A 111,025-nucleotide genomic window follows, 5' to 3' on the forward strand; every position below is an offset into this window, starting at 1 on the left:
GCCAATGTGCCGAATTGCTCAGCAACAACCAGTGGCGCATGGTTTGGTAACATGATACCGCCTGAACCCAAGCGGATCTTTTGCGTATTTGCAGCAATAAAACCCAATAAAACCGCCGTAGCAGAACTGGCAATTCCATCCATATTGTGATGTTCTGCCAGCCAAAAGCGTTCATAACCTAGCTTTTCGGCATGCTGTGCGAGCTCCAAAGCATGGCGTAGTGAAAATTCAATACTCTTATCATCTCTAACAGGGGCTAATTCCAAAATAGAGAACTTTATATCTTGTAGTGTTTTCATCATTACATCTCAAAACTATATATCGAAATACTACGATATAAGTTTGAGTTTGTATATCGAATTTGTTCGATATATTGTTTCAATCCCATAAAAAAAGCACCCGAAGGTGCTATAAAGGGTAAAACGAATATTTGACCGAATGGATTAACGGTTTTTGTACCAACCGCGATGGCGACCATTGTCATGACGGTAGTTGTGACGTGAATTGTAATAACGACGGTCATCATAAGAACGGCGGTTGTCATAACGGCGATCATAGCGACGGTCATCATCACGATCCTGACCTACTTTTTGACCTAAAGCGGCACCACCAGCAGCACCTAATGCTGCGCCGATATAGCCACCATTGGTTCCGCCCATGTTACGACCAACAGTATAACCACCGACACCACCTAAACCACCACCAATCGCAGCTTCAGTACGGTCACGACGATTACTTGATGCAGCTGCACCGCCAGCGCCACCAATTGCAGAACCAATCATGGCACCTGTATTACCGCCCAGTTGTTTACCTATAGCTGTACCAACTACGCTGCCTAGAGCCGAGGTTGCTGCAACACGAGTGGTATTGTCTGCATGTGCAACAGTGACCATTGATGAGGCTGCCAAGATAACGCCACATAACCACATATTTGATTTCATGATGAAACTCCTTATCCATTCTTTTGGACAGTATTCTTTTTGCTTGTGACAAATGTAACAAGACTTTTTAGTGAAATTATGGAGTGCAATATCTGGATTGAGAGAGTTTCACGAGGGTTTTGTTTGAGTTCTATTACAAGTGAAGACATTGTGAATAAATTATAAAAATAAAGAATGAATGCGCAATGAACAACGGGCTTTACGCTAATCGGGTACAATAGAAAAAGTTTCGTTTAGGATTTATATATGCTGCTGGAAAAAATTTTGCAATCTCAAGGCTTTGGTTCACGTAAATATTGCCAGCAGTTAATTAAAAATGGTTCTGTCCTGATTGAAAATCAGATTTGTGATAATCCCAAACAGAATATCAATACCGATCAGCTCGTATTTCAGGTCTTTGGTGAAGAATATCAATATCGCGAGCATGTCTATATTGTTTTAAACAAACCGCAAGGCTATGAATGTTCACATCAGGCTACGCATCATAAAAGTGTTTTTAGCTTATTTCCTGAAATTTTACTTCATCGTGGTATTCAATGCGTGGGGCGGCTGGATCAGGACACTACAGGTTTATTGCTCCTCACCGATAATGGGCAATTTTTACAAGCATTGACCCATCCGCGTAAACATGTGCCTAAGGTTTATCATGTCACCACAGCGGATCCGATCACACCTGAGCAAATTCAAGGCTTGCAGCAGGGTGTTGAACTTAGAAATGAAAAGGGGATTTATGCTGCAACAGATATTCAATTATTCTCGGAACATCAGTTGAGCATGACCATTCATCAAGGCGTTTATCATCAAGTTAAGCGGATGTTGGCTGCTGTAGGGAATAAAGTGGAAGCTTTACATCGGCATCAAGTTGGTTTGCTTGAACTTCCAGACTTACCTGAAGGTGAATGGATGTATTTAAGCGATGAACAAAAACAGTTGAGCCAAAATATCGCTGCAGAAGCTTAATTACTTCAGGAAGCAATGATAGGTTTTAAACTCACTGTCCTGAATAAATCCCATTTGTTCATAGAGGCGATGGGATTGATAATTATTTTTTTGTGTTTCCAAACTAATCCGTTGAGCATTTTCATGACGGGCAAAAAGTATGGCGGTATCAATCAACTGTTTAGCGGAACCCTGTTTACGATAACTTGGGGTGACATAGACATCATCTAATAGGTAATAGGTTTCACAGGCAACTGAAGAAAAGGCAAGGTAGAGTAGAACAAAACCTGTGAATACATCATCTTTTACGTGGATGAAAATAACACTGTCTTTATTGTCAAAACGATGTTTAAGAAATTGATAGGATTGTTCAAGATTTGATGATGCACCGTAGAATTGACGGTATTCGTCAAACAAGACAGCAAGTTGATGAAGATCTTCCTTTGTTGCTCGCTTAACAATCATTCCAGCCCATCCTTACACTTATAATTTTATTTGGACTGTCAGAATAGCGAAAAAAATTCAGCTTAAAAAATAAAAACTTGTTTATAAATGCAACATTGTTAAGTTTTGTCACTTTCACCTAACAGCGCATTCAGTTCTTCAAATAGATCTTCGTGATCGTCCTCAATTTCAACTGCTGAAGGATTCTCGGCAGATGCTGCGGCTTTCGATTTACGTAACTTAAGCAGTTGTTCCATATTGATGTTCTGGTTTTCAATTGCAAAAGGAATCGACTTGGTCAGTACGACTTGTTTAAAGAAAAGGCGAACGGCTTGAGCAGGGGAGATACCCAACTGCTTAAAAACGGCAAAGGCCTGTTTCTTTTCCTGAGAATCGAGGCGAACCTGATAAACTTCTGTTTTACGCATTAAGAATGTAACCACATATTTTTAGTTATCGTCATGTATTTTAAACCATTGCAATGTAATTTCAATATTTTTGAGGTGAAAAAATAGAATTTTTGTCATTACGATGTAACTACAGTGTCAGTTCAAAGTTGGATTTAAAGGCCATTTCCTGTTTTAGAATAGGATCTATGAAATGAATGTCCTTCGCCAATAGCTGTAATGGATGGTTGAAATCATCGTCTGCTTTATGTGCGACAACTGGATAAAAAGGGTCATTTAAAATTGGAATGCCGAGATAATTTAAATGCACACGTAACTGGTGTTGCTTCCCCGTTTTGGGTTTGAGCTGGTATTTTGCGTACTGTTGGTTGTGTTCCAACAACTCAATGAGTGTTTCCGTATTCTCAGCTTTTTCAGGATTAATTTGCATAGTGTAAAAAGGATTTCCCTTTTCTAGATGCAATTGCAAGATTTGCGGAAAGTTGAGTTCTGGTCGATAGGCAGCAATAGCGTGGTAAGTCTTTTCGACTTTACGTTCGGCAAAAAGTTGCTGATAAATGCCGCGAGTCGCAGGTGTCTTGCAGAATAAAACCACACCCGCTGTTTCCCGATCCAGTCGATGAATCGGCGTGAGGTCGGCATATCCTGTTTGTTTCTTTAATCTCACCAAAAGCGTTTCCTGAACATATTGTCCAGTTGGTGTCATAGTGAGAAAGTGGGGTTTATCGACCACCAGCAAATCTTCATTTTCAAACAAAATCTCATGTTGAAAAGGCACATGAATTTCATGCGCGAGAAAGCGATAATAAAAAATGTGAGTATTGGGCGTGTAACTACTTTCTATATTGAGTATTGCACCATCTGCTGCATAGATTAGCCCATCGACAAAGCGTTGTTGCCATTCTTCTTGTTGTATGTGAGGGAAATGCTGGCAGAGATAGTCAAAAATGGTGTTTGCAGAAGCATCATGAGGTAAAAAGACTTTACTGGCACTCACGCCGTCGATCAGTGGCGGAGTAAATTCAATAATAGAGGTCATGCAAAGATACGACTCAGTATAAACGATGTAAAAAAAGCCAGTTTAAAAGGAGTTTATTAGGCTTTGAAGCAGGGCAATGTTATCATAGCCAGCATCCCAATTTTGTTCTATTTGCCATGTCATATTCAGTGAAATTCAACTTAAATCATGAACAAGACACTCAACAGTTTGCACGCATCCTATCTCAGCACGTGCATTCAGGCATTATTTACTTGATTGGTGATTTAGGTGCTGGCAAGACGACCTTTACCCGTTATTTTTTACAAAACCTCGGTCATCAAGGTTCGGTAAAAAGCCCGACGTATACGCTGGTTGAACCGTATACCATTCAGGGTAAAGAAATTTTCCATTTCGATCTTTATCGCTTAGATGATCCTTATGAATTGGAATTGATGGGTATTCGTGATTATCTGGAAACACCTGATGCCTTATTCCTGTTTGAATGGCCGTCTAAAGGTGGCGATGAGATTCCAAAGCCAGATATCGTGATTGATATTCAAAAATCAGAGGATGAATTGACCCGATCTGTCACCTTAACCACAGAATCAGAACCTTTAATTCAAATTTTGCAGGAACAACTGAATGGCGCATGATGCAACTCGTCGTATTCATACCCTCGATGCTGCTTTAGCCAACCAGATCGCAGCGGGTGAGGTCATTGAACGTCCTTCATCAGTGGTCAAAGAATTATTAGAAAACTCGATTGACGCGGGCGCAACTGAACTGATTATTCGGGTGGCGCAGGGTGGTTCGACCCTGATTGAAATCATTGATAATGGTAACGGGATTCATCCAGAAGATTTACCCTTAGCGGTGATGCGTCATGCCACCAGCAAAATTCAAACCGCAGATGATTTACATGCCATTGTGAGTCTGGGCTTTCGTGGCGAAGCCTTAGCATCTATTGCAGCCGTATCACGTTTAACTTTAACCAGCAGTCAGGATGAACAGGGTGTTGGCTATCAGGTTGAAGTGAATGGGACGGCTTTTGATCATCAGCAGATTCAGGCCGTGGCTGCTCAGAAAGGCACGCATATTCGTGTACAGGATTTATTTTTTAATGTTCCCGCACGCCGTAAATTCTTAAAAAAACCAACTACAGAATTTAATCATATTGAAGAAATTGTTCGTCGTCTGGCTTTAACCCATTTCGATATCCGTTTTGTTCTGGAACATAACGATAATATTCGTTTAAACCTGCCGATCGCGGATAGTGGCGAATTACGTTATCAGCGTGTGCAACAATTATTGGGTCAGCAATTTATCCAAAATGCCTACTGGATTGATTCGGATAGTATCAATATGCGTTTGTCTGGCTGGTTGGGGCATCCATCCGATGCGCGTGCTCAAGCAGATTTGCAATATGTTTATGTGAATGGTCGTATTGTTAAAGATAAGACCATTTCGCATGCCTTGCGTATGGCCTATGACGGTATTTTGCACGGGCATCAACATTCTTCTTATTTGTTATTTTTAGAAGTTGATCCTGAAAATATTGATGTCAATGTGCATCCAACCAAGCATGAAATTCGTTTCTTGAATCAACGTGAAGTGCATGAGTTTGTGCGTCATTATGCTAAAGCAACCTTGTCGCAATTCCAGACGGCCACTGCTGATCTGGCACAGGCCATGAAAACAGCTGAGGCAGATGATCATTCTAATTATCAACCTCAACCCAAATATCAGGAACAATTTAATCTGCATCGTGCAGCAATAGAAGCAGAACCTCAATCTAATCAGCCCGCTGAAGTGTCGACGGACTTGTTAACTGATTTTAATCAGAGTCGCCCACAGGCGGTACAGTATAATTCAGCCCAAACTCAGCAACCGAAATATAACGGTTCGGCACAATTGAATAATGCCTTGAAAACTTATTTGGCACCTTTGCGTGATGAGTCTGAAACCGCGACTGAAGAAGACAATGCTCCATCCCGAGTAGATGAGTTTCCGTTGGGTATCGCGATTGCTCAGCTACATGGTATCTACATTCTGGCTCAGAATACGGAAGGCCTGATTATTGTGGACATGCATGCTGCTCATGAGCGGATTCTGTTACAACAAATGAAATCGGCATGGGATAAGCCTGAGTTCTGGACCTCACAGCAATTGCTGATTCCGAAAGTGGTGTCTATCACCCGTATGCAGGCGACGCGAATTGAGGATCTACAGCCACAATTGCAACGGTTAGGTTTGGAAATTGATCAGTATGGCGATGAGCAGGTAATTGTACGTGGCGTGCCTGCTATTTTGCACAAGGCTGATTTTGGTAATCTGATTCCAGAGCTATTAAATGATTTGGATCCAAATGATGAGGCAAGAGGTTTATTACAAAAACGTGATGAGCTTTTAGCAGGAATGGCATGTCATGGTGCGGTACGTGCTCATCGTCAATTAAGCCTTTCAGAAATGAATGCCTTACTACGCCAAATGGAACAGACCGAATTCGCCAGTCAGTGTAATCATGGTCGCCCAACCTGGCGCGCTTTTCCATTGCATCAACTAGATAAATTATTTGCTCGAGGAGAGTAGTTTTACATGTCAAATCAATTGCCCGTCATCAATTTAATGGGGCCTACCGCAAGTGGTAAAACTGCATTGGCATGTGAACTTTACGAGCGTGGTAATTGTGAACTGATTTCTGTGGACTCGGCTTTAGTTTATAAAGATATGGATATTGGAACCGCCAAGCCGACCAAACAAGAGCAGGAACAGTATCCGCACCATTTAATTGATATTATTACGCCATTAGAAGTGTATTCAGCGGCGCAATTTGTAGAAGATGTCTGCCCACTCATTGATGATATGCATGTACGCGGTAAAACTCCGATTTTGGTGGGGGGAACCATGCTGTACTTTAAGTCTCTGTTAGAAGGACTGGCTGATAATTTACCTAATGCAGATCAAAGTATTCGGGATGCCATCAATTTAGAAGCAGAACAAGAAGGTTGGCAGGCGGTTTATGACGAATTGGTCGCAGTGGATCCAATTGCTGGGCAGAAATTCAAAGTGTCAGACAAACAGCGAATTATTCGGGCATTGGAAGTTTATCGGATTACGGGTGAGCCAATAACAAAATTACAAGCTGAACAACCTAAAAATCAACCATATCGTTACACATTTCATAACTACGCCTTAATACCAGATCGGTTAGAATTACATCAACGTATTGAGCAAAGATTGCGCAATATGTGGGATATGGGTTTTTTGAATGAAGTAGAGGAACTGATTGAAAAATACGATTTAAATGATGATTTGCCATCTATGCGGTCTGTCGGTTATCGTCAAGCTTTAGAATTTTTATTAAAAAGTGACTTGAGTCTCGAAAATAAAGTAGAAATGGAGAACAAAGCGCTATTTGCTACAAGGCAATTAGCAAAACGTCAATACACTTGGTTACGTTCTTTGCAAGAAATACACGATTTTAAAACTTACGTGACGATAAAGCAGGCGAAAGAAGACTTGCGAAACTTCTTTGGATAAAGCAAAATTCGCAAGCTGTCTTTTTAATAATTTTTAGTTGAAAAATAAAGATAGTTTTTTTGCGCTGATTTAAAAATTTTTTGGAGTTAAAAATGTCTAAAGGTCAAACTTTACAAGATCCGTTCTTAAATTCTCTCCGTAAAGAACGTATTCCAGTTTCTATTTTCCTTGTAAACGGTATCAAATTGCAGGGACACATTGAGTCATTTGACCAATATGTCGTTTTATTGAAGAATACAGTAAGCCAAATGGTTTACAAACACGCGATTTCTACAGTTGTTCCTGCGCGTAACCCACGTCCAGCTGGTGCTCAAGGCGCTGCAGGTGGCTTCCCAGCTCAAGGCGCTACTGGCGGCTTCGGTGGTCAAGGTTCTACTGGTGGCTTCGGTGGTCAAGGTGGCTTCGGTGGTCAAGGTGGCTTCGGCGGTCAAGGCGGCTTCGGTGGCGGTCAAAGCGGCTTCGGTGGTCAAGGTGGCTTCGGCGGTCAAGGCGGCTTCGGTGGTCAAGGCGGCTTCGGTGGTCAAGGCGGCTTCGGTGGCGGTCATCAAGGTGGCTTCGATGGCGAAACTAAATTTGAAGATGGTCAAGAAGACGAAAATAATCGTTAATTGATCGATGATCTTTAAGAAAATGCCAGTCTTTTAATCGACTGGCATTTTTTTGTGTTTTAAAAAGCTAGAATAAATATTATGGAAATGATTGTTGCTGCGGCATGTTGTAGTGTTCTCGTCTCGATTGTATTGAAGTATCTGAAAGCAAAGGGATTTGATGTTTTTCAAATGATTGCATGGAATTATTTGAGTGCAAGCATTTTATGTTTTTACTGGTTTAAGACCGATATTACCCACATTTCTTTCAATCACACGCCTTGGTGGTTGATTTTAATTCTTGCCATTTTATTGCCGAGTATTTTTCTGTGTCTAGCAAAATCATTACAGTTCGCCGGGATTCTTAAAACTGAAATTGCACAGCGCCTAGCAGTGATTTTGTCCTTGCTGGCGGCTTATTTTATTTTTGGGGAACAGTTCAGCCAGATCAAATTACTGGGTGTGGGGTTAGGAATCATCGCAATTTTAGCGATTATTATTGGACAGGCAACCGAGAAAGCCAGTAAAGGATTAAACTTAAAGTCCGCCTTATTTTTATTCAGTGTCTGGGCGGGTTATGCTGCAATTGATGTTCTGCTTAAATATAGCAGTAGTTTGGGATTACAATCCGCTGTTACGCTCAATCTCGCTTTTATAGGTGCTTTTATACTTTCAATTGCTTATATCGCGATTACACAACCGAATTGGCAACCTAAAAATATTTTTACGGGTTTAGTACTCGGCGTACTGAATTTCGCCAATATCGCTTTATATGTAAAAGCACATATGATGTTTAAGGAAACGCCTGCCATCGTTTTTGCTGGTATGAATATTCTTGTGGTGGTACTCGGTGTGTTGAGCGGTGTGATTTTCTTTAAAGAGCGTTTACAGGCTTATACGTGGATTGGTTTGGTCAGTGGTATTGTTGCGGTACTTTGTCTGGCAAAAGCCATGATGTAAAAAGGGAGTAACCAATACTCCCTTTTTTGAATGCTTATAAACGAGTGAAAATCACGTCGTCAGGTAGGCGTGATTTAGGCAGTTTGGCATTAAAATCATTTTTACTGCGATATCCTAAGGCCACGATGACAGAGGCTTTTAGACCTTTTTCAGTTAATCCAAATTCCTGATTGATGATGTTACGGTCAAAGCCTTCCATCGGTGTTGCGTCAATTCCTTCCAGACCAGCAGCAAAAAGTAATTGTCCTAATGCCAGATAGGTCTGATTTTCCATCCATGCTGAAAGATTTTTGAGTTCATTACGATAAAACTCGACATAGCCTTCGCGTGTGGCGCGTTGTCCCTGTTTTGCAGTTTCATCTTTAAAACGACCACTGAGATCATCTTGTTGTAATAACTGTTCTAAATACTCAGCCGAGATATCAGTACGCGTACAAAAGATTAAAGTATGCGAAGAGTGAAGCACTTTAGCTGCGTTATATACATAGTTGCCAGTCAAGCCTGATGCAATACGTTGTTTGGATTCATCTGTTTCGGCAATCAAAAAATGCCATGGCTGGATATTCACAGAAGAAGGACTGAAACGTAAAATTTCTAAAAGCTTTTCAAATTGTTCTTTTGGAATTTTTTTCTCTGCATCATAAGCTTTGGTTGCATAACGTGTTTTTGCTGTAGCTAAGGTATCCATCCGTCATTCACTCAATTAAAAATTTAATTTATTTTACTTGATCTAACTGCCGCTGAAAGTAGCTAAATGTGATTTCTATATAGATTTAAGTCGTATGTGCTTGAGCTAAGTAAAACGGCTAAAGCGCTGATGCAGTGCAAGGAATTAATCGACAGAAGGTTGAGTGAAGAATAAGCTAAATAATTTAAGCTTTGGAAAAAGGATGGGGATACTGAAGGGATATTAAGGGAATTCAGCTAATTTATTCAATAGCTCCACTGTTTAAAATCTAATTGATAATTTTCTTGCTCATTCAGCTCTAATACCCATGCAGAATCTTCGCGCCAGTCGCCTAATACAATACGCTGCTTATTTTGCAGCTGATGGATTTCAGGTCGATGAGTATGACCATGAATTAAATAATCAACGTGTTCAATCACGGAGTCTACTGCTTGAGCATTCACATCCATGATGTCATAGCTTTTCAGTTGTTTGGTTGCACTACTTTTTTTACGGAAACCATTGGCAAGTTTTTGTCTAAAACTGAGCGGCGTTCGTTTTATTAACCCCAATAGCACAGGATTACGAATCACTTTGCGGAAACGTTGGTAAGCCACATCATCGGTACATAAGGCATCGCCATGTTCCAGTCGAAATTTCTTTTGACCAATTTCAATAGCAAAAACATCGGGTAGTAGAGTACCGTTGAATTGATCTAAAAACTTTTGACCTAAGGCAAAATCACGATTACCCACTTGGAAATAAATCTGATTCCCTGCGGCAGAAAAGGATTGTAGGGCCGTGATAATTTCATCTAGCCAAGGTGCTGTATAATCATCACCAATCCAGGCATTAAACCAGTCACCTAAAATATAGAGCTGGGTATTTTTATTCTTGTATTCATCTAATAAAGCCAAAAACCCTCGAACGAGTCGAGGGTGATCAGGTGACAAGTGTAAATCTGAAATAAACAGATAAGTCACAAAGAATCCTGCTGGATAAAATTATTCAGAAATAATTTTAGCAGATTCAATCACAACATTCTCTAAAGGAACGTCTGCGTGGTAACCACGGTTACCTGTACGAACGCCTTTAATTGCATTTACAACGTCAAGACCTTCAACAACTTTACCAAATACTGCATAACCCCAGCCTTGAGCTGTTTTACCAGTATGGTTTAAGAAAGAGTTGTTTTTAACGTTAATGAAGAATTGAGCAGAAGCAGAGTGCGGAGCTTGAGTACGCGCCATTGCAATTGTGCCTTCATCGTTGCTTAAGCCATTGTCAGCTTCGTTTTCGATTGAGTCACGAGTTGCTTTCTCTTTGAAGTTTTCGTCCATGCCACCGCCCTGGATCATAAAACCATCAATCACACGGTGGAAAATTACGCCGTCATAGAAACCGTCACGTACATATTCTAAGAAATTTGCAACCGTTTTTGGTGCTTTTTCAGCGTTAAGCTCAAGAACAATACGACCTTTGTTGGTGTTTAATTCGACTTGAGGAAAACTCATTACATTAATCTCCTAAACATGGGCAAATTGACCATGGGTTTTTGGTTGAGAGAAGCATAAGCAAACTGTAAACTACAAGGCAAGTAAAAAACGTTAAAATCTTTCAGAAAAAGTAAAGATTGCGTTTTTATTTCCTATTTTTTAACTGTAAGAAGTGATTTACACCCTATGAAGCCAAATGATGTTGTTTCAGAACTGCCAAAGACCCCGACGCCGAATACTCAAGCCTCTGTCGATGCTGCGCAGCAAGAACAACAGGCAGGCTTAGATTTTGTTCGTCAAGTTATTACCGATGATTTAAAAGAAGGTCGTACCCAAAAAGTTGTCACACGTTTCCCACCAGAGCCAAATGGTTACTTGCATATTGGTCATGTTAAAGCGATTTGTTTGAACTTTGGTATTGCCGAAGAATTCGATGGTTTATGTAATTTACGTTTTGACGATACCAACCCGGATGCTGAAGAACAAGAATATGTTGATGGTATTGCCAACGACGTAAAATGGTTAGGCTTTAACTGGAATGGCGAGCCGCGTTATGCATCAGGTTATTTTGATCAACTTTATGCATGGGCAGTTCAGTTGATTGAACAAGGTGATGCGTATGTTGATTTGCAAACCCCAGAAGAAATTAAGCTGAATCGTGGTAATTTCGTTGAACCTGGTAAAAACTCTCCATACCGTGATGCAACGGTTGCCGAGAACCTAGCGCGCTTTGAACAAATGCGTAATGGTGAAATTCAGGAAGGCGGTGCTGTTCTACGTGCCAAAATTGATATGGCTAGTCCAAATGTCCATATGCGTGATCCGATTCTTTATCGTGTATTGCATTCAGAGCATCACCAAACTGGTGATAAATGGAAAATGTACCCAATGTATGACTATGCTCATCCATTGTCAGACGCAATCGAAGGCATTACCCATTCACTCTGTACTTTAGAATTCCAAGACCACCGTCCATTCTATGACTGGATTGTAGAGAAAGTTCACTCGCAAGCAGTACCGCGTCAGTACGAGTCTTCACGTTTAAATGTCGACTATACGATTACCTCTAAACGTAAATTGCGTAAATTGGTTGAAGGCAACTATGTACAGGGGTGGGATGATCCACGTATGCCAACCGTAGTCGGTATGCGTCGACGTGGTTTTACACCTGAAGGTTTACGCGATTTCTGTAAGCGTGTTGGCGTTTCAAAGACCGATGGTATTGTCGATGTGGCTATGCTTGAGTTCTGTATTCGTCAGTCTTTGGAAAATGCAGCGGCACGTGGCATGGCGGTATTAAATCCACTTAAAGTCACGCTTACCAACTTACCTGAAGAGTTAGATTTGACCCACGCACGTCATCCAAACGTTGATATGGGCGAGCGTATTATTCCTTTAACGCGTGAGCTTTATATTGATCGTAAAGATTTCGAAGAAGTGCCACCTAAAGGCTTTAAACGTCTGATTCCTGATGGTGAAGTGCGTTTACGCCATGCCTATGTCATCAAATGCGATGAAGTGATTAAAGATGCCAATGGTGAAGTGATTGAGCTTAAATGTTCAATTGATCCTGAAACTTTAGGTAAGAACCCTGAAGGGCGTAAAGTGAAAGGGGTGGTACATTGGGTATCGGCGAGCAAGGGCGTACCTGCGGAAGTTCGTATCTATGATCGTTTATTTAATGAAGCTGCGCCTGATGCAGATGATGATTTCCTTGCACATCTGAATCCAGAATCATTAAAAATCGTTCAAGCGGTGATTGAGCCTGCTTTGGCACAAGCAAAACCTGAAGATCGTTTCCAGTTTGAACGTGAAGGTTATTTTGTTGCGGATCAGCATGATCATCAAGCGGAAAAACCTGTGTTTAACCGTATCCTTGATCTGAAAGACAGCTTTAAAGCAGATAAGAAGTAAGACGAAAAGGGCCTAATATAAATTAGGCCCTTTTTCTTTAAATAAAAATACAATTAGAAAAATCATAGACTATGATTCTCTTATGATGGAATTTTCATATTTTCCAGTTAAAGAGGATTGATTTGATAGAAATAGATTAAGAGAACCATCAGTACAAGAGCAGACAGAACTAAATACGTATTCAGCGTATGAAAACTTTTGATAAATTTTAAAATAACCATTTTTCTCAATCACAAAAATATTATTAATCACTTTGCAATGTGCTGCACATTCTTTGAACAGTAGAATGAATTAGATTTTCTTTCAATATTTCAGTGATTGGATGACAGTATTTGTCCTAAAGCGTATTCCTTTTCTACCTAAAGTGTATTTCTTTATGCGTTCTCATTCATGTTGTCTTATTTTTAGGCGTAGAAAGAAGTGCTTTAAATCATTAAAGCACTGGAAATGAGGATTTCTTTTAAGTCTTTGAAAATTATTCTTGCTCTAAATGCGCAAGGAAATGCTGGATGACTTTTGCAGTCTGATCTTCCAGTTGCGTTGCATAAGCTAAATTATCTGCTCTTAACTGCGGAATCGACAGCCCTGCATGACGTATTTCACAGGTATGACCAATTAACCATTTCTCAAAGCTTTGTTCAGTGATTTCAAGATGGAACTGTAAGGCAAGAATATTGTTTCCTATAGAAAAGGCCTGATTTGGGTAAATGGCTGAACTAGCAAGTAAAGTGGCATTGCTTGGCAGATCAAAAGTATCGCCGTGCCAGTGTAAAACCTCTACATTTTCGAGGGCTGCTAATGGATTATTTTCAACTGCTTTAATCTCTAACTGACTCCAGCCAATTTCCTTTTGGTGTCCTGCATAGACTTTTGCACCTAATGCATGCGCAATCAATTGCGCACCTAAGCAAATGCCGATGGTTGGTTTATTGGCTTTGAGGCGTTGTTTAAGTCCAGCAATTTCATCTACGAGAAATGGATAATCCTCAGTTTCATATACGCCAATAGGCCCACCTAATATCACTGTGAGTCCTTCATAATTCAGGGCGGGACTCAGATCATCGACACCAGCTTCAAAATAACGTACGCGAAAACCGAGCTGATAAAAGACATCTTCTAAAGACCCTAGATCTTCAAAAGCAAGATGCTGAATAACATTGACTGTTTTCATAAAAGTGGACTTTGTCATTATCGCGTATCCATGATTGATATAGGAAAATACTGCATCTTAAAGCATTTATACAGTCAATGTCTTAATCCTGACCTAAGTTGAATAAAGAAGAGCACGTTATTGTTTAAAAATCATTTTAAAATAGTAGCTTACGGTTTTGAGACTCTTCTAATATAGGGATGACATGCTCGTCTTTGAGGTCGACACCAGAACGACCCAATTGCTTGGAATTATGCATTAACGCCATTAAGCGTTGGGTTGCGATAGGAATACTTAAACCTGCAGGACGAATATTTGAAATACAGTTACGTTGTGAGTCCAGACAATCACTATGGGCTTCCCATGTGTAATAAAGTCCCATACTGTCAGGAGAACTCAGTCCAGGACGTTCTCCGATCAGCATAATGAGCATGCGTGCTTTAAAAATTTCAGCAATTTTATCTCCCAAGGCAACCCGACTACCTGTAGCGATTGCAATAGGTGCTACAGACCATTGTTGCTCTGCAAAGGGCTGAATAAGTGCCTGAATAAAGGGGAGAGCATTTTCTTCAATGGCGCGGGCCGATAGACCATCGCCAATCACGATACAGACATCATAGTGCTGTTGATCTGTTTTAATTTTCTGAAGTTGTTCAACAGAGTGGCTACAGAGTAGACGACCTAAATCAGGCCGCTTTAAATAAAGCTCTTTATGCTCAGCCTGACTTTTTACATGGATTGGATTTAACCCAAGTTGTTGTAGCTGCTCAGCCAGCAATTCGACATTTAAAGACTGAAAAACTGCATCTTTTGCTTGAGCATGGCTCAATTGAAAATCGAGCAATGCACGAGTCGGAATACTGCATCCTGCACGTCCAATCGCAATGCGGGCATCAGTAAACTGTTTTAGCGTTTCCCACTGATCTTGATGAGACTGAGCAGGATATTGAATATCTTTAGAAAGTTTCATTTGGCCTTCCTTAGTGCATAAACAGTTTGGAAAATTGGGCGGGCACTTGCTCTGCCCAATGAATATGATGCTGCTGTTGTCGCAGGATCCCTTGTTGTTCTAACCAGTGTGAAAATTCAGGTGCAGGTTTTAGTCCAAGTAGTTGACGCAGATAAAGCGCATCATGAAAAGAGGTGGTTTGATAATTCAACATCACATCATCTGAACCTGGAATTCCCATAATAAAATTAATGCCTGCTGTTCCAAATAAGGTTAACAGCACATCCATATCATTTTGATCAGCATCGGCATGATTGGTATAGCAAATATCACAACCCATCGGAACGCCGAGTAGTTTTCCACAGAAATGATCTTCTAAGCCTGCACGAATAATCTGTTTGCCATCGTAAAGATATTCGGGACCAATAAAGCCGACGACCGTATTCACCAGTAAAGGATTATATTTACGTGCAACGGCGTAAGCACGTGTCTCGATAGTCTGTTGATCAACACCATGATGTGCATTGCTAGACAGAGCACTGCCTTGACCCGTTTCAAAGTACATCACGTTATTTCCAATGCTGCCTCGATTTAAAGCCAACGTGGCTTCATAGCCTTCTTGCAACATGGCTAGAGAAATACCAAAGCCCTCATTGGCTTTCTGTGTACCGGCAATGGATTGAAACATCAGGTCAATCGGGACATTTCTTTCTGCCAGTTGGATACCTGAACTGATGTGAGTCAGGACGCAAGACTGGGTAGGAATTTGATATTCCTGAATAACATGATCGATGAGTTTGAGCAGTTCAGATAAGTTATGCAGGTTGTCTGTTGCTGGATTAATACCGATGACAGCATCACCATTGCCATACATTAATCCATCCAGAATACTGGCAGAAATACCGAGTACATCATCTGTTGGATGATTGGGTTGCAGGCGGGTGGATAAATGACCTTTTAAACCAATGGTATTGCGAAACTGGGTAATCACTTCACATTTACTGGCAACATAAATCAAATCCTGATTGCGCATGATTTTACTGACAGCAGCGACCATTTCAGGCGTTAAACCAGCAGCAAGCTGTTGCAGTTTTTCTGTCGTTGCATCTTCACTTAAGAGCCAGTTCCTGAAATCACCTACAGTAAAATGTGCAACAGGTGCAAAGAGATCTGACTGGTGTTCATCCATAATCAGTCGGGTAATCTCATCCGTTTCATAGTCCACGACTGTTTCATTTAAAAAATTCTTGAGTGGTACTTCCGCAAGTGTCATTTGTGCAGCGACGCGTTCAGTGGCATCTTGTGCTGCAACACCCGCCAACTGATCACCAGAGCGTAAAGGGGTGGCTTTAGCCATTAAGGTTTTCAAGTCGGCAAAATTGTATTGTTGTTGAGCCACGATTTGACGATAGCGCATTAGATTCTCCTTAATCTGATGATTTATTTCTGTTCATCGGCTTTAAGATGAGCAAATTCTTCCTCTGGGGTGCCTTGTATCAAATGATGGCGACTGTAAAATATGAAATAGCCAATAAAGAGCGCATAGATTGATGCGGCTATGCACCAGACTTTAGGGTTGACTAGAAAGCCAGCAATCACAGCGATTGCAGCAAGTATCAAAGCAATGCTTGAAGTGAAAATGCCACCAGGCGTTTTATAAGGACGATGCATAAGTGGGCGGGATAGACGTAATTTGATATGTGAAAGCATCATCAATACATAGGAAATGGTGGCTCCAAATACAGCAATTAAAATCAGTAAATCACCTTCCTTAGTTAAAGACAGTAAGAAACCGATAATGCCTGGAATAATAATGGCCAAATAAGGGGCTTTATTCTGATTGGTGAGTGAGAGTGAAGTTGGCAAATAACCAGCACGGGATAAGGCAAAGATCTGTCTTGAATAGGCATAGATAATCGAGAAGAAGCTGGCGACCAGTCCTGCAAGTCCCACAAAGTTTACAAAGTTGGCGAGCCACGTACCTTGACCGTAAACTTTTACTAAGGCATCGACCAGTGGTGCGCCAGAATGTTGCAATGAACTTGCACCAGCAGCTCCTGCACCCAAGAATAAAATCAGCATGGCAAAGGCTGTTAAAATCAACATGGAACCGATCAATCCGCGAGGTAGTGACTTGGCTGGATCTTTGGCCTCTTCGGCAGCAAGAGGGACACCCTCAACAGCCAGAAAAAACCAGATTGCGTAGGGAACAGCAGCCCAAATTCCGAGATACCCGTGCGGTAGAAAAGCACTGGCGCCCCGTTGTTGACCCGCGGGAATATCAAACAGGTTCTGTAGACTAAAATGCGGGAACATGGCAACAATAAAAACAGCCAGTGCAATGGCTGCAACCAGTGTAATACCAAAGATAATTTTAAGTGCTTCTCCAGCACCCTTAAGATGAATACCCATAAAAATGAGATAGCATCCCAAATAGACCTGCCAGCCACCGATACCAAATAGTGACTCACAATAAGCACCAATAAAGGTGGCGATTGCAGCAGGAGCAATTGCATATTCGATCAAAATTGCCGTACCTGTTAAATAGCCACCCAAAGGGCCAAATGCCGTACGGGCAAAACTATAGCCGCCACCAGCTGTTGGCAACATCGTCGCCATTTCCGACATGGAAAGGCATAAACATAAATACATAAAGGCGACAATCGTGGTCGCGACAAACATACCGCCCCAGCCACCTTGAGCGATACCGAAATTCCAGCCCGCAAAATCGCCAGAAATTACATAGGCCACACCCAGCCCGATCAGCAGTAACCAGCCAACTGCACCTTGCTTGAGCTGTCTTTGGGCAAAATAATCCTCAGAAGAGGTTGAGGATGCTGACAATGCAGAAATGGGTTCTTGATTGTTCATACAAAGCTCCATGTATTCGTTTAATCAGCAAGATGCAAAAGCAATGCCGATTTGCACACCCTGTGCCAAAATTTATAATTAACCTTTTATTAATCAAATGTTTAGTTAAATAAAAAGTTATTTGTCCGCAAGTAATTTTGGGGTGGACTGACCATATTTCAGACTTTTATTGCTACTTAAGAACAGCCCTGTATTAGCATCGCGTCCTTGCAGAAGATATTTATTGTTATTTTGACCATAAGATTGCACGGCTAAACGGGAAAATTGCCCAATATCTGTTTCAGTATTTCTTAACCGATTAATAATGAGTACTTTTTGTGTATCCTCAAAATCTTGCATCATGTTTTGGTCACCTTCGCTGTCTCCAGCAATGAATAGAGGGCCGTAGCCATAGTGGTGAACTAAAGACTGCTGAATTGTGAGCGTTTTACCTTTTCCCTGAGTCTGGAAATAGCCATGACGAAATTCTGGTCTAATTTTTCCATAACCATCTCGTTCTAATTGCATGGCATAAATATGATCTTCTGGAATATTGAAACCGACCAGAGGATTGGAAGCGATTTCTTTTACCACATCAATAAATGAGGCTGAACAGACATAAACCTGAATACCATTTTGTTGTAACACATGAAATAGATTTTGCATTTCTTTATAAGGCCTTAGCCCATTTTCCCATGTTACTGATACAACGCCAGCCTGTCCTGCGAGTTGTTTAGGGGACGTCCAAGTGACTGGGCCAATAGGCTGCTTCTGCTGCCAAAGAAATGTTTCCAGAGCCATCTGCCTAACTTCGGTTTCCTTAAATCCAGTAAAGAGGTAGGTTACCCAAGGATAGGCAACATCATGATCAAAGGTGTCGCTAATGGCAGCATAGAGGTAGCGCATTTTTGTGATAAAGTTCTGGTAATGGCGGGATTGCTTTACTTTTTCTAAAGGTAATTGACCTCCAAGCCCTTGATAATTTAGGTAAAGCCAGCGATAGCTTTGGATAATGTCGGCTGAAATTTTTTCGATATTTACTGGTTGATCTTGTTGATTGTTATATTCTGGAACGAAATTACTTGTCTTAATATCCTTGCCAATAATCTGTTGTAGCTGTTCTGGCGTTACTTTGAATCGCAAATTTTCAAGCTGATAAATAAGCGTGGCTTCCTCTATATCTAGAAAGATTGCAGTATTGTCAAAGTCTGAGACGATATAGGGAGGATGTTGGGCATCATAATGTGGACTTTGTTTACCATAGCGTTGGATCAGCTGATTAATTTGCTCCCGATTAAAAACATCCCAGTTTTGCTCCGCAAGCAGTGGCAGAGCCAGACTTGTGCGTGTTGGAGTCGTTTCAGCAGGCAAGCTGCAGCCAGTAAAACTGATCAGTGCTGTACAAAGGAGCACCTGTATCAGCGGTTTAAAACTTAGCATTGTGCTCTTTTTCATGTTAAACCCATCTTCCATTGATTAGGTATTGGTCTTTTTTTAAATGCTCTGTTTTTTAAAAAGCCAGTTTTTGCGATTTAGCTAATTTGTCAAGGCAAGACAGTATGCAGTCAACCTGTAAGCCAGTTGAAAAGTGATGTGTTTTGCGATCCTCAACAGACTTGGGAGAACCAGCATGAACGTACTAACAGCGACCTCATGCTGATTGCATTGACTACCAGAAAGCCTAGAAAAAGCCCATTGCTTTGGTTGAATAACTCACCAAAAGGTTTTTCGTTTGTTGATAATGATCAAGCATCATTCTGTGATTTTCTCGACCTACACCTGACTTTTTATAGCCGCCAAAAGCAGCATGGGCAGGATAAATGTGGTAGCAGTTTGTCCAGACGCGACCAGCTTCAATTGCACGGCCAGCACGATAGGCTGTATGGGTGGAGCGTGACCAGACACCAGCGCCTAAACCATACATGGTGTCATTGGCGATCTGAATGGCTTCATCGAAATCCTTAAATGTCGTTACAGAGAGGACCGGGCCAAAGATTTCTTCCTGAAAGACCTGCATATTGTTATGGCCTTTAAAAATCGTTGGTTCGATGTAATAACCATTACCAACTTCTTTACGGTCATGACCACCTAGCAGTACTTCGGCACCTTCTTGTCGACCTGTATCAATACAACGTAAGATTTTTTGCTGCTGTTCCAATGACGCTTGAGCGCCCACCATTGTTTCTGTATCAAGTGGATGTCCAAGTTTAATGCGTTTCACCCGTTCGATGGCTTTTTCCATAAATCGATCAGCAATACTTTCCTGTATCAGCGCACGGGACGGGCAGGTACACACTTCGCCCTGATTTAGGGCAAACATGGCAAAACCTTCAAGGGTTTTATCCAGAAAATCGTCATCCTGATCCATCACATCAGCAAAGAACAGATTTGGTGATTTCCCACCGAGTTCCAAGGTGACTGGAATGATATTCTCAGTCGCATAACGCATGATCAGTTGCCCCACCTGTGTAGAACCTGTAAAAGCAATTTTGGCAATACGTGGATTGGTTGCCAGTGGCTGGCCCACCTCGGCGCCGTAGCCATTCACAATATTCAATACGCCAGCTGGTAATAGATCCTGAATGAGTTCTGCAACCAGTAATATGCCAACAGGCGTTTGCTCGGCAGGTTTGATCACTACACAGTTACCAGCCGCTAAAGCAGGAGCCAACTTCCATGCGGCCATGAGAATAGGGAAATTCCAGGGAATGATTTGCCCAACAACGCCTAGTGGCTCATGGAAATGGTAGGCAATGGTATCTTCGTCAATTTCAGAAATTCCACCTTCTTGAGCACGGATACAGCCAGCAAAATAACGGAAATGATCAATGGCTAAGGGGATATCTGCTGCAAGTGTTTCACGGACTGGTTTGCCATTGTCCCACGTTTCAGCAACAGCCAGCATTTCCAGATTGGCTTCCATGCGGTCTGCAATTTTCAGTAACAGATTTGAGCGGGTGGTTGGAGATGATTTATTCCATTCTTTTTTTGCTTTATGAGCAGCATCAAGTGCTAGTTCAATATCTTCTGCACTTGAGCGTGGAATGCGAGTAAAGCTTTTGCCATCGACAGGGGAAATATTGTCAAAGTACACTCCTTTGACTGGTGCCACCCATTGCCCACCAATAAAGTTTTCATATTGGGCTTTAAAGTGTATTTTGGAATCAGGTTGGTTAGGATCGATATAGCGCATAAACATATTCCTTTATGTGTGTAATTTTGAATAAAGTACCAAGTACGTTATTGAACAGAGCTTAAATAACCCTAGGTTGGGAAAAGGTTGGAATCGCCTGTGAATGAACAAGGAAATTACAAATGTTCACAAAAAAAGAGCTAATCCAGCAACGGATGCTGGTCGAGCAATGTCGTACACAAAGTGTTTTAAATCCGCAACATGCAGAGAAACTTGGACAAAGCATTGCAAGCTCTTGGGAGCGTTCAACCCAAGCCAATATTCCGAAAGAGCGCGATGCTGCACCTTTACAAGACCAAAGTGCTGAAAGTAAAAGTTCATTAATGCAGGCATTGGAATATTGCAAAGAAGATCTGAAGCATATTGCAGAACAATCGTCGATGGTGCTGGCAGTTGGTGATGCGGGAAGTACCATTATCTGGACGGCATCCAGTGCGCAAATGCGCAATGCTGCTGAACGAGTGCATTTTGTTGCAGGTGGGCAGTGGCAGGAAGAACTGGTTGGAACCAATGCACTGGCATTGTCTTTGAAAACACGTCAATCCAGTTGTGTGTTTTCTAATGAGCATTACATGGCTTCCGTACATGACTGGGTTTGTTATGCAGCCCCAGTGATTGATCCTCATTCCAAGCAGATTTTAGGTGTAGTGGATTTATCAACGACTTGGAAAAATCATAATAGTCTAGGTCTGCTGGCTGTTGAACGTTGTGCCTCAATTATTCAAATGGCTATACAGGAGTTACAACAGCAATCGCTTTATTTACGTACTTTTTCTGCTCCTCAAGCCACATTGAATGGTAAAAATCTGATGCTGACCCCGAGGCAGATTGAAATTATGACGATTTTAGCGTTATGTCCCCAAGGCATGAGCCTCGATCACCTGCATCAAGCCCTATATGGCGAGCGCAAAGTCAGTATTGGAACTTTAAAGGCTGAGATGTCCCATCTGAGAGAGCGATTAGGGAATGCCTTAGGTTCACGACCTTATCAGTTGAAAATTCCAGTTGAAGCGGATTTTCTGCAACTGGAGCAGGCACTGGATGCGGGATATTTAAATACCGCTTTACAATGTTATACAGGCATTTTTCTAGCGAAAACCGAGAGTCCATTTTTGTGTACATGGCGTGACTGCATCGAATCGCGGTTGAGTCATGCTATTTTTCAGGCGCAGGAAAGTGATATTTTATTAAAGCATCTGGCATATAGCCCTGAAGCAATTGATGCTGTGGAGAGGTTGATGGAATTATTACCTATAGATCATCCCGCCAAGCAGATGCTCAAACGCTATCAAGACGGTTGAGCATTGAAAGGTCATGGTGATTATTTAAGTTTTTCTGCCAGCCAGTCAAAAAGTCCTTGATAAACTTTTTCCCGTACGGGTGGGGCTGAAAGCACAAGGTCATGTAAACCATTGTGAATTGCTAGCGTTTGTACATCACCTTTCATTTTTTTAGCATTATGAGTCATATCTTTTACATCCAAAATGACATCACTTTGCTGTGCATCAATACCCCATTTTCTTGGATTGTTGGATTGATGTGAGTGCATGATCAAGGTGGGAACACTTAAGGTCACACCTTGATGAATTTCTTTTTGTGCTTCATGAATTGCCGTCACAAAACTTAAATTCACAAATGGCATGGTTTTTGGTTTCCAGTCTAAATTGAAATCCCATTCCCCATAGAAATCCTTATGTAAGCTTGGGGTATACCATTGATTGAGACCACTTGGGAACTTCGCTTTTGGTAGTCGTTTACCAACTTCACTGAGCAAGGGAATGCCGAGTTTTTTCTCGATGGTACTTTTGTAGAAATCATAAAAAGGACTATTGGCCCAAACTGCTTTAATTAAACGGTGATCTGGATAATGTGCAGCATACAGTGTTGCAATCAAACCGCCCGTCGAATGTCCAGCCAGTACAACCTGTTGATGATTTTCTTGTCCAATAATTTCTAGCGCTTTGCTGATTTCGGCATCGTATTCGCGTAAATCAAGCACGTAGTATAATTTCTGATGGGACAGTCTGGAACGCCCATATTTTCTTAGGTCGAGCGCATAAAAGTCATAACCATGCTGGTTAAATTGTTCTGCCATTTCTTTTTGGAAGAAATAATCTGCAAAACCATGAATGTATAAAACTGCTTTTTTTGTGGTTTGAGCGGCCTTCTTTCGTACCAAAGTGGCTACAACTTTTCCATCATAATCGTCAGCGAAATTTAAGGTTAGTTGCTGATAATCTTCACCTAGTATATCTGGCTGATAAGTATAAAGATTTGAAGTAGTCATTTTTATAGATCAAGTCTGAATTCATTAATAAATACCTTAAATGAAAACATCTGGATGTCAATGTAAATATACGATCGCACCAGTTGAATCACTGATCGTCATTTGATGTTAGAGAGCAGATTGGTACTGGATTGCATTTTTATTTTTGCCAAAAAATCGTTAAGCTATGTGCTGTTGTTTTTGACTGAAGAAATTATGAAACAAGAGACTGCACTGAAGTTACTTAAAGCTGGGGAAAATGTTTTTTTGACGGGTTCAGCTGGTGCAGGAAAAACCTATACGCTTAATCAGTACATTCATTATTTAAAAGCACGCAAAGTTCCCGTTGCAATTACGGCATCGACCGGTATTGCGGCGACGCATATGAATGGGATGACAATTCATACTTGGGCAGGTATCGGCATTAAAGACAGCTTGAGTGATGATGACCTCAAGCGTATGAAAGAGCGTAAATATTTAAAAGAGCATTTGGAAAATGCCCAAGTCCTGATTATTGATGAGATTTCCATGTTGCATGCCAAGCAACTAAATCTGGTGAATCAGGTTTTAAAATACTTTAAAGAAAGTGATGAAGCTTTTGGTGGCATTCAGGTCATCGTGGCAGGGGATTTTTTCCAGTTACCGCCTGTGGGCAGAAAAGATGAAAATAATCGTGATAAATTTTGTTTTATGTCAGATGCTTGGGTGGAAGCCAAATTCCGCGTTTGCTATTTGACTGAACAACATCGTCAGGATGATGAGATTCTCAACCAGATCCTAAATGCGATTCGGGCGCAAAGTATTCAGGACAATCATATCTCGGCATTACACCAGTCACGTCAGCATGATATTGGTGAAACATTTACCCGTTTGTACACACATAATATGGATGTAGATAATATTAATTATCAGCATCTCAATGAAATTGACAATGAAAGCCATCAATTTAATGCAGTGTTAGATGGTAATGAAAAGTTAATTGAAACCCTGAAATCTTCAGTCCGTGCGCCAGAAGAGTTGACCCTGAAAAAACATGCCAAAGTGATGTTTGTAAAAAATAATTTTGATATGGGTTATATCAATGGCAGCTTGGGCGAAGTTATTGGCTTTGAAGAAGATGATAAGCAAGGCATTTTACCTAAAGTAAAACTGACCGATGGCACCACTTTTCTGGTTGAGCCAGAAACATGGTCAATCGAAAATGAAGCAGGTAAGGTGATTGCCAGTTATCAGCAGATTCCTTTACGTTTGGCTTGGGCCATTACTATTCATAAAAGCCAGGGCATGACGCTGGAAGCAGCAGAAATCAATTTAAGCCATACCTTTGAGAAAGGTCAGGGCTATGTTGCTTTATCCCGATTAAAGTCACTGACGGGACTGAAATTACTGGGCTTTAATGAGCAGGCCTTAGAACTGGATAGCTTGGCTATTAAAGCAGATCGCCGTTTTCAGGAGTTATCAACCGAAGCGGAAACCAACTTTGAAAATATCGATCTCACTACCCAGCACAATGCCTTTATTCGTCATTGCGGTGGTACGCTTAACGCGACTGAAATTGCCCGCAATGAGAAGAAAATTGCCAAAGGCAGCAAACAGAATTACGCTGCTGCGACTTTAGATGAAACTCGTGCTTTATTCGAAGACGGTTATGAAATTGAAGATATTGCGCATGAGCGAGGTTTAACACCAGCTACGATTATCAACCATCTGGCACGACTGCATAAGGAACAGGGACTGGATATTTCGGTGGCTAATCCTGGTGAGGAAGTGGTTGAAGAAGTGCGCAAGATTTATAAGCGTTTGCATAAACGTAAGAATCCAGAACATTTTACCGATGATGGTTCAATCAAATTACGTCCCATCGTGGAAGCCACCAGTCCGCGTATGGCCTACGATCAAGTCCGTTTAGCGTTGTTATTTATTGAATAGGAAAAATAAAAAATGCCTCATCTCGTTGCCAATTATTCAGCTAATCTCACTGAACTTGATCAGCAAACATTACTCAGCAGCGTCAATTCGGCATTGATTGAAACAGATCTGTTTAGTCCGAATGATGTGAAGTCTCGTATTTTTAAAGATGACGCTTTTCTGATTGGTATGGGCGAATCTCAAGATGCTTATATTCATCTAAAGCTATATTTGCTGAGCGGTAGAACCGAGGTGCAAAAGCAGAATTTAGGCAAGGTCTTATTGGCAATACTTGAACAAAAAGCCTATCTGCCAGTAGAAAATCAATTGCCGCTACAACTTTGTGTCGAAGTGATTGATATGCCAAGTGAGTATTATTTTAAGGCAAGCGTTTAATTTTATCTGAATCAACTTCACTTGATGAGAGAGATGAAGTTGATTCGATTTTGAATAAAAAGTATTCCTTATTTGGTGATAATGAGCTCGCCGTGAGCTATGTTTTTATTTTTGTAGATGATTTTTCCTACAAGAAGAAAAGCCTGTGGGCGCGTAACATTAAAAATATAGACAAGTATGTATGCTGTTTATAAAATGCGCCAAATTTTATTAAATAATCTATAAAAAGATGCTGAATAATATCTTTCAAGCTTTAGAGAGTTTAGGGCTGAGCGCGCAAAAACGTGCGATCCATGCTCAGTTCTCCAACTCATCTTTAAATGATCAAGTATTCTTACAATATGTAGAAGGCACTCATCAGCTTAATCAGGGCATTGACCTTCAACTGGTCTGTCTTTCGACCAGTGCTGTCATTCCATTAAAAAGCTTTATTGGCAGTCAGGTTGCGATTGATATTGTAACCGACAGAGCTGAACTGAACCGTATCTCAGGCATCGTGACCCAAGCCGATGTTGGTGCAAGCGATGGTTCGCTCACCCTTTATAAACTTCGTGTCCAAGATCCAACTGCACTATGGAAGCATCGACGCAATAGCCGTGTTTTTATGGCAAAATCAGTCGTTGAAGTGATCCAGACCATTTTTAAGGAATGGCAGTCAAAAAGTCCATTATTTGCAGCGAGTTTGACATTGGATATCAGTGGACTCTGCAAAGACTATGATGTCCGTCCTTTTATCATGCAGAGCAATGAAAGCGATGATGACTTTGTTACCCGTTTGATGCGGAGTGAAGGGATCAACTGGCTGATTGATGAAGCCAAGTTAAAAGTTGCTAGCTCAAGTGAGCAGATTGAAGCACAGAAACTCAGATTAATTGATGACAACACTCAATATAACGCTTTAGATCGCCGTAATATTCGTTTTCATCGCAGTAGCGCCACGGAAACTCAGGATAGTATCACTGCATTAGTCGCACAGCGTTCACTGCAACCCAATGCGGTACATGTACAACGTTGGCAAGCCGATGCTTTGGAACAGGAAGAAGGCGCTGGTAGCGTTCAGAGCAAGCATCATCATAGTGACCAACATGATAACCAACAGCTCGCATTGGAACAGGCATGGCACTTTTCACCCGCGTGGATTCAAGACCTGAATGGTGAAGATGGCACGACCAAAGCGGGCAATGCCCAGATCGAAAAACTGAATCAGAATCTGGGACAATACTACGATGCTCAAGCCAAGCAGTTTGTTGCAAGTTCTTCAGTTCGGGATACGCAGGTAGGTTACTGGTTCGAGTTGAATGAGCATCCTGAAATTGATCAGCATCAGGGTGCAGATAAAGAGTTTTTAATTACCTCAAAAAGCTTTTATAACCAGAACAATTTGCCTAAGGACTTGACGGATCAGGTTCAAACTTTGCTTCAACATAGTCAGTGGCATTTAAAAGGCTTAAGTGCTGAGCAGTCGGATGAGCGCCAAGCGAACCAATTGACGCTACAACGCCGTAATATTGCATTGGTGCCAGAATATAATCCGTTGCAACATCGACCAGCGGCACATCCACAACGTGCTAAAGTGGTCGGGCCGAGTGGTGATGAAATCCATGTTGATGAATGGGGACGGATTAAAGTCAGATTCCTGTTCACGAGAGCAGATGATCATAGCCATGATGGGGGTGCAGGCGCCAACAATAACGATACCGATTCTGCTTGGGTCGATGTGCTGACGCCGTGGGCGGGTGAAGGTTATGGCGCACGCTTTTTACCGCGTATCGGTGAAATAGTGGTGATTGACTTCTTTGATGGCAATATTGATCGTCCTTATGTCGTCGGACGGATTCATGAGGCGCAACGTAGTCCGACCAAGTTTGACAATGCTGGCAAGCTACCTGATACCAAAAAACTCGCAGGGATCAAATCCCAAGAATACCAAGGCGAAGGCTTTAACCAGCTGCGCTTTGATGACACCACAGGGCAGATCAGTGCACAGTTACAAAGTAGTCATGCTGTCAGCCAACTGAACCTTGGTAAACTCAGCCATCCAAAAGATAAAGCTGAAAGTGAAGATCGTGGAGAAGGCTTTGAACTGCGTACTGATCAATGGGGAGCAGTGCGTGCGGGTCAAGGTCTGTTGCTGAGTACGCAGAAACAGGATCAGGCGCAAGGCGAGCATTTAGATGCACAGCCTGCCAAACAGCAGCTTGAGGGCAATCAAAGTAATGCCAAAGCATTAAGTGAAGTTGCCAAGAATCAGCAAACTGATGAGATTGAATCAGTTGAACAATTAAAAGAATTTGCAGAACAGATCGAAGAAAAAATTGCTAGATTTAATAAAGCCTTATTGCTACTGAGCTCACCTGCAGGAATTGGTCTGAGTACCAATGAAGATATTCATATTTCTGCGGATGGACAAATTAATCAGCTCGCGGGCGATAGTATTAATCTCAGCACACAAAAAAACCTGATTACGCATGCGCAAAACCGAATCAGTCTGTTTGCGGCACAGAATGGGATCAAGCAGGTTGCAGCGAAAGGAAAATTCGAAGCGCATGCACAGTCGGATGGTATGGATTTACTTGCCAAGCAAGGGATTCAAATTATCTCGACCGAAGAGCGCATTGAGATTACTAGTCCAAAAGAGATTGTGATTACTGCGGGAGGCTCTCAAATTAAGCTGAATGGCTCAGGAATTTTTCCTGTGACAGGCGGTAAATTTGAGGTGAAGGCAGGGCAGCATTTGTTTATGGGCGGGGCACAAGCAAATGTACAATTACCAGCTTTGCCTGAATTTGATAATAAAAACTGGATTGCTTTAGAGCTATTGGATACGTTAGGTGAGCCATATACTGATATTAACTATAAAATTCATTTTGAAAATAATCAGATCATTGAAGGTAAGCTTGACTCGGAAGGTAAGGCTCATCATGACAATGTTCCTCAAAAGGCGATTAAAGTGGAATACGAATTTGATCCAAGTGATGACCCTTGGCCAGACTTTGATGAATTGTTCCAAGCAGTAGAAAGAAATATTAAGTAGAGAAAAAATATGTCGGATTTTTTAGATGATGTTGCAAATAGTGCAAAGAAAATAAAAAACTCAATCTCAGATACGATTTCTACTGGTGCTTCTAATGCACAAAAGACAGTAACTGCTGGATACGACGCTGCAAAAAAAGAAATCAATCACGCTCAAAAAGAAATTTCTGAGAATATAGATGCAGCTAAAAAGAAAGCTCAAGAAATCAGCACTGATATTTCTAAAAATATAGATGAAGGTAAAAAGAAACTAGAAGCTGCAAAAAAACAAGTACAGGGAGCTGCTCAACAAGCAGCGGATGCGATTACTGATCAGACCCTTAAAAATGCTTTAGCTTTTTTTTCAGCTGCACAAAAAGGTAGTGACGCTGCTAAAAATGTTGGGATATGGCTATGGGAAGTTATAAAAGGTGACTTTCATGAAGATCCTACTACAGCACAAATTGCTACAGGTATGGTTGTTTCAATGATTCCTGTCGTGGATCAGATTTGTGATGTACGTGATTTCTTTGCATGTGCGATTCAAGTTAGAGAGAAACCCGACGACAATATGCCTAAAATTATGATGGTAATTACTGTCATTGGTATCGTTCCAACAGTAGGTTCTTTTGCAAAAGGTATGTTGAAAATTATACTTTCAACACTTCGACGTAGTTTTAAAAATGTACCTGCCAACTTTCACCGTTTACCTGCATTCGAGAAAAAAATAGATGAAACGCTAGAAAAAGCTTTAAAACAAGTCAGAATATTTTTAAATAGGGCTGATGTTCAGAAATATATTCAATTTAAAAAAATTGGTGATCCTTATAAATTTGTAGCTAAAAAAATCGAAATAATAATTGCAGAAACAAGTAAAAATAGCTCATTTGCAATTAAACAATCAAAGTATTTATTGAGTAAATTTGATCAGCTGATTACTTATGTTAAGCGTCTGGGCGGAAATAATAAGCTAGTACAAGAAGCTTTGGAAGAGCAAAAAAAATTACAGGACTTTGTGAATAATAAATTACCAAAGCTGTTGCAAGATAATGAAGTCTTAGGAACAGTGATTAAAATGTTGAGAAAAATTCAACGTCGTTTAGAAATTGAAAGTGATATGGCTTTTCGGGCATCTGTAAATAAAACCAATCTGGATCGAGTCTGGTTTCCATATTTAGATGAACTGGAACAGATGAAAAAGAAAACACCAAGTTGGGCTGACAGAAACGCAGGTAGATTAGTTAATAAAGCTCACCCAGATCCTGCACCTCCAGCTAATCAAGTTCAGTTTTTGAGTCAAGAATATCCAGATATTGGGGAGGGTTTTAAAACTTTTGCGAGGAATGCTGCAAAAGCGACAGAGTTTAAAGAAGGTGAAGTTTTATATCGAGTAATTTCTCCTGCTTCTATGGATAATTCAGTTTGCTGGATGCGGGAGTCAGAATTTAAAAAGCTCAAGAATAAGGATGACTGGCGTCGTAAGTTTGCTGTATGGGGGAGCTGGAACAGCAATGGTGAATATGTAACCTATACTGTTCCTAAAGGAGGACTAAAAGCTTGGGAAGGAAAAGTGGGTGCTCAAGTTATGGATACTGCAGGGAGAAAACCAGCAGGTCTGTCTGATGCAGAATGGGCAAAAAAGATGGAAGATGCAAAGGAGTTTTCCTTAGAAGGTGGAGCAATCCAAATTGTACTTGACCCTAAAATGCTGCAATCTTCTAATATTAGTGCACGCAAAGCAACAGGTTGGGGCTACGGTGATGATGAATTAGGTCATAAGGTTGATTTAGTTGGTGTACCGGTTCTTAAAAATAATGTTAAGTAGAGAGTAAAAATGATTGATCAGCAGAAATTAGAACTATTTCCAAAAGAAATTTATTTATTGGAACAATTTCTTTCGTATGATTATTACTATGAAACGGTAAAGTTATGGGAGGAGCTGATTCAATATGCTGAAGGATTATTAGACAAATATAGTGCTCATTTAAAACCCGATCATCGTGCCCAACATCCATCTCATCAAGCCGACTATGTGTGGGGAACCATCGTACTACCAAATTTTAAAGGCATCCTCCATCATTTAGTTGATGGCTTGGATGACTTAAAAGAGGGCTTTTTGCCTATATTAAGAAGAATGAGTGGCATTCGTAATGCTCTTATTGCTCAATGGAGAGATTATCCATATGATTGGATGGATCATGTTGAAAAAGGCTCGGCTGCTATTTATAAAGCTAAACAGGATATTGTATCAATAAGAGCTAATAATACCTTTATTGCAAGTGATTACTATGACTCGCAATGGGACTATAAAGATTTATTAAAAAATGATGTATATAAAAGAGATGTTGGGATTGAGTATCCTCCAATATTACCTAAATATTATTTAAATCCTAATATAAGCGTAAAAACTGATGAACCAATTATGGTGACAGGTTTTTATCGATCTACTGAACCATATTCAGCATGTAAGTTTCTGATACATGAAGAAAAAATGTCAGCCAAGCATCCTGAAGACTGGAAATTAGCTCCAGCGGTTCAGTGTTTTAAAACGAATCCTGACCTTTTTACGACACCAGATACAATTGAAAATTCAGAAGAAGTAGAAACTACATGGATACTGGTTGAAAAAATAGTTGAGGATGGTGGCAGTAGTTCGGTATTTAATGAAGAAAGAATATCTCAAAAAGGTGGAGACGAAGTAAAGAAAGCAGGTTATTGGTCTACTCCTGCACAACCTGATACAAGATGTTATTTCACCCAAGGTGAAATATTGCCAACGCTTCCTGAAACAGATTGGGGCGAAGTCTATTGGTATTGGGATGGCGAAGAATAACTAATATGCCCTTCGGGGCATTTAAAATTTTGAGATTTATATCATTTAAATGATTGATCAGCAAAAATTAGAGTTATTTCCGCAAGAGATCTATGCAATTGAACAATTTATTTCATATAACTATTACTATGAAACGGTAAAGTTATGGGAGGAATTGATTCAATATGTTGAAGAACTATTAGATAAATATTGTGCTCATTTAGCACCAGACCATCGTGCCCAACATCCATCTCATCAAGCCGACTATGTGTGGGGAACCATCGTACTACCAAATTTTAAAGGCATCCTCCATCATTTAGTTGATGGCTTGGATGACTTAAAAGAGGGCTTTTTGCCTATATTAAGAAGAATGAGTAGTATTAATAATGCGGCAATTGCACAGGGTAGAGATTATCCCTATGACTGGATGGAAAAAGTAGAAAAAGGAGCTGTCGAGAAATATGAAGCCAGAGAGAAGATAGTTCTAATGCGAGCAACAAATATTTATATTGCTAGTGATTATTATACAGCTCAATGGGATTATAAAGATTTATTAGAAGATGAGTATGTTGTAGGTATAGATTTTCCAGAGCATTTGCCTAAATATCAGTTCAATACGAATATTATGGTTAAAACTGGCGAGCCGATCATGGTGACAGGGATTTATCGTTCAATTGAGCCATACTCTGCTTGTAATTTGATGATAAAAGAAGAAAAAATGTCTGCCAAGCATACTGAAGACTGGAAATTAGCTCCTAAGGTTTTAAGCTTTGAAACTAATCCAGATCTTTTTACGACACCAGATACAATTGAGAATCCAATAAGAGTTGAAACTACATGGATACTGGTGGAAAAAGTAGTTGAGGATGGTGGCAGTAGTTCGGTATTTAATGAAGAAAGAATATCTCAAAAAGGTGGGGAAAAGTAACGAAAGCAGGTTAGTGGTTTACTCCTGCACAACCTGATACAAGACGTTATTTTACCCAAGGTGAAATATCGCCAGTGCTTCCTGAAGCAGATTGGGGTGAAGTCTATTGGCAGTTTGATATTAAGGAATAAAACTAACGAAGGTTTTTGCATGATCAAATGCTAGTTTTCCAATTATTTATAATTAATAATATATATCAAATACTTAAATAATATTTTAGTCCGCGAAATTCGAACTTAACTACATAAATTTATTGTTAATAAAGATACATGTATGGCTGTAGGGCAAGCAAAAGCAAATCTTGATTTAGGAGATGGTAGGGGCACGCAATATTATGTTATGCCCCAAGACCGAAAGAATTTGACTCCTACAAGTATGGTTACTGATATTAAATAAGGAATACATATGATAAAACTAACAATAGATTTGAAAAGTGGTCATTTATTTGTTAATGGTTCTTTATTCAATTTCTTTACTGAAGATGATTACTTGGAAAGTGTTAGGAATATACCTGCAATTCAAAAAAAACCGCTAATTATAAATGGGTTTCATAAGTATGGAGGGTTTGAATTAGTTTTTTTGGGTAGAGTTTTTGCTCCTGAATTTGTATATAAAAATAATAAGTTATATAAAAAATACTTTATTTGGGGGGAGGGTGAGTGTAATGAGCTAGAATGGGAGTCCTCGGAAGATAATTTGAAAAATGATAGAAGAAAATTAATAAGTGAATTGACACTTGCTTTGAATAAAAAACCTGATAAAAAAATGAAGTATAGCGATTATTTTGTCTTTGATTGGGGGGAGATTAGGGTTTCGATAAATAATCGAGATTTTTATGTTTTATTGAATTTTGATTACTATTGAGTCATAAGGGAGAGTAGATGCTTTTTATAGGTTTTTGTGGTGGAATGCTATTGGAGAATGATATTCTTGAAATAAATAATGAGAAGAAGTTTGCTTGTCAAGTATTGGGGGTGGATGGTGATCTATTTATCAATGCATATAATGATTATATAACTTATAGCTTTTTATGCAAATATCTTGAATCTAATTTTAGGTTTCATATAACTTTTTTAAATGGAAAAAGAGATGGCGTACCTTATTTAGTTTGGTTGGATGGAGTTTGCGAAAAAAAGAAATGGGAGTCAAGTAAAAGAGATTTATATAGCGATGTGAATAATCTTAAAAATATATTTGATTTAAATGGAATATATCCATATAAAGAATATGAGGATTTGAATTTTTACTATAAAATAAATGGCGTTTTAATCCGTTTAATAGCCTTATTAAAGTCGATGAGTGTAGTAATTTATGTTGAATGTTGATGAATGCTATGTAAGATTTTTCTTAGATGAAAAAATTATCACTATTGGGGAGTCATATTTTGATTTTAGTAATTTTAATTTTTTAAAGGAGAAAGTTTTAAATCCTAAAGAGGGGGAGTGTTATCAATTTAAAGGTGTTATTTATTTAAGTGATAAAGTATGTGTGAAAATACTTTATGAACAAGAAAGAGCTATTTATATTTTGTTCAATACACCTGAATTTTTTGACGCTAATTTACTTCACTCAAAAATTTTAAAAAGATTTAAGAAGAAGTATAAATTTAATGATGAAGATTTTATTGTTATTCATCCTGCGCGAGTTGTTTTGAAGCAAGATAAAACGAAATGGAATAAAGTTGAATTTACTTATGATCCCAAGCAAGGAGATATATCTTTAATACTTGAGTATTGAATTTTTATATGTAGTTTAAATTAATTTTGGGTTGTGATTTTTAATAGTAGTCAGTTATATGGTTTTTAATTAGAGTCGAAAGAGAAACGTATAAATTAATAGGATTGATTTAAATAAAGAGTATGTTGGCATGTTTGAGCTTTGATATTAAATGCTGAGGAACGTAAATTAAGAAATGGAAAATACAGAAATACCTGTTTGTGAATGTTTAGTGATTATTATTCTAAAGGAAATAAAGTTAGGAAACTCTATCAGATCTTATAATTCAGATCCTGAATGGCCTGAAAAAGATAGTAAATTTGTTTTTCTAGAAAACAGAATAAATTTAACATCTTTAAGTGAATTTCCTGACTGGGTTTCAGTGAGAGTTAATAATGATATGCATTATACTTGATACAATGAGATTTATTGCAAAGAGCATCATGATTTGTTAGTAGCAGGTGAAATTTAAGTCTTAAATCTCTTTAAGACTCCATATCAACAACCTCAATATCAACATATTGCTGGATTAAATTATCATCAAGCATATGCACATAATCCAAAAATGCGATATTAAAACTACCGACAGTTTGTGCATGCTCAAATGCTAGTTTACCCGCTATTGCAAAATGAATATGGGCAGCCAGCGCTGCAATCGTAGCTGGAGCAACTGCATGATAGGCCGCGGTTAAAGCGCCTAAGGCACATCCCGTTGCGGTAATTTTAGGCTGTAAATAACAACCCCCATTGACCTGAATCACGGCATTTAACGGCTTGGAAATGATGAAGTCAGATTCACCAGAAATCGCCACACACTCAGTATATTGCAATAAACTTTTAGCTTGCGCATAAACATCCTGACTATTCAAGGTGCTGTCTACACCTTTAGACTGAATGTTATTACCTGCCAGTGTACTGATTTCTGAAGCATTGCCACGAATAATGCTTGGATGAAACTGTAGAAGTTGGTCGACGGTTTCACTACGCCATTTTAAAACGGCGCCATAACCTACCGGATCAAGCACCCAAGGTACCTGATGCTGCTGTGCCGTTTTCGCTGAAATTAACATGGCTTGGGTTTGTTCAGTGGTTGGTGTACCGATATTCAGACTGAGTGCCGCACTAATTTTTGTGAAATCTTCTGCTTCAAAAGGGTTATCAATCATAGCAGGTGAAGCACCCGCCGCCAGTAAAATGTTGGCAACATAATTATTGGCAACGCTGTTGGTCATGCATTGCACTAAAGGGGCTTGTTGTTGTAAAGCACGCCAAGCTTCAATGACTTGATTAATCAATTGTTGTTTTTGTGACATAACACATCCTTTATACAGGCTTGAATCTGGGAGTTAATGTGTGAAATAGTGATCTTGATGCTTACATTTACGACAGATTAATGAGACATAATCTTGAGCATCATAATCTACGATCAGGTCATTTGAACCACAATACATACAACGTTTCACTGAATAAAAATTTAAACGTGGCTCGATTTTTCGCCATGATTTCCAGACGGGCTGGATAAAAATACTTTCGTCATAACCCAAAAATTTAAATAATAATACTTCACTCATTTTACTGAATGGAATGGTGTAGGGGCGTGGCAAGGTTGTGGTTTCCCAACGTTCATTCAATGCCCGTTCACGATATTGTTCCAATGTCTTTTTCAGCAAATTGGTATTGATAAATTTATCATTTCTTGGCTGCAAGGCTTTTTGTTTATGCAGGTATTCCAAAGCAGTTTGAATTAAATAGAAAATTTGTCCGACCGCAAGTCCTTCCATGAGGCGATAACAGAATGCCTGAAAAGGACGATTCCCCGCAATCTGAATACCCCAGGTGCGGCAATAGAACTGCATAAACTGTACGATTTCTTGGTACAGCACCAGATACAGCACATCTTTTACTTCATCTGTGCTTTTAAAGGGAATCCCTAAGCTTAGATTTTCATAAAACCATTGGCGTAATTGTTGAGTGATGCTGAATAGGCTTGGATCTGCGTATCCATCGAGTCGAATATTCAGATAAAAATGTTCGGTTTCGATATTGCTGTCTTGCGACTTTAATACCCCAAGTCTCAACAGCTCTTGGACGAGCTGATGTTGAAATAAGTAGTTAGGGGTAAAGTCGTGATATTTAATATTTTGCCAATGAATCAGCTCATCGTGTTGTACATCCTCACGAGCATATCGATCTAACAAGCTCAGCAAAAATAGCTTATGCAAGAAGCTCAGTTGATTGAGGCTATACACCACTTCGTCTTTGACTTTATTTTTACGTTGTTCTTGCAAAATGGTTTGTTGGGTCTGTTTTTTACGACTAGCGGTACATTGCGCACAATGACAATTCAGTTTGCTATCGCTTTTAAATACCCGATGCTGGCAATGACTACATTCATGGAACTGGAATTCTTGTGAGTATTGTTCAGCTTCTATCCAGTTCATTGACGCTTGGCATAGAGGGCAATGGCTACTTTCATCTAACTGTTTTTGTAGAATCTGTAAATCCATTGATGTTAAACCTATGACCATTAAAAAGGGAATTATACATGCTCCATTGCTAGAGTGATGCAAAGTTTATAAACAGTTAAAATGTCGTATTCAAATCAGGGCGAAAAATCTGAGTTTTTTATTCTCAAGCTAAAGTAGACGGATGTTAAGCGTCACTCATCACGATTGCGTGAATAGGAACCCAATAGACTGTGCCAAGCCATAATCACTAATTATGAAATATGTGAATTGCTTAAAATTTTCTTTTATTTTAATGAATTAAATAATGCTGAGTTGTGTTGACTGTTTGTAAACGATCGCATAAAAATGAAGTTATAGATGGATCTATTTTGCATTACGGAGATTATTATGCAAAAAAATGCACTCATGAAAGGACTCATGGGAAGTTGCTTGGCTGTATTCGCCACTATGAGCTTTGCCACAACACCAGAAGGCTTTTGGAAAAGTATTGATGACCGTACTGGGGAGCAACTTTCAATCGTTGAAATCAAGAAAAAAGCAGACAATACTTATACGGGAACGATTGTATATCGTTATCCAGTGCCCGGTGGTACGGTATTAACCCATTGTGTGAAATGTCCTGAACCGTTTAAGAATAAACCTATTCTGGGGCTGCAAATTGCATGGGGATTGAAGGAAGATCCAAAAAATCCGAATCAATTTATAGATGGTCGGGTACTAGAGCCAAAAAGCGGCAATATTTATAAAGGAAAAGCACAACTTAGTGCGGATGGTAAGCGTCTGCGTATGCGTGGATATATGGGTGTTTCTGCGTTAGGGCGCACACAAGTCTGGCTTCGTACCGATAGTGCAAATCCATAACTGTGTTTGATTTTTAAGAAAGCCTAAACGACTGCTTTGGGCTTTTTTATTTGTCTAAAGAATACTCATTATCCTATGAAATTAATGCATAAAATCCGTTATTTCTTATACAAATGAACTCTGGCGTACAGTGTAACTTTATGAAAATTGTGATAATTTTCGTGCTTTAAACCTATCTCTTTGAATAGGTTGTTTTTTTAGACGGGGTGAATATGCTAAATCGTATGCTCATGAAAGGAATCATGGGACTCACATTTGCTTGCGCGAGCGCAGCATCATTTTCAGCTTCAATTGAAGGTTACTGGAAAAGTATCGAAGAACGTACGGGAGAACAACTCTCTATTGTCGAAATCCGTAAAGGAAATGACGGACGTTATCATGGAAAAATTATTTATCGTTATCCAAATTCGCATGGAATTGCGCTAACAAACTGTACCAAATGTCCGGCACCGAATACCAATAAACCGATTTTGGGATTGGAAATTCTCTCTGGTTTTAGAGAAGATCCAAATAAACCCGATTCTTATATAGATGGGCGTGTATTAGAGCCAACATCTGGTCGTGTCTATAAAGGCAAAGGTGTTGTCACTGGCGAAGGCAAACGTTTACGTATGCGTGGTTATATGGGCGTTTCCGCACTGGGACGTACTGTGGTCTGGCTTCGTACAGATAGTGCTACGCCTTAAATGTGATAAAAAAACCTCGAATCGATTTTCGAGGTTTTTTTATGGTTAAAGTGAATGGCTAAACAGGGCATGGTAAGTTCTCGTCCTCCTGTCCAATTTTTTTAGCGGCAATCAATGCCTGTACTTTTTTACTTGGCAGCTTTTCTTTGCCGAGCGCATCATAAGTATTCACAATATTGGTGACTTCTAGTGTGGTCAGCTCGATTCCTTCTGCTGTTAAAAAAACGGAAATGACATGATGATCCACACCTGCTTTTGCGAGATCATGGATCGCCTTGATATTTTCTAAACGATAAAGATGTGCTTTTAATTCCATCGTCATAGCCCTCTCTTATTTTATTTACCTACATTGGCATAATTGGTTAAGCAATAACCGTGCACAAAATGTAAAACTCAGCCAAAAAATGTAAGTTAGGCGATATAAGGCAATGGGTTCTGTAGTTTTTATTTAAGAATAGAAAACTGTGTTGTAATTCTGTCTAAACGTCCATGTTCTGTACGCGTTCAATTTGAAAAGCAGAAGATTAAGCCCAATAAAACTGTTAAAACCCATGTATGCGTCTAAAGACAGGTTGCTTAAGTTGGCGTATGATCGATTGATCAAGAAGTCTTGCCAACAAGACCATCTAAACGACATGATGAAAGATAAGGAATACTGATGAATATTGCGGCACAGCCTCCTGTACAAGCAGATCAAACCATTTATTTAAAAGATTATCAAAAGCCAGCTTTTTTAGTTGAATCGATCAACTTGGATATTCAGATTTATGATGACCATACCCTTGTGGACTCAACATTGGTGATGAAGCGCCAAACTGCAGGTGATTTAATCCTGTTGGGTCGTGATCTTGAATTAAAATCTATCCAATTAAATGGTCAGTTGCTCAATCAAGATCAGTATCGTTTAGACAGTGAGCAGTTGGTGATCACCGATGCACCAGATCAGGTCATTATTCAAACTCAGGTCGTGATTCACCCCGAATCAAATACCCAGCTTGAAGGTCTGTATCAGGCAGGTGACTTGTTCGTGACTCAGAATGAACCTGAAGGTTTCCGTAAAATTACCTTCTATCCAGATCGTCCAGATGTGCTCGCTGAATTCACCACTCGTGTAGAAGCCGATAAGAAATATCCAGTATTGCTCGCAAACGGGAATTTATTGGAAACAGGTGATGCCGGTAATGGCCGTCACTTTGCGATTTGGCAAGATCCAACCAAAAAGCCAAGCTATTTATTCGCTTGTGTGATTGGTGATCTGGCCGTATTGAAAGATCGTTACACCACTTCGGAAGGCCGAGATGTGGCATTAGAAATCTATGCGATTGAAAAAGATATTCCTAAATGTCATATCGCAATGGAAGCTTTAAAGCATTCAATGCGTTGGGACGAAGAACACTATGGCCGTCCTTACGATCTCGATAACTACATGATCGTTGCGGTAAGTCAGTTCAACATGGGCGCAATGGAAAATAAAGGTTTAAATATCTTTAATACTTCATGTGTGTTGGCCGATGAAGAATACACCACGGATGCTGCGATTATGCGGGTTCAGTCGGTCATTGCTCATGAATATTTCCATAACTGGACAGGTAACCGAATTACCTGTCGTGACTGGTTCCAACTTTGCTTAAAAGAAGGCTTAACTGTTTTCCGTGATCAGTCTTTCTCTGAGGATTTGCAATCTGCTGCGGTACAGCGTATTGACGACGTAGCCGTATTAAAATCGCATCAGTTCCCAGAAGATGCGGGTCCATTGTCACATCCGCCACGCCCAGACCATTTCGTCGAAATTAATAACTTCTACACGGCGACCGTGTATGAAAAAGGTGCGGAAATTAACCGCATGATGGCGACATTACTCGGTAAAGAAAAATATCGTCAGGGTACAGATGAATACTTCCGCCGTTATGACGGACAAGCGGTTACGGTTGAAGATTGGGTTGCTGCATTGAGTGCAGGTTCAGGCGTAGATCTCTCCAACTTCCTGACGTGGTACAACCAGCCAGGTACGCCAAAGCTAGAAGCCAAAGGTGAGTATGATGCGGCTGCACAAACTTATCGTCTCAGCTTAAAACAAAGCCTAAAAGCGCATCCTAAATATCCAGACTTGAAGGCAGTGCCGATTCCTGTGGCTTTGGCGTTATTTAATGCCCATACAGGTGAGCAATACACCTTGCACAGTGCTGATTTGTTTGTTAATGATGTGAAAGATGGCGTGTATTTATTTGATCAGGATCAAGTCACCATTGAATTTACTGGTGTGACTGAACAACCTGTTGCATCATTATTACGTAATTTCTCTGCGCCTGTGAATTTGGTATTTGATTATTCTGATGAAGATCTTGCCTTTCTAATCCAGCATGAAACCAATGGTTTTAACCAGTGGCAAGCCACACAAACTTTATTGGAACGGATTTTATTAGCAGATCACAAAGCCGATATTTATATTCAGGCTATTCAAAACACCTTACCTGAGCTAGTGAATAAGGATCCTTTGTTGGCATCACGTTTATTTGATGTGCCTAGCGAGAATTATTTAGGTAGCCGTATCGATCAGGACTACGAACCTGAGTTGGTGCTGGAAAAACGCGAAGCAGTGTTGAATCGTTTAGCACGCGAATTGGGTTCATTCTGGAAAGATACTTATCTGGCCTTGGATCCGGCATTGCAAAAAGAGTTTTCTTTGGCAATGGGGGTGCGTGCGCTCAAAAATATCATGTTAAATATGCTGGCGCGTCAGGGTGATGAATCTGTCTTTGAGCTGGCTTATGCGCAATACCAACAAACGGGCAATATGTCTGAACGTTTAGGCGCATTACGTGTTTTGGTCTGGAATGATGCACCACAGGCACAAGCTGCATTAGCGGATTTCTATAACCGTTTTAAAGATGAAGCTTTGTCTTTGGATCAATGGTTTACCATTCAGGCATCTAATCCAAATGCGACAGCTGAAACTATTGAATATCTCACCAAGCATGTGGACTATGATCTCGGCACACCAAACCGTATCCGTTCGGTTAGCGGTGGTCTGGCCGCCAATCCTGTGAATACGTGGAGCTTTGGTGTTGATCATTTCATTGAGTTGGCAGCTTATTTGGATGAGAAAAATCCAATCTTAGGCTCGCGTTTACTGCAAGTGCTTTCTCGCTGGTACACTTTGGCTGAACCGCAACGCACTCAAGTTCAGCAAGCGCTTAAAGCATTGCAACCGAAAGTAAAATCTAAAAATGTAGTAGAGACATTAAATAGCTTGTTAAGTATTTAATTCAAGCGTCAAATACATTGAGAAAAGGGATGTCGTCAGGCATCCTTTTTTATTTGACAATAATAATTGTCATAAATAGTATGGAAACGATTCGAATGCAATGGATGACTGCAATGGAAATAAAAACAATCACATTACCGACACGTCAAATCGAAGTAGAAGTTTATGTACCAGCACAGGCTTCGGAAAAAGCGCCTGCGATTTTATTATTACACGAGTTATTCGGTATCCTTGATGTATATCGGGAAGATGCTCAAGACTTGGCAGAACGTGGCTATCTGGTTTATGTGCCTAATCTGTTTAGTGGCGGTGCAGTTAAATATTGTATTCGCGCAATGGTGAGCAAAGCAGGACGCAGTAACGCAGCGGATAGTGAGGTCAATCAGGAAATCCATGTATTGCTAGATGCACTCAAAGCAGATCCACGTTCAAATGGTCGTTTAGGTATGTTGGGACAATGCTTAACAGGTGGCTATGTGATCCAGATGGCGAAACGTGACGATATGCTGGCACCTGTGGTTTATCATCATTCTTTAGGGATCGAAGGTGCAGGGATTCCGAAAAAAGAATCTCTGGATGAGGTGCGTATTTTACAGGGACACTGGTCGAATGTAGATCCATTTTGTCCAGCAACCAAGCGTAAGCAACTGATCCAGCAATTGGGAGATCGGGTCGAGGCCTATACCTATAATATGCCGCATGGTTTTCGTAGCGTCAGTCGTGGATTGCCTGAGGCCAAAGTGGTCTGGCAACGTACGCTGGACTTTTTTGATCGGGAATTAAAACAAAACATAATATAAATCATTGGAACAACAGGTTATTATTGATAAATATTAACTTTTAGAAATAAAAAAGTGAGGGGAAAATGTCTGATAAATACGAGTATGCAGGCTTCTGGATCCGTGTTGGCGCAGCAATTATTGATTCAATTATCGTGATTGTGGCGCTGATTCCACTAACCATGATTTTTGGTGGTGGAGAAACCACGGTGGCTTCTGATGGATTTTCATCATTCCAGTTCATGTCGACCTCAGACTGGATCTGGCAAATCATCACCGCCGTCTTTTATATTTTCTGCTGGATTAAATTTGCAGGTACACCGGGTAAGCGTTTATTGCGTTTAAAAGTGCTGGATGAAAAAACGGGTGAAAATGTAACTGTCGGGCAAGGGATTATTCGCTACATTGGCTATATTCCTGCAACATTGGTATTTTTCATTGGTTTAATCTGGGTTGCTTTCGATGCCAAGAAACAGGGCTGGCACGACAAAATGGCAAAAACAGTTGTGGTAAGAGAGCTTTAATTTAGACCGAAATTTTATCATGTAATAAAAAATTCATATTATAGGACTTGTGAATCAATTCGCATGTCCTATAATGCCTTTGAATTTATTCACGGAGATCCTAAATGGGTAGTTGTTCGAGGTTCGGGTTTAATCATCGATTAAATCAAAGCGATTACTGAACAAGATAGCCTGTTAGGTTGGCTATCTTGCAATGAGATAGCTTTGATATAAATTTTTAACCCTTCTATAAAATTTTGCTGTATTCACAAAATTTATTGTATTGACTGCAACCTGTTTAGTTTCTCACCTAAAATGGGGAGAAGCCTATGTTCTTTCACGCTTCCATTCAATGGATTGCTGTTGTTCAAGCATTTGTTTTATCTGGTTTATTGCTAACTCAAAAAAGTAAGGCTGGCCCGCTGATCAATACCGATGATGTTTCGATTACAACAGCAAAGCATTGTCAGCTGGAAAGTACTTATACGCGTAATAAAGATGGCAGTTGGGGTTATCAAGTCGTGCCTGCCTGTAATCTCAATGAAAATTTAGAAATATCTTTAGGTTATCATTCGAGCAAAGATATTGATCAGATTCATGGTTTTTCAGCTCAGGCCAAAACCATATTAAAACCAATGGAAAATGAGTGGGCAGTTGGCTCTAGTTTGTTGCTCTCACGTGATGATGTTTCGCATCATGGTGGCAAGCTGGACTGGTTTTTCAATGTACCGGTGAGTTTTGACTTTTTAGATCAACGTTTAGCTATAGATACCAATATTGGTTATCAACATGCAGATGAGCAACTTGTTCGTTGGGGCGTGGCTTCAACCTATAATGTAACGGATCGGGTGGGGCTAATTCTTGAAACCTACAATCAGGATCGTCAGGCGCCGTTCTTTCAGACCGCAGTGCAGTACAGCATTATTCCCAATGTGTTAAGTCTGGAAGCATCATTTGGTGACCGCTTGCATGCAGAGAAACAGCATTGGTTTGGCTTGGGATTGAGTTTTACACCGTCATCATAATTGCAGTATTTCACATTATCCTTCATTAAAAATCATTGATAATAAAGAGGTGAAACATGCAATTAAAATTTCTGCAACATACCGATTTTTCTAATATTCTGGATACTCTAATCAGTCTTTCAGTGGCATTTGTTTTAGGTGCCCTGATTGGTTTTGAACGTCAGTATCGGCAGCGTACAGCAGGGCTACGAACCAATGTTTTAGTTGCCGTCGGTGCTGCCATCTTTGTGGATATTGCAATTAATCTGACGGGTGCCGATGGTGCGGTTCGGGTAATTGCCTATGTGGTTTCGGGTATTGGTTTCTTGGGCGCAGGTGTGATTATGCGTCAGGAAGGTAATATTCATGGTCTCAATACCGCAGCGACCTTATGGTGCTCAGCAGCAGTTGGAGCATCCGCTGGGGCAGATTTAGTGATTGAAGCGATATTGGCAACTTTATTTATTTTAGCTGCAAATACATTGCTGCGACCTATCGTACATGCTATTGACCGCCGTCCGCTGGATGATGATACTGAGGTCATGCATGTGATTTATATTATATGTGATCGTAGTCACAGCAAAGCTGTCATGGATGAGCTGAATTTGACCTTAAAGCATCATAATTATCCTGCCAAAGATATTGATGTCACGCCTTTTGGTGAGAAGGAAGTGGAAATTGAAGTTACGCTCATTGCCACCTCAATTGAAGCGGAAGAAGCTCAACATATCATTAACCACCTCAATGCCATGCCTCAGGTTCGTCAGGCATTCTGGGACAAAAATACAATAAATTAAGTTTAGGAAAATCGTTTCCTAAATGATTGAATTGGGATGCATTGTCCTAAAAATGATATATATGGCCTTAATTGTTTCACCTAAAATGAAACCAGCATGATAACAATGAGAACAGTATGAGTTCAGAAGCACATTCAATCAGTTTAATTGCACCAGTGGTTTTGCTGGCTGCGGCTGTGGTTGCCGTCCCGATTTTTAAACGCATCGGATTAGGTTCGGTACTGGGATATTTGATTGCAGGATTGATTATTGGCCCATTCGGGTTTGCATTTTTCCACGATTCGGCCTCGATTTTGCATATTGCCGAATTGGGTATTGTGATGTACCTGTTTGTGATCGGGCTGGAAATGCAGCCTTCCCATCTCTGGAGTTTAAGGCGGGAAATTTTTGGCTTGGGCACCTTGCAGATCGTGGCGTGTGGCTTGGCTTTAACTGGTGTCGGTCTGCTATTTGGTTTTAGCTGGCAGGTGGCTTTTATTGGTGCTGCCGGATTTGTACTGACTTCGACTGCCATTGTGATGCAATTATTGGGGGATCGGGGCGATATTACCCAGCCACATGGTCAGAAGATTGTCGCTATTTTATTATTTGAAGATTTATTGATTGTTCCATTACTTGCAATTGTTGCCTTTATGGCGCCGAATCACGTGGTCGAAAGTACCTCTACGCGTCTTGAAAGTATCGGCATCGGTTTAATTGCAATTGCGGGTCTGATTGCTGCGGGTTATTGGCTATTAAATCCTTTGTTCAGGTTGCTTGCTGCTGCAAAAGCACGTGAAGTGATGACTGCCGCTGCACTTCTGGTGGTTTTAGGCGCTGCATTGTTGATGCAAGTGAGTGGACTGTCTATGGCGATGGGGGCGTTCCTCGCAGGCGTATTATTATCAGAATCAACCTTTAGACATCAGATTGAAGCCGATATTGAACCTTTCCGTGGATTATTACTGGGTTTGTTCTTCCTCGGTGTCGGGATGTCTCTCGATTTATCTGTGGTTGCACAAAACTGGCAACTGATCATCAGTGGTGTGCTCGCCATGATGTTTGCTAAGGCGCTCATGATTTATATCGTTGCGCGTGTAACCAAAAGCCCGCATACCGAAGCTTTAGATCGCGCGTTGCTGATGGCACAAGGGGGAGAATTTGCGTTTGTTCTCTTTGCAGCCGCAGTCAGTGCCCAAGTGATTGATAACACGGTCAAGTCTAATTTGACCGCGATTGTGGTGCTTTCTATGGTGCTGACCCCGATCGTGGGAATTCTTTTTAAACGTTTCACTGAAACCAAAGACTCGATTAATCTGGACAATGTCACTGTTGCCGAAGGCTTGAGTGGCAGTATTTTAATGATTGGCTTTGGTCGTTTTGGTCAGGTTACCAGTCAGCTGTTACTGGCACGTGGTGTTGATGTGACTATTATTGATAATGATATAGACATGATTCAAAACGCAGAGAAATTTGGTTTTAAAATCTATTATGGTGATGGCTGCCGTCTGGATATTCTGCATGCATCTGGTGCTGCGACAGCACAAGCCATTGTTGTCTGCGTAGATAGTAAGGAAACCACCAACCGTATTGTCGAACTGGTGACCCATGAATTCCCACTCGCCAAGCTGCTGGTTCGTTCTTATGACCGTGAACATTCACTCTATCTCGTGAAACAGAAAGTGGATTATATGATCCGCGAAACTTTTGAATCTGCAATCAAGTTTGGTGGCGTGATTCTGCAAGAGTTAGGGGTTGAGCAAGATGAAGTGCAACGTATTACTGATGAAATTCGTGACCGTGACGAAGAACGTTTTGAAACCGAAATTGCCGCAGATGATGTCTATGCAGGCGTGGGTTTACAATATACCCATACGCATCCACGGCCAACAGCGCCATTGATTCGCCCTAAACAGACAGGACGTATTTTAAATGAAGAAGAAACGCAAAAAGATTTAGAAGAAAAATAGCGCTCATTGCAATTCAAGTTTTTCTCGGCCCTCATTTTGATGAGGGCTTTTTATTTTAAAACTAAGAGATAAATTAAATGAAATATCGAGAAAATAGCAGGTTGTATTAAGATAGCGTTGAGGTCGCCAGCCTTAAGCCAAAGCCAAAGAATAAAATGCCCACCAGACAAATGCCGCTGGCAGCAAGTTTATAATTATGTTTGAAGAAGCCAGCAAGTTTGATACCTGAAAAAATTAATGCAGTCAGGTAACTAAAACTGACTATTTGTAAGATGATAGCCAGAATTAAAAAGCTTAAAGCAGGATAAGCATAGCTTGGCTCGACAAACTGCACGAAGAATGACAGGAAGAACAAGATCGCTTTCGGATTGAGTAGACTAATGCTTAAAGCGGTACGGTAAGGATGGATCTGGTCTAAATTTGGTAGTGCTGCCAGTTCAGCATGATGTGGCGGCTTGTTCCATGTTTGATAAGCGCCTTGTAGTAATTTAAAACCTAAATATGCCAGATAACATGCGCCTGTTAATTTTAAAATTACAAACAAGATCGGGAAGGCTTTCAACAAAGAGGCTGCACCTAGCACGGTACAGAGAATTAAAATAAAGTCGCCTGTAAAGACACCACATGCTGCCGCATAGCCTGTGCGGATGCCATAACGTGATGCCACAGACATCACATATAATGAGTTGGGGCCAGGTAATAACACAATTAAGATTGTACCAATAATGTAAGTGGTTAAATCTGTTATACCGAACACGATAGAAACTCACTAAAAAACCGATTTTCGCTAATATAGCAAAAATCGGTTTTTATTGGTGAAAATTCGACTAATTATGGTTTGATTTCAGCATCAATTCCAAAAGATTGGCGCAGCAATAAACTCAGTTGATCACGAGCCTTGATAAAGCCATCGATACCACCTTGCAGTAACTGGAATGCCATCAAATCCTGTTCAAGTTCAGCCTTAAAGCTTTCTTTGCTTTGAGCGGGACGATCAATTTTTTCAGCTTGCTGGGCTGACTCAACACTCAATTGGGCTTCAACATTTTGTTGATCCTGTTCAAGTTGAGCCAACAGATTTGGCGCAATCGTCAGTAAATCACAACCTGCCAGACCCAATACCTGAGCTGTACTGCGGAAGCTAGCACCCATCACTTGAGTTGTGATGCCTTGCTGTTTGTAATAATTGTAGATTTTCTTGACCGAAAGGACACCTGGATCTTTGGCAATTGGATATTGCTCAACACCTTCAGCCTTTTTGTACCAGTCAAGAATACGACCTACAAAAGGTGAGATCAGCGTAACTTTTGCATCTGCACAGGCTTGTGCCTGATGTAGACCAAATAGCAGGGTAAGGTTACATGGGATACCTTCGGCTTCAAGCACTTTCGCAGCCTGAATACCTTCCCATGTTGAAGCAATCTTGATCAGGATACGCGATTGTTCAATGCCATAACCTTGATACAGCTTAGACAATTCGCGTGCTTTAGCAATGGTCGCTTCCGTATCATAAGACAAAGAAGCATCGACTTCAGTTGAAATCCGGCCTTCAATGAGTTTTAAAATTTCAACACCGAATTTTACAGTCAAAATATCAATCGTGCGCTCGATTAACTCGTCGCTTTGATAACCTTCTTGTTTTGCTTGGGTATAGGCATCTTCAATCAGCGCTCTGCTTTCTGGTAATTCCGCAGCCGCAGTAATGAGTGAAGGGTTGGTTGTTGCATCGAGTGGACGAAATTTTTCAATTGCTTCTAAGTCACTACTATCGGCAACAACGGTTGTTAAATCTTTTAATTGATGTAAGGCAGTCTGAGTCATTGATATAGCGTTCTTACTTAAACATATTATTGGTAATTTCTTTTATAGCATACTCTGCATAAAAGCAAAGCATCGCTTTTGTTGATGGAGTTATTCCTTAAAGTTATCTTTTATTACTTCATGTGTTGACGTTGTTTACGGATATGATCAATCAGGAATCGCGCTGCTGCACCTAGTTCACTTTCTCGACTCCAGACCAGATCGACGTAGTATTCAAATTTCGGTGTGAAATCATAAAGATCCAGAATTTTTAATTTTTTACGCAATTCAGGATTTTCATTAAACATTTCCAAAGGTAAAACGCCCCAACCCAAATTCCGAACGATCATCATACACGCGGAGTGATGGTTGTCTGTTCGCCAATAATCTTTTGAGTAAAGCAATTCAGGTCGAATGGTATTGTCTCGACTCGCCACGACAATTTGACGGGTCTGAACCATTTGCTCAAATGAAACCTTATCCAGTTGTGCCAAAGGATTCGTTTTCGCAATCACGGGAACAAGCGCTTCACTTTTTAACTCAACGAACTGCTCACGGCTATCTAATTGTTCCCGTTCAAACATCAGGGCAAGCTGCGCAGTTTGATCAAGTAACATTTGCAGAGCATCTTCTTGCGGTGCTGAAACGACATTGAGTGACAAGCTCGGAAAATGTTGATCGAGCAAGGTGATGTAATCTGTCCAGTTGGTATGGAGCAGTTCCGATACAACCACAATATTTAAAGTGGATTCCAAACCTGTACTTAACGCATGGGCGTGCTGTTTCCATTGATTCATTTCGATCAATAATTGCTGGGTTTTTTCATATAAAACCCACGCTTCGGCGGTCGGGGTTGGTTCTCGTCCGATCCGCTCAAATAGTTTTAGATTGAGATCAATTTCCAGATTGGCAATCGACATACTGACTGCTGAAGGTACTTTGCCTAATTTACGGGCAGCAGCAGAAAAGGAGCCTGTTTCAATGACCGTCTGAAACATGAGGAGTTGTTCTTGGTTAATATTCATTTGTCAAAAAAACTGAAAGAATCTGATTGGATTAATCAATATTATAAAAATAAAATGGCAACTATCCAAACAAGAGAGTGTTACAAAAATGTTGATTTCCAAAAGAAGACTCGTTCATGCGATCAGCTATGAAGTGATTTTATTGGTCATCATCGCTATTGCGTTAAGTTTTATTTTTAGTATGCCACTAGAAGTAACGGGTGTTTTAGGTACGATCATGGCGGTGATTTCTGTATTCTGGAATATGATTTTCAACCATTACTTTGAAAAAGTGGAACAGAAATATCATTGGGAACGAACGGTTCCTGTGCGTATTCTGCATGCGATCGGATTTGAAGGCGGCTTGATGCTCGCAACCATTCCAATCATTGCTTATTTAATGAAAATGACAATTATTGAAGCAATTATTTTAGACTTCGGTTTGACGATGTGTATTCTGGTTTATACATTCATCTTCCAATGGTGCTATGACATGATTGAAGGACGTTTCTTTCCAAATGCCAAACTTGCATCATAATTTATAATTAAGATGGATGAAGAAGCACTTTTCAGAATTTGATGAAAAGTGCTTTTTTTATTGTCTGTAATTTATCTAATAATATGATAAAAAATAGCCTAAGTAAGTTAAATGCTTTTAAAGCGATCAAAATTACGGTTTCACATCAATATAAAAATCTCTAAACCGAAGAGATGATCTGATCTTGTTTTAGATAGAAAAGTAGGGACTTTATGACTTTTAAAGCGCTTTTTGTTGAAATTTATTATGGTGATTATTCAAAAGAAATCATCGCCAAAAAAATTAATGAATATATAGAAAACAATGAAATTATAGAGATGGATTTTTTTGAACTATTAGATACTAGGGTAGAGCAGAAAGCTTCACTATTTGAACTGATTCAAGCAACAGATCCCAGTTTTTCAGTAGATTGTGTTGAGGCAGAAGTTCTAGCGGCTCGTTATTTCCTAAAGGTTTTAGAGCATTACCAAAATGGTCAGATAAGGCCTTTTGATTTATGTCGAATTTTTAACAATATAGAGGCGGGTTTTATCGAAGCTCCGCGTCATCTTGATGAGAAAATTGTATATTATCCCTCATGGCTAGGTGATTTATATGGCGCTTGTGACTGGTGTGATGGAGAGTGGACATATGAAAATAGTCCTCATCTTGTTATTGAGGTAAAAAAGCAAATCCAGAATATTAAAGATTGGTTATCAAACCCTGTTTTTAAATAATAGTGACTTTGATAGCAATTCTCTTTGATCTACTGCATAGACAATTTTGCATTAAGGATAAGCCAAAAAATTCCTATTCATAAAAAACATCATGCTAAAATAGGGAACTTATCTTTTTAGATTGCATGATTTTCTCTATGTTCCAACAAGAAATCTCTCAATTAAACCTACAACAATTTAAAGCGGGCGAAAAACGCTGGATCGGTTCCTTGTTGGGATCATCGGCAGCATTATTATTCAAAGAAATCGCAACCCAAAGCTCGAATCTCTACGTCATTGTGGCTCGGAATAATCAGCACCTTGCCCAGTTGGAAAGTGAGCTTGAGTTTTATGGCATTAAGCCAACGATTTTTCCTGATTGGGAAATTTTGCCGTATGACCGTTTGTCTCCGCATCAGGATATTGTGTCTGAGCGTTTGGCCATTTTATCGCATATGCCGCAAAAGGGCATTCTACTGATTTCGGCGAGTACGCTAGCACAGCGTGTTGCACCATATTCGTGGGTAGTGGGTGAACACTTTGATATTAAGGTTGGGCAAAAGCTAGATTTAGAACTACAAAAAAAGCAGCTGGTACAAGCGGGTTATCGTTTGGTAGACACGGTTTATGATCACGGTGAATTTGCTGTTCGCGGTAGTATCATGGATATTTTTGCTTCTGGGCAAGATCAGCCGATTCGGATTGACTTATTTGATGATGAAATTGAAAGCTTAAAATTCTTTGATCCGGAAACGCAACGTACGACAGAATCATTAAAAAACTTCACGGTTTTACCTGCGAAAGAATTTCCTTTGAAAGAAGGGCGTTCTATTTTCAGAGACCGTTATGCGGAAAGTTTTCCAACGGCAAATCCAAAGAAAAATCCAATTTATCAGGATGTGCTTGAAGGTATTTCGACGCCTGGATTGGAATTCTACCTGCCATTATTCTTTGATAAGAAGGTAATGGAAGCGCAAAGTATGTTCACAACATACTTACCAAAAAATTGCGTTGTCATTACAAATAATGAGGTTGAAGACGAATTAATCAATTTCTGGAAAGAAGTTGTGCGTCGCTATGAAGATCGTCGTCATAACATTGACCAACCGATTCTGCCGCCTGAAGAACTGTTCTTGATGCCCAATCATGTGTTACAGGCACTTAATCAGTTTCCAAGAATTGTGGCTTCAGCAGAGGCATTTGAAGCTAAAGCGGGTGTGTTAAATCTTGCCGCCGAGCAACCACCCAAATTGCCTGTTGATCCAAAAAAGGAACAACCTTTCGAAGCAGTTAAACACTATATTGATCAGGTTAAACATCCTGTTTTGTTGGTGGCAGAGAGTGCAGGTCGCCGTGAAACCTTAAAAGATGCGTTGCGTGGTGTATTGGGCGAAATTCAGAATGTAGAGAGTTTTGCTCAATTCCAGAAAGATAAATTACAAGTTGCGATTACTAGTGCGCCTTTAGACCGTGGTTTGTTGCTTACAGATCAGTTATCGGTCATTTCAGAAAATCAGCTGTACGAACATAGGGTGGTACAGCGTCGCCGTAAGCGTCAGCAGGAAGTTTCTGAAGAATTCCTTATTCGCAGCTTAACCGAGCTGAGTATTGGCGCGCCTGTCGTGCATATTGACCATGGTGTAGGGCGTTATGCAGGTTTAGTGACGCTGGAAATCGATGAGCAGGATCATGAATTTTTACAACTAGATTATGCCGATGGCGCAAAAGTCTACGTTCCTGTCACCAATTTACATTTAATCAGTCGCTATAGTGGTGGTGATCCAGATCTGGCACCATTGCATAAGCTGGGTACAGACACATGGAGCAAAGCAAAACGTAAGGCTTTGGAGCAGATTCATGATGTGGCGGCGGAATTACTGCATATCCAGGCGCGTCGCCAGTCTAAACCCGGCTTTGCTTTTGAACTTGATCATACGGGTTATATGCAATTTGCCAGCGGTTTTGCCTATGAAGAAACGCTTGATCAGGCCAATGCGATTGAAGCGACCATTCATGATATGCAGCTAGCTAAACCGATGGATCGTTTGGTGTGTGGTGATGTTGGTTTTGGTAAAACAGAAGTGGCGATGCGTGCGGCTTTTGTTGCGGTACAGAATAATAAACAGGTGGCTGTGTTAGTTCCAACCACCTTATTGGCCCAGCAACATTTTGAGTCCTTTAAAGACCGTTTTGCGGATACGGCAGTACGTATCGAAGTGTTGTCTCGATTCGGTAGTAATAAAGCCCATTTGAAAATTATTGAAGATTTGGCCGAAGGTAAGGTCGATATCGTGGTCGGGACGCACAAAATTTTGCAAGAGAACGTGCAATTTAAAAATCTTGGTCTGATGATTGTCGACGAAGAGCATCGTTTTGGCGTGCGTGACAAAGAGCGAATCAAGGCGCTACGTGCTGATGTGGATATGCTGACGCTGACAGCGACACCGATTCCGCGTACCTTGAATATGGCTTTCTCTGGCATGCGTGATCTCTCGATTATTGCTACGCCGCCAGCACGTCGTTTAGCAGTGAAAACCTTTGTTCAGGAACATACCGATGATTCGGTGAAAGAGGCAATTCTGCGTGAATTGTTACGTGGTGGGCAGGTGTACTTCTTGCACAATGAAGTTGATACCATCGAACGGACTGCGGAAAATATACGTCATCTGGTGCCTGAAGCACGTGTTGCGGTAGCGCATGGACAAATGCGCGAACGTGAACTTGAGCAGGTGATGCAGCAGTTCTACCATAAGGAATATAACGTATTGGTGTGCTCGACTATTATCGAGACCGGTATTGATGTGCCGAATGCCAACACGATTATTATCGAACGTGCAGATAAGCTCGGTCTCGCACAGTTACACCAGTTGCGTGGTCGTGTTGGGCGTTCACATCACCAAGCCTATGCCTATTTGTTGGTTCCGTCGATTAAGCATCTGAAAGGTGATGCTGAAAAACGTCTGGATGCCATTCAACGTGCTTCAACGCTCGGTGCTGGCTTTATGCTGGCTACAGAGGATCTGGAAATTCGAGGCGCGGGTGAGTTGCTCGGTGAGCAGCAAAGCGGTTCTATGCAGGCCATCGGATATAGTCTGTATATGGAAATGCTGGAGAAGGCGACCAAAGCAATTCAGAAAGGTAAAACACCAAACTTTGATGCACCATTGTCATTAACGGCTGAAATTAATTTACATATGCCAGCGTTGATTCCAGATGATTATCTTGGTGATGTACATCAGCGCTTGTTGTTCTATAAGCGCATTAGTAATACTGATAGTCAGGAGAAGCTCGACAATATTCGTATGGAGCTGATTGATCGTTTTGGTATTCCGCCACAACCTGTAAAACAGCTATTTAGCGTTCATCAGTTGCGTTTAAAGGCAGAACAACTGGGCATTACCAAGATTGATATCAATAGCAATGGCGGTTATATCGAGTTTTCTCCAGAGACACCTGTACAGGCGATCAGTATCATTCAACTGATGCAGAAGCAACCAACGTATTACCGGATGGAAGGCGGGCAACGCTTGAAAGTCATGGTGCAACTGGCTGAGTACGATAAGCGAATCCAGTTCATTATTGATCTGCTCAACAAGCTGGTGAGTGAGTTGAATTAATACCTTGAAAATTGATAATTGAGTGTTAATTGAGCAAGTTTGGTTTTTTGCAAGATCGCGACATGTTTTTGATCAGATGTTCCTGCAATAAATGAGGAAAATCATTGTTATTTGTAAGCAAACGGGTGACTAATAATATTCACATCAAAACTGATGTGATAGTATTGATCATCATTATTCTGCATCATTTATAAAGATATGTTTAGTTTGCATCCACAACTTGCTCAAGATACATTTTTTGTAGGCGACTTTCCGCTTTCAACATGTCGTTTAATGAATGATATGCAATTTCCTTGGCTAATCCTTGTACCTCGTGTACCAGGCGTTACAGAACTATATGAATTAAGCCAAGCAGATCAAGAACAATTTCTACGTGAATCAAGCTGGTTATCAAGCCAACTTTCACGTGTGTTCCGTGCAGACAAGATGAATGTGGCAGCACTAGGGAACGTCGTTCCTCAGCTTCATTTCCATCATGTTGTACGTTATCAAAACGATGTGGCATGGCCGAAACCAGTATGGGGAACGCCAGCAGTACCATACAGTAATGATGTACTCGCGCATATGCGTCAAACATTGATGCTTGCGCTACGCGGTCAAGGTGATATGCCATTTGACTGGCGCATGGACTGATCCAGAAAATAGAATAAAAAACAGTATTCTATAATAAGAAAAGGAGGACAGAGTGCCACTAGATAGGTTGATTGATAAAGAACCTAGACAGTTCGCTTATTTCCATCGTTTGATGGGATACTCGATTCTGTCACTGATTTTGGTAATTTATACATTTACCTCTACCAGTGCTAGCTATCAGCTCTATCTCCTTCCATTATTACTGGCTTATTTTCTATTTTGTCCCCGTTTGGAAAAATGGCTGCAATATAAATTTGATAAAAAAATAGAAAAAAACGTTCTATTTGCCAATGAAGCCATCATTATTGCGCTTGTTCTTGCCGCATTACATTTAAGTTTAGTGCCAACATTTACGATCTTATTTGCATTGCTCTATGTCGGTCTAAACAATAAAATTTCCTTGCCTGTCTCATGTCTGATCGGATTGATTGGTGTAATTACATTCTACTTTAGTACCTATATCATTTTTGGTACGGAAGAGTATTTTGAACCGACCAATCCTGAATTGACCGTTGTCAGTTTGCTCGGCTTGATGATGTTTATCGTGATTGGTAACTATTACCAGCATCGTCGCCTGAATATTCTCGGACAGCAACGCCAGCATTATCATAATCAGATGACTCGCTATATTGCTTTTGCAAACCAGCTCAGTCGTTACGCGCCGCTGCAATTGTGGCAATCGATTATGCGTGGAGAAGCGGAAGCAAAAATTGAATATAAGCGTAAAAAACTCACGATTTTCTTCTCCGATATTCAAGGTTTCACGGAACTTTCAGAAACACTCATCCCAGACGATTTAGCCTTCTTACTGAACGATTACTTGAGTCATATGACCGAGATTGCCAAGCAGTATGAAGCGACAGTCGATAAGTTTATGGGTGATGCGATTCTTATTTTCTTTGGTGATCCAAATTCGCAAGGCGTTGAACAAGATGCAAAATCTTGTGTGGAAATGGCGATTGCGATGCGTCAACAAATGAAATTGTTGCGTGAGCGCTGGAAGAAAATGGGCTATCCAGCCTTGCATATCCGCATGGGAATTAGTACGGGTTATTGTCACGTAGGTAATTATGGCGCTTCACATCGAATGGCATATACCATTGTCGGGCGTGATGTGAATTTGGCTGCACGTTTGCAGTCTGCTGCTGAAGTTGATGAAATCCTGATTGCCGATGACACACATCAACTGATTAAAAATGAGTTTTTATGTGTGCCGAAAGTGCCGATCTATTTAAAAGGTATTCAAGGCCCAGTGAAAACCTGGCAGGTGATGGAAAAATTCACAGGCAAAAAATCTGATACGCAACAATGGTTTGATTTTGATTATAAAGGCTTCCATTTGGTTCTCAATCTGGAAGAAGTACAAAACTATGAATACCCAGAACTGGTCGAGATTCTGGAAAACATGGTTCAACGTATCAAGACCCAGCAAAAGATTACCAATGCGCAGGGCATTCCTAAACTCACTTTAGATGATGAAGTGAGATAGACAACTCAATACTCAATGTTGAGTATGACGATTCTGATGTTCATGTAACTCATATAAATGATCAAATTCTAAAGCGAGTGCTGCCAGCGTGGTGGATTTTAGCTGTCGGGTTAAAATGTGCTGCGCATCCTGAATGGCCTGATCTAAAGCGGCGTTTACCACACGCTCAACTAAGCACTCTGGATTCTCTCTTTCATTGCCTATCGCAAAAATAGTGGGTTCACCCACAGCTTGATAAATATCCCACAAGGTAATTTTTTCTAAATCTCCAGTTAGCTGCCAGCCACCGCCAGCGCCTTTTTCTGAATGGACAAATCCCGCTTTCCTTAACCCCGACATCGTTCGTCTGACCACGACAGGATTGGTTGATAGCATTTGCGCGATTTCATCTGAAGTAAAAGTCTTATGTTGTCTGGCCATATGTAACAGCACATGCAGCATTCGGGAGAGTTTACTGTCAGTACGCATCTAATCAATCCAAATAAAATAAGAGAATAGTTTTAAATGTAACATCAAAAGTTGCAAATTAAAATAAAAAGTATTAATGTAACTTTAAAGGTTACATATAAGTGGTGAATCCTATGCAATATGATGTTGCGATTATTGGTGGAAGTTATGCAGGCTTGGCTGCGGCAATGCCATTGGCGAGAGCACGCAGAAAAGTGGTTATTATTGATGCTGGACAACGCAGAAATCGCTTTGCCGAGTATTCACATGGTTTTCTGACTCAGGATGGAACGCAGGCAAGTGAAATTGCGCAAATTGCGAAGCAGCAAGTTTTGGCTTATAAGACTGTGGATTGGCAGAATGGCAGTGTAAAGCGCGTAGAAAAAATTGAAGAGGGCTTTGCGGTATGTATTGATGCGACGCATTCAATTACGGCCAAGCGCCTGATCATTGCAGCAGGAATTACGGATCAATTGCCTGATATTGCTGGTCTGGTGGAACGCTGGGGCAAGACAGTATTTCATTGTCCTTATTGCCATGGTTATGAATTGAATCAAGGCAAAATTGGCATCATTGCCAGCTCAGAACATGCTGCTCATTTAGCGATGATGCTCCCAGATTGGGGTGAAACGACACTTTTCTTGAATGATTATCCTGTCGATGCTGAATTACTTGAGCAATTAAAGGTTCGTTGCGTTGTCATTGAGCAGCGACTGATTCAGGAAATTATGGGGCAGAGTGATGTTTTGCTTGCTGATGGCACTGTGATTCAACTGGCGGGTATTTTTGCAACGACCAAATGCGCCATTGCTCAAGAGTGGATTTTTAAGCTGGGCTGTGAAATCGAACAAAGTGCGATGGGAGAAGCCATTAAAACCAATGCAATGAAGGAAACATCTGTGACAGGGATTTTTGCCTGTGGGGATGTTGCACGTTTAGGAGGTTCAGTATCACTCGCAGTTGGTGATGGTACTCTGGCAGGCGTCGCTGCGCATCGTTCTTTAATTTTTGTTTAGTCATAAAAAAAGCTAGAGATTTACTCTAGCTTTTTGCGTTTTGGATGAACCACTCAGCTTAATGATTTTCTGAAGCGTGGTTGATGGTGTATTTAGGAATCTCGATTTCTAAATCTTCATCTACAATTTTCACTTGGCAAGACAAGCGTGAGTCAGGTTCTAAGCCCCAAGCACGATCCAGTAAGTCTGCTTCAACGTCATTCATCTCATCTAAGCTGTCAAAACCTTTACGAACAACCACATGGCAGGTCGTACATGCTGCAGACATATCGCAAGCATGTTCAATTTTGATGCCTTGTTTTAATAAACTTTGGCATAAATTGGCGTTCTGTTCGACTTCAAATTCTGCACCTTCAGGGCAAATTTGTGCATGAGGAAGAACTTTAATACGTGGCATATTGATCACCTATACCTTTAGTTTGAGTTTGACCAATCTTCAAGTTTCGTACCTTTTAAGGCATGGTCAATATGTCGGTTCATGCGAAGCGCAGCAAAGGCATCGCTGTGAATTTTCAGTTGCTGAACAGCATGTTCAATCGCTGCAAGGTCATCCGTTTTAAGACGAGCTTTTAACGCTTCAGCGGCAAGAATTAAGTCGCGAGCCTGTTGCTGAGAGAGTAGATCTGTATCCGCTTTTAAAGCTTGCTCTAATGCTTCTAGCTCACGCTGTGCTTCAACTTTGGTTTCTTGCAAGTGGCGAAGCTGTTTGTCTTCTTCCGCATGCTGGAAACCTTCTACCAGTAAACGTTCAGTATCTGATGCGGATAAGCCATACGACGGTTTGATGTCGATTTTGGCTTGCACACCAGAGGTAGTTTCTTTCGCAGAGACAGTAAGTAAGCCATCAGCATCCACTTGGAATGTCACTTCAATACGCGCTTGACCCGCAGTCATTGGTGGAATGCCATGTAAGACAAAGCGACCTAATGAACGGCAATGCTCAACCAGATCACGCTCACCCTGAACTACATGGATCAACATGGCAGTTTGACCATCTTGATAGGTGGTAAACTCTTGACGGCGTGCAACAGGAATGGCTGTATTACGTGAAACCAGACGTTCAACCAAACCGCCCATGGTCTCTAAACCAAGAGAGAGTGGCGTCACATCCAGTAATAATGAACCATCTTGGCTATTGCCAATGAGCTGGTTGGCGGTAATTGATGCGCCAATTGCAACGACTTCATCTGGGTTAATGGTACATAGCGGTTCACGTTCAAATAGGTCACGTACAGCTTTTTGTACAGCGTAAGAACGTGTTGAACCACCCACAAGGACTACGTGCTCAATTTCATCGAGTTCAAGTTTGGCATCGCGTAATACACGTTTGCAGACACTCATTGTTTTGTCGAGTGCGACTTGAATAATCGATTCAAAAGTAGGGCGGTCGAGTGTTAAGCGATCATCCAGTAATTTTAATTCGGCAGATTCGTGATCTGTTAAATGTTCTTTGGCTTGACGTGCAGCAACAACGAATACCGCATATTCTTCATCGCTTAATGTTTCAATATTGAGCTGCTTTTTAGCCCATTTTACGATTAAGCGATCAAGGTCATCTCCACCCAGTGCAGTATGTCCGCCTGTAGCGAGGACTTCAAATACACCTTGTGAAAAACGCAAGATTGAGACGTCAAACGTACCACCACCTAAATCGTAAATCACATAGTTGCGGTCTGTACTGAGATTTGTCTCTTGATCCAGACCATATGCAACCGCAGCGGCTGTTGGCTCATTCAATAAGCGTAAAACATTAAGACCAGCAAGTTGTGCTGCATCACGTGTTGCCTGACGTTGTGCTTCATCGAAATAAGCAGGAACGGTAATCACAGCGCCATTCACAGGATTATTCAGACTTGCTTCAGCACGATCTTTTAATTGTTTTAAGATCTCAGCAGAAATTTCGACAGGTGTTTTACGTCCGGCAGCCGTTTCAAATGCTGGCATTTCATTTTCTGCGCCAACAAGTGTATAGGGATGCTGGAATTTAATATCAGCTTGTGAACGACCCATAAAGCGTTTCACAGAAACAACCGTGTTTTTTGGGTCAGTCATCATAAATGGTTTGGCTTCATAACCAAACGTTGTCAAATCTTTTGCGTAATGAACAATAGATGGGAGTAGAACTCGATCTTTGTCATCATGTAGAACTTTCGGTTTTCCCGATAGCACTGTCGCCACTAAAGAGTGGGTTGTCCCTAAGTCAATCCCGATCGCAATACGATGTTCGTGCGGTGCGGTAGATTGACCTGGTTCAGCAATTTGCAAAAGCGCCATGCGTACGGTATCCCTTGAAAATAATCGGTAACAGCGGATTAAAAATCATCGTCCAGATCGAAGCTATCTTCTTCGTCCAGCATACGATCTTCAGCTTTATCAATATCATTCATGACACGTTGGAAAAAGCGTAGCTTACGAACAGTATCACGTGCCTCAGCCCAGTCTTCATCCGCATAATCGAGTTTGAACTCGCGAACTAAACTATCAATCCATTGCTGAATTTCAACTTTTAATGTGCGAAGTTGCTCGGTTGAGGTGGCTTCGTCAAGTTGCTCACGCATTTCGAGTGCTGATTGCAAAAACTCAAAATCGTTGATGGACTGATCAAGATGATGATCTTGTTTTTTGAGGGCAAGTAGATAGGCAGCACGACTATCAACCAGTGATAACACTTTATAAGCCTGATTGATTTCGCTTGACTTGATCAGCGCCTGATCCTTGTCACTAGCTTTATCTGGGTGATATTGCTGTTGCAAACTTAAAAACTGTTTTTTTAAAGCTGCTAAATCTATATCGAGTGCTTCTGGTAATTGGAACAACTCAAAATGATTCATGGGAGATGGATTCCGCTATTGATAAATACGTTAAAACAGTGCGGAACACACTGTTTTGACGAAAAGAAAGAGAGTAGTGGTTGAGATTAAACAGTGAATGATTCACCGCAACCACATTCACCTTTTTGGTTTGGGTTGTTAAACTCAAAGCCTTCATTGAGACCATTTTTAACATAGTCCATCTCTAAACCATTGAGATAAACCAAGCTTTTAGGGTCTACAAAGACTTTAACGCCGAGTTGTTCAAATACTTGATCGTGTGTATCGATATCATCAACAAACTCAAGTACGTAAGCCAATCCGGAACAACCCGAAGTTTTCACACCAATACGAATGCCTTCACCCTTACCTCGGTTTTGCAGGTAATTGCTGATGTGAGTCGCAGCATTTTCAGTTAAATGGATCATGAAAACTCCAATGTTATTTCGGTCATCAATTAAGCTTTCGCTTTCTTACCACGATAGTCTTCAATCGCAGCTTTGATTGCATCTTCAGCCAATACAGAGCAGTGTACTTTTACTGGTGGAAGTGCAAGCTCAGTTGCGATATCAATGTTTTTGATCGCTTGAGCTTCATCAAGTGTTTTGCCTTTTAACCATTCGGTTACAAGTGAACTTGATGCGATTGCAGAACCACAGCCATAAGTTTTGAAGCGAGCTTCTTCAATTACGCCATTGTCATCGACTTGAATTTGTAAACGCATTACGTCGCCACAAGCAGGTGCACCGACCATACCTGTACCTACATTTTCTGCATTCTTGTCTAAAACACCAACATTACGAGGGTTTTCGTAATGATCAATTACCTTTTCGCTATAAGCCATGTCGCTTCTCCAAACCTCGGGGTCAGCCTAATATTAATATGAGGGTTAAAACATACTTTTCAATGAAGTGCTCAAAAGAGCACTTTATGATTAGTGTTCAGCCCATTCAACTGTTGAAAGGTCGATACCTTCTTTGTACATATCCCAAAGCGGAGAAAGTTCACGTAATTTCTCAACAGCAGCTTTGGTAATTGTTAACACGTAATCAATATCTGCTTCAGTGGTGTATTTACCAAAACTGAAACGGATAGAGCTATGTGCCAACTCGTCAGATAAACCTAAAGCACGTAATACATATGACGGCTCTAAAGTTGCAGATGTACATGCTGAACCACTTGAAACAGCTGCATCTTTCAATGCCATCATCAGTGACTCACCTTCAACGAAGTTGAAGCTGACATTTAGATAGTTTGCAACGTTTTGTGTTGGGTGGCCATTCAAGAACACTTGTTCAAGGTCTTGTAAGCCATTCCAAAGCTTGTCGCGTAACTTGCGAATGCGCTCTTGTTCTGCTTGCATGGTTTTGCCAGCAATTTCAAAAGCTTCGCCCATACCTACAATTTGGTGAGTAGCTAAAGTACCAGAACGCATACCACGTTCATGTCCGCCACCGTGCATTTGTGCTTTTAAGCGAACACGTGGGCTACGGCGAACGTAAAGGGCACCGATACCTTTAGGGCCATAAACTTTATGACCAGAGAAGCTCATCAAATCAATTTTCATGGTTGAAAGGTCAATTTCAACTTTACCAGCGGCTTGAGCTGCATCGACGTGGAAGAATGTTTTGTTCGCACGTGTTAATTCACCAATTGCAGCAACATCTGTCACAGTACCGATTTCGTTGTTTACCATCATAAGTGAAACAAGGATTGTATCTGGACGTAAAGCCGCTTGAACCATTTCTGGTGTAATTAAACCAGTACGTGGTTCTGGCTCTAAATATGTAATTTCAAAACCTTGTTCTTCGAGTTCACGGCAAGGATCTAACACAGCTTTGTGTTCGATTTTACTTGTAATGATGTGTTTGCCTTTTGAACCGTAGAACTGAGCAATACCTTTTAATGCCAGGTTGTCAGATTCGGTTGCACCAGAAGTCCAAACGATTTCGCGTGGATCTGCTTTAATTAAATTTGCAACTTGCTCACGCGCATATTCAGCTTTTTCTTCGGCTTGCCAACCATATGCATGTGAACGTGACGCAGGGTTACCAAAAGTTCCCTCGAACGTTAAACATTCCATCATGCGTTCTGCAACTTCTGGCAGTACTGGAGTAGTTGCTGCGTAATCAAGATAAATTGGACGTTTCATGTCAAATACCTGTAACCGATAGAAGGGCTGAATCTAAACTTGGTGAATTCTGGCGTAATGCAACAGTTTGAACGTTGTCACGCGCAATCAAATCAGCAAGGGTGATTTTTGCGAGATAATCGGCAATATGGTGGGAGAGTTCTTGCCATAAGTCATGTGTTAAACACATCGCACCATTTTGGCAGTTACCCTTATGGTCACAACGAGTTGCATCAACAGTTTCATTTACAGCTTCGATGATTTCTAGCACAGTAATTTCACTTGCATTGCGCGCCAGGTGATAACCACCATTTGCACCGCGTACACTTGAAACTAACCCATGACGTTTAAGTTTCGCGAATAACTGTTCTAAATAAGCGACTGAGATGGATTGGCGTGCTGCTATTTCCGCAAGCGTGATCGTTTGTTCAGTTGGCTGCAAAGCTAAATCAAGTAGAGCAGTCACTGCGTAACGACCGCGAGTTGTAAGACGCATGATTCGGTACACATGGTTAGACTAGATGTTTAAATTTTATGAATTCCGACTAAAATAGTCAAGTTTTAAATTGCCAATCTGAGCGTGAAAAGTGAAATATATTGGAATTATTGTATCCACGTATTATAAACAAAAAAGGCGATGAAAATAAAGCTTAAAACAGTAAAGCTGATATTGATTAGGCGTTGGCGTTTTTGCAGACGGTGAATGCGGTTTTGATACTGCTTAACTTCAACCAATAAAGTATTAATTTCCGAACGCTGCTGATCGATTTTATCCAGCAATGGGGCAATACGTTGTTGTGAGGCAACGGCTTCAGCTTCATCGCTAAACCATTGTTTCCAGTTTGCCAGAATACTCGACAGAGTGAGGTGTGGAAGTAAATCCATAAACTCTTCAGTGTGAGTGGCATCACCCAGAATGCGCATATTGGCAATGCTACGCTGATTGTTAAACACAAAAATCTTGATCAGGTCGATCAATGTGCTATTAATTTCCAGATCAATGGTGCGATCCAGCGCTTTCATATCAAACAAAAGACCTTTTTCGGTAAACTGGATATAAAAGTCGAAGAAAGGGATATAGCTGTTAATACGGATCGTGATTTTTTGATCAATTAACTTTTTGGCTTGCAGGCGTAATCCCGCATCATGCGTCAGGATGAAAGAGAAAAAAGTCTCTAAAACAATGATGACAATGTTGAGCAACAAATGCGGATGTTTATGTCTTTGTTGCGTATCACTCATAAGTCTCTTTTTCCTTGCCAATCAATCAATAAAAACAAAAAATCTGTAAACCTGAGTATCCTTACTCAATTGTTAAAAATAATTTACAGGACTTTCTTGCTTTGTAGAACAGTTTTTTAAAACGATCAAGTCTTAACTTTGATATTATAAAAACATTTTTATGGTCGAATACGACATACTGTTTGTAAAGTGCTTAGGAGTAATGGTCAATGGATAACTCAAATATAGAAAATCCCAATGAGGAAGCTGAGGTAAAAACTAAGCCAAAATCAAAGAGTTCTAAAAAATCTGCGTTAGATTTCAAAAAATATACACAACAAATCTGGCTGGCTGGCTTAGGTGCTTTTTCTCGTGCAGAAGAAGAAGGAAATAAATTGTTTGACTCACTGGTCAAGGTGGGCGAAGAGTTAGAATCAAAAACGGTTGATTTTGCCGACAACACGGTAGGCAAGGTGACTGAGAAAGCGAAAGAGTCGGTGACCGACACGAAAGACAAGGTTGAGAAGATTTTAGATACCAGTGTGAATCACTCGCTTAACCGTATTGGTCTGGTGACACCGAAGGATCTTCAGCATATCGAACAGCTACTTGTACAGCTCCATATCAAGGTTGATGCGTTGATCGAAGAAAATAATCAATTGAAGGCCAAATTGAATAAAAAGTAAAAAAAATGCAGGTAACTCGTCTGTTTATGTCGTATTTCAGTATTTATTTTAATTAAAAGGCCTTTCTAGTATTGCGTTCTCCCCTAAAGCATTGCTATAAAGGCGTCATGGCCTTTTAAACTATAGCCTTGGATCTTAACAAACGATATTAAGAGGATATTTTTTATCATGAATAAATCAGAATTAATTGATGCGATTGCTGAAAAAGGGGGCGTGTCAAAATCGGATGCTGGTAAGGCACTCGATGCGACAATTGCATCAATCACTGAAGCACTTAAAAAGGGTGATACGGTTACTTTAGTTGGGTTCGGTACTTTCAGCGTTAAAGAACGTGCTGCTCGTACTGGTCGTAATCCTAAAACTGGTGAAGAGTTACAAATCAAAGCAAGCAAAGTACCTAGCTTCAAAGCTGGTAAGGGTTTAAAAGATTCGGTTGCGTAATCTTTTTAAATCAATAAACGCACCATTTTGGGTGCGTTTTTTATTTATTGAATGAAAAAGTTAATTTGATCCTTATTCTGCATTCATTCACTTTTGTTTTTCAGTTAAAATTGCCCCGAAATAAAATATTGGAATTCTTATGGAATCGTTTCGTACTCTCATTAAGGGTTGGCTTGGCAAAGTCCTGTTAGTTTTGTTTTTGACTCCTTTAGCACTTGTCGGTATAGAAGGGTATTTTAGTGGTAGCAATAAAGCAGACGTTGCAAAATCAGTAAACGGTCAAGATATTTCTAATAAAGAATTAGAAAGTGCAACCAAAAACTATAAAGATCAATATTTATCACTGGTAAAAGGTGATGAATCACTTTTGAATTTGCCTGTTATTCAGGAAAAAGCATTAGATGCACTTGTTGCTCGTTCATTGCTACAACAACAAGCCGAAAAGTTAGGTATGACGCTAAGCGATGTACAACTTGAGCAAATGTTGGCACAACAGCCGAGTTTTCAGGAAAATGGCAAGTTCTCTCAAACCTTATATGAGAACTATCTACGTTCTGTGGGAATGACCAATCAGGCCTTGATCACCAGCTTACGCCAAGATCATGCGCTGAAAATGATTTCAACATCATTGATGGATTATGCTCTAGTGAGCAAGTCTGATGTGCAGCAGTTGGCAAATTTACAGACTGAACAGCGTACTTTGCATTTGGCAAGTATTAAGCTAGATGACTATAAGAAAGGCGTAACTGCTTCTAATCAGGAAATTGCTGACTACTACAACAAGCATAAAAATGAATTTAAGCAAGTTGCAAGTGTTGACGTTGATTATGTCGTGCTTACACCTGCTTTGCTGCCTAAAGCAAATCTTGCGGTTACAGAAGCTGATCTTCAACAAGCCTATACTGCTTTTGTTGATGAGAAGAAAAAAGCAATTAAACCTCAGGTTAAACATATTCTCATTACTACTGATGCGCGTGATGATGCGGCAGCTCAGAAGCTTGCCAATGAGGTCTATGCAAAAATTCAGGCAGGTGAGTCATTTGCTCAGGCCGCAGCTCAATACTCTGAAGATCCGAGTTCTAAAACACAAGGCGGTTTAGTCGATGCTTATGCGCCAGGTGTTTTCTCGGCTGATTTTGATAATGCAGTGAATGCATTAAAGAATGGTGAAATTTCTAAACCAGTTAAGACTCAGTATGGTTATCACATTATCCAAGCTGAATCTCCAATGGTGAAATTACCTTCATTTGAAGCTGAAAAAGCGCGTTTAACTGCTGAGGTTGAGAAAAGCAAACTGGCTAACCAGTTTAGCGATACCGTGAACAGCTTAAATGAAATGGTGGTTGGTAATGATTCTCTAGATGCTGTTGCTGAGGAAGTGAAGGGTGCGCGTATTGAGTCTGCAAATGGCGTGACTTTAGCAACTGATAACCCATATCTCAGTGATTTAAGCGTTAAAGCAAAATTATTTAATGATGATGTGAAAAATGGTGACCGTAACGCGTCTTCAAATATTCAGTTGGCAAATGGCGATACGATCTGGATTAAAGTTCGTAACTACCATGCAGCGGGCGTTAAACCGTTAGATCAAGCGACTGCTGAAGTAAAAGCAAAAGTGATCGAAGCGAAGGCGTATAAAGCAGCTCAAGCGAAAATTGCCACAATCCTGACTGATTTTAAAACTCAACCGGCGGCACAAGTGGTTGCAAAATCTCAAGTGAACTTTGAAAATGCAGGTACATTTGCACGTTCTCAAGGTTTAAAACGTCCGATTGAGCGTGCTGCATTTAGTATTCCAGCGCCAGCAAAAGAAGGCTTATGGTCTGCCACAACTGCAAAACTACCAAATGAGTTGGTGATTGTTGCAGTTTCAAATGTGAACAGTAGTGTTGCAAGCACTTTGCCAGCAGAACAGGTACACGAGTTGAATCAGCTTTACCAGCAATTCCGTGGACAACAGATCCTTGAAGACTACACTGAATACTTAAAATCGAAGGCGAAGATCAAATAATTGATTTGATCCCCGCATAAAAAAAGCCAGTTGATATCAACTGGCTTTTTTTATGGAAAGAAGAAAACTTATTTTTTCTGAATAAATTTTGCTTCTTCAGATTGAGGGTATTGGCTTAAAAGTTTGCTTTTGTACTGACTTGCTAAAGCATCATTATGATCAACTTCTTTCGCAATGCTGTAAAGCTGGTATACGGCACGCGATGCTCTTGCTGAATTCGGGTAGCGGGTCGCCACAATATTATAGTTTTGCTTTGCAGATTTATAATCGACAGGATCAACCGCTAAATAAAACTCGGCAAGCCAAAAATATGCATTACCAATATAAATACCATTTGGATGGTTTTTAATAAAGTTCTGCATTGGCTGAATTGCTTTTTTTGCACCACCTTGTTTGTAGGCATCAAGCGCAACCGTATAAGCCGCTTTTTCTAGCTCAATTTGATCATTGGTCGCATTGTTAGTTGCTACGCTATTCGTTTGCGGTTGAGCAGTTGGGGCTTGAGTGGTTGCAGGTGTGGTTTGTTGCGGTACTGGTGCGGCTGGGACGATCGCAGGAGTGCTGGTATCTGCATTTGTTGATGCTGTTGCAGCAGAGGCATCTTGTGCTTCAGGATTATCCTCAGGCGGATCAATTTTTTGCGAAAGTAGCTCTAAGCGCTGATCCAGATCGGTATAGCGGTTGGTCAGTTCTTTTTTTAATTGCTCAATTGCATTGTCATGTTCTTCAAGTTGACCACGTAACTTGCGGATTTCCTCTTCAAGCTTCTGGTTCTTTTGCATGATTTCCCAGTTTAAGCTTGGTGTACCTGCAACAACATTATTGGCTTGTTGTTGGCTTAAAGCGCGAGATTCAATGGGAACATTGGCATATAAATGCGCACTGCTCAGCAGGGCAATAAAAAGTACGGAATGCTTTTTTAGCATAAAAATTCATCCATAAGTTGAAATATAAAGCTGTGGCCGAACAAGTCTTCACTGTTTACTTGCAACACACCAGATATAGATTTTTGATTTAGCCATTAAAACAGCAACTCATTTAAATGCAATAAGCATTTACAATCTTCAAGCACTTTTGAAGAAATTAATCTGTTCTTGTTGAATGTTTGCACATATTGAAAGTAAAAAGATAACAAATACAGACTGGTTGATGATGAATTAGGCAGTTGAGCTAAAAACTCACTGAAAAACAGAGACAAGTCTTGCAACTCAGGCAAAAATCTCTATACTTTGTCAGGCAATGGTAGCCCTGCTGGTAGCTTCGCAATTGTACTCTACGAACCCCGCCAGGACCGGAAGGTAGCAACGGTAGTAGAACTATGATGTGCCGAAGTCATGCTGGTAGGGCTGCCACCATTTATTCTTCTCCGCTCGTTCGAGCAATCGCTTTCATAATCACACCCATATCAAAGCCACGGTATTGTAAAAACCGAATTTGTCTTGCCTTGATTTTCGGATCCGTTGCGATTTCTTCTCCAAATTTCTTTATTTTCAGTTGATAAGCCTGATCAAGCCAGTCGACCTCTTGTAATTCCTCTGTAATCAATTCTGCATCTAGCTGCTTGGCTTTTAATGCCTGTTTAATGCGTTGTAGGCCTTTGCCTTTTCTTAGTTGACTTGCCAAAGTGAGCTCAGCCACACGCTGGTCACTTTGATAGTTGTTCTGCGCTAGTTCTTCTACCAGTTTATCGACTTCTTCTGGATTGATCGCGTATTGATTCAGCTTGGCAATCAGTTCTGCCTGCGAATAGTCACGGCGTGTGAGCAGGGCAAAAGCATAAGAGCGTAGTCTTGTTCCCGTCAGGGTTTTGGGTTTTTCTGTTTTTTCACTATTAAACAAAATCGATTTCCTCATGAAAGAAAAACGCCCCGAAGGGCGTTTTAGCTTAACTTTCTAAAAAGTCTGGTTCTTCTTCATCTTCGGTTTGTGCAGCTTCAACATTATTTTTAGTTAAAAGTTGCTCACGAATCTGTTTTTCAATCTCTTGGGCCATGGCTGGATTCTCTTCAAAATGACGAATCACATTGTTTTTACCTTGGCCGATTTTGTTGCCTTGATATGAATACCATGCACCCGCTTTTTGTACGATATCTTGCTGAACTGCAAGATCAACCACTTCGCCTAGCTGATTGGTACCTTTGCCGTACATAATCTGGAACACTGCTTCTTTAAAAGGAGGCGCCATTTTATTTTTTACGACTTTAACGCGAGTTTCGTTACCAGTAATCTCATCGCCTTCTTTCACTGCACCAATACGACGGATATCTAAACGTACAGACGCATAGAATTTAAGTGCGTTACCACCAGTCGTGGTTTCTGGGCTACCAAACATTACACCAATCTTCATACGGATCTGGTTAATGAAGATCACCATACAGTTAGAACGCTTTGCATTACCTGTGATTTTACGTAATGCCTGACTCATTAAACGTGCTTGTAGACCCATGTGTGAATCACCCATTTCACCTTCAATTTCGGCTTTAGGGGTTAATGCTGCAACAGAGTCGACAACGATTAGGTCAATTGCACCTGAACGTACCAGCATATCTGCGATTTCTAGCGCTTGTTCACCGTGATCGGGTTGTGATACCAACAGGTTATCAATATCTACACCAAGCTTACGTGCGTATTCTGGATCTAATGCGTGTTCCGCATCGATAAATGCACATGTACCGCCATTTTTCTGACATTGCGCAATGGCTTGCAACGTCATGGTCGTTTTACCTGATGATTCAGGGCCGTAAATCTCGATGATACGGCCTTTAGGTAATCCGCCAATCCCTAATGCGATATCTAGTGTTAGAGAACCTGTAGAAACAGCTTCAACTGCCTGTACAGTGTTATCACCTAAGCGCATAACTGTATTTTTACCAAATTGTTTTTCAATCTGGCTTAACGCAGCTTGTAACGCCTTGCTTTTATTATCATCCATCTCAAAACCTCAAAACTTTATTTCTTAACGACTAACCCAAGTGGATGTATTGAATCTCAACTTGTTGGGACTTGAGTATAGTGGCAGATTCTCATTGTTTATTCTACATCTGATCTCTGTCTATGCGACACAAGATGACGCATCCAAAATTAGAAAATTTTATTCATCATGATAAGACCATGATTGAACATTTTCCTGTTTAAAACGATTGATATCACGACGATCTTTTTTGCTTGGTCGATGATCTGGTCGGGCTAGATTATGCATTTTTCGTTGTGATGCATGCAACTCTCTACGAGCAATACTTTCAGCTGTTTCTTCATAAAGGAGTTGTGCAGCTGGCGCACCACCACGTACCGCTGAAAGCGCCTTCACAACCACGGTCTTTTTCTCAAAACCTTGCTGGATGGTCAGTTCCATACCAATACGCACGTCTCTGGAGACCTTAACACGATCATTATTGTGGTGGACTTTACCGCCTTCTATCGCAGCTTTGGCAATTGAGCGTGTTTTAAAAAAACGTGCAGCCCAAAGCCATTTATCAATACGCATGGCTTCCATGCTTTCTGGTTCATGCTGTCTTGGCATCTGTTACCTGTAGGTTGGTTTCAAGATAATCAAAAAGTTCAGTTAAGTGATCAAGGGCAGGATAGGGTAATTCGGTTGCCGCTCTGGCAGCTTTACTGCTTGAGGGCTGTAAAATACTAAACAGCTGGGTAATACCGAAATCTTCTGCACTTTTGAGTACGGCAACGGTGTCATCAATAAATACAGCCTGTGCTGGATCAAATGGATGCAATTGCTGAAGTTTTTGCCAAAAAGCAGTTTCTTCTTTGGCGTGCCCAAGTTCTTCACTACTGATCATAAGTTCAAAATAGGGGCTAAGTTCCACATTTTCAAGCTTCAATTGCAGGCCTGCACGATCTGCATTGGTCAGTAACCAGCAACGATAACCTTTGGCTTTAAGTTGTTCTAACAATTGATGGCAGCCAGCACGCGGGCCAATTTTGTCGCGATGCTCGTACTGAAGTTGTAATACATCGACTCCGACTTTAGCCGTCCAGTGCGCCGAAGAATACCAAGATAGTGTATGCTTATGTTGTTGGTAAAATTGAAATAGTGTTTGTTGGCTTTGTTCCAGACTGCATTGGTGAACTTGAGCGTGTCGCTCAGGTAAACAGTGATTCCAGATAAAGTCGTCAAATGCTAAATCGAGTAATGTGCCATCCATGTCGAACATGGCAATCGGCTGCTGCTGTAAATCTGAATATGACATAAGGTTGGTCTATGTTTATTAAAACGCTTGCCCCACAAGATCAGTTAATTTCACAACTTGTTCCCATCATGGCGCAGGCTAGTCAAATATTGCTGGAAGAATACCAAAGTTATTGTGCTGGGTGCGAGTTTAATATTCAGGAAAAAAGTGATGATTCACCAGTGACACAGGCCGATCTGAAGGTGAATCATTTCTTATTGAAGCATTTAGCGACCGTCACTCCGCAATTGCCAGTTCTATCGGAAGAGAGTGATTATTCTGCGCGCACGGCTTGGCAGCGTTGCTGGATGCTGGATCCTTTAGATGGCACCAAGGAATTTATTCATGAACGAGATGAATTTACGATTAATCTCAGCTTGATTGAGGGTGATCGAACCACATTTGCGATCATTGCAGTGCCTTGCGAACAGGTAATGTACATTGGTTATACTTCGGAACTGCCTTATAAATATAGTTTTAGTCGACAAGAATGGTTGCAGTACCAGATTGAAGAACATGATTTTTCCGCACCATTACAAATTGGTCTGAGTCATAACAGCAAAAATCCCAAATATAAAAACTTTATTGAGCCGATCTTGCAACACCGTACGATAGAGCGACGCGAAGCGGGCAGCGCCTATAAATTTTGTATGATGCTGGAAGGTGAAATTGATATTTATCCTCGATTCCATCCTACTTCTGAATGGGATACCAGTTCAGGACAGGCTTTACTAGAAAGCATTGGTGGCGGTTTGTTGACCTTGGATAAGAAACCTTTTTTGTATAATCAGCGTGCTACGGTTTTAAATGGCGGTTTTATCGCATTTCGAGATCAGCATTGCAAAAAAATTGCTTATGAGGCCTTGGCGCTTTCTGGCATTTTGGATTGAGAGTCATCCAGCTCATGCTATAGTGGGGTAAATCCGAACTTGTGTGTGAATATGGCGCTGCATTTATTGCCGAAAAGTATGCTTGAAGCAATTGATTTATTACCTGATGCTTCAACACCTGTAACCTTGTTTACTCGACATTCTCTACGCGAGCTGGTGAATGGGCAGGGCTTGGCGGGTTATGATCTGCAATTGACCGAACCGGGACGTGATCTGGCCTATGCTTGGGGTGAATACTTAAGCCAGCATAGTGATCGGGCGATTCAGCATTGTATTTCAAGTCCAATTCAACGTTGTGTCGATACCGCAGCCTTAATGATTGAAGGCGCAGACCAGACACGTAAGGCTGTGAATACGCATCGTATTGAAATTGTGGAACAGCGCTTATTGGTTGAACCGGGCAGTTTTGTGCTGGATATTCAACAGGCCGCTCCCTATTTTCGTAAGCAGGGCGCTTTAGGCTTTATTAATAGTTTTGTGAATAATGCGCTGCCTGGTATGAAACATCCGATCACAGGTGTATTTGATGTATTGGAGCTGCTTTACCATACCCACCCAACCCAACAAAATGGTCTGAGTCTGGCGGTTAGTCATGACACGATTCTTGCTGCAATCATTGCCGTGATTTCGGGTAAAAACCAAATTGAGCAAACAGATTGGCCAGAAATGATGGAAGGTTTATTTGTATGGTTTGAAGGCGAAGACTTTGCTGATAGCCAGTTAAAATGGATTTGGCGTGGTGAGAAAAATGTTTTGAATATAAAGCAGTTTTTAGGCAAATAATGTATGGGTAGATTAAATGCCCGAACAATGATTGTATTCAATAAAACCCAAATAGATTTTTATTTGGGTTTTGTTTTAAATGATCTGGCAGGATCAAAGAATTAGCGACATTTCCCCGTTTTTTGTCCTTCAATGCTACTTTGATTTGTTTGCAGTCGAGTTGATGCCGAGCAATGGACATCACCAGAAATAACCGATTTTTCTAAATGAATCATGGTTGAGGCCTGTGGGGCATGAATATCACCACTTACGCTTGAATTAATTAAGCGTACTGCTTTGGCTTGGTTGGCCTGTATGCTGCCTTGAATGGAAGAGCTATTTAAAATCAGGCTGGCATCTTTCTGAATATTTACATCTCCTTCAATGGAGGAATTATTCACAGTACAGGTGGCGCCAGCTGGAATGGTAAGATCGCTGAGCGTATTGTTATCAATGGCGCTATTACATGTTGCAGCAAAGGAAAGGCTGCTGCATAAAGCAAAGCTAATGGGAATGATAACTTTCCAGATTTTATTCATGATGCTCTCCAGCATGTGTTATTTAATTATTTATATACACTTCAATTTAAATTAATTTTATTTTCATAAAATAGCGTAGTTGAGTTATAAAAATGTAGTTGTACATCGGTCTGGCATTGTTGTGGCTTTGATTCTGTATTAGCGCTTATTATTTTAAAATTACAATAAATTAAGCATACTATTTCAATATTAAAAATTAACTTCACATTCGATCATTTAAATTGTTAATATTATAAATATATGATTTATATTAATTTTAATTAATTAACAAAATTTATCATTAACGATAATTTGACAAGTTTTTCTTGGGGAAATGTGATGCAATTACAACTTAAATATTTAACGGTCTGTTTACTGTCTATGATGGTGATTGCCTGTGGAGGAGGTTCTTCAGATAGTACAAGTGGAACAAATCATACTGAGTTGCCGAAGAATGATAATACGACCGCGGGAAATGGGACTCTAATTCCAGATGATGGAACCAGTGAGTTGCCGGGTGATGGAACATCTGAAACACCGAACCAAGGTGAAGATACGACGACAGAAACCCCATCGATTCCTCCTGTTATGGAAAAGTATCCTGAACCCAACAAGGATGTGATTGATGAAGCTGTCTTGGGCTTTTATGATTACGATAAACTCGGACTGCCACGATTATTACGCAATGATTTAAATGGCAGTTTTGCTGCGATGCTGCAATTCGCACAAAGCCATGTGGTTAATCCTAAGAATAATGAAAAAGATTCAATGCCACGCTTAACCACTGAAAAAGATGCGTTATTGCTGGTTACTCCATTGGCGGAAATGGGGGATTTGCAAACATTACAAGTCGAAATTTATCAGGGTAATCAACTACTCCGAACCGTTAAATTGAAAGAGCCATCGAGAATTGCAGCTTCGGATCAATCCAATACAGATGGACGTCCGCCTGTAAGTTATTCAAAGCGAGCATGGACAGTTGCCTTGAAATGGCATGAAATCAGAGCAGGTCTGCATCTTCGCGTGGTTGATCCACTGAATAACCGCAGTGGTGATCTTGCAGCAGACAATATTGACTTGGCCGCGCCGGGTGAATTGGTGGTGCAGAATATCCGTTTAGGCTTATTAACTGATCCGCCGAAATCTACGGGTCATTATATGCTGCTTGAGCCTGCAAAAGCAGGCACTGATTACTTTCAGACTATTCCTGCTGCACGTATGATCGTCGCAAAATATGATGATTTAAGACTCAACAAAGTTATGGTTGCAAGTGGTGTTATTTATGATACAGCCAGCGCAACTACGGGTGATGTGTATAGCGGTGATATGCGTGAGAATACCGCCAAGTCGACTTTTGGCGTGGGGATTAATCTGGCCAACTGGGGCATCACCAGTGCTTCAATGGCGAGTCAGGAACAACCTCAGTTGACTCAAAGTGTGGTAGCGCATTATGCAAGCGGGAAGTATAGCAACGGTGAGGCCACCCATGGCTTAAGTGGTGGTAATGGTATGTTGACCTTGATCGATTCTGTGGGCAATGAATTTAGCCATGAAATCGGCCATCATTATGGGCTTGGGCATTATCCTGGTGCTGTGGGTGAGAATATGTTCTGGGCTGCACATCATGCGGATAGTGGTTGGGGCTATATTGCCTTTAGAAATAAAATGCGTGGCAACCTCAATTGGACCAATACCAATTTAGGTGATGGGGCCAATGGTGTACCAAACTTCCTGAATAAATATGCCTATGGTTGGGATGCAATGTCGGGTGGCGCAACGGCAAGCAGTATTTCTAAATATACCCATTACACAGGCTATAGTACTTTTCTAAAAATTCAGCCTGCTTTTGATCGTTATGTGTGGGATGCTAATTCACCAACAGGCTATAAAAAATGGAATGCAACAACGCGGATGATGGAAGTTGCGCAACCTAAAACGCCAAATTCAAGTAACGTCTGGTATAACCGTGCTGATGGTAACTATCTAAAACCAAGAATGTTCGGTGTGCCTGTGTATACGATCTTGGGTGGGTATGATCCAGTCGCGCAAGTTGGTCTGATCTATCCAGCAGCAAAAGGAAATTGGGGCAATGTATTTGATTTACCACAAGTGAATCCAAATGCTACAACCGCAAATTGTTGGTTGAATGTGCGATTTGCAAGTGCAAGTCAAAATATCGCTTTGGCACCGCAGCGCATGAATGGCAATGCCAATAAGTTCCATATTAATCTGGCACAAAGTGACGCACCCCAGCAAGTCAATCTTTACTGTAAAAAAGCCGACCAAGCATCAGCGGTATTACTGTCTAGTTTAGCGATCCCAGCTAACACGACTGCTTTAGCACCAGCCGTTGAAATTGGTAAGGAAGCAGAATATTCAGCTTTAAGGGCGTTTGAATTACCACAGTTAGAACAGGCTTTACTCGATAATAAAGATAAGGCAGTGGTAAATCTTTCCCCTGAATCTAAGCTACTGTTTGATTCATACCGAACTTTTAAAGATCAACTAACAGCAGATGCACAAAATGAAATGGTGCGTTATACCCAACAGCAAATTAAGCTGTATCGTTTAAATCGCTGGATCAATGTGTATCGTTCGGACTTGACCAATTTAAATGCTGATGCATTAACTGCGTTCCGTGCTTTTGTTGGAAAGTTAGAGCTCAAAGGTGATTTGAATTTTGCATCAAGTACCAGTTTATTAAACAGAACCAATTGTTTAAAAGTTGAGAAGTTGGCGAATGGACAGCTCAACGCATTTATCAGTGGAGCGACGGGATGTACAGGTGAAGATTCGGAAAAATGGACTTATGATGCATTGGGTAAAATCCATAATAAGCAATATATAGATCAGTGCTTAACGACTACAGCTGGCAATGTTATCAATCTGACGCCTTGTAGCAGTACAAGTAGTCAGGTGTGGGAGCTTGATACTGCGGCACAAGCGATTAAGCAATCGAATCAGTGCTTCGATTTGGAAGGCGGTTATTTATCCAATAATCGAGCACGTCTAATTCGCTATCGTTGTACCAATGGCGCCAATCAAAAATGGAGCATTCCAGTGATGAATAATAGTTTAGTACTTGCTGGTTTATCTGCTAAGAATTTACCAGTTGCGGCTAAGGCTTTAGCCGTGAATCCTTAATCATCATAAGATTTAATCTGAACTTGATAAATAAAAATATGGAGCGCTTCGGGGCTTCATATTTTTTATCACTCATCATATGACCTAAAAAGTTAAAAATAATAAAAACTGGTCTTTTAAAATTGGTCTTTTTTCGTCATGATATGAAAATAAAAAGAGAAAACTGACACATAATTGGATAAAAAGATGTTATTAAGCACAATTTATTTATGGGAGCCTGAGATTTTTACAGGCAAAGTGCCCGCAGAAGATGATTCTCATCAAGTTGCTTTTGAGTTGCATCAGCAGTATTGCAACATTTCCAGTCATGGCAAAACTTTGCAGGCATGGTTGCTATTATTTTCCAATAAAATTTGTGATCCACAATATCAGGCCTATTTCTCTGAGCCTACTCAGCAGTGGGTAGAAAAGATCAAGCAGCAATTTGCTCAGGGCATAGGCGCAAGTGTGCGTTTAGACGCATTGATACAAGAAGCTGAAAATGATGCGGTGTATCGGGTCTTTTATGAAACGGTTCAAGAAACGGGAATCGGGTTTTATGAGCCGAATTATAATGTATGGGCGATTGGAGAATTGCAGTCTCCAGAAAATGCAGTGTCGAATATGCTGCAACCTTATTTGTTGGAACCCTTGGTATTAAAGCAAATTCAGGTTGTCGAAGAGGTGAAATCACCTTTGCAAACAGGCAATTTTGATATTCCGCATAATATGGCTGCTGCTGAGCAACTGATTAGCCAATGGTTTGAGCAGCAAGAAGATACGCAACATCTCAAACTTGATGTTTTTAATGTGGCGCATGACTTTATTTCAAACTGGGGAAATATCGGTCGACCAGAATTGGCGCTTGATACAGGCTATCGTTGCTTTTTATTGACTCAAAAACAGCTTGGTGTGTTTTATCAATTGAAGATGGTACTTAGGAAATTGACTATTAGCCCGATGCTGTCTTTTGCAATGGATTTTACCGATCGTTTTATTCCTGATCACTTGCAGGAGCAGCTATCTGAACGTTTGATTTTTAGGCTGCGTTCGCTGGATGTCCATCAACATTCTATCGGGAAGCATACTTCTGAGCCTTGTTTCTTTTTAACGGGGCGTTGGGAAAGCAAAGACAATATTCAGGATTTCTTCCAAAATTTAGATGCTTATATCCATTTTATCTTTTCAAATGTAGGGCACGGTAAACTGGAGACGTTACAAGCGTGGGCATATGGAGACATGCCAGAAGACTTTACGGTGGATCTGGATTTTCGTTTTGAGTTAATGATGATTGCACTGAGTCAGGATCATGATTATTTAAATGAGCGCTATCAGTTTTATAAACAGGCTTTTACTCAACACAATGCACGTACGCGTGATCTGGGGTTGCTAGAGGAGAGTTATACGTTTTGCCAGAAACTGATCGTGATCGTGAAAGAGGCGGGAACGGGTTTGCAGCCTTATTTGAAAAACTGAAGACAATAAAAAAGCCCGAAAATTCGGGCTCTTTTATATGCATCAAATTAGTTAGCTAATGCTTTAACTTGAGCGTTCAAGCGGCTCTTATGACGAGCAGCTTTGTTTTTGTGGATGATGCCTTTATCAGCCATACGGTCAATTACAGGAACAGCTTTTTTGTAAGCTTCTGTAGCAACAGTATAATCACCAGCAGCGATCGCATTTACAGTACGTTTGATGTAAGTACGAACCATAGAACGCAAGCTTGCGTTGTGTTTACGTGCTTTAACGTTTTGACGAGCACGTTTTTTAGCTTGAGCAGAGTTTGCCACTCGTGCACTCCTTGAAAATAAGTTGGTCTGGGCGGGCTGAAGTTAAAACCAAAAAATATTGGCAACATTCACCAGCCCGTAAACAAGTGCCATATTTTGAGGAAACTAAGCCCCGAAGTCAAGTCTTGTGATACTTTTAAGTACATTTAACAGATGATAATCGTGCAAGAAAACGTTACATTAAGCCTAGTCATAGCTTGGAAGAATTAAAAATGAGAATAGGTGATAAAAAAGCAATTGTAATTGGTGCTACCGGATTGGTTGGTCAGGCCTTGGTGGATGAGCTACAACAAGCAGAAGATTTTAATTCGATTACCGTTGTTGTCAGGAAAAATTCAGAAACATTAAATGCTTACAGTAAGGTCACTCAACTGATTCTGGAAGATTTTCTGTTATTGAATGATGAGGATGTCAATGCCTATACCCATGCCTTTAGTTGCTTGGGAAGTACCATTAAACAGGCGGGTTCTAAAGACGCTTTCTATGCAATTGATTATGAAATTAATGCACATTTTGCTGATCTGGTTCAGGATAAAAATATTCATTTATTAATTGTGAGCGCGTTGGGAGCGAACGCAAATTCGCCAATTTTCTATAATAAAGTGAAAGGTGAACTCGAAAACTACCTCAAAAGCCTGTCAATTTATAAGCTATCAATTTTCCAACCTTCGCTTTTAATTGGTAAACGTAGTGACGTGCGCTTGCTAGAGGATCTGGCGCAGACCGCATTTAAGTTGGTGGAAAAAACGTGGACTAGGCCGTTTAAACTTAAACCTATTACCGCTGAGCAATTGGCGCATACTATGCTGGTTGCAGCACAAACACAGACTGCCGCATTTAAACTGTACGATAACCTGAGCATACAACAAAGCAAATAATGGAGAATTTCAGTGACGACAATTCCTTTTGTAACTTGTGATTTGTTAGATGATAACCCTGAAAAAGAGCTGCAAGTGGTCATCCCATCATTAGATGGTAAATTCTTTAAAAGCTATGGCGCACGTAAAACCTTTGGCGGCCAAGTGGTCACGGTAAAGTGTTTTGAAGATAACTCGCGTGTGAAAGAACTCTTGGCAACGGATGGTACAGGTAAAGTACTGGTGGTTGATGGCGGTGCATCCATGCGCTGTGCCCTGATGGGAGATATGATTGCCGAGTCAGCAGTGAAACATCACTGGAATGGGGTGGTGATCTATGGCTGTGTACGTGATGTCGATGCGATTGCAGAACTGGATTTAGGCGTACATGCATTGGCTGCAATCCCGCAAAAAAGTAATCGCAAAGGCATAGGTGAAGTCGATGTCAGCTTGTATTTTGGTGGCGTGACAATCAATTCAGGCGATTATATCTACGCAGATAATAATGGCATTGTGATTGCAAAAGAAAAATTAGTCGACTGCTAAAAGGATAGCACTATGCTGAATAGGGTGAATCATCAACTCAAAGTTTTACAATCTGTTGTTGCCAGCGTGATTGAAGGTGGACGAGGTGCAATGGGAACACCATTTCCAAATCAACCTGCAAAAGCAATTAAGCTCTATGAGTTTGAGGGTTCGCCGTTTTGCCGCCGTGTCCGTGAAGTTATTACTTTGCTGAATCTGGATGTGGAAATTTATCCATGTCCAAAAGGTGGTCAGAAATATCGCCAGATCGTGAAAGAAAAAGGTGGGAAGAAACAATTTCCTTTTTTAATTGATGAAAATACAGGTGACCAGCTATATGAGTCACAGGCAATTATTCATCATTTGTTTAAACATTATGGTAAAACAGGCCAAACACCGAAAAAATTTAGCCATTATCCAAAACTTCCCTATGTATCTGCGTTGGCGACAGTCGCCAATGCGGTGCGTGGGGTCTGGATTAATCAGCAGATTGTTGAACGTCCAGCGCCAGCGCAGTTATTGGAGCTGTGGAGCTTTGAGGCAAGCCCTTATACCCGTTTGGTGCGAGAAGTACTGACTGAGTTGGAGCTTCCCTATATTTTGCATAATGTGCCGAAAGAGCGTTGGCAGGACATGGGGCCAGCCGTATTGCGCCTAAAGCCCGGTAAGTATATTCCGTTGCCGAATGGCAAACGTGAAAAGGTGGTTGAAGTGATGGGACGTGATATTCAAGTGCCGTATCTGGTCGATCCGAATACAGGTGTAAAAATGTTTGAATCTGCCAAGATTGTGGAATATTTAAAGAAACAGTACGGAAAATAATTGTTGGAAAAGCATCTTTTAACAGATGCTTTTTTTATATCTGCTGATGCGAAGGTTGCTTCGATAATGGGTTTAGCGGTTTAATACAGTTGAAAAATAGTGATGCGATCTCGAAATGTTAAGCCAACTGACCAACTTATTTAAAAGTTCTAAAGAAACACCTGAACAGTTATTTTTAAAAGAACATGCATTGAGCTTTGATGCTGAACAAGGGGCGATTCTGGGCGGGGTAGTGCTGAATGAGTTAGGGTTTCGTCTAGAGTATTTCTCAAACCGAAAGTTAGATCGATTTGATGATCTGGAAAAGTTGTTTCGGATTGCACCGCAAATTAATGAAAAGATCGATCTGGAAATTCATTCACAACGTTTTGTTGAACGGTTGGGAAATAATGAAGAAAATCTCAAAGAACTTAAGCAAGCGATTAAAGTTTTAAATGATTATTTTGTGAAGTTTAAACGGGCGAGATAGCCTAAGTAGGGAGATGATCTTTAAAATATAACATCCAAACTATAAAGCTCATAAACCAAAGACAAGAAGCGAGAAATATAATAATAGGTAAATGCCTTTCTTCACCTGCTAAAAAGTGAAGGAGTACAAAGCATAGCCCTAAAAATAGGAAAATATTTATGATGAATAACCACATGTTTAGTACCCATTGGTAATTTGATAATTTATTTTTCGAGTTGTTATATAAGGTAGAGCAATACAAGAGGAAAGAAAAAAGATGAAGTTAAAATTAAAGAAATAGCTCATTGCAAAGAATAGAGTACTACAGAATAGACTATTCATTGTCCTTTTATAGCCTTGTAGACTCTCAACTGGATATTTAATCAAAGATTTTTTAAACGATAATTCCGTAAGATAAAGCCCAAAGAAAAATAATAGAACCAGTAAAATTGGATGCCAAGCACCTATATAAAAAAGCTGATCAAATAAGAATGAATGCATAGGATAAATATTATTTTAAGTTGTTGTTTGTATAACCAAAATTATAATAAAAAAGGGACTAAATCCAAAGATTTAATCCCTTTGTTGATCAGGTTAGAGATTATTTTTCAATAATCGCTGTTACACCTTGACCGCCAGCTGCACAGATCGAAACAAGAATGCGACCTGAACCTTTTTGATTTAAGATTTTTGCAGCAGTTGCGATGATACGACCGCCAGTTGCAGCGAATGGGTGACCCGCAGCTAAAGAAGAACCTTTAACGTTGAGTTTACTACGATCAATTGAACCTAAAGGTGCATCTAGACCTAAACGCTCTTTACAGAATTTTTCATCTTCCCAAGCTTTCAAAGTAGAAAGCACTTGTGATGCAAATGCTTCATGGATTTCATAGTAGTCGAAATCTTGAAGTTTAAGGCCAGCACGCTCAAGCATACGTGGAACGGCATAAGCAGGTGCCATCAATAAGCCTTCTTTCTTACCCACGAAATCAACCGCAGCAGTTTCAGAGAAAGTCAGGTATGCAAGCACTTCATGGCCGTTTGCTTTTGCCCATTCTTCTGAAGCTAAAAGTACACATGATGCACCATCAGTTAACGGCGTAGAGTTACCCGCTGTCATAGTTGCAGCTTCGCCCTTACCAAATGCTGGCTTTAATTTCGCTAATTTTTCAGCAGTAGAGTCAGCACGTAAGTTGTTATCACGGCTTAAACCTAAGAATGGCGTGATTAAGTCATCAAAGAAACCTTCTTCGTATGCTTTTGCCATTTTTTGATGAGAAGAAGCAGCTAAAGCGTCTTGATCTTCACGTGGAATACCCCATTCAAGCGCAGTGATTGCTTGATGGTCACCCATAGATAAACCTGTACGTGGTTCACCATTTTTAGGCGCATCCATAAGATCTTTAACATTGATCTTCGCTAAAGCTTTTAAACGATCTTTACCTGTTTTGGCAATGTTTAGCTCAAGAAGCGCTTTACGTAAACCATCACCGAAAGCGATTGGCGCGTCAGATGTTGTATCCACACCACCAGCAATACCCACTTCGATTTGACCCAAAGCAATTTTGTTCGCAACCAAGAACGCTGCTTGTAAGCCAGTACCACATGCTTGCTGAATGTCATAAGCCGGTGTTTCTGGTGCAAGTTGCGTATTTAACACACATTCACGGGTCATGTTGAAATCACGGCTGTGCTTTAATACTGCACCCGCAACCACTTCACCTAGGCGTTGACCTTGTAAGTTGAAGCGCTCAACCAAACCGTTTAACGCAGCTGTAAACATGTCAATGTTAGAAGCTGTGAAATAAGCGCCGTTAGAGCGAGCGAAAGGAATACGGTTACCGCCGATAATGGCAACACGGCGCACAGTGTTTTGGCTCATGGTTTTATCCTGTTGAACAGAAGGTTTGGTTGTTTTAGCTGTCGCTGCTTTTGTCGTTGTAGAAGCAGCGCTTTTTGTAGTACTCGCACTACGACTGGTAGAACGGGTACGCGTTGTCTTTGGTGTCGTCGTTGCTGCTTTTGGAGTAGTAGTCGCAGTTTTACGTTTCGTAGTCGCTGCTTTTGATGTATTTGACACAGTCTCCTGAGCAGAATTGTCGACTGCTGGATTTTCTTGAGTTGTTTTGCTCATAAGGCTTTTCCAAGCATAATTGCGATATTCTTGGTACAAACATACCATATTTTCAATACTGCTGTATTGACTAGAATGACGCTTGAGACCACATTCAGGTCAAGACATCCAGACATGAACTCAAGTATGATTTGTGATGAGTCAATCAGACATTGATTTCATGCCATATCCCAACATGATTCATGTGTTTGTAACAAATTCATTTGTATGAGAGATAATAACCATGACTGATCAGTACCAAGCATTTACACAATCACCTTTAGGTAAATTTGTTGTAAAAAATTTAGGTCTACCATCACCAGTAACGCTAGATCGTTTTGAAAGTGCTCAGCCTGTTGTGAATGGAGCAGTATTGCTTGGCGCAGCACCATCAAGTACGGTTTCTGGTGCGATTGCTCAAGTTCTTAGCAATATTCATGCAGATAGCTATGTCGGTAATAATGTTGAATTACAACAAACTGCTGCAAAAGTCGGCTTAAATCTTCGTCCATTGAATGCCGATGATAAAGAATCTAAATTTAAAGCCGTTGTATTTGATGCTTCTGGTATTCAGGATTCTGAGCAGTTGAAAGAGTTGTATAACTTCTTCAATCCAATCGCTCGTCAAATCTCAAGTTCAGGCCGTGTGATTGTGATCGGTACCACACCTGAAACTGCAAAAACAGTCAAACAGGCGATTGCACAACGTGCGCTTGAAGGTTTCATCAAATCTGTTGGTAAAGAATTCAAAAAAGGCATTACTGCTCAAGTCGTTTATGTCGACCAAGGTGCAGAAGCAAACCTTGAATCAACTTTACGTTTCTTGATTTCACCACGTTCTGCTTATGTATCAGGTCAAGTGATCCGTGTATCTAAAGCTGATGTGGCTGATTTAGACTGGGCGAAGCCACTTGCAGGCAAAACTGCATTAGTGACTGGTGCGAGCCGTGGTATTGGTGAAGCGATTGCGCATGTATTGGCGCGTGATGGTGCGCATGTCATTTGTTTAGATGTTCCGCAACAACAAGCTGATCTTGAGCGTGTTGCAGGTTCAATTGGCGGTTCAGTATTGGCAATTGACATTACTGCTGCTGATGCGGGTGAAAAAATCAAGACTGCTGCTGCAAAACAGGGCGGTTTAGACGTGATTGTTCACAATGCAGGGATTACCCGTGACAAAACTTTGGCAAATATGAAGCCTGAGCTTTGGGATCTTGTAATCAACATTAACTTGTCTGCCATTGAGCGTGTTAACGATTACTTACTATCTCATGATGGTTTAAATGCAAATGGTCGTATCGTTTGTGTATCATCAATCAGTGGTATCGCGGGTAACCTCGGTCAAACCAACTATGCGGTATCTAAAGCTGGCGTGATCGGTCTGGTTAAATTTACTGCGCCGACATTGAAAAATGGTATTACCATCAATGCAGTTGCACCAGGTTTCATTGAAACGCAAATGACTGCTGCGATTCCATTTGCGATCCGTGAAGCTGGTCGCCGTATGAACTCAATGAACCAAGGTGGTTTACCTGTAGATGTTGCGGAAGCAATTGCGTGGTATGCGTCTACTGGTTCAACAGGTGTGACAGGTAACGTTGTTCGCGTCTGCGGTCAAAGCTTGTTAGGTGCTTAAGCATTAGGGTTTTGAAGAGGGGTGCTTGTGCATCCCTTTTTTATAAAAATATTGAAAGGTTTATTATGAATACACGTCATTTTAGTCAGTTGCCAAAACCTTATTTAGCTTATCCAAAAGTCATTCAAGGTCTCATTTTCAAAAAGCCAAAAGGTGAAAAGGTTCTGCCACAAGTTGAATATGTGGTGGATACACTTAAGATTGATACCAAACATTTAGAAAGCTATAACGAGATTTGTGGTTTTAAAAATGATGGTTTCGTACCTGCAATTTATTTAGCGGTTTTGTCTCAAAGTCTGCAAATGCACATGATGACCAGCGAAGCTTTCCCGTTTCCGATTTTGGGTTTGGTGCATATTCGTAACCAGATTAAGCAGACACGCAAAATTGCTGTAAATGAGCAAATTACGCTGTCTTGTAAATTTGGTGAATTGAAGCCGCACGACAAGGGTTTACAATTTGATTTCATCACAACTGCGAAAGTTGCTGGTGAAGTGGTAATGGAAAGTTTAACGACGTATTTATCGCGCCAGAAAACTGAGAAAAAAGCAGGTGAGAAGGCTAAAGATACGCAAGAACCAGCTTATCAACCACAAGCAGAATGGAATATTTCAGAAAATACAGGTCGTCGTTATGCGGTGATTTCTGGTGACTTTAACCTGATTCATATTCACGCCGTAACTGCAAAAGCATTTGGTTTTAAACAGGCGATTGCACATGGTATGTGGAGCAAGGCTAAAGCTTTGGCGAGCATTGAGCTTCCAGCAGCTTATGAGGCAGATGTCTGGTTTAAATTGCCAATGTATTTACCTTCAACAGTTGAGTTTTTAACTGCGGTTGAATCAACGCAAACAGATTTCTTGATCCGCAATGTGAAATCTAAAAAGCCACATGTGGCTGGTACAGTGAAAGCACTTTAATATTTTTTAAATTAAAAATGCTCCCTGTTGTTCGCAACAGGGAGATTATAAAAACATAAATATCATAAGGAATTGGGCTTTGATTAAAGAAATTCTATTTGCTGACACACATCATTATCATGGCAGTGTTGATGAGCGTTTTATTGACTTGGCTAGCCAGTTTAGTCGTTTACAAGATGCGCGGAGCCAGCAAGGTGGTGCAGCATTGGTGGTGTATTTCCAAGGTCAAAAAGTTGTTGATATTTTTACGGGTAAAAAATCTCAAGAAGAAGATTGGCAATCAGATACTTTAGCAATGTGTTACTCAACGGGTAAAGGCATTCTTGCAACCCTTGCGCATATTCTGGTGAGTGAAGGGATACTTGAGTACGATCAACCTATTGCGCATTACTGGCCTGAATTTGCTCAAAATGGCAAAGCCAATATTACTTTGCGTCATGTTTTATCACATCAAAGTGGCTTGTTTGATATCCGCAATATGATTGATGCCGCGACAGAAATGCTGGATTGGTCGCATATGCTGGATGTGGTTGCAGCGGCAACACCGCGTTTTGCGGCAGGACAAAGTTTTGCCTATCAGCCTTTGACCTATGGTTGGATTTTGGGTGGTGTGATTGAGAAAGCAGCCAAGCAGCCGTTAAACTGGTTAATGGAGCGTTATCTTGTACAACCCCTTGAACTGGATGGGGCATATTTCGGCACGCCTGCTTCAGAACTAGATCGTGTTGCGCGGTTATTGTTAAAACCCAAACCGCCTACCTCAACTAAACCTCAAACCAAGAAAAATAGTCAACCACGTAAAGCCTCTATATCAGAACGGTTATTGGAGCTTTCAGGGCAAAACCCTCAGGATTTTCAGGATGCTATGATCCCAAAAGGGATGCGTCATTTTAGTTTCTACAGTGATGAGGGCTTGCAAGCCGTTATTCCAGCAGCCAATGGTGTATTCACTGCGGATAGTTTAGCTAAAGTATATGCGATGCTGGCCAATCAAGGGCAATGGCAGGGGCAACAATTCATTCGTCCAGAAGTATTTAAGCAACTCAGTGCGGTACAAAGCAAAGCACGTGATCGAGTGATGCCAATTCCAATGCATTGGCGTTTGGGTTATCACCGTATTTTAACGATGGGCAAACGTGCGCCACATGGCTTCGGTCATGTTGGCTTTAATGGTTCAGGGGCCTGGTGTGATTTTGATCGTGAATTGAGTTTTGCTTATACCCATAATTTTAATGTGACTTCGGCCACAGGGGATTATCGTTTGTGGGGCTTAAGTCAGGAAACGCTTCGCTGTGCAGATGCAATTTTAAATGGACGCAAAGGCTGGTTCTAATTCGTATCACCTTGATAGGGTAGAATGTGATAAATCACTGCCTCATATTTCCGTTCTGTTTTGTATCCAGCAACAGTTCCACCTAAAAATTCAGCCAGTTTACGACTTGGCTGATTTTCAATTGCAACAGGATATAAGAAATATTGGGCAGACATATGTGTAGAAGCCCAACGAAAAACTTCTAAGAGGCCTTCTTTGGCAAAGCCTTGATTATGGCAATCTTCCCGAATCCATAAGCCCAATTCGGGTGTTGTAGTACCTAAATGATGGATGCCAATTAAGCCAATAAATTGCTGATTTTCTTTATTACGTAATACAAAATGGTGATCCGTACGTTTTGTTTCTGCGATAAGCCATGTTTGCCCAATCTGCTCGATTTCTGCAAAACTTTGTGCCGGCTCCCATGTCATATAACACGTTAACGTTGTAGTTACACAAGGGTAGATATCGGCTAGATCATCCATTTGAAATAGAAATAAATCCAGTCTTGGTGTTTGTAATAAGGGGTGTCTCATTGTTTTCTCATTTTACTTTTTAAACAATTCTGCCTGAATGATGGCTTCAGTATGACGCTTAAAATCAGCTTCATTTAAGCCAGTCAGTCCTAACTTATAAATTCCTTCCAGACCACAGACAAACGCAATTAACCGCCATGCGATGTCATGACTATTGGTCTCAAAATGAAACTCTCCCTGTGCTTGACCTTCATTAATCATACGGACAATTGAGCGATGCCAGTCCTGCATGGCGATGTTGTAAGCCTGTTTTATTTCTTCATCTTGATCAATGAGAACTTCGGCTTCATTCCAGAGTCTTAAATACGGTTGAATCTGTTCAATGTTTTCACAACCCAGCAACAGAGAGAGGCGCTGTAAAGCGTTGGCTGTGCTGACCTGATTTTCAATTTCGTCCAGTTGTTGCATCAGTTTGATAAATGCTTCTGCTTTTAAATGTGAGCTGGAGGCAAAATGATGATGCACTTGTCCTGTCGAGGTTTGCGCTTCGGTGGCAATACGGCGTACGGTCATCGCAGAAAAACCTTCATTTAAAGCGACTTGCATTGCCGCCTGTAAAATCATTTCACGACGTTGTTCGCGATTTAAATAAGCCATTCTTTGTTTGCACCTATACCTGCATATAAAACGGAAACACACTACTCCAAATTTTAAAGTTGGACAAGTGTTCAATTTTGGTTATAATGACATCAATTTGAACAATTGTCCAATTTAGAGGCATTTATGTCACGCAAGTGGTTAATTCTTGCAATCGTTGTATTGATCTATCTCCCTGTATCGATTGATGCGACCGTTTTACACGTGGCGACACCGACGTTGAGTGAGTCACTTTCTTTATCAGCAAATGAATTGCTGTGGATTATTGATATCTATTCCTTGGTCATGGCGGGCCTGATTTTACCTATGGGTGCGTTGGGAGACCGTATTGGTTTTAAACGGCTGATGATTATTGGCGGGATCTTATTCGGTCTGGCGTCACTGGCAGCTGCATTTTCTTCTACTGCTTATGCCTTAATTGGTTCACGTGCATTATTGGCAGTGGGTGCAGCCATGATTTTGCCTGCGACTTTATCTGCGGTCCGTAATACCTTTCTGGATGAGAAGCAACGTAACTTCGCGCTTGGCATCTGGGCGACTGTCGGCGGTGGTGGTGCAGCCTTTGGCCCATTATTAGGTGGTTTCTTGCTGGAGCATTTCCATTGGGGGGCTGTGTTCCTGATTAATGTGCCGATTATGCTTGCTGTGTTGGCTTTAACTGTATTTGTGATTCCAAAACAGGCAGGGCAACCAAAGCAGAACCTCAACTTGTTACAGGCGCTGGTTTTGGTGGTGGCCATCCTGAGCATGATCTATGCAGTGAAAACCGTAATGCATGGGTTTAGCATCTGGTCGGTTTTAATCTTTGCCGTTGGCTTGAGTTTACTGGTGGGCTTTGTCCGCAAACAGCTCACGTCAACGTCTCCAATGATTGATATCCAATTATTCAAACACCCTGTTATTGCGACAGGTGTGGTGATGGCAATTGTCTCCATGATGGCACTGGTCGGTTTTGAATTGCTGATTTCACAAGAACTGCAATTTGTTTACCAACTTTCTCCATTGGCTGCGGGTGCATTCATTTTACCGTTTATGGTTGCGATTAGTTTAGGCGGCCCAATTGCCAGTATGCTGGTCAATCGTTTTGGCCTGCGTTCAGTCGCATCGCTCGGTATGTTGATGAGTGCGGTAAGTCTATGGGGATTGGCAAATACTGATTTTATGCAGGCGAAGATGCAGGTCTGGAGCTGGATGGTTGTTTTAGGTTTAAGCGTGGAAATTGCTTTATTGGCTTCAACCTCTGCAATTATGTCTTCAGTACCGCCAAGCAAAGCGACGGCAGCAGGGGCGATTGAAGGGATGGCCTATGAGCTGGGCGCAGGTCTGGGAATTGCCTTTTTCGGTCTGATGTTGTCATGGTTCTATGCCAACTCGATTGTAGTACCAACCGAAGTGCCGCATCGCATTATTGAACAGGTGAGTAGCTCGATTGGAGAGGCGGTTCAAGCTGCCAAGCAATTACAACCTGCGATTGCTGAACATGTGATTACTGCTGCAAAACAGGCCTTTAGTCAATCACATCGTTCCGTGTTGAATGTCGCTGCCTTGTTGTTCTTGATCTTGTCGATTTTTATCTGGTTTGCTTTACCAAAGCGAGTCACAGTGGTTGAGGAATAATGATTGACCCTGATCTAAATTAAGTTTAGGTCAGGGTGTTTTTTAAGGAACGTTTATCCCAAACTCACGTAAAATCTTACACAGCTGAATCATTGGTAAGCCCATCAAGGTGGTTTGATCATCACCAAGCATTTTTTCAAATAAGCTAATCCCCAAGCTTTCACATTTAAAACTACCAGCACAATGTAAAGGTTGATCTATTTCAATGTAACGCTCAATTTCCGCCAAGGTTAATTCACGGAATTTGACTTGGTAACGCTCAACTAAGGTGGTTTCAAAGCCAGATTGTAAATGTTGAACACTGAGCGCGGTGCTGAAAAATACGGTTTGACCTGAGTTGGCCTGTAATTGCCGAATGGCATTTCCAACGCTTAAAGGCTTGCCAATAAAATCATACGGGGCATGTTCACGCCAAGCCACCTGATCGGACCCAATCACAATCGCATCTGGATGTTGCTGAGCGATCACAGCTGCTTTTTCAAAAGCGAGACGTTTAGCCAAATCATCGGCATGTAATTCACCTGTTGCAGATTCATCAATATCAGGGGAAATACAGCGGTAATTCAGCCTTAAACGATCCATGAGGTCTTTACGGGTTTGGCTGCTTGAGGCCAGAATCAGTTCATACTGGCGCATTACACTGCATATTCCACAAGGATATTGAGCGGTACGTAGTGTAACACCGCATTGTGGCATGCATTGAGTTTGATCGGTGGCGCATGTCCAGCCTGATAGGCTTCCACCCAGCGCGTCACACAGATACACCAGAAATCACCCGGTTTAAGCCCAGGAAAACCGACTTCTGGTAACGGTGTGATCAGGTCATTGCCGACTTTTTGTGAAAAATTCAGAAATTCAGAAGTCATTTGCGCGCACATAGTGTGTTGACCTGAGTCAGTGACCGCCGTGTGACAAAAACCATTACGGAAGTATCCGGTCAGCGGATCATAACAACAGCTGGCTAAAGGTTCGCCAAGTACATTTAAACGATTAATTTTAGGATCTGGATGAATAGACATAATAATAATAAAGATCGGGTGACGCTGATTATCATAATCAAAAGTGACGGCTTCGGCAGCTTTTCTGCAAAAAAACTCACCTTTATTTCAGAGAATCATTTAAAATTGTGCCGTTTTTAAAATCAACTAGAGAGCCATCCATGAATTTTCAGCGCATGACTGATCTTGATTTAGCAGGAAAACGTGTCCTTATTCGTGAAGACTTAAACGTTCCTGTAAAAAATGGGGAAATTACCAGTGATGCACGTTTACGTGCTGCATTGCCAACCATTAAAGCTGCTTTGGAAAAAGGCGCGGCAGTAATGGTATTTTCTCATTTGGGTCGTCCTGTAGAAGGTGAGCCAAAACCAGAACAATCACTTGCACCAGTTGCTGCTTATTTAAGCAAAGCTTTAGGTCAAGACGTTAAATTATTCACAGACTATTTAGATGGCGTGGACGTTGCAGCGGGTCAGGTCGTATTGCTTGAAAACGTGCGTTTCAACCACGGTGAAAAGAAGAATAACGAAGAACTTGCAAAAAAATATGCAGCGCTTTGTGACGTATTTGTTATGGATGCATTTGGTACAGCGCACCGTGCAGAAGCATCAACTGAAGGTGCAGCACGTTTTGCACCAATCGCAGCAGCAGGTCCATTGTTGGCTGCTGAATTAGATGCGCTTGGTCGTGCAATGCAAACTCCAGAAAAACCAATGGTGGCAATTGTTGCGGGTTCTAAAGTATCAACTAAACTTGATGTATTAAACTCATTATCAACAATCTGCGATCAATTGATCGTTGGTGGTGGTATTGCCAATACTTTCCTTGCGGCAGCGGGTTATAACGTTGGTAAATCACTTTACGAAGCTGACTTGGTTGAAACAGCAAAACAAATTGCTGCAAAAGTGAGTGTGCCATTACCAACTGATGTTGTGGTTGCAGATGCAAGCCAAATCAACTTTGAAGACTTCTTGGGTTCATTGGCAAACGCACAAGCTGTTGTGAAAAATGTTGCTGATGTGACTGATACTGATATGATTCTGGATGTTGGTCCTGAAACGGCTAAAGCATTTGCAGAGATCTTAAAAACTTCAAAAACTATTCTTTGGAATGGCCCAGTAGGCGTATTTGAAGTAGATCAATTCGGTGAAGGTACTAAGGCACTTTCTTTGGCGATTGCTGAATCTGCTGGTTTCTCGATTGCAGGTGGTGGTGATACATTGGCTGCGATTGATAAATATGAAGTTGCTGACCAAATTGGCTATATCTCAACGGGTGGTGGTGCCTTCCTTGAGTTTGTAGAAGGTAAGACTTTACCTGCGGTTGCAGCTTTACTTGAACGTGCTTAATCAAGATTTAACCTTTTGATTAGTCACGAAAATATAAAAAAGAGTCGATTTAAATCGGCTCTTTTTACTTTTGTACAACGTTGTAGTCATTAAAGTGTCATATATCTGAAATATGCTTGTCACAAGTTAACCAAGTTACTGTGGAAAGCCGTGATGAAATTTAAATTAACCCTTGCCGCGCTAATCATTGCTCCAATCATGCTGACTGCATGTGCAAAGAAAGAAGAAGCGAAGAATGTTGAACAGCAAGATCAGGCTGCTTCTGCTGCTGTAGCAACTCAAACGACTCCAGAGCAACAAGCTGCAATTGATGCAATCGATAAACCGAATTTAGATGAACATAATACTGATGTTGCAGAGGTTGCTGCGAGCGAAGCTCACTAAGCAATCCAGAAAATAAAAGCCGATGTAGAAACATCGGCTTTTTTGTTTTTAAGCGTTGGCTTTGCAATAGAAGGTGAGAGTGGTCTGGTAATCATCATCTTTGGCTAAAGAAGCATTTTTACCTGTAATGGTACCAATCACACCTGCGGCAGCTTCAACCATCTTGCCCGTCTGTTCATCTACAACACCTTTCAGTACACCTTGATAAGCTGTTTTTTCATCGACAACAACAGGCGAGGTATTGCGAGTACAGGTTTTTTGGGCAGCGCTAATCGCATTATTTTTAGCGATCAAATTTGTTTTACCAATACCCGTTACTTCATATTGATTATTTTCTTTTTGAATCGCTAATGTGTTGGTCGGGGTAGATGCACATGCAGTCAGACCCAATGCCAAGCCGCCAAGTAAACTCATGATGAAGGTTTTTTTCATTGCTTGTTCTCAAGTGGTTACGTAATCATATTATTTGAACATATAATTTTTGAGTGCTTTGGCAGGTTATGTACAGTTTGTGCAGAGACTCTGTTAATTTTGTCAAATGAATGATGAGCTTAGCAATGATGATATTTTCATTTACTGACAAAAAAGCAATATAAGCAGCAGAGACAAGCATGAATTAGGCATAGTGGAAATCATTCAGATTATGCTAATCTAGCGCCATCCTTGTGTTAGTTAGATTCATTTCAATGACGGACTCAAATATAGAGACAATTCATCAAAATATTCATCAACGTCAATCTATTGGTCAACTTATTGAGCCAGCGCCAAATACAGAACAACTCGAAAAAGCAGTACAAGCGGCGTTGACCGCGCCAGATCATCATCGTTTAAAACCAACCCGTTTTGTGATCGTTACACCTGAGCAACGTGCTGCTTTTGGTGAGAATCTTGCTAAAGCTTTGGCAGACCTCGGAGAAACAGAGCCTGCCCAGCTTGATCGGGTGAAGCAGCATCCATTCCGTGCGCCGTTGCTGGTTTTAGCCTTAACGACCCTTCAAGATCATCCCAAAGTACCGCACTTTGAGCAGATCCTGAGCACGGGTGCAGCGATTCAGAATTTCTTGTTATCTTTACAGGCACAAGGGTTCGCAACCATGTGGCGTTCAGGTGCTGTGGTTGAGTCAAACTGGTTAAAACAACAGTTAGGTTTAAAAGAGCAAGATTTGATTTCAGGTATTATTTATATAGGAACTGCGGCAAAGGCGATTGCTCCGCGTGCAGAAATAAACAGTCAGGATTTTGTCAAAGTGTGGCAAGCAAACTAAGCTCGGTTTGTAATGATTAAAGAAAGAAATAGGTTTCAGGATAAAAAATGACAGAGTTAAAATTTAGCGATTTAGTTGAACCCGTGGCTGTAGATCAAAAAACAGCATTAAGAATTACAGTATTGGGTGGTGGTAGTTTTGGTACAGCCATGGCTAATCTAGCTGTGCGTAATGGTTGCGATACCATGATCTGGATTCGTGATGCTGCGGTGGCGGAAGAAATCAATCAAACTCACGTCAATAAACGCTACTTGCCTGATTTTACCTTGGAACCTGCGTTGCGTGCAGTCGCTGATTTAGAACTAGCGGTACGTGATCGTGACATTATTCTGGTGGCGATTCCGAGTCATTCATTTCGTGATGTATTAAAGCAGATTGCACCATTTATTACCTCTCAAGCGGTGGTTTCATTAACCAAAGGGATTGAGGCTAAAACCTTCAGTTTCATGAGTGATATCATTCGTACAGAATTACCAGAAGTACCATACGGTGTGTTATCGGGTCCAAACCTTGCCAAAGAAATTATGGCGGGGATGCCATCAGGCACTGTAATTGCCAGTGATTCTGAACTGGTTCGCTATGCAGTTCAGCACGCGTTACACAGCGCCTTATTCCGCGTGTTTGGTAGCGATGATGTACATGGTGTGGAATTGGGCGGTGCACTGAAAAATATCTATGCCGTGGCGATGGGGATGGGTGATGCGTACAAGATTGGTGAAAATACCAAGAGTATGATCTTGACGCGTGCTTTGGCTGAGATGAGCCGATTTGCGGTAAAGCAGGGCGCGAATCCTTTGACATTCTTAGGCTTATCGGGTGTCGGTGATTTATTTGCGACCTGTAATAGTCCGTTGAGCCGTAACTATCAGATTGGTTTTGCTCTAGGTTCAGGTAAAACGCTGGATCAGGCGACCAAAGAACTGGGACAGACCGCTGAAGGGATTAATACCATTGTGCAGGTGCGTACCAAAGCACAAGAGCTGGATGTGTATATGCCAATTACCAATGCACTGTATGAAGTGATTTTTGAAGGTGCACCGCCAATGAATATTGCGTTGTCTTTAATGAAAAATGGTCATCGTAGTGATGTTGAGTTTGTTTTACCTCATCATGAAGTCTAATCAAAAAACTGTCATCTATTCGCGTTATGATACAGCTATAAAAAATAAGGTCGTTTTATGCAGTTAACTTTAGTTCGTCACGGTGAAGCGTCTCCAGCCATCAATGGAAACGATATGCAACGCCCATTAACCCAGCGTGGACATCAGCAAGCAGAGCAAACTGGGCAGTTTTTAAAAGATGTGATTCAGCCTGAGATCTTTGTGGTGAGCCCTTTATTGCGTGCTCAGGAAACTTTGGCCCATATCAAAGCACATTTTCACGGCATTCCAGTTCTGATTTGCGATAAGATCAAACCAGATGATGATGCCAAAGATGCAATTGAATGGTTGTCAAAATTACCGTACGAGTCAATTGCGGTGGTGTGTCATATGAATGTTGTGGCACATATTGCTGAACAGTTGACCCATGAGAACTTTAATCCATTTGCATTGGCAGAAGCCCGTATTTATGATCAAGCTGTGATCGCGAATGGATTATCGACACAAAAGAATCGTTTTACGCCAACACTATAATTTTTATATATCCGCGTTAGGATAAGGGTACTGAACACCGATGCTGTATTTATGGATGCCCGAAACCAATGGAACATGGTATTGGTCGGCTGGGGAAAACTGGTTGCAAGCCAATAGTCTTGAGCAATTGATTCAAGACTTGCAAGAGCACAATGGAAAAGAAGCGGTGGTTTATTTTCCAAGCCGTAATGCTCAGATGTTGCAACAAGCAATGACAAAGGTACATTACAAACAATTGGGACAAGAGGGGATTAAATATCTCCTCGAAGAGTTTGTAACCTTACCGATTGATCAAATGAAAGTGGTACATTATTTTCATCAGGATCAAGTCAATATTCTAGGTGTAGCACAGTCAACCATTGAAACCTGGCAGCATGCACTCAGTTTGTTACCTGTCCAGATTAGCGCGTTCTTACCTGACTTTTTGATTTTGCCTGAGCCAGAGCAACATGAAGTTGTGCTGGTCAATCTCTATGATCATTTACTGGTTAGAGAAGATGCATGGCTAGGCAACTCGGTGGATGATCTCGGCTTATTTCTTGAGTTCCAGCCACGTGAAACACAATTTAAGTTTGCCAATTTAAATGCTGCCCAGATGGACAGTCTGGCTACGGCATCGAGTAAAGATCAGCGTACAGAATTCAGTTATCAATTTCAGCCACTGTTAAAAGCAAAACAGCATCCCTTTAATGTTTTGCCGAAGTCAAAAAATGCAGAAACCCAATGGTCGGGCTACTGGAAAGCTGCCGCAGCAGTACTTTTGGCTGTGATCGTGGTGCAATTGAGTTACGATACCTTACGCTGGTCGAAACTGAAAAAAGTCGCCGATCAGACGGCTGTTCAAGCTATTGACCAATACAAATACTGGTTCGGCGAAAATATCAGGGTGACTGAACAAAACATTAAGAGCCAGTTTGAAAGCCAGTTGCGTATGAGTCAGCTTGGCGATACGCAGGCACTTTCACTGTTGAGTCGTGTTGGGCCAATCCTGATGCAAAAACAGATTGTGGCTCAGCAAGTCAGCTACGATGCTTCAACGCTCGCCATGTCACTAAAAGCAAAATCGGCGGATGATTTACAAGGACTGACCCAACAATTAAATCAGCAGGGTTTTCAGGCTGAGTTAGGCAATGTTCAGGCGGACAGTGTGGGCGCAATCGGGGTGGTAAAAGTAAAATAATGAAAGCACTAACACGTTTACAAAACAGCTTCGACCAGAAAGTTGAAGCACTCAATGAATATCTGCAAAGTTTATCTGTGCGTGAACGCGTGATGGTTATTTTTACGACCATTTTTGTGATTGTCACGGTGATCGGTTATTCCTTGTGGATAATGCATGCTTTAGCCGATCAGCAGCAAAAACGCTTAAATGAGCTCAAAGATCTGACTGTTTGGATGCAGAGCAATGCAGCCACCATGAAACCTGCCAATGATCTGTCACTGACGGCTGCGGACAAGATTCAGCGGACGGCACAACAGCAGGGCTTGGCTGTATCCTCTCAGCAAAATGGCGAACAGATTCAACTGGTGGCAGAACATCAGAATTATGCTGTTTTAGCTAACTTTTTAATGCAATTGTCGCAAATGGGGATTAGCATTCAAAAAATGGATATGGTGTCAAACAATAATCAGATTAAATTAACTGCAACAGTACAGTAAGCCATTAAAAACCCTATGTCAGGCATGGCGTTTTGATACGCCTATGCCTATAATATGCCTACTTGAAAAAACAGTAGACTGTGATTGGTATGTTATATTCATTGGCTCGCCCTTTGTTGTTTACTTTAGCGCCAGAGCGTGCACATGAACTTACACTTTCTATGCTGGATAAAGCCCATAAAATTGGCTTGATGCATCAGAAAGTAGCAGCGAAACCTGTGACATGTATGGGAATTGAATTCCCAAATCCTGTGGGTCTTGCTGCCGGTTTAGATAAAAATGGTGCGCATATTGATGCTTTAGCAGCACTAGGCTTCGGTTTTATCGAAATTGGAACCATTACGCCACGTCCACAAGCAGGTAATCCTCAACCGCGTTTATTCCGTATTCCTCAGGCAAAAGCCATTATTAACCGTATGGGCTTTAATAATGATGGCGTAGATAAACTGATTGAGAATGTCAAAGCATCAAAATTTAAAGGTGTTCTCGGAATTAATATTGGTAAAAATGCCGATACGCCTGTTGAAGATGCAGTTTCTGATTATCTGATCTGCCTAGAAAAAGTTTATAATTACGCTTCTTATATTGCGGTTAATATTTCATCTCCAAATACCAAAAACTTACGTAGTTTACAAAGTGGCGATGCACTAACAGAGTTGTTACAAACATTAAAAGATCGTCAACTAGAACTGGCAAAACAATATAATCATTATGTTCCTCTTGTGCTCAAAGTTGCACCAGATTTAACCACTGAAGATATTGATTTTATTGCAGCACAATTATTGCAATTCAAGATTGATGGTCTCATCGTGACCAATACCACGCTTGGCCGTGAAGGTGTCGAAAACCTTGAAAACGGAAATGAAGCGGGTGGCTTGTCTGGTGCGCCTGTATTTGAGAAAAGTACCGAATGTTTACGCCAGTTTGCGAAAGTACTCGCGGGTCAGATTCCTTTGATCGGCGTCGGTGGTATTTTGGCAGGTGAGCATGCGGTTGCGAAACAACAGGCAGGAGCGAGTCTCGTTCAGGTGTATAGCGGACTGATTTATACAGGCCCAACCCTAATCAAAGATTGTGTTAATGCGATGACATTGTGAAATGAACACGCTTGATATCATTATTCTGGTCATCTTGCTCATTGGAGGGCTGAACGGTTTGCGCCAAGGATTTATTAAAGCCTTTGCGAACTTGATCGGATGGATATTTGCATTGATCATTGGAGCAAAATACGCGGTGGTATTGGCACCTGCAATGAGCAGTCTGAGCCAAGACCCCGTTGTGCAAAAAATTGCTGCTTTTGCTTTTATCGTATTGATCATCGTGGTATGTACCTGGATTGTTTCGGCATTACTCAATGGGCTCTTGAAAAGTTTAAAACTGGGCCCATTAAATCGTTTAGCAGGTGGTGCTTTTGGTTCTCTTAAAGGACTCTTGATTGTGCTGATCACCATGCAGGGTCTCGGGCCATGGGTAGAAAGCTCACCGCACTGGAAACAGTCTAAATTCGTACAAATTTTATTACCTTACGCACCTTTGGCAACTGAAATGTCCAAAGATGCGGCAAATCAAGCTTTACATCAAATGACATCCGAAGGTGCGTTGTTACATCGCCCTTCACCAGAAATGGACGAATCAGAACGTGCAGCTGTCACAGACCGTTCTGATCATTCGACGAAAAATCCTTTTTATTAATCGCTAGCTTGTCGCGAGGTTGCTATGTGTGGAGTTGTTGGGATAGCCGGTAAATCACCAGTGAACCAAATGTTATTTGATGCCTTAACGATGCTGCAACATCGAGGACAGGATGCCGCAGGAATCGTAACCTGCCACCAAGGGCGTTTATTTCTCCGCAAAGATAACGGTATGGTACGCGATGTATTCCATACCCGTCATATGCGTGCATTGCTTGGGAACTACGGGATTGGACATGTGCGTTACCCAACTGCCGGTTCATCAAGCAGTGCTGAAGCGCAGCCGTTCTATGTAAACTCTCCGTACGGGATTACCCTTGCACACAATGGTAACCTGACCAATGCCGCAGAAATTCATGATGACCTGTTTAAAACAGATTTACGTCACATGAATACGGATTCCGATTCAGAAGTTCTGCTCAATGTCTTTGCGCATGAATTACAGAAGATTCGTACCTTAAATCCAACACCAGACGATATTTTCCACACAGTTTCTCGCGTACATGAACGTTGTAAAGGCGCTTATGGCGTGGTTGCCATGATCACAGGCCACGGCTTGGTCGGTTTCCGTGATCCGAATGGTATTCGTCCTCTGGTGTATGGTTCTCGCGAAACTGAACAAGGGACTGAATATATTATCGCTTCTGAGTCGGTTGCGATTACCGCACTAGGTTTTAAGGTAGAGCGTGATATTGCGCCTGGCGAAGCTATTTTCATTGATGAGAATGGACAGCTGTTTAGCAAACAATGCGCTGCAAATCCTGAATATCGCCCATGTATTTTCGAATATGTATATTTTGCTCGTCCAGATGCAACGATTGATGGTATTTCAGTGTATAAAGCCCGTTTAAAAATGGGTGAGAAGCTGGCGTATAAGATTTTGAAAGAATGGGGTGAGGAGCACGATATTGATGTTGTGATTCCAATTCCAGATACCAGCCGTACCTCTGCTTTAGAATTGGCAAATATTTTGGGTGTGAAATTCCGTGAAGGTTTTATGAAAAACCGTTATATCGGACGTACCTTTATTATGCCGGGTCAGCAACAACGTAAAAAATCAGTTCGTCAAAAATTGAACCCTGTAGAGCTTGAGTTTAAAGACAAGAATGTTCTATTGGTCGATGACTCGATTGTACGTGGTACCACATGTAATGAAATTATCCAGATGGCACGCGATTCTGGTGCGAAGAAAGTATTCTTTGCTTCAGCTGCGCCAATGGTGAAATATCCAAATGTGTATGGTATTGATATGCCTGCGAAGGCTGAACTGATTGCATCAGGCCGTACAGTTGAAGAAATCCGTGAAAATATTGGTGCAGACCGTTTGGTTTTCCAAGACTTGGAAGATTTGAAAAATGCGGTTCGTACCAGCAAAGTGCCAGATTTAACTGAGTTTGATTGTTCAGTGTTTGATGGTATTTATGTGGCGGGTGGAATTGACAAGGATTACCTTGATAAACTCGAGCAAAAACGTAGCGACTCTGCAAAAAATAAACTAGATAGCTATATCGATGTGAATATTGATGCCGCTTCGGTTGATTTAACTGGAATCAAAGAAGAGTAATCATCTTAATCTATAGAAAAGCGGGAATTTCCCGCTTTTTTATTTTATGATAACGGATACGGAAGTCCTAAACAGAAACAATGTAATCAGGAAAATTTACATTGAGAGAAATGAGCCATTACTTAATCGAAAATAAGAATATTGCATGGTCAATGAGCTTTTGTTGGCTGGCGATGTTGTTGACTGTTTTTATTCTTAATCTAATTTTAGGTTTGGTCGTCCATTTCTTTGATTATACGCAGCCGATCTGGTGGCATGTTCTTAGTCCTTATTTTATTCTCTTGCTTATTTTTGTGCTGTTCTGGTCGGTTGGTGCAGAACTTTATGTACTGCGTGAAGGTGGACATTCGCTTGCCAAGCAATTAAAGGCCAGACGTCTAGTATTTGATGAAAGTACGCCCGAAGAAAGTACGGCATTAAAAATTGTAGAGCAAGTGGCCAAAAGCTTCTCTATCGATCCTCCTGCGGTCTATGTTTTACCTGATGAAGTCGGTGTAAATGCTTTAACCGCTGGCTTTAGGTCGCAAGATATTGTGATTATCCTGACTTGGGGCGCTTTGCAAAATCTTGATGAGCTGGAACTGTATGGCTTGCTCAGTTATGAGTTCAATCAGATTTTATCTGGTGAAGCAGTTGAAAATACCAAGCTTAAACTTTTGTATAGTGGCCTAACGACCTTTAGCCAATGGGGAAGCAAGCTGGCTCAAGCGGGTTATAGTCCTTATGCAACGTCTTATCGCAATAAGTTTGAAACCATTTTTGTCGCGATAGGTGGGGTGATTTGGCTGATTGGAAGTTTAGGGATTTTAATTACCCGTGCAATTAAATATCTGACTTTAAGTGGGCGAACCTTTCGCAATGATCTCAAGACCATGCGATTGATGAATAATAATGCCAATATTCAAACCCTATTAAGGATTTACGTCCATCATTCGGGCTCGCAAATTCACAGTGCCTATTCTGAATCCATTTCGCATATGTGCTTTGCAAACTCATTGAGTCCACAAAGCTGGATGAATATTCATCCCAGTATTAAAGATCGAATCTATGAATTGAATCCGACTTTATTGCAAGATTTACAATTAGAAAATCTAAGAAAATTACGTAATCGTCCTTTGTTTAGCTTGTTTCGTTCGCTGGAAGAAGAAACCGCTGACATTACGACGCCTTGGAGTTCACCACAGCCTTTACCGCTGTTGCGTTTATCACCGATTAGTTTTGCGTTGAATGATGCGATTAAGCCGCTTAATCCAGAAATACGTAAAAATAAGAAACGTCCTGAACTCATTCAGCGTGCGATGCAAACCGCAACCGGTTCGCGAGAGGTGATGGTTGCGATTTTAATGATTCGTCAATATCGCGAATTTATTCCACAGGATGCACCTGTCAGCCATGCCATTGTTGATGCTTTATTGAATCTAGATGGTCGTATTCATGTGCAGATTTTCCATGATGCCTGTAAGAATATTGGGCACATGCCAGCCAGTATTGCCCGTCAATTTCTGACGAAGTTGGCGTGTATTATTCAGGAAGATGGGGAAGTAGGTTTACTGGATGCCTTATTGCTTGAACGGGTTAAAAATGAGCTCAATTTAATGCCCGCCCATCTACCTGCTGCTTTTGAAGATGTGAAATCTCAGATTGTGCATCTGATTGATGCCTTGTTGCATGTCCAGCAAATCAATAGTCCGAATCAACTTGAAGTACGTGAACGTATTTTGCAACTGCTTTTGACTGAAGAGGAAATGCAAACCTATGCGGATATTTCAGATGAGCCATTGGATCTGGCTGAAATCCTGAATGATGTGTCAGGGTTGTTATTGCGGGATCGTCTCAATATTTTGTCCATTGCAGAAAGATGCCTCTGGAATGACCGTATTATTACCCAAGATGAGTTAGATGTTTTAGAACTTTTATATTGGCGTCTGGGTTTTGATACGCATGAAGTGGTCGAACAAATGCAAAAGAAAAATAGTCTGATGATTATTTAAGAGATATTTATGTACATGCGTGCTTTTTTGATAAAAACGTTACGTGACAATCACATAAAATGATGCCATTTCAAGGTAAGCTTGCCGTTTATTTTTATTCTTGTATTACGTGCTTTTGAGTAATTTATGGAACATATTGAAATTTTAAAAGCCTTATTTTTAGGCTTTATTGAGGGTTTAACCGAATTCCTACCCATTTCAAGTACAGGTCATTTGATTTTATTTGGTCATATGATCGACTTTCATTCAGATGACGGTCGTGTTTTTGAGGTTGTGATTCAGCTTGGCGCGATTCTAGCGGTATGCTGGTTATATCGACAAAAGATTTTTGACTTGGTCAAAGGTTTTTTTAGTGGCGATGCAGAAGCGCGACATTTTGCTTTTAGTGTTTTATTGGCGTTTATTCCGGCGGTGGTGATTGGGGTATTTGCAGTCGATTTTATTAAGAGCGTGTTGTTTAGTCCTCTTGTGGTTGCAGTCGCTTTAATTGTCGGTGGTCTGATCATTTTCTGGGTTGAATCAATTAAATTTGATCATAAAACCACGGATGCGACCAAGATTACCTATAAGCAGGCTTTTCTGGTGGGGTGTGCGCAATGTGTTGCCATGATTCCGGGAACCTCGCGTTCAGGTGCAACTATTGTCGGTGGCATGTTCTCGGGCTTGTCTCGTAAAGCAGCAACCGAGTTTTCCTTTTTCTTGGCGATGCCAACCATGTTGGGTGCAGCGGTATTTGACTTGGCACGTAATGCTGATGTGCTAACGCAAGATAATATGCTGAATATTGCGGTGGGTTTTGTGGCTGCCTTTATTTCGGCACTGTTTGTGGTCAGTGCATTGGTCAAATTTGTTGAACGACACACATTACGTGTGTTTGCTTGGTACCGTATTGTTCTCGGTATTATTTTGTTGTTTGTTTTCCTATAAAAAATAAAAAACTCTCCCTTTTGGCAAATGCGAAAAGGGAGATTCTCAGTTAAGATTCCCATCTCTTATTTCTAATCTTTCATATTCCTATATGGGTTCGACTGCAAGATGACAATAGCTAAAATGAATGCCCGTGACTTAATTATTGATTTGCTTCTGGGGCTACAAGGTCGTGCGATTTCAATTAAGCAGATTATTGTCGCGGCAAGACTATTCGATATTAGTGAGAACAGCATTCGCGTGGCGGTTACTCGTTTATCGAGTGATGGCGTCATAGAAGCGATTGAGCGCGGTGTGTATCAGTTTACAGTGCAGTCGCATGAATGGGCTGATGTCATGTTGAATCGTAAACAAGGGATTAAACAGACCAAGCACTGGAATCATCAATATTTGGCAGTATTTACGGGTGAGTTGGGACGTGTTGATCGTACTGCTTTAAATCGTCGGGAAAGAGCATTAAAACATTTCGGTTTTAAAGAGCTGGAACAGGGAATTTATATTCGTCCAGATAATCTGGCGATTGGCTTTGATCAGTTATTTTCAGAATTAAAATCTTCAGGTTTAGAAGAGACCGCAAAAATCTGCCAAATTAACCATTTTGATGCGACAACTTTAGCAAACTTGCCAAAACTCTGGGCGACCCAGACTTTAAACCAGAATTATGAAAAATATTGTCAGATGATCCAGCAATGGTTAGCGACTGTACCGCAACTCTCCTTAGAGGATGCCGCTCGAGAGTCGTTATTACTTGGACGACAAACGATTTCTTTATTGATGAATGATCCCTTATTGCCAGAAGATTTTGTGGATGTACAGCTCCGACAACAGTTTGCTGAAAGTGTGCAACGACTTGATCAGACAGGTCTGGAAGCATGGCGTAAATTCTATGAAAATCATGTTGAGTAAAGGTTGATTACAAATATTACAGATAATTTAATTTTAATTTATTGACAGAAATATTACTAAGTTTAAAATAAAAATATAAATTGTGTAGTTTTATAAGAATAGAACACATTCAGGCAGGATAGAGAGATGAATACACGCGTTGCAATTAGTGACTTATTCAGTAGAGAGGAAATTACTGAACTCACCGCTAAATCAGATTTGTATGGCAGTTGGGCTGTGTTCTCAACTTGGGCAGTCATTGGTGGGACTTTTGCCGCAGTAGCGAGTTCATGGGAATATTTGCCCTCTTGGGGTAAATTGCTGATGTGTATTGCAGCATTGGTCATTTTGGCGGGACGTCAATTGGCACTGGCAATTATCATGCATGACGCATCTCATCAAAGTCTGTTTAAAACCAAATGGCTCAATGACACTTTAACTGATTGGTTATGTGCGCGTCCGATCTGGAATGATCTGCATAAATATCGTGCCCATCACATGCGTCATCACAGTAAAACCTCAACAGTGGATGATCCTGATTTATCGCTTGTGACAGGCTTTCCGACCTCTAAGAAATCTTTAATGCGTAAATTTATACGTGATTTATCAGGAGTAACTGGATTTAAATTTGCGGTTGGTCGTGTGTTGATGGATATTGAGAAAATGGAGTGGACGGTTTCTAATGATCGTCGCTGGATTTCTCAGGAAGGCAAACACTGGACTGATTATCCGAAAGCATTCCTGAAAAATAGTGGTGGGGCAATTGCCACCAATGCAGCGTTATTTTCAGCCCTATGGGCAGCAGGTCATCCTAAACTTTATGCATTGTGGGTTGTGGCATATTTAACACCATTTCCTTTATTTCTCAGAGTTCGTTCAATGGCAGAGCATGCTGGCATGGCGAGCAGTCCTTGTGCTTTAACCAATACCCGTACCACCAAAGCAGGCTATCTTGCACGCGCTTTGGTTGCACCGATTAATGTTAACTATCATAAAGAACATCATTTGATGGCTGCGGTACCTTACTTTAAACTGCCAAAAGTGCATCAAATGCTGCGTGAACGTGGACATGTGGGTGAACCGCCAAGCTATTGGCAGGTATTAAATGAGCTTTCTAGTCAGGCTGATTAGATGGGAAACTCAAGCATTACATTTTAAGAAAGATATAATTGGAACAATAGGAATAATGCATGGCAGCAACAAAAGACGAAATTATGGGATTTTTGGCGCAGGAATTTCCGCAAGCGTTGATGAAAAGTACCATTGAAGAGATTACACCAAGAGGTGCACAGCTGCTTTATCGTGTGGATACTGGAGATTTGCGGCCGGGACAGACGGTTTCAGGGCCGACTTTAATGCTGGTTGCAGATTACGTGCTGTATATTGCCATTCTGGGGCATTTAGGTCTGGTCGCGATGGCCGTGACCACCAATATGACCATTAACTTTTTCCGTAAACCAAATGGCAATCGCGATCTTCGAGCCGTCTGTAAATTGATAAAAGTGGGAAAAACCTTAGTTACAGGCGAGGTCTGGTTGTATTCGCTGGATGATGAAGAACCAGTGGCACATGTGATTGGAACTTATGCGCTACCACAAAACCCAACGGATTAATTCTTAAAACCGAACAGATTAATCAGTTGATTTAAATCATCTACTCGGTTTTTATTGACTGCAAATCTATTAAAAAAATAAATCGCGTCATAGGATCATGCTGCTAAATCAGGTGAGATGAATAGATAATAAATCTTATCTGGGAAGAACGAGATGATAATTAAAAACGGTTTGATTGCTTTGGCCTTACTTGGGTTTGCAGTTAATACTCAGGCCAAGCAAACAGTGTGTGTATTCGATCCTGTGGGTAAATCGGGTGATGCTTTTGCATTGGCAAAGGACTATGCGCTTGAAGCCAAGAAATGGGGCGCGGATATCGATTTACGTGCTTATGTCGATGAACGTGTTGCCGCAGAAGATTTGAAAGTTGGACAATGCGATGGTGCAATTATCAGTGGTTTACGGGGGCGACAGTTCAATAAATATGTCGGTTCTCTGGATGCAATTGGCGCATTAACCGATTTAAAAACGGCAATTTTAGCCTATCAAATTTTGTCAAAGCCGCAAGCTGCAAAAAGTATGATCAATGGGCCTTATGAAATTGCCGGGCTTGGCACGATTGGGCCTGCTTATCTGTTTGTTTCTGACCGCAGTATCAATACATTAGCCAAGGCTGCGGGGAAGAAAGTCGGGGTGTTTGCCTATGATGAGGCACAACCGAAGCTGGTCGCTCAAGTCGGTGCCCAAGCAGTTTCTGTAGATGTGACCAATGCAGGTGCAAAATTTAACAATCATCAGATTGATATTGTCCCAGCACCGATTGTTGCCTATAAGCCCTTTGAGCTTTATAAGGGTTTGGGAGATAAAGGTGGAATCGTAAAATTTCCACTCACTCAAATTTCAGCAAATTTTATTATTCGCAAGGATAAGTTTCCAGCAGGATTTGGACAAAAGTCACGTGAATGGGTAGCAGGTCAACTCGGTCGTACTTTTAATATTATCGCCAAATATGAAAAGGAAATTCCTGCAAAATATTGGATGAATATTTCACCTGAAGAGCAGGTGAACTATATGAAAATGATGCGTGAGGCACGTATTTCACTGACCAAAGCAGGTATCTACGATCCCAAAATGATGAACTTCTTGAAGAAGGTTCGCTGTAAACAAAATCCAAATAGTTTTGAATGTGCACTGAATGATGAATAAATCATGAATCAGGCTCGGTATAACTCTCTTTATTGATTGTAATTTAGAGGGTTTTTGCTTTTTAATCTGGCAATAAATTTTAAAAAACATAACAACAATGCTGTATGCGAAAGTGCGAGAACATGCTACAAATAAACCTGTCCAAATTTATTTGTACCCACGATTTTTAACTTATATGACGATACCGCCCGACTTAATACCTTTATCGCAAATTGAGTCAAATCAAGAACATATTTTAGCGATCAAGCGTAATGATTTAGTGCCTTTATTAAACGATCCACATCGTTTAAATCATTATGCAGATCATTTGGTGCAAGCACAGAGTGTCCTGCTCAATGGTGTTGATCCAAAACTGAATCAGCAACTGAGCGAAGTAATTAGCCAGATTATTCAGCAGCTTTCGGTTTCAAAAAAATATCTGGGTGGGCGTCGCTTCAATGCATTGCAAAAATGGTTGGGGATTGATGTCGAATACGATGCTGGGCAAGTCAAATATGTCAAAGATTTAGATCGCTTGATTAATGAAGCCAATCATCTGAGTCAGCGCTTACAGATTGAGATCCAGAAATCTCAATCACGTTTGCAGCAGGCATTCGGTTTGCGCGAGCAGATGGCAGCTTATATTCAAGCCGCAGATGAGTTTTTAAAAGAATATCCTCAATTTAGCAAACAGCAGGTGCTGGACCATTTTGTTGAGCGGCTTTCGAAAAAAGTGAATACATTACAAACTTTGCAGAGTAGTAATGATATTGCGATGAAGCAAATGCAATTATCCCAACATTTATCCTTTAGTCTTTTAGACCGTTTTAAAGAAGCGCAACAGGTTTTAATTCCTGCATGGCAATATCATTTGAAGCAAAGTCGTGAGTCCAGCTCATCAGCGACTATTGAACAACTGGACAAGAGTCGAGAAAACTTGATTCAGAATTTGAAAAAATCATTACAGAAATAAGAGGGGAATATCATGTCAGATTCAGAACTTAGCAAAGTATCTCATGAACTTGAACTCAAGCCTGAGCAACGTTTTGAGCAACTCAACCTAAAAGAATTGGGTTTACAGCCACAAGACCTTGCTGAAGTAATGGATGCCCATAAAGAGTTGGCAGAAATTAGCACGACTGTTGTGGCAGAGTACGGCAAAAATATTGCCAATAAGACCTCGACTTATACCGATGAGTTATTAAGTTTGGTGCAAAATAAAGATCTGGATAGCACGGGGCAAAAGCTCAATGAAGTGGTGCAAGTCGCTCAGCAGCTAAATACTTCAAGTATTCTGAATAAATCAAAAAACTCGGGTTTTTTTGGTGGCTTACTGAGCAAACTTAAGGGTGCCAAACAAAATTTTGACCAGCATTTTAATACCACCAAAGAACAAATTGATGTGTTGGTTAAGGAAATTGAAAGCTCGCAATCAGGCTTGAAGGCGCGAGTTGGTACGCTTGATAAAATGTTTGATGCCGTACAGGATGAATATAAGCAGTTGGGTGTCTACATTGCAGCAGGTCAATTGAAGCAGCAAGATATCCAGCAGCAGATTTCAGCTTTGACTTCTCAAGAGCAGGATCAGCAGACCACGCAGCAGATTTATGATCTGAATCATTTGGCCAATAATCTTGAAAAACGGGTGAGTGATTTACAGGTTTTACAACAGTCTGCCATGCAAACATTGCCAATGATCCGCATTATCCAGTCGAATAACCTGATGCTGGTGGATAAGTTCTATGCGATTAAAAACATCACTTTACCAGCTTGGAAAAATCAGATTAGTCTGGCGATTTCATTGCAAGAACAAAAGAATAGCGTGCAGCTTGCCAAAGCCATTGATGACACCACCAATGAGTTATTACGTCGTAATGCCGAGTTACTTCATCAAAACTCGGTCGATACAGCGAAAGCGAATCAGCGTTCAGTGATTGATGTGGAAACACTTGAACATGTTCAAAACACCCTCATTAAAACAGTAAACGATGTGATTCAGATCCAGAAAGAAGGCATGCAGAAACGTGCAGAAGCAACGACACGTTTACGTGCATTGCAGGATAGTTTGAATCATCTGGTGCTGGAGAATAGTCAGCCACCTCAATCTTGATACGATTAATTTTTGAAGGAAAGATCATTGTCACCGATAGACGATTTTAGTGTACAGCCGCTTGACCAGCGTTTAGATGTGTTAAAAAAACGTCAGCGCCATTTAATGATCTGGTTTTTTCTGACCAGTACTCTAGCGGTTGTTACCATTGCATCGCTCTTTTTTCAGAAAGAATTCATCTATCGTTTCTTTGATCTTTCCATGCAGGTTCAGGCGCTAGATTTACCTTATCATGTACAGGAATTAATTCCTTTTAAACAGCCTGTCGATTATTTCTTTAATTTATTGTCATGGTTTGGCTGGCTGTTTTTAAAAATATTTGTCTCATTCCTCGGTGCTTTTTTTCTTGTGAGCTGGGCGAAGAAAATCAAGTTTTTTCAGCAGCGTTTTCAAGCATGGACACAGCGCTTTCTGGCATGGATTATTTCGTTTATCCTGCTTTGGTCTGGTTTGAGTTACATTCAGTATGACTGGAAAGATGAAACCAAACAGGCCTATCAGCAGTGGATGAGTTATCAAAATAATATTGTGGAAAGTCAAATTGCGCAGGATTTACAGCAAGCTGATATTTCTTCGACTGAAAAGGCGTATGTCTTGGCGCAAGTGGCCTTATTGCATCAACCTGTTGACCGTAAGACCGCCAATATCTATGTGAACCAGCTAATTGATGCTGAAAAAAATGATCCGCTTTTGTTTAAAAAATACGATTTTAAACCTGAGCAGTTGTGGGTGATGCAGCAGCAACTTTATGGCAAAAGCATTACTGTACTTACACAACCGCTAGATCTACGTGCCCAGCAGGCTGAGCGTGTTTCTCATATTGTGACTGTCATTTTGTGGGGAATCGTCATATTAGTCTTGGCTTTAAGCGCAGTTTTATATGTGCTGGCCAAACATTTGAAAAATCGTAGAAATCGAATCAGTCAAAAGCTTGATTATTAATGCATTTTTATGCTCATAACAGACTGCAGCGGGTAGAGCCATTTACCCTTGAACTAGCCCGCTCAAGATGCATCAGATAGTTTGATTTGTTTTTGATAGGTTTATTCGATCAAAATAATAAAAACATACTGTTTTACCTATTTATGGTTTTTGCGTACTATAGCCTCATTGAATGAATTTACTGATTTAAAAGTCTTAGGGTTTGGAGAAATACATGTTAGATCAAAATATTAAAACTCAATTAAAAGCTTATTTAGAACGTTTAGAAAGTCCGATTGAACTGGTTGCTGCTTTAGATGACTCAGATAAAGCAGAAAAAATCAAAGAACTGGTGACTGAAATCGCGGAACTTTCTGACCAAGTTACGGCGCGTTTTGACGGTTCAAACGCTCGCCGTCCTAGCTTTGGTGTAGCAAAAGCAGGTGAACAACCACGTGTATTCTTTGCTGGCTTACCGATGGGACATGAGTTTACCTCTTTGATCTTGGCATTACTGCAAGTTTCTGGTTATGCACCGAAAGTGTCTGATGAAGTCTTGACTCAAATCAAAGGCTTAAACTTGACTGCAAACTTTGATGTGTTTGTTTCATTGAGCTGCCATAACTGTCCAGATGTAGTACAAGCGCTCAACTTGATCGCGATTAACAATCCCAATACCACAGCGACCATGATTGATGGTGCTTTCTTCCAAGATGAAGTAGAAGAACGCAAAATCTTGGCTGTACCAATGGTATTTCAGGACAATGAACATATCGGTCAAGGTCGTATGACTTTGGAAGAAATCGTTGCCAAATTAGATACCAACTCTGCTGAGAAAGATGCAGCGGCAATCAATGCCAAAGATGCGTTTGATGTATTGGTGATTGGTGGTGGCCCTGCAGGTGGTACAGCAGCAATCTATGCAGCACGTAAAGGCATTAAAACAGGTATCGTGGCTGAACGCTTTGGCGGTCAGGTGATGGATACCATGGATATTGAAAACTTTACCACGGTGCAAAAAACAGTAGGCCCTAAGTTTGCTCAGGATATGGAAGCGCATGTCCGTGAATACGGCGTGGATATCATGAACCTGCAACGTGTTAGCAAGATCACAGGCGCAGATCAAACCGCAAATGGTCTGGTTGAAGTTGAACTGGAAAATGGTGCCAAGCTTGAATCGAAAACCATCATTCTTTCAACTGGTGCGCGCTGGAGAGAGATGAATGTTCCGGGTGAAGCTGAATATCGTACTCGTGGTGTCGCATATTGCCCACATTGTGATGGCCCATTGTTCAAAGGCAAACGTGTTGCGGTGATTGGTGGCGGTAACTCGGGTGTTGAAGCAGCGATT

General features: G+C 40.9%; 110 protein-coding genes, 1 other RNA gene and 1 pseudogene (1 of these 112 only partly in view). 69 read left to right on the forward strand and 43 right to left on the reverse strand.

From position 1 onward, the window contains the following. A protein-coding gene (locus tag IEV36_RS12370) for an LLM class flavin-dependent oxidoreductase (RefSeq protein ID WP_171067983.1) crosses the window boundary here: on the reverse strand, window positions 1–299 show its start. Its footprint begins 703 nt before the window's first position; the window shows 299 of its 1,002 coding nt (coding positions 1–299); its start codon is at window positions 297–299; its stop codon lies off the left edge, out of view. Between the two features lie 144 nt (window positions 300–443). After that, a complete protein-coding gene (locus IEV36_RS12375) occupies window positions 444–941 on the reverse strand; it encodes a glycine zipper 2TM domain-containing protein (RefSeq protein ID WP_004771597.1) in 498 nt (165 codons plus the stop codon). A 246-nt stretch (window positions 942–1,187) separates the two neighbouring features. Between IEV36_RS12375 and IEV36_RS12380 the strand changes: the two genes are divergently transcribed. After that, window positions 1,188–1,901 (forward strand): pseudouridine synthase, encoded by a 714-nt coding sequence (locus IEV36_RS12380; RefSeq protein WP_005256884.1) that lies wholly within the window; start codon window positions 1,188–1,190, stop codon window positions 1,899–1,901. On the opposite strand, the gene IEV36_RS12385 is transcribed toward IEV36_RS12380, so the two are convergent. From IEV36_RS12385 to IEV36_RS12395, 3 genes are all read right to left on the reverse strand, one after another. After that, window positions 1,902–2,345, reverse strand: coding sequence for a GNAT family N-acetyltransferase (locus IEV36_RS12385; RefSeq protein WP_004771600.1), 444 nt, complete (start codon window positions 2,343–2,345; stop codon window positions 1,902–1,904). A gap of 98 nt (window positions 2,346–2,443) precedes the next feature. Then, a complete protein-coding gene (locus tag IEV36_RS12390; RefSeq protein WP_004771601.1) occupies window positions 2,444–2,752 on the reverse strand; it encodes a type II toxin-antitoxin system RelB/DinJ family antitoxin in 309 nt (102 codons plus the stop codon). A 109-nt stretch (window positions 2,753–2,861) separates the two neighbouring features. Beyond that, a complete protein-coding gene (locus IEV36_RS12395) occupies window positions 2,862–3,770 on the reverse strand; it encodes a pseudouridine synthase (protein ID WP_005256885.1) in 909 nt (302 codons plus the stop codon). Between the two features lie 116 nt (window positions 3,771–3,886). Between IEV36_RS12395 and tsaE the strand changes: the two genes are divergently transcribed. From tsaE to IEV36_RS12420, 5 genes are all read left to right on the forward strand, one after another. Beyond that, a complete protein-coding gene (gene tsaE, locus IEV36_RS12400; RefSeq protein ID WP_004771605.1) occupies window positions 3,887–4,363 on the forward strand; it encodes a tRNA (adenosine(37)-N6)-threonylcarbamoyltransferase complex ATPase subunit type 1 TsaE in 477 nt (158 codons plus the stop codon). Then, window positions 4,353–6,299, forward strand: coding sequence for a DNA mismatch repair endonuclease MutL (gene mutL / locus IEV36_RS12405; protein WP_005256886.1), 1,947 nt, complete (start codon window positions 4,353–4,355; stop codon window positions 6,297–6,299). Before tsaE ends, mutL begins: the two co-directional genes overlap by 11 nt. 6 nt (window positions 6,300–6,305) lie before the next feature. Continuing rightward, window positions 6,306–7,250 (forward strand): tRNA (adenosine(37)-N6)-dimethylallyltransferase MiaA, encoded by a 945-nt coding sequence (gene miaA, locus IEV36_RS12410; RefSeq protein ID WP_005256887.1) that lies wholly within the window; start codon window positions 6,306–6,308, stop codon window positions 7,248–7,250. Between the two features lie 92 nt (window positions 7,251–7,342). After that, on the forward strand, window positions 7,343–7,858 hold the full coding sequence (hfq, locus tag IEV36_RS12415; protein WP_005256888.1) for an RNA chaperone Hfq: 516 nt from the start codon (window positions 7,343–7,345) through the stop codon (window positions 7,856–7,858). Window positions 7,859–7,939: 81 nt separating this feature from the next. Continuing rightward, window positions 7,940–8,797: an EamA family transporter gene (locus IEV36_RS12420; protein WP_004771611.1), complete on the forward strand. Its 858-nt coding sequence runs from the start codon at window positions 7,940–7,942 to the stop codon at window positions 8,795–8,797. Between the two features lie 34 nt (window positions 8,798–8,831). Here the strand turns inward: IEV36_RS12420 and nfsB are convergent, their stop codons facing one another. From nfsB to IEV36_RS12435, 3 genes are all read right to left on the reverse strand, one after another. Further along, window positions 8,832–9,485 carry an oxygen-insensitive NAD(P)H nitroreductase gene (gene nfsB, locus IEV36_RS12425; protein WP_005256889.1) on the reverse strand — a complete coding sequence of 218 codons (654 nt, stop codon included), beginning with the start codon at window positions 9,483–9,485 and terminating at the stop codon, window positions 8,832–8,834. A gap of 245 nt (window positions 9,486–9,730) precedes the next feature. Next, window positions 9,731–10,447 (reverse strand): UDP-2,3-diacylglucosamine diphosphatase, encoded by a 717-nt coding sequence (locus tag IEV36_RS12430; RefSeq protein WP_005256890.1) that lies wholly within the window; start codon window positions 10,445–10,447, stop codon window positions 9,731–9,733. A gap of 21 nt (window positions 10,448–10,468) precedes the next feature. Then, a complete protein-coding gene (locus IEV36_RS12435; protein ID WP_004771615.1) occupies window positions 10,469–10,978 on the reverse strand; it encodes a peptidylprolyl isomerase in 510 nt (169 codons plus the stop codon). Between the two features lie 168 nt (window positions 10,979–11,146). Here IEV36_RS12435 and IEV36_RS12440 point away from each other — a divergent pair, with 168 nt between their 5' ends. Continuing rightward, on the forward strand, window positions 11,147–12,874 hold the full coding sequence (locus IEV36_RS12440; protein ID WP_005256896.1) for a glutamine--tRNA ligase/YqeY domain fusion protein: 1,728 nt from the start codon (window positions 11,147–11,149) through the stop codon (window positions 12,872–12,874). A 475-nt stretch (window positions 12,875–13,349) separates the two neighbouring features. On the opposite strand, the gene IEV36_RS12445 is transcribed toward IEV36_RS12440, so the two are convergent. From IEV36_RS12445 to exaC, 6 genes are all read right to left on the reverse strand, one after another. Then, complete coding sequence (locus IEV36_RS12445) at window positions 13,350–14,063, reverse strand: glutamine amidotransferase (protein ID WP_005256897.1); 714 nt, start codon at window positions 14,061–14,063, stop codon at window positions 13,350–13,352. A gap of 118 nt (window positions 14,064–14,181) precedes the next feature. Continuing rightward, a complete protein-coding gene (eutC, locus tag IEV36_RS12450) occupies window positions 14,182–14,994 on the reverse strand; it encodes an ethanolamine ammonia-lyase subunit EutC (RefSeq protein WP_005256906.1) in 813 nt (270 codons plus the stop codon). 10 nt (window positions 14,995–15,004) lie between these two features. Then, entirely contained in the window at window positions 15,005–16,390 is a 1,386-nt protein-coding gene (locus IEV36_RS12455) for an ethanolamine ammonia-lyase subunit EutB (protein ID WP_005256908.1), read from the reverse strand. 23 nt (window positions 16,391–16,413) lie between these two features. Continuing rightward, window positions 16,414–17,844, reverse strand: a complete 1,431-nt coding sequence (gene eat, locus IEV36_RS12460; RefSeq protein WP_005256911.1) for an ethanolamine permease — start codon at window positions 17,842–17,844, stop codon at window positions 16,414–16,416. A gap of 117 nt (window positions 17,845–17,961) precedes the next feature. Next, on the reverse strand, window positions 17,962–19,296 hold the full coding sequence (locus IEV36_RS12465) for an HAD family hydrolase (RefSeq protein ID WP_005256913.1): 1,335 nt from the start codon (window positions 19,294–19,296) through the stop codon (window positions 17,962–17,964). 208 nt (window positions 19,297–19,504) lie between these two features. Further along, window positions 19,505–21,016: an acetaldehyde dehydrogenase ExaC gene (exaC, locus tag IEV36_RS12470; RefSeq protein WP_005256915.1), complete on the reverse strand. Its 1,512-nt coding sequence runs from the start codon at window positions 21,014–21,016 to the stop codon at window positions 19,505–19,507. A gap of 122 nt (window positions 21,017–21,138) precedes the next feature. Here exaC and IEV36_RS12475 point away from each other — a divergent pair, with 122 nt between their 5' ends. Beyond that, entirely contained in the window at window positions 21,139–22,317 is a 1,179-nt protein-coding gene (locus tag IEV36_RS12475) for a sigma-54-dependent transcriptional regulator family protein (RefSeq protein ID WP_005256917.1), read from the forward strand. 20 nt (window positions 22,318–22,337) lie between these two features. On the opposite strand, the gene IEV36_RS12480 is transcribed toward IEV36_RS12475, so the two are convergent. After that, the gene (locus IEV36_RS12480) at window positions 22,338–23,303 is read right to left on the reverse strand and encodes an alpha/beta hydrolase (protein ID WP_005256919.1); all 966 of its coding nucleotides are present in this window, start codon (window positions 23,301–23,303) and stop codon (window positions 22,338–22,340) included. Between the two features lie 195 nt (window positions 23,304–23,498). Between IEV36_RS12480 and IEV36_RS12485 the strand changes: the two genes are divergently transcribed. The 11 genes and pseudogenes from IEV36_RS12485 to IEV36_RS12530 all read left to right on the forward strand — a co-directional run bounded on the left by IEV36_RS12485 (window position 23,499) and on the right by IEV36_RS12530 (window position 34,469). Continuing rightward, complete coding sequence (locus IEV36_RS12485) at window positions 23,499–25,211, forward strand: DEAD/DEAH box helicase (protein ID WP_032864017.1); 1,713 nt, start codon at window positions 23,499–23,501, stop codon at window positions 25,209–25,211. Window positions 25,212–25,223: 12 nt separating this feature from the next. Beyond that, complete coding sequence (locus IEV36_RS12490; RefSeq protein WP_005256921.1) at window positions 25,224–25,586, forward strand: 5-carboxymethyl-2-hydroxymuconate Delta-isomerase; 363 nt, start codon at window positions 25,224–25,226, stop codon at window positions 25,584–25,586. A 229-nt stretch (window positions 25,587–25,815) separates the two neighbouring features. Continuing rightward, window positions 25,816–28,620, forward strand: a complete 2,805-nt coding sequence (locus tag IEV36_RS12495; RefSeq protein ID WP_005256923.1) for a type VI secretion system Vgr family protein — start codon at window positions 25,816–25,818, stop codon at window positions 28,618–28,620. Between the two features lie 9 nt (window positions 28,621–28,629). Then, a complete protein-coding gene (locus IEV36_RS12500) occupies window positions 28,630–30,423 on the forward strand; it encodes a hypothetical protein (RefSeq protein ID WP_005256926.1) in 1,794 nt (597 codons plus the stop codon). A 9-nt stretch (window positions 30,424–30,432) separates the two neighbouring features. Continuing rightward, window positions 30,433–31,431: a hypothetical protein gene (locus IEV36_RS12505; protein ID WP_005256927.1), complete on the forward strand. Its 999-nt coding sequence runs from the start codon at window positions 30,433–30,435 to the stop codon at window positions 31,429–31,431. A 49-nt stretch (window positions 31,432–31,480) separates the two neighbouring features. Continuing rightward, window positions 31,481–32,469: pseudogene (locus IEV36_RS12510) on the forward strand (hypothetical protein). A 121-nt stretch (window positions 32,470–32,590) separates the two neighbouring features. Then, entirely contained in the window at window positions 32,591–32,734 is a 144-nt protein-coding gene (locus tag IEV36_RS18995; protein ID WP_488153965.1) for a hypothetical protein, read from the forward strand. 9 nt (window positions 32,735–32,743) lie between these two features. After that, window positions 32,744–33,202, forward strand: coding sequence for a hypothetical protein (locus IEV36_RS12515; RefSeq protein WP_005256943.1), 459 nt, complete (start codon window positions 32,744–32,746; stop codon window positions 33,200–33,202). Between the two features lie 17 nt (window positions 33,203–33,219). Next, complete coding sequence (locus IEV36_RS12520; RefSeq protein ID WP_005256944.1) at window positions 33,220–33,663, forward strand: hypothetical protein; 444 nt, start codon at window positions 33,220–33,222, stop codon at window positions 33,661–33,663. Beyond that, window positions 33,650–34,075 (forward strand): hypothetical protein, encoded by a 426-nt coding sequence (locus tag IEV36_RS18810; RefSeq protein WP_005256945.1) that lies wholly within the window; start codon window positions 33,650–33,652, stop codon window positions 34,073–34,075. Before IEV36_RS12520 ends, IEV36_RS18810 begins: the two co-directional genes overlap by 14 nt. 175 nt (window positions 34,076–34,250) lie before the next feature. After that, window positions 34,251–34,469, forward strand: coding sequence for a hypothetical protein (locus tag IEV36_RS12530; RefSeq protein WP_005256946.1), 219 nt, complete (start codon window positions 34,251–34,253; stop codon window positions 34,467–34,469). 70 nt (window positions 34,470–34,539) lie between these two features. Here IEV36_RS12530 and thiM read toward each other — a convergent pair whose 3' ends face one another. Beyond that, window positions 34,540–35,367, reverse strand: a complete 828-nt coding sequence (gene thiM / locus IEV36_RS12535) for a hydroxyethylthiazole kinase (protein ID WP_005256947.1) — start codon at window positions 35,365–35,367, stop codon at window positions 34,540–34,542. A 33-nt stretch (window positions 35,368–35,400) separates the two neighbouring features. Beyond that, entirely contained in the window at window positions 35,401–36,561 is a 1,161-nt protein-coding gene (locus IEV36_RS12540) for a hypothetical protein (RefSeq protein WP_005256949.1), read from the reverse strand. Between the two features lie 348 nt (window positions 36,562–36,909). Between IEV36_RS12540 and IEV36_RS12545 the strand changes: the two genes are divergently transcribed. Continuing rightward, a complete protein-coding gene (locus IEV36_RS12545; RefSeq protein ID WP_005256950.1) occupies window positions 36,910–37,383 on the forward strand; it encodes a DUF2147 domain-containing protein in 474 nt (157 codons plus the stop codon). 212 nt (window positions 37,384–37,595) lie between these two features. Next, complete coding sequence (locus tag IEV36_RS12550; RefSeq protein ID WP_004771644.1) at window positions 37,596–38,069, forward strand: DUF2147 domain-containing protein; 474 nt, start codon at window positions 37,596–37,598, stop codon at window positions 38,067–38,069. 58 nt (window positions 38,070–38,127) lie between these two features. Here IEV36_RS12550 and IEV36_RS12555 read toward each other — a convergent pair whose 3' ends face one another. Then, window positions 38,128–38,385, reverse strand: a complete 258-nt coding sequence (locus tag IEV36_RS12555) for a hypothetical protein (RefSeq protein ID WP_004652954.1) — start codon at window positions 38,383–38,385, stop codon at window positions 38,128–38,130. Between the two features lie 342 nt (window positions 38,386–38,727). On the opposite strand from IEV36_RS12555, the gene pepN reads away from it, so the two are divergent. The 6 genes from pepN (at window position 38,728) to IEV36_RS12585 (ending at window position 46,366) form a co-directional block, all read left to right on the forward strand. Further along, a complete protein-coding gene (pepN, locus tag IEV36_RS12560) occupies window positions 38,728–41,334 on the forward strand; it encodes an aminopeptidase N (RefSeq protein WP_005256951.1) in 2,607 nt (868 codons plus the stop codon). 113 nt (window positions 41,335–41,447) lie between these two features. Continuing rightward, on the forward strand, window positions 41,448–42,134 hold the full coding sequence (locus tag IEV36_RS12565) for a dienelactone hydrolase family protein (protein WP_032864020.1): 687 nt from the start codon (window positions 41,448–41,450) through the stop codon (window positions 42,132–42,134). A gap of 65 nt (window positions 42,135–42,199) precedes the next feature. Next, the gene (locus IEV36_RS12570) at window positions 42,200–42,637 is read left to right on the forward strand and encodes an RDD family protein (RefSeq protein ID WP_005256953.1); all 438 of its coding nucleotides are present in this window, start codon (window positions 42,200–42,202) and stop codon (window positions 42,635–42,637) included. A 308-nt stretch (window positions 42,638–42,945) separates the two neighbouring features. Beyond that, window positions 42,946–43,641, forward strand: a complete 696-nt coding sequence (locus IEV36_RS12575) for a PA4824 family protein (protein ID WP_005256962.1) — start codon at window positions 42,946–42,948, stop codon at window positions 43,639–43,641. A 56-nt stretch (window positions 43,642–43,697) separates the two neighbouring features. Next, on the forward strand, window positions 43,698–44,417 hold the full coding sequence (locus tag IEV36_RS12580) for an MgtC/SapB family protein (RefSeq protein ID WP_005256964.1): 720 nt from the start codon (window positions 43,698–43,700) through the stop codon (window positions 44,415–44,417). Window positions 44,418–44,533: 116 nt separating this feature from the next. Beyond that, entirely contained in the window at window positions 44,534–46,366 is a 1,833-nt protein-coding gene (locus IEV36_RS12585; RefSeq protein WP_005256967.1) for a monovalent cation:proton antiporter-2 (CPA2) family protein, read from the forward strand. Between the two features lie 106 nt (window positions 46,367–46,472). On the opposite strand, the gene leuE is transcribed toward IEV36_RS12585, so the two are convergent. The 3 genes from leuE to aceR form a co-directional block, all read right to left on the reverse strand. Beyond that, window positions 46,473–47,123: a leucine efflux protein LeuE gene (gene leuE, locus IEV36_RS12590; RefSeq protein WP_004771654.1), complete on the reverse strand. Its 651-nt coding sequence runs from the start codon at window positions 47,121–47,123 to the stop codon at window positions 46,473–46,475. 74 nt (window positions 47,124–47,197) lie between these two features. Continuing rightward, a complete protein-coding gene (gene tal, locus IEV36_RS12595) occupies window positions 47,198–48,187 on the reverse strand; it encodes a transaldolase (RefSeq protein ID WP_005256977.1) in 990 nt (329 codons plus the stop codon). Between the two features lie 113 nt (window positions 48,188–48,300). Then, window positions 48,301–49,191 carry an HTH-type transcriptional regulator AceR gene (gene aceR / locus IEV36_RS12600; RefSeq protein ID WP_005256980.1) on the reverse strand — a complete coding sequence of 297 codons (891 nt, stop codon included), beginning with the start codon at window positions 49,189–49,191 and terminating at the stop codon, window positions 48,301–48,303. Between the two features lie 88 nt (window positions 49,192–49,279). Between aceR and aceI the strand changes: the two genes are divergently transcribed. The 5 genes from aceI (at window position 49,280) to IEV36_RS12625 (ending at window position 56,142) form a co-directional block, all read left to right on the forward strand. Continuing rightward, on the forward strand, window positions 49,280–49,708 hold the full coding sequence (aceI, locus tag IEV36_RS12605) for a chlorhexidine efflux PACE transporter AceI (RefSeq protein WP_004771659.1): 429 nt from the start codon (window positions 49,280–49,282) through the stop codon (window positions 49,706–49,708). Between the two features lie 212 nt (window positions 49,709–49,920). Next, window positions 49,921–50,424: a hypothetical protein gene (locus IEV36_RS12610; RefSeq protein ID WP_005256989.1), complete on the forward strand. Its 504-nt coding sequence runs from the start codon at window positions 49,921–49,923 to the stop codon at window positions 50,422–50,424. A gap of 137 nt (window positions 50,425–50,561) precedes the next feature. Next, window positions 50,562–54,020 carry a transcription-repair coupling factor gene (gene mfd, locus IEV36_RS12615; protein WP_032863867.1) on the forward strand — a complete coding sequence of 1,153 codons (3,459 nt, stop codon included), beginning with the start codon at window positions 50,562–50,564 and terminating at the stop codon, window positions 54,018–54,020. Window positions 54,021–54,218: 198 nt separating this feature from the next. After that, window positions 54,219–54,653 (forward strand): HIT domain-containing protein, encoded by a 435-nt coding sequence (locus IEV36_RS12620; RefSeq protein ID WP_004771663.1) that lies wholly within the window; start codon window positions 54,219–54,221, stop codon window positions 54,651–54,653. A gap of 52 nt (window positions 54,654–54,705) precedes the next feature. Next, window positions 54,706–56,142 carry an adenylate/guanylate cyclase domain-containing protein gene (locus IEV36_RS12625; RefSeq protein ID WP_004771664.1) on the forward strand — a complete coding sequence of 479 codons (1,437 nt, stop codon included), beginning with the start codon at window positions 54,706–54,708 and terminating at the stop codon, window positions 56,140–56,142. 12 nt (window positions 56,143–56,154) lie between these two features. Here IEV36_RS12625 and IEV36_RS12630 read toward each other — a convergent pair whose 3' ends face one another. Further along, entirely contained in the window at window positions 56,155–56,610 is a 456-nt protein-coding gene (locus IEV36_RS12630; protein ID WP_005256991.1) for an Rrf2 family transcriptional regulator, read from the reverse strand. A 113-nt stretch (window positions 56,611–56,723) separates the two neighbouring features. Here IEV36_RS12630 and IEV36_RS12635 point away from each other — a divergent pair, with 113 nt between their 5' ends. After that, the gene (locus IEV36_RS12635) at window positions 56,724–57,605 is read left to right on the forward strand and encodes an NAD(P)/FAD-dependent oxidoreductase (protein WP_005256992.1); all 882 of its coding nucleotides are present in this window, start codon (window positions 56,724–56,726) and stop codon (window positions 57,603–57,605) included. A gap of 58 nt (window positions 57,606–57,663) precedes the next feature. On the opposite strand, the gene fdx is transcribed toward IEV36_RS12635, so the two are convergent. The 8 genes from fdx to IEV36_RS12675 form a co-directional block, all read right to left on the reverse strand. Then, window positions 57,664–58,002: an ISC system 2Fe-2S type ferredoxin gene (fdx, locus tag IEV36_RS12640; RefSeq protein WP_004771669.1), complete on the reverse strand. Its 339-nt coding sequence runs from the start codon at window positions 58,000–58,002 to the stop codon at window positions 57,664–57,666. Window positions 58,003–58,019: 17 nt separating this feature from the next. Continuing rightward, window positions 58,020–59,879, reverse strand: coding sequence for a Fe-S protein assembly chaperone HscA (gene hscA, locus IEV36_RS12645; RefSeq protein ID WP_005256993.1), 1,860 nt, complete (start codon window positions 59,877–59,879; stop codon window positions 58,020–58,022). Between the two features lie 38 nt (window positions 59,880–59,917). Then, window positions 59,918–60,436, reverse strand: a complete 519-nt coding sequence (hscB, locus tag IEV36_RS12650) for a Fe-S protein assembly co-chaperone HscB (RefSeq protein ID WP_004771671.1) — start codon at window positions 60,434–60,436, stop codon at window positions 59,918–59,920. Between the two features lie 86 nt (window positions 60,437–60,522). Further along, window positions 60,523–60,843 (reverse strand): iron-sulfur cluster assembly protein IscA, encoded by a 321-nt coding sequence (gene iscA, locus IEV36_RS12655; protein ID WP_004661460.1) that lies wholly within the window; start codon window positions 60,841–60,843, stop codon window positions 60,523–60,525. Between the two features lie 29 nt (window positions 60,844–60,872). Beyond that, window positions 60,873–61,259, reverse strand: a complete 387-nt coding sequence (gene iscU, locus IEV36_RS12660) for a Fe-S cluster assembly scaffold IscU (RefSeq protein ID WP_004639432.1) — start codon at window positions 61,257–61,259, stop codon at window positions 60,873–60,875. 90 nt (window positions 61,260–61,349) lie between these two features. Further along, the gene (locus tag IEV36_RS12665) at window positions 61,350–62,567 is read right to left on the reverse strand and encodes an IscS subfamily cysteine desulfurase (protein WP_004771672.1); all 1,218 of its coding nucleotides are present in this window, start codon (window positions 62,565–62,567) and stop codon (window positions 61,350–61,352) included. Between the two features lies 1 nt (window position 62,568). Beyond that, window positions 62,569–63,042: an Rrf2 family transcriptional regulator gene (locus IEV36_RS12670; RefSeq protein WP_004771673.1), complete on the reverse strand. Its 474-nt coding sequence runs from the start codon at window positions 63,040–63,042 to the stop codon at window positions 62,569–62,571. Window positions 63,043–63,149: 107 nt separating this feature from the next. Further along, entirely contained in the window at window positions 63,150–63,788 is a 639-nt protein-coding gene (locus IEV36_RS12675) for a hypothetical protein (RefSeq protein ID WP_005256994.1), read from the reverse strand. Window positions 63,789–63,997: 209 nt separating this feature from the next. On the opposite strand from IEV36_RS12675, the gene IEV36_RS12680 reads away from it, so the two are divergent. The 3 genes from IEV36_RS12680 to IEV36_RS12690 all read left to right on the forward strand — a co-directional run bounded on the left by IEV36_RS12680 (window position 63,998) and on the right by IEV36_RS12690 (window position 66,905). Next, a complete protein-coding gene (locus IEV36_RS12680; RefSeq protein ID WP_004771675.1) occupies window positions 63,998–64,453 on the forward strand; it encodes a phasin family protein in 456 nt (151 codons plus the stop codon). A 168-nt stretch (window positions 64,454–64,621) separates the two neighbouring features. After that, the gene (gene hbs, locus IEV36_RS12685) at window positions 64,622–64,894 is read left to right on the forward strand and encodes a non-specific DNA-binding protein Hbs (RefSeq protein ID WP_004639426.1); all 273 of its coding nucleotides are present in this window, start codon (window positions 64,622–64,624) and stop codon (window positions 64,892–64,894) included. Between the two features lie 139 nt (window positions 64,895–65,033). Beyond that, on the forward strand, window positions 65,034–66,905 hold the full coding sequence (locus IEV36_RS12690; RefSeq protein WP_004771676.1) for a SurA N-terminal domain-containing protein: 1,872 nt from the start codon (window positions 65,034–65,036) through the stop codon (window positions 66,903–66,905). A gap of 68 nt (window positions 66,906–66,973) precedes the next feature. Here IEV36_RS12690 and IEV36_RS12695 read toward each other — a convergent pair whose 3' ends face one another. Beyond that, window positions 66,974–67,831, reverse strand: a complete 858-nt coding sequence (locus tag IEV36_RS12695; protein WP_005256995.1) for a YbgF trimerization domain-containing protein — start codon at window positions 67,829–67,831, stop codon at window positions 66,974–66,976. A 323-nt stretch (window positions 67,832–68,154) separates the two neighbouring features. On the opposite strand from IEV36_RS12695, the gene ffs reads away from it, so the two are divergent. Next, an RNA gene (gene ffs, locus IEV36_RS12700) (signal recognition particle sRNA small type) lies at window positions 68,155–68,251 on the forward strand. Window positions 68,252–68,261: 10 nt separating this feature from the next. Here ffs and IEV36_RS12705 read toward each other — a convergent pair. From IEV36_RS12705 to IEV36_RS12720, 4 genes are all read right to left on the reverse strand, one after another. Further along, on the reverse strand, window positions 68,262–68,744 hold the full coding sequence (locus IEV36_RS12705) for a regulatory protein RecX (protein WP_005256996.1): 483 nt from the start codon (window positions 68,742–68,744) through the stop codon (window positions 68,262–68,264). 46 nt (window positions 68,745–68,790) lie between these two features. After that, window positions 68,791–69,837: a recombinase RecA gene (gene recA / locus IEV36_RS12710; RefSeq protein WP_004771679.1), complete on the reverse strand. Its 1,047-nt coding sequence runs from the start codon at window positions 69,835–69,837 to the stop codon at window positions 68,791–68,793. 159 nt (window positions 69,838–69,996) lie between these two features. Further along, the gene (locus IEV36_RS12715; RefSeq protein WP_004771680.1) at window positions 69,997–70,425 is read right to left on the reverse strand and encodes an RNA-binding S4 domain-containing protein; all 429 of its coding nucleotides are present in this window, start codon (window positions 70,423–70,425) and stop codon (window positions 69,997–69,999) included. After that, window positions 70,409–71,113 carry an HAD-IA family hydrolase gene (locus IEV36_RS12720; RefSeq protein ID WP_005256997.1) on the reverse strand — a complete coding sequence of 235 codons (705 nt, stop codon included), beginning with the start codon at window positions 71,111–71,113 and terminating at the stop codon, window positions 70,409–70,411. The genes IEV36_RS12715 and IEV36_RS12720 overlap by 17 nt, the downstream gene beginning before the upstream one ends. An 11-nt stretch (window positions 71,114–71,124) precedes the next feature. Here IEV36_RS12720 and IEV36_RS12725 point away from each other — a divergent pair, with 11 nt between their 5' ends. Further along, entirely contained in the window at window positions 71,125–71,982 is an 858-nt protein-coding gene (locus IEV36_RS12725; RefSeq protein ID WP_005256999.1) for a 3'(2'),5'-bisphosphate nucleotidase CysQ family protein, read from the forward strand. A 51-nt stretch (window positions 71,983–72,033) separates the two neighbouring features. Continuing rightward, complete coding sequence (locus IEV36_RS12730; protein WP_005257002.1) at window positions 72,034–72,765, forward strand: histidine phosphatase family protein; 732 nt, start codon at window positions 72,034–72,036, stop codon at window positions 72,763–72,765. A 101-nt stretch (window positions 72,766–72,866) separates the two neighbouring features. On the opposite strand, the gene IEV36_RS12735 is transcribed toward IEV36_RS12730, so the two are convergent. Further along, on the reverse strand, window positions 72,867–73,283 hold the full coding sequence (locus tag IEV36_RS12735; protein WP_005257003.1) for a hypothetical protein: 417 nt from the start codon (window positions 73,281–73,283) through the stop codon (window positions 72,867–72,869). A 318-nt stretch (window positions 73,284–73,601) separates the two neighbouring features. Between IEV36_RS12735 and IEV36_RS12740 the strand changes: the two genes are divergently transcribed. Next, a complete protein-coding gene (locus tag IEV36_RS12740; RefSeq protein WP_005257004.1) occupies window positions 73,602–76,406 on the forward strand; it encodes a M66 family metalloprotease in 2,805 nt (934 codons plus the stop codon). A gap of 186 nt (window positions 76,407–76,592) precedes the next feature. Continuing rightward, a complete protein-coding gene (locus IEV36_RS12745) occupies window positions 76,593–77,861 on the forward strand; it encodes a hypothetical protein (RefSeq protein ID WP_005257005.1) in 1,269 nt (422 codons plus the stop codon). 47 nt (window positions 77,862–77,908) lie between these two features. Here IEV36_RS12745 and rpsT read toward each other — a convergent pair whose 3' ends face one another. Then, entirely contained in the window at window positions 77,909–78,175 is a 267-nt protein-coding gene (gene rpsT, locus IEV36_RS12750) for a 30S ribosomal protein S20 (protein ID WP_004771687.1), read from the reverse strand. Between the two features lie 212 nt (window positions 78,176–78,387). Between rpsT and IEV36_RS12755 the strand changes: the two genes are divergently transcribed. The 4 genes from IEV36_RS12755 (at window position 78,388) to IEV36_RS12770 (ending at window position 80,848) form a co-directional block, all read left to right on the forward strand. Next, window positions 78,388–79,053: an NAD-dependent epimerase/dehydratase family protein gene (locus tag IEV36_RS12755; protein WP_005257006.1), complete on the forward strand. Its 666-nt coding sequence runs from the start codon at window positions 78,388–78,390 to the stop codon at window positions 79,051–79,053. Window positions 79,054–79,065: 12 nt separating this feature from the next. Continuing rightward, window positions 79,066–79,578 (forward strand): ribonuclease E activity regulator RraA, encoded by a 513-nt coding sequence (gene rraA / locus IEV36_RS12760; RefSeq protein ID WP_005257007.1) that lies wholly within the window; start codon window positions 79,066–79,068, stop codon window positions 79,576–79,578. Window positions 79,579–79,590: 12 nt separating this feature from the next. Beyond that, the gene (locus IEV36_RS12765) at window positions 79,591–80,379 is read left to right on the forward strand and encodes a glutathione S-transferase N-terminal domain-containing protein (RefSeq protein ID WP_005257008.1); all 789 of its coding nucleotides are present in this window, start codon (window positions 79,591–79,593) and stop codon (window positions 80,377–80,379) included. 115 nt (window positions 80,380–80,494) lie between these two features. Continuing rightward, the gene (locus IEV36_RS12770) at window positions 80,495–80,848 is read left to right on the forward strand and encodes a hypothetical protein (protein WP_005257009.1); all 354 of its coding nucleotides are present in this window, start codon (window positions 80,495–80,497) and stop codon (window positions 80,846–80,848) included. Window positions 80,849–81,428: 580 nt separating this feature from the next. Here the strand turns inward: IEV36_RS12770 and IEV36_RS12775 are convergent. Then, a complete protein-coding gene (locus tag IEV36_RS12775) occupies window positions 81,429–82,961 on the reverse strand; it encodes an acetyl-CoA C-acetyltransferase (protein ID WP_005257010.1) in 1,533 nt (510 codons plus the stop codon). Window positions 82,962–83,184: 223 nt separating this feature from the next. On the opposite strand from IEV36_RS12775, the gene IEV36_RS12780 reads away from it, so the two are divergent. The 3 genes from IEV36_RS12780 to IEV36_RS12790 all read left to right on the forward strand — a co-directional run bounded on the left by IEV36_RS12780 (window position 83,185) and on the right by IEV36_RS12790 (window position 86,829). Beyond that, the gene (locus tag IEV36_RS12780) at window positions 83,185–84,576 is read left to right on the forward strand and encodes a 3-oxoacyl-ACP reductase (protein WP_004771693.1); all 1,392 of its coding nucleotides are present in this window, start codon (window positions 83,185–83,187) and stop codon (window positions 84,574–84,576) included. A gap of 65 nt (window positions 84,577–84,641) precedes the next feature. Further along, on the forward strand, window positions 84,642–85,496 hold the full coding sequence (locus tag IEV36_RS12785; RefSeq protein WP_004771696.1) for a MaoC family dehydratase: 855 nt from the start codon (window positions 84,642–84,644) through the stop codon (window positions 85,494–85,496). 79 nt (window positions 85,497–85,575) lie between these two features. After that, a complete protein-coding gene (locus IEV36_RS12790) occupies window positions 85,576–86,829 on the forward strand; it encodes a serine hydrolase domain-containing protein (protein WP_005257011.1) in 1,254 nt (417 codons plus the stop codon). On the opposite strand, the gene IEV36_RS12795 is transcribed toward IEV36_RS12790, so the two are convergent. Then, window positions 86,826–87,344 carry a GNAT family N-acetyltransferase gene (locus IEV36_RS12795; RefSeq protein WP_005257012.1) on the reverse strand — a complete coding sequence of 173 codons (519 nt, stop codon included), beginning with the start codon at window positions 87,342–87,344 and terminating at the stop codon, window positions 86,826–86,828. The genes IEV36_RS12790 and IEV36_RS12795 overlap by 4 nt on opposite strands. 12 nt (window positions 87,345–87,356) lie before the next feature. Continuing rightward, the gene (locus IEV36_RS12800; RefSeq protein ID WP_005257013.1) at window positions 87,357–87,941 is read right to left on the reverse strand and encodes a TetR family transcriptional regulator; all 585 of its coding nucleotides are present in this window, start codon (window positions 87,939–87,941) and stop codon (window positions 87,357–87,359) included. Window positions 87,942–88,067: 126 nt separating this feature from the next. On the opposite strand from IEV36_RS12800, the gene IEV36_RS12805 reads away from it, so the two are divergent. Then, a complete protein-coding gene (locus tag IEV36_RS12805) occupies window positions 88,068–89,558 on the forward strand; it encodes an MFS transporter (RefSeq protein WP_005257014.1) in 1,491 nt (496 codons plus the stop codon). Between the two features lie 42 nt (window positions 89,559–89,600). On the opposite strand, the gene IEV36_RS12810 is transcribed toward IEV36_RS12805, so the two are convergent. Next, entirely contained in the window at window positions 89,601–90,194 is a 594-nt protein-coding gene (locus IEV36_RS12810) for a Maf family protein (protein ID WP_005257015.1), read from the reverse strand. Continuing rightward, window positions 90,194–90,577 (reverse strand): DUF2237 family protein, encoded by a 384-nt coding sequence (locus IEV36_RS12815; protein ID WP_005229802.1) that lies wholly within the window; start codon window positions 90,575–90,577, stop codon window positions 90,194–90,196. The genes IEV36_RS12810 and IEV36_RS12815 overlap by 1 nt, the downstream gene beginning before the upstream one ends. Before the next feature lie 140 nt (window positions 90,578–90,717). Between IEV36_RS12815 and IEV36_RS12820 the strand changes: the two genes are divergently transcribed. Both IEV36_RS12820 and IEV36_RS12825 read left to right on the forward strand, forming a co-directional pair. Continuing rightward, window positions 90,718–91,905: a phosphoglycerate kinase gene (locus IEV36_RS12820; protein ID WP_005257016.1), complete on the forward strand. Its 1,188-nt coding sequence runs from the start codon at window positions 90,718–90,720 to the stop codon at window positions 91,903–91,905. Window positions 91,906–92,058: 153 nt separating this feature from the next. Next, on the forward strand, window positions 92,059–92,289 hold the full coding sequence (locus IEV36_RS12825; RefSeq protein ID WP_004771706.1) for a hypothetical protein: 231 nt from the start codon (window positions 92,059–92,061) through the stop codon (window positions 92,287–92,289). A 48-nt stretch (window positions 92,290–92,337) separates the two neighbouring features. On the opposite strand, the gene IEV36_RS12830 is transcribed toward IEV36_RS12825, so the two are convergent. Continuing rightward, a complete protein-coding gene (locus tag IEV36_RS12830; protein ID WP_005257017.1) occupies window positions 92,338–92,721 on the reverse strand; it encodes a hypothetical protein in 384 nt (127 codons plus the stop codon). Window positions 92,722–92,975: 254 nt separating this feature from the next. Here IEV36_RS12830 and IEV36_RS12835 point away from each other — a divergent pair, with 254 nt between their 5' ends. From IEV36_RS12835 to ahpF, 18 genes are all read left to right on the forward strand, one after another. Beyond that, window positions 92,976–93,554 carry a nitroreductase family protein gene (locus IEV36_RS12835; RefSeq protein WP_005257019.1) on the forward strand — a complete coding sequence of 193 codons (579 nt, stop codon included), beginning with the start codon at window positions 92,976–92,978 and terminating at the stop codon, window positions 93,552–93,554. A 47-nt stretch (window positions 93,555–93,601) separates the two neighbouring features. Next, entirely contained in the window at window positions 93,602–94,675 is a 1,074-nt protein-coding gene (locus tag IEV36_RS12840) for an NAD(P)H-dependent glycerol-3-phosphate dehydrogenase (RefSeq protein ID WP_005257020.1), read from the forward strand. Between the two features lie 57 nt (window positions 94,676–94,732). Next, window positions 94,733–95,188 carry a phosphohistidine phosphatase SixA gene (gene sixA / locus IEV36_RS12845; RefSeq protein ID WP_005257021.1) on the forward strand — a complete coding sequence of 152 codons (456 nt, stop codon included), beginning with the start codon at window positions 94,733–94,735 and terminating at the stop codon, window positions 95,186–95,188. A gap of 40 nt (window positions 95,189–95,228) precedes the next feature. Continuing rightward, window positions 95,229–96,368, forward strand: a complete 1,140-nt coding sequence (gene gspL, locus IEV36_RS12850) for a type II secretion system protein GspL (protein ID WP_005257022.1) — start codon at window positions 95,229–95,231, stop codon at window positions 96,366–96,368. Next, a complete protein-coding gene (locus IEV36_RS12855; protein ID WP_005257023.1) occupies window positions 96,368–96,847 on the forward strand; it encodes a type II secretion system protein M in 480 nt (159 codons plus the stop codon). The genes gspL and IEV36_RS12855 overlap by 1 nt, the downstream gene beginning before the upstream one ends. 89 nt (window positions 96,848–96,936) lie before the next feature. Continuing rightward, window positions 96,937–97,944, forward strand: coding sequence for a quinone-dependent dihydroorotate dehydrogenase (locus tag IEV36_RS12860; protein ID WP_005257024.1), 1,008 nt, complete (start codon window positions 96,937–96,939; stop codon window positions 97,942–97,944). A gap of 1 nt (window position 97,945) precedes the next feature. Continuing rightward, window positions 97,946–98,539 carry a CvpA family protein gene (locus IEV36_RS12865; RefSeq protein WP_004771717.1) on the forward strand — a complete coding sequence of 198 codons (594 nt, stop codon included), beginning with the start codon at window positions 97,946–97,948 and terminating at the stop codon, window positions 98,537–98,539. 24 nt (window positions 98,540–98,563) lie between these two features. After that, entirely contained in the window at window positions 98,564–100,102 is a 1,539-nt protein-coding gene (purF, locus tag IEV36_RS12870) for an amidophosphoribosyltransferase (RefSeq protein WP_005257025.1), read from the forward strand. A 101-nt stretch (window positions 100,103–100,203) separates the two neighbouring features. After that, the gene (locus IEV36_RS12875; RefSeq protein WP_171067985.1) at window positions 100,204–102,093 is read left to right on the forward strand and encodes a M48 family metalloprotease; all 1,890 of its coding nucleotides are present in this window, start codon (window positions 100,204–100,206) and stop codon (window positions 102,091–102,093) included. A 126-nt stretch (window positions 102,094–102,219) separates the two neighbouring features. Then, on the forward strand, window positions 102,220–103,020 hold the full coding sequence (locus IEV36_RS12880; protein ID WP_004771720.1) for an undecaprenyl-diphosphate phosphatase: 801 nt from the start codon (window positions 102,220–102,222) through the stop codon (window positions 103,018–103,020). A 108-nt stretch (window positions 103,021–103,128) separates the two neighbouring features. After that, the gene (locus IEV36_RS12885; RefSeq protein WP_005257027.1) at window positions 103,129–103,926 is read left to right on the forward strand and encodes a PaaX family transcriptional regulator C-terminal domain-containing protein; all 798 of its coding nucleotides are present in this window, start codon (window positions 103,129–103,131) and stop codon (window positions 103,924–103,926) included. A gap of 126 nt (window positions 103,927–104,052) precedes the next feature. Further along, window positions 104,053–105,036: a fatty acid desaturase family protein gene (locus tag IEV36_RS12890; RefSeq protein WP_005257029.1), complete on the forward strand. Its 984-nt coding sequence runs from the start codon at window positions 104,053–104,055 to the stop codon at window positions 105,034–105,036. Between the two features lie 59 nt (window positions 105,037–105,095). Then, a complete protein-coding gene (locus IEV36_RS12895) occupies window positions 105,096–105,518 on the forward strand; it encodes a PaaI family thioesterase (RefSeq protein ID WP_005257031.1) in 423 nt (140 codons plus the stop codon). Window positions 105,519–105,671: 153 nt separating this feature from the next. After that, entirely contained in the window at window positions 105,672–106,664 is a 993-nt protein-coding gene (locus tag IEV36_RS12900) for a putative solute-binding protein (RefSeq protein ID WP_005257033.1), read from the forward strand. A gap of 175 nt (window positions 106,665–106,839) precedes the next feature. Next, on the forward strand, window positions 106,840–107,616 hold the full coding sequence (locus IEV36_RS12905; RefSeq protein WP_032864022.1) for a hypothetical protein: 777 nt from the start codon (window positions 106,840–106,842) through the stop codon (window positions 107,614–107,616). A gap of 12 nt (window positions 107,617–107,628) precedes the next feature. After that, window positions 107,629–108,753 (forward strand): toxic anion resistance protein, encoded by a 1,125-nt coding sequence (locus IEV36_RS12910; RefSeq protein WP_005257036.1) that lies wholly within the window; start codon window positions 107,629–107,631, stop codon window positions 108,751–108,753. Window positions 108,754–108,780: 27 nt separating this feature from the next. Beyond that, window positions 108,781–109,695, forward strand: coding sequence for a hypothetical protein (locus tag IEV36_RS12915; protein WP_005257038.1), 915 nt, complete (start codon window positions 108,781–108,783; stop codon window positions 109,693–109,695). A gap of 214 nt (window positions 109,696–109,909) precedes the next feature. Continuing rightward, window positions 109,910–111,025: alkyl hydroperoxide reductase subunit F (ahpF, locus tag IEV36_RS12920; RefSeq protein ID WP_188393549.1), on the forward strand; the 1,116-nt coding region annotated here is incomplete at its 3' end.

Source organism: Acinetobacter vivianii (assembly GCF_014635885.1).
Lineage (GTDB): Bacteria > Pseudomonadota > Gammaproteobacteria > Pseudomonadales > Moraxellaceae > Acinetobacter > Acinetobacter vivianii.

What these genes read in the sequence shown, in the direction of transcription:
- IEV36_RS12390 (WP_004771601.1), bottom strand. Translation starts at nt 2,752, where the DNA reads ATGCGTAAAACAGAAGTTTATCAGGTTCGCCTCGATTCTCAGGAAAAG.
- IEV36_RS12840 (WP_005257020.1), top strand. Translation starts at nt 93,602, where the DNA reads ATGACAGAGTTAAAATTTAGCGATTTAGTTGAACCCGTGGCTGTAGAT.
- IEV36_RS12375 (WP_004771597.1), bottom strand. Translation starts at nt 941, where the DNA reads ATGAAATCAAATATGTGGTTATGTGGCGTTATCTTGGCAGCCTCATCA.
- IEV36_RS12565 (WP_032864020.1), top strand. Translation starts at nt 41,448, where the DNA reads ATGGAAATAAAAACAATCACATTACCGACACGTCAAATCGAAGTAGAA.
- IEV36_RS12765 (WP_005257008.1), top strand. Translation starts at nt 79,591, where the DNA reads ATGCTGAATAGGGTGAATCATCAACTCAAAGTTTTACAATCTGTTGTT.
- IEV36_RS12675 (WP_005256994.1), bottom strand. Translation starts at nt 63,788, where the DNA reads ATGAGTGATACGCAACAAAGACATAAACATCCGCATTTGTTGCTCAAC.
- sixA (WP_005257021.1), top strand. Translation starts at nt 94,733, where the DNA reads ATGCAGTTAACTTTAGTTCGTCACGGTGAAGCGTCTCCAGCCATCAAT.
- IEV36_RS12865 (WP_004771717.1), top strand. Translation starts at nt 97,946, where the DNA reads ATGAACACGCTTGATATCATTATTCTGGTCATCTTGCTCATTGGAGGG.
- iscU (WP_004639432.1), bottom strand. Translation starts at nt 61,259, where the DNA reads ATGGCTTATAGCGAAAAGGTAATTGATCATTACGAAAACCCTCGTAAT.
- IEV36_RS12775 (WP_005257010.1), bottom strand. Translation starts at nt 82,961, where the DNA reads ATGAGCAAAACAACTCAAGAAAATCCAGCAGTCGACAATTCTGCTCAG.
- IEV36_RS12720 (WP_005256997.1), bottom strand. Translation starts at nt 71,113, where the DNA reads ATGTCATATTCAGATTTACAGCAGCAGCCGATTGCCATGTTCGACATG.
- IEV36_RS12910 (WP_005257036.1), top strand. Translation starts at nt 107,629, where the DNA reads ATGTCAGATTCAGAACTTAGCAAAGTATCTCATGAACTTGAACTCAAG.
- iscA (WP_004661460.1), bottom strand. Translation starts at nt 60,843, where the DNA reads ATGATCCATTTAACTGAAAATGCTGCGACTCACATCAGCAATTACCTG.
- IEV36_RS12515 (WP_005256943.1), top strand. Translation starts at nt 32,744, where the DNA reads ATGATAAAACTAACAATAGATTTGAAAAGTGGTCATTTATTTGTTAAT.
- IEV36_RS12610 (WP_005256989.1), top strand. Translation starts at nt 49,921, where the DNA reads ATGACTTTTAAAGCGCTTTTTGTTGAAATTTATTATGGTGATTATTCA.
- IEV36_RS12580 (WP_005256964.1), top strand. Translation starts at nt 43,698, where the DNA reads ATGCAATTAAAATTTCTGCAACATACCGATTTTTCTAATATTCTGGAT.
- IEV36_RS12890 (WP_005257029.1), top strand. Translation starts at nt 104,053, where the DNA reads ATGAATACACGCGTTGCAATTAGTGACTTATTCAGTAGAGAGGAAATT.
- fdx (WP_004771669.1), bottom strand. Translation starts at nt 58,002, where the DNA reads ATGCCACGTATTAAAGTTCTTCCTCATGCACAAATTTGCCCTGAAGGT.
- IEV36_RS12630 (WP_005256991.1), bottom strand. Translation starts at nt 56,610, where the DNA reads ATGCGTACTGACAGTAAACTCTCCCGAATGCTGCATGTGCTGTTACAT.
- IEV36_RS12900 (WP_005257033.1), top strand. Translation starts at nt 105,672, where the DNA reads ATGATAATTAAAAACGGTTTGATTGCTTTGGCCTTACTTGGGTTTGCA.
- IEV36_RS12810 (WP_005257015.1), bottom strand. Translation starts at nt 90,194, where the DNA reads ATGCGCCAGTATGAACTGATTCTGGCCTCAAGCAGCCAAACCCGTAAA.
- IEV36_RS12440 (WP_005256896.1), top strand. Translation starts at nt 11,147, where the DNA reads ATGAAGCCAAATGATGTTGTTTCAGAACTGCCAAAGACCCCGACGCCG.
- IEV36_RS12530 (WP_005256946.1), top strand. Translation starts at nt 34,251, where the DNA reads ATGGAAAATACAGAAATACCTGTTTGTGAATGTTTAGTGATTATTATT.
- hscA (WP_005256993.1), bottom strand. Translation starts at nt 59,879, where the DNA reads ATGGCGCTTTTGCAAATTGCTGAACCAGGTCAATCTACCGCACCGCAC.
- IEV36_RS12445 (WP_005256897.1), bottom strand. Translation starts at nt 14,063, where the DNA reads ATGACAAAGTCCACTTTTATGAAAACAGTCAATGTTATTCAGCATCTT.
- IEV36_RS12395 (WP_005256885.1), bottom strand. Translation starts at nt 3,770, where the DNA reads ATGACCTCTATTATTGAATTTACTCCGCCACTGATCGACGGCGTGAGT.
- tal (WP_005256977.1), bottom strand. Translation starts at nt 48,187, where the DNA reads ATGACTCAGACTGCCTTACATCAATTAAAAGATTTAACAACCGTTGTT.
- IEV36_RS12420 (WP_004771611.1), top strand. Translation starts at nt 7,940, where the DNA reads ATGGAAATGATTGTTGCTGCGGCATGTTGTAGTGTTCTCGTCTCGATT.
- IEV36_RS12690 (WP_004771676.1), top strand. Translation starts at nt 65,034, where the DNA reads ATGGAATCGTTTCGTACTCTCATTAAGGGTTGGCTTGGCAAAGTCCTG.
- IEV36_RS12735 (WP_005257003.1), bottom strand. Translation starts at nt 73,283, where the DNA reads ATGAATAAAATCTGGAAAGTTATCATTCCCATTAGCTTTGCTTTATGC.
- IEV36_RS12490 (WP_005256921.1), top strand. Translation starts at nt 25,224, where the DNA reads ATGCCTCATCTCGTTGCCAATTATTCAGCTAATCTCACTGAACTTGAT.
- thiM (WP_005256947.1), bottom strand. Translation starts at nt 35,367, where the DNA reads ATGTCACAAAAACAACAATTGATTAATCAAGTCATTGAAGCTTGGCGT.
- IEV36_RS12755 (WP_005257006.1), top strand. Translation starts at nt 78,388, where the DNA reads ATGAGAATAGGTGATAAAAAAGCAATTGTAATTGGTGCTACCGGATTG.
- IEV36_RS12385 (WP_004771600.1), bottom strand. Translation starts at nt 2,345, where the DNA reads ATGATTGTTAAGCGAGCAACAAAGGAAGATCTTCATCAACTTGCTGTC.
- hfq (WP_005256888.1), top strand. Translation starts at nt 7,343, where the DNA reads ATGTCTAAAGGTCAAACTTTACAAGATCCGTTCTTAAATTCTCTCCGT.
- IEV36_RS12855 (WP_005257023.1), top strand. Translation starts at nt 96,368, where the DNA reads ATGAAAGCACTAACACGTTTACAAAACAGCTTCGACCAGAAAGTTGAA.
- recA (WP_004771679.1), bottom strand. Translation starts at nt 69,837, where the DNA reads ATGGATGATAATAAAAGCAAGGCGTTACAAGCTGCGTTAAGCCAGATT.
- IEV36_RS12805 (WP_005257014.1), top strand. Translation starts at nt 88,068, where the DNA reads ATGTCACGCAAGTGGTTAATTCTTGCAATCGTTGTATTGATCTATCTC.
- IEV36_RS12895 (WP_005257031.1), top strand. Translation starts at nt 105,096, where the DNA reads ATGGCAGCAACAAAAGACGAAATTATGGGATTTTTGGCGCAGGAATTT.
- hbs (WP_004639426.1), top strand. Translation starts at nt 64,622, where the DNA reads ATGAATAAATCAGAATTAATTGATGCGATTGCTGAAAAAGGGGGCGTG.
- IEV36_RS12520 (WP_005256944.1), top strand. Translation starts at nt 33,220, where the DNA reads ATGCTTTTTATAGGTTTTTGTGGTGGAATGCTATTGGAGAATGATATT.
- aceI (WP_004771659.1), top strand. Translation starts at nt 49,280, where the DNA reads ATGTTGATTTCCAAAAGAAGACTCGTTCATGCGATCAGCTATGAAGTG.
- IEV36_RS12670 (WP_004771673.1), bottom strand. Translation starts at nt 63,042, where the DNA reads ATGCGTCTTACAACTCGCGGTCGTTACGCAGTGACTGCTCTACTTGAT.
- IEV36_RS12885 (WP_005257027.1), top strand. Translation starts at nt 103,129, where the DNA reads ATGACAATAGCTAAAATGAATGCCCGTGACTTAATTATTGATTTGCTT.
- IEV36_RS12500 (WP_005256926.1), top strand. Translation starts at nt 28,630, where the DNA reads ATGTCGGATTTTTTAGATGATGTTGCAAATAGTGCAAAGAAAATAAAA.
- IEV36_RS12730 (WP_005257002.1), top strand. Translation starts at nt 72,034, where the DNA reads ATGGCGCTGCATTTATTGCCGAAAAGTATGCTTGAAGCAATTGATTTA.
- IEV36_RS12825 (WP_004771706.1), top strand. Translation starts at nt 92,059, where the DNA reads ATGAAATTTAAATTAACCCTTGCCGCGCTAATCATTGCTCCAATCATG.
- mfd (WP_032863867.1), top strand. Translation starts at nt 50,562, where the DNA reads ATGTTCCAACAAGAAATCTCTCAATTAAACCTACAACAATTTAAAGCG.
- IEV36_RS12555 (WP_004652954.1), bottom strand. Translation starts at nt 38,385, where the DNA reads ATGGAATTAAAAGCACATCTTTATCGTTTAGAAAATATCAAGGCGATC.
- IEV36_RS12745 (WP_005257005.1), top strand. Translation starts at nt 76,593, where the DNA reads ATGTTATTAAGCACAATTTATTTATGGGAGCCTGAGATTTTTACAGGC.
- IEV36_RS12770 (WP_005257009.1), top strand. Translation starts at nt 80,495, where the DNA reads ATGTTAAGCCAACTGACCAACTTATTTAAAAGTTCTAAAGAAACACCT.
- purF (WP_005257025.1), top strand. Translation starts at nt 98,564, where the DNA reads ATGTGTGGAGTTGTTGGGATAGCCGGTAAATCACCAGTGAACCAAATG.
- IEV36_RS12820 (WP_005257016.1), top strand. Translation starts at nt 90,718, where the DNA reads ATGAATTTTCAGCGCATGACTGATCTTGATTTAGCAGGAAAACGTGTC.
- mutL (WP_005256886.1), top strand. Translation starts at nt 4,353, where the DNA reads ATGGCGCATGATGCAACTCGTCGTATTCATACCCTCGATGCTGCTTTA.
- IEV36_RS12795 (WP_005257012.1), bottom strand. Translation starts at nt 87,344, where the DNA reads ATGAGACACCCCTTATTACAAACACCAAGACTGGATTTATTTCTATTT.
- IEV36_RS12815 (WP_005229802.1), bottom strand. Translation starts at nt 90,577, where the DNA reads ATGTCTATTCATCCAGATCCTAAAATTAATCGTTTAAATGTACTTGGC.
- IEV36_RS12540 (WP_005256949.1), bottom strand. Translation starts at nt 36,561, where the DNA reads ATGGATTTACAGATTCTACAAAAACAGTTAGATGAAAGTAGCCATTGC.
- IEV36_RS12715 (WP_004771680.1), bottom strand. Translation starts at nt 70,425, where the DNA reads ATGCCAAGACAGCATGAACCAGAAAGCATGGAAGCCATGCGTATTGAT.
- pepN (WP_005256951.1), top strand. Translation starts at nt 38,728, where the DNA reads ATGAATATTGCGGCACAGCCTCCTGTACAAGCAGATCAAACCATTTAT.
- IEV36_RS12485 (WP_032864017.1), top strand. Translation starts at nt 23,499, where the DNA reads ATGAAACAAGAGACTGCACTGAAGTTACTTAAAGCTGGGGAAAATGTT.
- IEV36_RS12905 (WP_032864022.1), top strand. Translation starts at nt 106,840, where the DNA reads ATGACGATACCGCCCGACTTAATACCTTTATCGCAAATTGAGTCAAAT.
- IEV36_RS12575 (WP_005256962.1), top strand. Translation starts at nt 42,946, where the DNA reads ATGTTCTTTCACGCTTCCATTCAATGGATTGCTGTTGTTCAAGCATTT.
- IEV36_RS12665 (WP_004771672.1), bottom strand. Translation starts at nt 62,567, where the DNA reads ATGAAACGTCCAATTTATCTTGATTACGCAGCAACTACTCCAGTACTG.
- IEV36_RS12480 (WP_005256919.1), bottom strand. Translation starts at nt 23,303, where the DNA reads ATGACTACTTCAAATCTTTATACTTATCAGCCAGATATACTAGGTGAA.
- IEV36_RS12550 (WP_004771644.1), top strand. Translation starts at nt 37,596, where the DNA reads ATGCTAAATCGTATGCTCATGAAAGGAATCATGGGACTCACATTTGCT.
- IEV36_RS12620 (WP_004771663.1), top strand. Translation starts at nt 54,219, where the DNA reads ATGTTTAGTTTGCATCCACAACTTGCTCAAGATACATTTTTTGTAGGC.
- nfsB (WP_005256889.1), bottom strand. Translation starts at nt 9,485, where the DNA reads ATGGATACCTTAGCTACAGCAAAAACACGTTATGCAACCAAAGCTTAT.
- IEV36_RS12635 (WP_005256992.1), top strand. Translation starts at nt 56,724, where the DNA reads ATGCAATATGATGTTGCGATTATTGGTGGAAGTTATGCAGGCTTGGCT.
- eutC (WP_005256906.1), bottom strand. Translation starts at nt 14,994, where the DNA reads ATGAAACTTTCTAAAGATATTCAATATCCTGCTCAGTCTCATCAAGAT.
- IEV36_RS12545 (WP_005256950.1), top strand. Translation starts at nt 36,910, where the DNA reads ATGCAAAAAAATGCACTCATGAAAGGACTCATGGGAAGTTGCTTGGCT.
- IEV36_RS12785 (WP_004771696.1), top strand. Translation starts at nt 84,642, where the DNA reads ATGAATACACGTCATTTTAGTCAGTTGCCAAAACCTTATTTAGCTTAT.
- IEV36_RS12465 (WP_005256913.1), bottom strand. Translation starts at nt 19,296, where the DNA reads ATGGAAGATGGGTTTAACATGAAAAAGAGCACAATGCTAAGTTTTAAA.
- IEV36_RS12505 (WP_005256927.1), top strand. Translation starts at nt 30,433, where the DNA reads ATGATTGATCAGCAGAAATTAGAACTATTTCCAAAAGAAATTTATTTA.
- IEV36_RS12695 (WP_005256995.1), bottom strand. Translation starts at nt 67,831, where the DNA reads ATGCTAAAAAAGCATTCCGTACTTTTTATTGCCCTGCTGAGCAGTGCG.
- IEV36_RS12740 (WP_005257004.1), top strand. Translation starts at nt 73,602, where the DNA reads ATGCAATTACAACTTAAATATTTAACGGTCTGTTTACTGTCTATGATG.
- IEV36_RS12725 (WP_005256999.1), top strand. Translation starts at nt 71,125, where the DNA reads ATGTTTATTAAAACGCTTGCCCCACAAGATCAGTTAATTTCACAACTT.
- IEV36_RS12880 (WP_004771720.1), top strand. Translation starts at nt 102,220, where the DNA reads ATGGAACATATTGAAATTTTAAAAGCCTTATTTTTAGGCTTTATTGAG.
- hscB (WP_004771671.1), bottom strand. Translation starts at nt 60,436, where the DNA reads ATGAATCATTTTGAGTTGTTCCAATTACCAGAAGCACTCGATATAGAT.
- exaC (WP_005256915.1), bottom strand. Translation starts at nt 21,016, where the DNA reads ATGCGCTATATCGATCCTAACCAACCTGATTCCAAAATACACTTTAAA.
- gspL (WP_005257022.1), top strand. Translation starts at nt 95,229, where the DNA reads ATGCTGTATTTATGGATGCCCGAAACCAATGGAACATGGTATTGGTCG.
- IEV36_RS18810 (WP_005256945.1), top strand. Translation starts at nt 33,650, where the DNA reads ATGTTGAATGTTGATGAATGCTATGTAAGATTTTTCTTAGATGAAAAA.
- IEV36_RS12475 (WP_005256917.1), top strand. Translation starts at nt 21,139, where the DNA reads ATGTTCACAAAAAAAGAGCTAATCCAGCAACGGATGCTGGTCGAGCAA.
- IEV36_RS12780 (WP_004771693.1), top strand. Translation starts at nt 83,185, where the DNA reads ATGACTGATCAGTACCAAGCATTTACACAATCACCTTTAGGTAAATTT.
- tsaE (WP_004771605.1), top strand. Translation starts at nt 3,887, where the DNA reads ATGTCATATTCAGTGAAATTCAACTTAAATCATGAACAAGACACTCAA.
- IEV36_RS12830 (WP_005257017.1), bottom strand. Translation starts at nt 92,721, where the DNA reads ATGAAAAAAACCTTCATCATGAGTTTACTTGGCGGCTTGGCATTGGGT.
- IEV36_RS12455 (WP_005256908.1), bottom strand. Translation starts at nt 16,390, where the DNA reads ATGCGCTATCGTCAAATCGTGGCTCAACAACAATACAATTTTGCCGAC.
- aceR (WP_005256980.1), bottom strand. Translation starts at nt 49,191, where the DNA reads ATGAATATTAACCAAGAACAACTCCTCATGTTTCAGACGGTCATTGAA.
- IEV36_RS12495 (WP_005256923.1), top strand. Translation starts at nt 25,816, where the DNA reads ATGCTGAATAATATCTTTCAAGCTTTAGAGAGTTTAGGGCTGAGCGCG.
- IEV36_RS12435 (WP_004771615.1), bottom strand. Translation starts at nt 10,978, where the DNA reads ATGAGTTTTCCTCAAGTCGAATTAAACACCAACAAAGGTCGTATTGTT.
- eat (WP_005256911.1), bottom strand. Translation starts at nt 17,844, where the DNA reads ATGAACAATCAAGAACCCATTTCTGCATTGTCAGCATCCTCAACCTCT.
- miaA (WP_005256887.1), top strand. Translation starts at nt 6,306, where the DNA reads ATGTCAAATCAATTGCCCGTCATCAATTTAATGGGGCCTACCGCAAGT.
- IEV36_RS12680 (WP_004771675.1), top strand. Translation starts at nt 63,998, where the DNA reads ATGGATAACTCAAATATAGAAAATCCCAATGAGGAAGCTGAGGTAAAA.
- IEV36_RS12860 (WP_005257024.1), top strand. Translation starts at nt 96,937, where the DNA reads ATGTTATATTCATTGGCTCGCCCTTTGTTGTTTACTTTAGCGCCAGAG.
- IEV36_RS12570 (WP_005256953.1), top strand. Translation starts at nt 42,200, where the DNA reads ATGTCTGATAAATACGAGTATGCAGGCTTCTGGATCCGTGTTGGCGCA.
- IEV36_RS12380 (WP_005256884.1), top strand. Translation starts at nt 1,188, where the DNA reads ATGCTGCTGGAAAAAATTTTGCAATCTCAAGGCTTTGGTTCACGTAAA.
- IEV36_RS12800 (WP_005257013.1), bottom strand. Translation starts at nt 87,941, where the DNA reads ATGGCTTATTTAAATCGCGAACAACGTCGTGAAATGATTTTACAGGCG.
- IEV36_RS12835 (WP_005257019.1), top strand. Translation starts at nt 92,976, where the DNA reads ATGACGGACTCAAATATAGAGACAATTCATCAAAATATTCATCAACGT.
- IEV36_RS12585 (WP_005256967.1), top strand. Translation starts at nt 44,534, where the DNA reads ATGAGTTCAGAAGCACATTCAATCAGTTTAATTGCACCAGTGGTTTTG.